Annotated in this window: 106 protein-coding genes and 1 tRNA gene (2 of these 107 only partly in view); 48 read left to right on the forward strand and 59 right to left on the reverse strand. The window is 60.2% G+C overall.

The annotated features are described in order from the left end of the window. The 5 genes in view from VWY60_RS19150 to VWY60_RS19170 are tightly spaced (at most 42 nt apart) and all read right to left on the reverse strand, a layout consistent with a single transcriptional unit that may run on beyond the window. On the reverse strand, positions 1–587 hold the 5' portion of the coding sequence (locus VWY60_RS19150; protein WP_416541462.1) for an alanine racemase. The gene continues 631 nt to the left of window position 1, outside the view; the window shows 587 of its 1218 coding nt (coding positions 1–587); the start codon lies at positions 585–587; its stop codon lies off the left edge, out of view. Positions 588–600: 13 nt separating this feature from the next. Further along, positions 601–1575: an ABC transporter permease gene (locus VWY60_RS19155; protein WP_416541463.1), complete on the reverse strand. Its 975-nt coding sequence runs from the start codon at positions 1573–1575 to the stop codon at positions 601–603. Between the two features lie 42 nt (positions 1576–1617). After that, positions 1618–2679 (reverse strand): substrate-binding domain-containing protein, encoded by a 1062-nt coding sequence (locus tag VWY60_RS19160; RefSeq protein WP_416541464.1) that lies wholly within the window; start codon positions 2677–2679, stop codon positions 1618–1620. 29 nt (positions 2680–2708) lie between these two features. Beyond that, a complete protein-coding gene (locus VWY60_RS19165) occupies positions 2709–3962 on the reverse strand; it encodes a M20 family metallopeptidase (protein ID WP_416541465.1) in 1254 nt (417 codons plus the stop codon). Further along, positions 3959–5179 (reverse strand): ROK family transcriptional regulator, encoded by a 1221-nt coding sequence (locus VWY60_RS19170; protein WP_416541466.1) that lies wholly within the window; start codon positions 5177–5179, stop codon positions 3959–3961. Before VWY60_RS19170 ends, VWY60_RS19165 begins: the two co-directional genes overlap by 4 nt. A 278-nt stretch (positions 5180–5457) precedes the next feature. Between VWY60_RS19170 and VWY60_RS19175 the strand changes: the two genes are divergently transcribed. From VWY60_RS19175 to VWY60_RS19195, 5 genes are all read left to right on the forward strand, one after another. Next, complete coding sequence (locus VWY60_RS19175) at positions 5458–6147, forward strand: fumarylacetoacetate hydrolase family protein (protein ID WP_416541467.1); 690 nt, start codon at positions 5458–5460, stop codon at positions 6145–6147. 327 nt (positions 6148–6474) lie between these two features. After that, positions 6475–7518 carry a TRAP transporter substrate-binding protein gene (locus VWY60_RS19180; protein ID WP_340546985.1) on the forward strand — a complete coding sequence of 348 codons (1044 nt, stop codon included), beginning with the start codon at positions 6475–6477 and terminating at the stop codon, positions 7516–7518. 72 nt (positions 7519–7590) lie between these two features. Next, positions 7591–8175: a TRAP transporter small permease gene (locus VWY60_RS19185; protein ID WP_340546984.1), complete on the forward strand. Its 585-nt coding sequence runs from the start codon at positions 7591–7593 to the stop codon at positions 8173–8175. Then, positions 8172–9677 carry a TRAP transporter large permease gene (locus VWY60_RS19190; protein ID WP_416541468.1) on the forward strand — a complete coding sequence of 502 codons (1506 nt, stop codon included), beginning with the start codon at positions 8172–8174 and terminating at the stop codon, positions 9675–9677. Before VWY60_RS19185 ends, VWY60_RS19190 begins: the two co-directional genes overlap by 4 nt. A gap of 89 nt (positions 9678–9766) precedes the next feature. Then, entirely contained in the window at positions 9767–10207 is a 441-nt protein-coding gene (locus tag VWY60_RS19195) for an acyl-CoA thioesterase (protein ID WP_340546982.1), read from the forward strand. Positions 10208–10237: 30 nt separating this feature from the next. On the opposite strand, the gene VWY60_RS19200 is transcribed toward VWY60_RS19195, so the two are convergent. Both VWY60_RS19200 and VWY60_RS19205 read right to left on the reverse strand, forming a co-directional pair. Beyond that, the gene (locus tag VWY60_RS19200; protein WP_416541469.1) at positions 10238–11464 is read right to left on the reverse strand and encodes a winged helix-turn-helix domain-containing protein; all 1227 of its coding nucleotides are present in this window, start codon (positions 11462–11464) and stop codon (positions 10238–10240) included. Beyond that, on the reverse strand, positions 11464–12489 hold the full coding sequence (locus VWY60_RS19205) for a LacI family DNA-binding transcriptional regulator (RefSeq protein WP_416541470.1): 1026 nt from the start codon (positions 12487–12489) through the stop codon (positions 11464–11466). The genes VWY60_RS19200 and VWY60_RS19205 overlap by 1 nt, the downstream gene beginning before the upstream one ends. A gap of 146 nt (positions 12490–12635) precedes the next feature. On the opposite strand from VWY60_RS19205, the gene VWY60_RS19210 reads away from it, so the two are divergent. After that, positions 12636–12712: transfer RNA gene (locus tag VWY60_RS19210), tRNA-Arg, on the forward strand. Positions 12713–12943: 231 nt separating this feature from the next. Then, on the forward strand, positions 12944–13495 hold the full coding sequence (locus tag VWY60_RS19215) for an SGNH/GDSL hydrolase family protein (protein WP_340546979.1): 552 nt from the start codon (positions 12944–12946) through the stop codon (positions 13493–13495). Positions 13496–13599: 104 nt separating this feature from the next. On the opposite strand, the gene VWY60_RS19220 is transcribed toward VWY60_RS19215, so the two are convergent. The 10 genes from VWY60_RS19220 to VWY60_RS19265 all read right to left on the reverse strand — a co-directional run bounded on the left by VWY60_RS19220 (position 13600) and on the right by VWY60_RS19265 (position 24935). After that, positions 13600–14139 carry a toxin-activating lysine-acyltransferase gene (locus tag VWY60_RS19220; RefSeq protein WP_416541471.1) on the reverse strand — a complete coding sequence of 180 codons (540 nt, stop codon included), beginning with the start codon at positions 14137–14139 and terminating at the stop codon, positions 13600–13602. Positions 14140–14179: 40 nt separating this feature from the next. After that, positions 14180–19264 (reverse strand): hypothetical protein, encoded by a 5085-nt coding sequence (locus VWY60_RS19225; protein WP_416541472.1) that lies wholly within the window; start codon positions 19262–19264, stop codon positions 14180–14182. Between the two features lie 509 nt (positions 19265–19773). Then, complete coding sequence (ureG, locus tag VWY60_RS19230) at positions 19774–20388, reverse strand: urease accessory protein UreG (RefSeq protein WP_416534437.1); 615 nt, start codon at positions 20386–20388, stop codon at positions 19774–19776. Beyond that, positions 20385–21044 carry an urease accessory protein UreF gene (locus tag VWY60_RS19235; protein ID WP_416534438.1) on the reverse strand — a complete coding sequence of 220 codons (660 nt, stop codon included), beginning with the start codon at positions 21042–21044 and terminating at the stop codon, positions 20385–20387. Before VWY60_RS19235 ends, ureG begins: the two co-directional genes overlap by 4 nt. Continuing rightward, the gene (locus VWY60_RS19240; RefSeq protein WP_416541473.1) at positions 21034–21504 is read right to left on the reverse strand and encodes an urease accessory protein UreE; all 471 of its coding nucleotides are present in this window, start codon (positions 21502–21504) and stop codon (positions 21034–21036) included. Before VWY60_RS19240 ends, VWY60_RS19235 begins: the two co-directional genes overlap by 11 nt. Positions 21505–21516: 12 nt before the next feature. Further along, complete coding sequence (gene ureC / locus VWY60_RS19245; protein ID WP_340546973.1) at positions 21517–23256, reverse strand: urease subunit alpha; 1740 nt, start codon at positions 23254–23256, stop codon at positions 21517–21519. Next, positions 23256–23561, reverse strand: a complete 306-nt coding sequence (locus VWY60_RS19250) for an urease subunit beta (RefSeq protein ID WP_260089776.1) — start codon at positions 23559–23561, stop codon at positions 23256–23258. Before VWY60_RS19250 ends, ureC begins: the two co-directional genes overlap by 1 nt. Then, entirely contained in the window at positions 23558–23725 is a 168-nt protein-coding gene (locus VWY60_RS19255; protein WP_260089775.1) for a peptidase M23, read from the reverse strand. The genes VWY60_RS19250 and VWY60_RS19255 overlap by 4 nt, the downstream gene beginning before the upstream one ends. Positions 23726–23749: 24 nt before the next feature. After that, the gene (locus tag VWY60_RS19260; protein ID WP_260089774.1) at positions 23750–24052 is read right to left on the reverse strand and encodes an urease subunit gamma; all 303 of its coding nucleotides are present in this window, start codon (positions 24050–24052) and stop codon (positions 23750–23752) included. Between the two features lies 1 nt (position 24053). After that, on the reverse strand, positions 24054–24935 hold the full coding sequence (locus tag VWY60_RS19265; RefSeq protein ID WP_416541474.1) for an urease accessory protein UreD: 882 nt from the start codon (positions 24933–24935) through the stop codon (positions 24054–24056). Positions 24936–25323: 388 nt separating this feature from the next. On the opposite strand from VWY60_RS19265, the gene urtA reads away from it, so the two are divergent. The 8 genes from urtA (at position 25324) to VWY60_RS19305 (ending at position 37119) form a co-directional block, all read left to right on the forward strand. Continuing rightward, a complete protein-coding gene (gene urtA / locus VWY60_RS19270) occupies positions 25324–26619 on the forward strand; it encodes an urea ABC transporter substrate-binding protein (RefSeq protein ID WP_416541475.1) in 1296 nt (431 codons plus the stop codon). Positions 26620–26699: 80 nt separating this feature from the next. Continuing rightward, positions 26700–28700, forward strand: coding sequence for an urea ABC transporter permease subunit UrtB (gene urtB, locus VWY60_RS19275; protein WP_416541476.1), 2001 nt, complete (start codon positions 26700–26702; stop codon positions 28698–28700). Positions 28701–28703: 3 nt separating this feature from the next. Beyond that, a complete protein-coding gene (gene urtC / locus VWY60_RS19280; RefSeq protein WP_340546968.1) occupies positions 28704–29906 on the forward strand; it encodes an urea ABC transporter permease subunit UrtC in 1203 nt (400 codons plus the stop codon). Next, positions 29903–30643 (forward strand): urea ABC transporter ATP-binding protein UrtD, encoded by a 741-nt coding sequence (gene urtD, locus VWY60_RS19285; RefSeq protein ID WP_416541477.1) that lies wholly within the window; start codon positions 29903–29905, stop codon positions 30641–30643. The genes urtC and urtD overlap by 4 nt, the downstream gene beginning before the upstream one ends. 3 nt (positions 30644–30646) lie before the next feature. Then, positions 30647–31342, forward strand: a complete 696-nt coding sequence (gene urtE / locus VWY60_RS19290) for an urea ABC transporter ATP-binding subunit UrtE (RefSeq protein ID WP_416541478.1) — start codon at positions 30647–30649, stop codon at positions 31340–31342. A 563-nt stretch (positions 31343–31905) separates the two neighbouring features. Continuing rightward, on the forward strand, positions 31906–33720 hold the full coding sequence (locus VWY60_RS19295; RefSeq protein WP_340546965.1) for a BCCT family transporter: 1815 nt from the start codon (positions 31906–31908) through the stop codon (positions 33718–33720). Between the two features lie 178 nt (positions 33721–33898). Beyond that, a complete protein-coding gene (locus tag VWY60_RS19300; protein ID WP_416541479.1) occupies positions 33899–36088 on the forward strand; it encodes a dehydrogenase E1 component subunit alpha/beta in 2190 nt (729 codons plus the stop codon). After that, positions 36085–37119: an ACP S-malonyltransferase gene (locus VWY60_RS19305; protein ID WP_416541480.1), complete on the forward strand. Its 1035-nt coding sequence runs from the start codon at positions 36085–36087 to the stop codon at positions 37117–37119. Before VWY60_RS19300 ends, VWY60_RS19305 begins: the two co-directional genes overlap by 4 nt. On the opposite strand, the gene VWY60_RS19310 is transcribed toward VWY60_RS19305, so the two are convergent. The 3 genes from VWY60_RS19310 to VWY60_RS19320 form a co-directional block, all read right to left on the reverse strand. Next, complete coding sequence (locus tag VWY60_RS19310; protein WP_416541481.1) at positions 37116–38693, reverse strand: DUF427 domain-containing protein; 1578 nt, start codon at positions 38691–38693, stop codon at positions 37116–37118. The genes VWY60_RS19305 and VWY60_RS19310 overlap by 4 nt on opposite strands. A gap of 175 nt (positions 38694–38868) precedes the next feature. Further along, entirely contained in the window at positions 38869–39570 is a 702-nt protein-coding gene (locus VWY60_RS19315; protein ID WP_340546961.1) for a winged helix-turn-helix domain-containing protein, read from the reverse strand. Beyond that, positions 39542–39847, reverse strand: coding sequence for a hypothetical protein (locus VWY60_RS19320; protein WP_416541482.1), 306 nt, complete (start codon positions 39845–39847; stop codon positions 39542–39544). The genes VWY60_RS19315 and VWY60_RS19320 overlap by 29 nt, the downstream gene beginning before the upstream one ends. 167 nt (positions 39848–40014) lie before the next feature. Here VWY60_RS19320 and VWY60_RS19325 point away from each other — a divergent pair, with 167 nt between their 5' ends. The 4 genes from VWY60_RS19325 to VWY60_RS19340 all read left to right on the forward strand — a co-directional run bounded on the left by VWY60_RS19325 (position 40015) and on the right by VWY60_RS19340 (position 44011). Next, a complete protein-coding gene (locus VWY60_RS19325; protein WP_340546959.1) occupies positions 40015–40512 on the forward strand; it encodes a hypothetical protein in 498 nt (165 codons plus the stop codon). Between the two features lie 111 nt (positions 40513–40623). Next, entirely contained in the window at positions 40624–41241 is a 618-nt protein-coding gene (locus tag VWY60_RS19330) for a ribonuclease HII (protein WP_416541483.1), read from the forward strand. A 110-nt stretch (positions 41242–41351) separates the two neighbouring features. After that, entirely contained in the window at positions 41352–42455 is a 1104-nt protein-coding gene (locus tag VWY60_RS19335) for a site-specific DNA-methyltransferase (protein ID WP_340546957.1), read from the forward strand. Positions 42456–42634: 179 nt separating this feature from the next. Next, entirely contained in the window at positions 42635–44011 is a 1377-nt protein-coding gene (locus VWY60_RS19340) for an adenylate/guanylate cyclase domain-containing protein (RefSeq protein WP_416534451.1), read from the forward strand. A gap of 7 nt (positions 44012–44018) precedes the next feature. On the opposite strand, the gene VWY60_RS19345 is transcribed toward VWY60_RS19340, so the two are convergent. Together VWY60_RS19345 and mutY are read right to left on the reverse strand one after the other, a co-directional pair. Beyond that, complete coding sequence (locus VWY60_RS19345) at positions 44019–45182, reverse strand: alkane 1-monooxygenase (protein WP_416534452.1); 1164 nt, start codon at positions 45180–45182, stop codon at positions 44019–44021. Between the two features lie 73 nt (positions 45183–45255). After that, positions 45256–46320, reverse strand: a complete 1065-nt coding sequence (gene mutY, locus VWY60_RS19350; protein ID WP_416537677.1) for an A/G-specific adenine glycosylase — start codon at positions 46318–46320, stop codon at positions 45256–45258. 84 nt (positions 46321–46404) lie between these two features. Between mutY and VWY60_RS19355 the strand changes: the two genes are divergently transcribed. Continuing rightward, a complete protein-coding gene (locus VWY60_RS19355; protein ID WP_340546953.1) occupies positions 46405–46932 on the forward strand; it encodes a DUF721 domain-containing protein in 528 nt (175 codons plus the stop codon). Beyond that, on the forward strand, positions 46929–47600 hold the full coding sequence (locus VWY60_RS19360) for a DsbA family protein (protein ID WP_340546952.1): 672 nt from the start codon (positions 46929–46931) through the stop codon (positions 47598–47600). Before VWY60_RS19355 ends, VWY60_RS19360 begins: the two co-directional genes overlap by 4 nt. A 114-nt stretch (positions 47601–47714) precedes the next feature. Here the strand turns inward: VWY60_RS19360 and lpxK are convergent, their stop codons facing one another. The 5 genes from lpxK to VWY60_RS19385 form a co-directional block, all read right to left on the reverse strand. Next, positions 47715–48719 (reverse strand): tetraacyldisaccharide 4'-kinase, encoded by a 1005-nt coding sequence (lpxK, locus tag VWY60_RS19365; RefSeq protein WP_416541484.1) that lies wholly within the window; start codon positions 48717–48719, stop codon positions 47715–47717. Continuing rightward, the gene (locus VWY60_RS19370; protein WP_416541485.1) at positions 48706–49902 is read right to left on the reverse strand and encodes a 3-deoxy-D-manno-octulosonic acid transferase; all 1197 of its coding nucleotides are present in this window, start codon (positions 49900–49902) and stop codon (positions 48706–48708) included. The genes lpxK and VWY60_RS19370 overlap by 14 nt, the downstream gene beginning before the upstream one ends. Positions 49903–49931: 29 nt before the next feature. Continuing rightward, entirely contained in the window at positions 49932–50735 is an 804-nt protein-coding gene (locus tag VWY60_RS19375; protein ID WP_340546949.1) for an inositol monophosphatase family protein, read from the reverse strand. Next, on the reverse strand, positions 50722–52068 hold the full coding sequence (locus tag VWY60_RS19380; RefSeq protein WP_416541486.1) for a TldD/PmbA family protein: 1347 nt from the start codon (positions 52066–52068) through the stop codon (positions 50722–50724). The genes VWY60_RS19375 and VWY60_RS19380 overlap by 14 nt, the downstream gene beginning before the upstream one ends. Positions 52069–52191: 123 nt before the next feature. After that, complete coding sequence (locus tag VWY60_RS19385) at positions 52192–53715, reverse strand: DUF2125 domain-containing protein (protein ID WP_416541487.1); 1524 nt, start codon at positions 53713–53715, stop codon at positions 52192–52194. Between the two features lie 132 nt (positions 53716–53847). On the opposite strand from VWY60_RS19385, the gene VWY60_RS19390 reads away from it, so the two are divergent. Together VWY60_RS19390 and VWY60_RS19395 are read left to right on the forward strand one after the other, a co-directional pair. After that, positions 53848–54597, forward strand: coding sequence for an SDR family oxidoreductase (locus VWY60_RS19390; protein WP_416541488.1), 750 nt, complete (start codon positions 53848–53850; stop codon positions 54595–54597). Continuing rightward, the gene (locus tag VWY60_RS19395; RefSeq protein ID WP_416541489.1) at positions 54594–55211 is read left to right on the forward strand and encodes an enoyl-CoA hydratase/isomerase family protein; all 618 of its coding nucleotides are present in this window, start codon (positions 54594–54596) and stop codon (positions 55209–55211) included. The genes VWY60_RS19390 and VWY60_RS19395 overlap by 4 nt, the downstream gene beginning before the upstream one ends. 11 nt (positions 55212–55222) lie before the next feature. On the opposite strand, the gene VWY60_RS19400 is transcribed toward VWY60_RS19395, so the two are convergent. Next, positions 55223–55531, reverse strand: coding sequence for an HNH endonuclease (locus VWY60_RS19400; protein ID WP_340546944.1), 309 nt, complete (start codon positions 55529–55531; stop codon positions 55223–55225). A 90-nt stretch (positions 55532–55621) separates the two neighbouring features. On the opposite strand from VWY60_RS19400, the gene VWY60_RS19405 reads away from it, so the two are divergent. Further along, on the forward strand, positions 55622–56845 hold the full coding sequence (locus VWY60_RS19405) for a TIGR03862 family flavoprotein (RefSeq protein WP_416541490.1): 1224 nt from the start codon (positions 55622–55624) through the stop codon (positions 56843–56845). Here the strand turns inward: VWY60_RS19405 and VWY60_RS19410 are convergent. The 5 genes from VWY60_RS19410 to VWY60_RS19430 form a co-directional block, all read right to left on the reverse strand. Then, complete coding sequence (locus VWY60_RS19410; RefSeq protein ID WP_416537670.1) at positions 56818–57408, reverse strand: glutathione S-transferase family protein; 591 nt, start codon at positions 57406–57408, stop codon at positions 56818–56820. The genes VWY60_RS19405 and VWY60_RS19410 overlap by 28 nt on opposite strands. Positions 57409–57527: 119 nt before the next feature. Next, entirely contained in the window at positions 57528–58556 is a 1029-nt protein-coding gene (gene holA, locus VWY60_RS19415; protein ID WP_416541491.1) for a DNA polymerase III subunit delta, read from the reverse strand. Then, complete coding sequence (lptE, locus tag VWY60_RS19420; protein ID WP_340546940.1) at positions 58553–59095, reverse strand: LPS assembly lipoprotein LptE; 543 nt, start codon at positions 59093–59095, stop codon at positions 58553–58555. Before lptE ends, holA begins: the two co-directional genes overlap by 4 nt. Next, positions 59082–61655: a leucine--tRNA ligase gene (gene leuS / locus VWY60_RS19425; RefSeq protein WP_416541492.1), complete on the reverse strand. Its 2574-nt coding sequence runs from the start codon at positions 61653–61655 to the stop codon at positions 59082–59084. The genes lptE and leuS overlap by 14 nt, the downstream gene beginning before the upstream one ends. Positions 61656–61760: 105 nt before the next feature. Further along, positions 61761–62249: a DUF3576 domain-containing protein gene (locus VWY60_RS19430; protein ID WP_340546938.1), complete on the reverse strand. Its 489-nt coding sequence runs from the start codon at positions 62247–62249 to the stop codon at positions 61761–61763. 280 nt (positions 62250–62529) lie between these two features. On the opposite strand from VWY60_RS19430, the gene VWY60_RS19435 reads away from it, so the two are divergent. Next, on the forward strand, positions 62530–63474 hold the full coding sequence (locus tag VWY60_RS19435) for a porin (RefSeq protein WP_340546937.1): 945 nt from the start codon (positions 62530–62532) through the stop codon (positions 63472–63474). A 112-nt stretch (positions 63475–63586) separates the two neighbouring features. Next, positions 63587–64243, forward strand: coding sequence for a YggS family pyridoxal phosphate-dependent enzyme (locus VWY60_RS19440; protein ID WP_416537667.1), 657 nt, complete (start codon positions 63587–63589; stop codon positions 64241–64243). A gap of 19 nt (positions 64244–64262) precedes the next feature. Here VWY60_RS19440 and VWY60_RS19445 read toward each other — a convergent pair whose 3' ends face one another. Then, positions 64263–64754, reverse strand: a complete 492-nt coding sequence (locus VWY60_RS19445) for a L,D-transpeptidase family protein (RefSeq protein ID WP_416541533.1) — start codon at positions 64752–64754, stop codon at positions 64263–64265. Positions 64755–64789: 35 nt separating this feature from the next. Next, on the reverse strand, positions 64790–65878 hold the full coding sequence (gene ribA, locus VWY60_RS19450; protein ID WP_416541493.1) for a GTP cyclohydrolase II: 1089 nt from the start codon (positions 65876–65878) through the stop codon (positions 64790–64792). A 194-nt stretch (positions 65879–66072) separates the two neighbouring features. On the opposite strand from ribA, the gene VWY60_RS19455 reads away from it, so the two are divergent. The 3 genes from VWY60_RS19455 to VWY60_RS19465 all read left to right on the forward strand — a co-directional run bounded on the left by VWY60_RS19455 (position 66073) and on the right by VWY60_RS19465 (position 68546). Then, complete coding sequence (locus VWY60_RS19455) at positions 66073–66759, forward strand: response regulator transcription factor (protein ID WP_340546934.1); 687 nt, start codon at positions 66073–66075, stop codon at positions 66757–66759. A 283-nt stretch (positions 66760–67042) separates the two neighbouring features. After that, positions 67043–67831: an exodeoxyribonuclease III gene (locus VWY60_RS19460; protein WP_416541494.1), complete on the forward strand. Its 789-nt coding sequence runs from the start codon at positions 67043–67045 to the stop codon at positions 67829–67831. A gap of 127 nt (positions 67832–67958) precedes the next feature. Then, a complete protein-coding gene (locus VWY60_RS19465) occupies positions 67959–68546 on the forward strand; it encodes a transglycosylase SLT domain-containing protein (protein ID WP_340546932.1) in 588 nt (195 codons plus the stop codon). Between the two features lie 77 nt (positions 68547–68623). Here the strand turns inward: VWY60_RS19465 and VWY60_RS19470 are convergent, their stop codons facing one another. The 4 genes from VWY60_RS19470 to VWY60_RS19485 all read right to left on the reverse strand — a co-directional run bounded on the left by VWY60_RS19470 (position 68624) and on the right by VWY60_RS19485 (position 75144). Next, positions 68624–69211 carry a LolA family protein gene (locus VWY60_RS19470; RefSeq protein WP_340546931.1) on the reverse strand — a complete coding sequence of 196 codons (588 nt, stop codon included), beginning with the start codon at positions 69209–69211 and terminating at the stop codon, positions 68624–68626. Between the two features lie 67 nt (positions 69212–69278). Beyond that, on the reverse strand, positions 69279–72413 hold the full coding sequence (locus VWY60_RS19475) for a DNA translocase FtsK (protein ID WP_416541495.1): 3135 nt from the start codon (positions 72411–72413) through the stop codon (positions 69279–69281). A 115-nt stretch (positions 72414–72528) separates the two neighbouring features. Next, a complete protein-coding gene (locus VWY60_RS19480) occupies positions 72529–73707 on the reverse strand; it encodes an aminotransferase class I/II-fold pyridoxal phosphate-dependent enzyme (protein WP_416541496.1) in 1179 nt (392 codons plus the stop codon). 108 nt (positions 73708–73815) lie between these two features. Next, the gene (locus VWY60_RS19485) at positions 73816–75144 is read right to left on the reverse strand and encodes an amidase (protein ID WP_416541497.1); all 1329 of its coding nucleotides are present in this window, start codon (positions 75142–75144) and stop codon (positions 73816–73818) included. Between the two features lie 89 nt (positions 75145–75233). On the opposite strand from VWY60_RS19485, the gene VWY60_RS19490 reads away from it, so the two are divergent. Beyond that, positions 75234–76460, forward strand: coding sequence for an FAD-dependent monooxygenase (locus VWY60_RS19490; protein WP_416541498.1), 1227 nt, complete (start codon positions 75234–75236; stop codon positions 76458–76460). A gap of 97 nt (positions 76461–76557) precedes the next feature. Here the strand turns inward: VWY60_RS19490 and VWY60_RS19495 are convergent, their stop codons facing one another. From VWY60_RS19495 to VWY60_RS19505, 3 genes are read right to left on the reverse strand one after another with little or no spacing between them, the layout of a single operon-like run. After that, positions 76558–76764 carry a Trm112 family protein gene (locus VWY60_RS19495; RefSeq protein ID WP_340546926.1) on the reverse strand — a complete coding sequence of 69 codons (207 nt, stop codon included), beginning with the start codon at positions 76762–76764 and terminating at the stop codon, positions 76558–76560. Beyond that, complete coding sequence (locus tag VWY60_RS19500) at positions 76761–77402, reverse strand: LON peptidase substrate-binding domain-containing protein (protein ID WP_340546925.1); 642 nt, start codon at positions 77400–77402, stop codon at positions 76761–76763. Before VWY60_RS19500 ends, VWY60_RS19495 begins: the two co-directional genes overlap by 4 nt. A gap of 27 nt (positions 77403–77429) precedes the next feature. Next, positions 77430–78365 carry a tetratricopeptide repeat protein gene (locus VWY60_RS19505; RefSeq protein WP_340546924.1) on the reverse strand — a complete coding sequence of 312 codons (936 nt, stop codon included), beginning with the start codon at positions 78363–78365 and terminating at the stop codon, positions 77430–77432. Between the two features lie 246 nt (positions 78366–78611). Here VWY60_RS19505 and hspQ point away from each other — a divergent pair, with 246 nt between their 5' ends. Continuing rightward, positions 78612–78938, forward strand: a complete 327-nt coding sequence (hspQ, locus tag VWY60_RS19510; protein WP_340546923.1) for a heat shock protein HspQ — start codon at positions 78612–78614, stop codon at positions 78936–78938. Between the two features lie 100 nt (positions 78939–79038). On the opposite strand, the gene VWY60_RS19515 is transcribed toward hspQ, so the two are convergent. The 3 genes from VWY60_RS19515 to VWY60_RS19525 form a co-directional block, all read right to left on the reverse strand. Then, positions 79039–80613, reverse strand: coding sequence for a gamma-glutamyltransferase family protein (locus tag VWY60_RS19515; RefSeq protein ID WP_416541499.1), 1575 nt, complete (start codon positions 80611–80613; stop codon positions 79039–79041). A 257-nt stretch (positions 80614–80870) separates the two neighbouring features. Further along, a complete protein-coding gene (locus VWY60_RS19520; protein ID WP_340546921.1) occupies positions 80871–81317 on the reverse strand; it encodes an ATP-binding protein in 447 nt (148 codons plus the stop codon). A gap of 35 nt (positions 81318–81352) precedes the next feature. Then, complete coding sequence (locus VWY60_RS19525) at positions 81353–81697, reverse strand: STAS domain-containing protein (RefSeq protein WP_340546920.1); 345 nt, start codon at positions 81695–81697, stop codon at positions 81353–81355. Between the two features lie 93 nt (positions 81698–81790). Between VWY60_RS19525 and VWY60_RS19530 the strand changes: the two genes are divergently transcribed. From VWY60_RS19530 to rarD, 9 genes are all read left to right on the forward strand, one after another. Further along, positions 81791–82963, forward strand: coding sequence for a thiolase family protein (locus VWY60_RS19530; protein WP_416534473.1), 1173 nt, complete (start codon positions 81791–81793; stop codon positions 82961–82963). A gap of 95 nt (positions 82964–83058) precedes the next feature. After that, positions 83059–83517: a GAF domain-containing protein gene (locus VWY60_RS19535; RefSeq protein WP_416541500.1), complete on the forward strand. Its 459-nt coding sequence runs from the start codon at positions 83059–83061 to the stop codon at positions 83515–83517. Positions 83518–83706: 189 nt separating this feature from the next. Then, the gene (locus tag VWY60_RS19540) at positions 83707–84276 is read left to right on the forward strand and encodes a helix-turn-helix domain-containing protein (RefSeq protein ID WP_340546917.1); all 570 of its coding nucleotides are present in this window, start codon (positions 83707–83709) and stop codon (positions 84274–84276) included. Continuing rightward, on the forward strand, positions 84276–84905 hold the full coding sequence (locus tag VWY60_RS19545) for a LysE family translocator (RefSeq protein WP_416541501.1): 630 nt from the start codon (positions 84276–84278) through the stop codon (positions 84903–84905). The genes VWY60_RS19540 and VWY60_RS19545 overlap by 1 nt, the downstream gene beginning before the upstream one ends. Continuing rightward, positions 84902–85273: a GFA family protein gene (locus tag VWY60_RS19550; RefSeq protein ID WP_416541502.1), complete on the forward strand. Its 372-nt coding sequence runs from the start codon at positions 84902–84904 to the stop codon at positions 85271–85273. The genes VWY60_RS19545 and VWY60_RS19550 overlap by 4 nt, the downstream gene beginning before the upstream one ends. A 15-nt stretch (positions 85274–85288) precedes the next feature. Beyond that, the gene (locus VWY60_RS19555; protein WP_416541503.1) at positions 85289–87736 is read left to right on the forward strand and encodes a GcvT family protein; all 2448 of its coding nucleotides are present in this window, start codon (positions 85289–85291) and stop codon (positions 87734–87736) included. Next, positions 87717–88745 (forward strand): GlxA family transcriptional regulator, encoded by a 1029-nt coding sequence (locus VWY60_RS19560; RefSeq protein ID WP_416541504.1) that lies wholly within the window; start codon positions 87717–87719, stop codon positions 88743–88745. Before VWY60_RS19555 ends, VWY60_RS19560 begins: the two co-directional genes overlap by 20 nt. 95 nt (positions 88746–88840) lie before the next feature. Further along, complete coding sequence (locus VWY60_RS19565) at positions 88841–91291, forward strand: GcvT family protein (protein WP_416541505.1); 2451 nt, start codon at positions 88841–88843, stop codon at positions 91289–91291. A gap of 179 nt (positions 91292–91470) precedes the next feature. Further along, positions 91471–92364 carry an EamA family transporter RarD gene (rarD, locus tag VWY60_RS19570; protein WP_340546911.1) on the forward strand — a complete coding sequence of 298 codons (894 nt, stop codon included), beginning with the start codon at positions 91471–91473 and terminating at the stop codon, positions 92362–92364. Here rarD and VWY60_RS19575 read toward each other — a convergent pair. Together VWY60_RS19575 and VWY60_RS19580 are read right to left on the reverse strand one after the other, a co-directional pair. After that, entirely contained in the window at positions 92325–93044 is a 720-nt protein-coding gene (locus VWY60_RS19575; RefSeq protein WP_416537655.1) for an SGNH/GDSL hydrolase family protein, read from the reverse strand. The two genes, rarD and VWY60_RS19575, sit on opposite strands and share 40 nt — an antisense overlap. Positions 93045–93088: 44 nt before the next feature. After that, positions 93089–93502: a nuclear transport factor 2 family protein gene (locus VWY60_RS19580; protein WP_416541506.1), complete on the reverse strand. Its 414-nt coding sequence runs from the start codon at positions 93500–93502 to the stop codon at positions 93089–93091. 132 nt (positions 93503–93634) lie between these two features. Between VWY60_RS19580 and VWY60_RS19585 the strand changes: the two genes are divergently transcribed. Further along, complete coding sequence (locus tag VWY60_RS19585; RefSeq protein ID WP_416541507.1) at positions 93635–94288, forward strand: RluA family pseudouridine synthase; 654 nt, start codon at positions 93635–93637, stop codon at positions 94286–94288. A 12-nt stretch (positions 94289–94300) separates the two neighbouring features. On the opposite strand, the gene VWY60_RS19590 is transcribed toward VWY60_RS19585, so the two are convergent. Together VWY60_RS19590 and VWY60_RS19595 are read right to left on the reverse strand one after the other, a co-directional pair. Continuing rightward, the gene (locus tag VWY60_RS19590) at positions 94301–95158 is read right to left on the reverse strand and encodes an alpha-1,2-fucosyltransferase (RefSeq protein WP_416541508.1); all 858 of its coding nucleotides are present in this window, start codon (positions 95156–95158) and stop codon (positions 94301–94303) included. Between the two features lie 71 nt (positions 95159–95229). Further along, on the reverse strand, positions 95230–95733 hold the full coding sequence (locus VWY60_RS19595; protein ID WP_416541509.1) for a VOC family protein: 504 nt from the start codon (positions 95731–95733) through the stop codon (positions 95230–95232). Positions 95734–96092: 359 nt separating this feature from the next. Between VWY60_RS19595 and VWY60_RS19600 the strand changes: the two genes are divergently transcribed. Further along, positions 96093–96551, forward strand: coding sequence for a glyoxalase superfamily protein (locus VWY60_RS19600; RefSeq protein WP_416534485.1), 459 nt, complete (start codon positions 96093–96095; stop codon positions 96549–96551). Positions 96552–96674: 123 nt separating this feature from the next. Here the strand turns inward: VWY60_RS19600 and VWY60_RS19605 are convergent, their stop codons facing one another. Further along, positions 96675–98114, reverse strand: a complete 1440-nt coding sequence (locus VWY60_RS19605; protein WP_416541510.1) for an aldehyde dehydrogenase family protein — start codon at positions 98112–98114, stop codon at positions 96675–96677. Between the two features lie 320 nt (positions 98115–98434). On the opposite strand from VWY60_RS19605, the gene VWY60_RS19610 reads away from it, so the two are divergent. Further along, entirely contained in the window at positions 98435–99085 is a 651-nt protein-coding gene (locus VWY60_RS19610; protein WP_340546903.1) for a peroxiredoxin, read from the forward strand. Between the two features lie 89 nt (positions 99086–99174). Here VWY60_RS19610 and VWY60_RS19615 read toward each other — a convergent pair whose 3' ends face one another. Together VWY60_RS19615 and pnp are read right to left on the reverse strand one after the other, a co-directional pair. Then, positions 99175–99891, reverse strand: coding sequence for a glycosyltransferase family 25 protein (locus VWY60_RS19615; RefSeq protein ID WP_416541511.1), 717 nt, complete (start codon positions 99889–99891; stop codon positions 99175–99177). Positions 99892–100013: 122 nt separating this feature from the next. Next, positions 100014–102152: a polyribonucleotide nucleotidyltransferase gene (gene pnp, locus VWY60_RS19620; RefSeq protein WP_340546901.1), complete on the reverse strand. Its 2139-nt coding sequence runs from the start codon at positions 102150–102152 to the stop codon at positions 100014–100016. A gap of 353 nt (positions 102153–102505) precedes the next feature. On the opposite strand from pnp, the gene VWY60_RS19625 reads away from it, so the two are divergent. Beyond that, entirely contained in the window at positions 102506–104122 is a 1617-nt protein-coding gene (locus VWY60_RS19625) for a class I SAM-dependent methyltransferase (protein WP_416541512.1), read from the forward strand. Positions 104123–104220: 98 nt separating this feature from the next. Here VWY60_RS19625 and rpsO read toward each other — a convergent pair whose 3' ends face one another. The 6 genes from rpsO to rbfA form a co-directional block, all read right to left on the reverse strand. Further along, positions 104221–104490 carry a 30S ribosomal protein S15 gene (rpsO, locus tag VWY60_RS19630; protein ID WP_340546899.1) on the reverse strand — a complete coding sequence of 90 codons (270 nt, stop codon included), beginning with the start codon at positions 104488–104490 and terminating at the stop codon, positions 104221–104223. Positions 104491–104703: 213 nt separating this feature from the next. Then, positions 104704–105744: a calcium-binding protein gene (locus tag VWY60_RS19635; protein WP_340546898.1), complete on the reverse strand. Its 1041-nt coding sequence runs from the start codon at positions 105742–105744 to the stop codon at positions 104704–104706. Between the two features lie 109 nt (positions 105745–105853). Beyond that, complete coding sequence (locus VWY60_RS19640; RefSeq protein ID WP_416541534.1) at positions 105854–106372, reverse strand: DUF1643 domain-containing protein; 519 nt, start codon at positions 106370–106372, stop codon at positions 105854–105856. Positions 106373–106415: 43 nt separating this feature from the next. After that, positions 106416–107321: a tRNA pseudouridine(55) synthase TruB gene (gene truB / locus VWY60_RS19645; RefSeq protein WP_416537645.1), complete on the reverse strand. Its 906-nt coding sequence runs from the start codon at positions 107319–107321 to the stop codon at positions 106416–106418. A 129-nt stretch (positions 107322–107450) separates the two neighbouring features. Further along, complete coding sequence (locus VWY60_RS19650; protein WP_416534507.1) at positions 107451–108194, reverse strand: phosphodiester glycosidase family protein; 744 nt, start codon at positions 108192–108194, stop codon at positions 107451–107453. A gap of 11 nt (positions 108195–108205) precedes the next feature. Further along, positions 108206–108601 (reverse strand): 30S ribosome-binding factor RbfA, encoded by a 396-nt coding sequence (gene rbfA, locus VWY60_RS19655; RefSeq protein WP_340546895.1) that lies wholly within the window; start codon positions 108599–108601, stop codon positions 108206–108208. A 113-nt stretch (positions 108602–108714) separates the two neighbouring features. On the opposite strand from rbfA, the gene dapB reads away from it, so the two are divergent. Further along, positions 108715–109536 carry a 4-hydroxy-tetrahydrodipicolinate reductase gene (gene dapB, locus VWY60_RS19660; protein WP_340546894.1) on the forward strand — a complete coding sequence of 274 codons (822 nt, stop codon included), beginning with the start codon at positions 108715–108717 and terminating at the stop codon, positions 109534–109536. 60 nt (positions 109537–109596) lie between these two features. Here the strand turns inward: dapB and VWY60_RS19665 are convergent, their stop codons facing one another. Further along, positions 109597–109803 (reverse strand): DUF1674 domain-containing protein, encoded by a 207-nt coding sequence (locus VWY60_RS19665; RefSeq protein WP_340546893.1) that lies wholly within the window; start codon positions 109801–109803, stop codon positions 109597–109599. Positions 109804–109894: 91 nt separating this feature from the next. On the opposite strand from VWY60_RS19665, the gene VWY60_RS19670 reads away from it, so the two are divergent. The 3 genes from VWY60_RS19670 to purH form a co-directional block, all read left to right on the forward strand. Beyond that, the gene (locus VWY60_RS19670) at positions 109895–111157 is read left to right on the forward strand and encodes an RsmB/NOP family class I SAM-dependent RNA methyltransferase (RefSeq protein WP_416541513.1); all 1263 of its coding nucleotides are present in this window, start codon (positions 109895–109897) and stop codon (positions 111155–111157) included. A 126-nt stretch (positions 111158–111283) separates the two neighbouring features. Beyond that, a complete protein-coding gene (locus tag VWY60_RS19675; protein ID WP_416541514.1) occupies positions 111284–113026 on the forward strand; it encodes a heparinase II/III family protein in 1743 nt (580 codons plus the stop codon). Between the two features lie 22 nt (positions 113027–113048). Next, on the forward strand, positions 113049–113827 hold the start of the coding sequence (purH, locus tag VWY60_RS19680) for a bifunctional phosphoribosylaminoimidazolecarboxamide formyltransferase/IMP cyclohydrolase (protein ID WP_416537640.1). Its footprint extends 811 nt past the window's final position; 779 of the gene's 1590 nt are visible here — the first part of the coding sequence; the start codon lies at positions 113049–113051; the stop codon falls past the right edge of the window.

Here is a 113827-nt window from a genome sequence, read left to right on the forward strand (position 1 = left end):
GCAGGAAACGTGGTGATGCCAGCGAAACGCGCGCCGCTCAGCTGGGACATCCAGCCTGCGGCTGCGACCGCATCCTCCGCGGGAAACCCACCTTCATGACCGCGATAGAATGTATCTCCGGCGGTCTGCACACGGGCAAGCAGTGGTTGTTCGCGTCCGGCTGCCAGTGCGGCCTCTGCCGCCTCTGCCGCCTTGGCCTGCGAAAACACGGTCCAGTAATCGGGCGTAAGTTGTCGCGCTGCCATCGCGGCTTCTGCGCGCGGTACCTGCACGAGATGGCCGAGGTGCCCGATTTTCAACCCGGCGTTATGGCAAGCGATGGCGCAAGCCATATCGACAGCAACCGCGCGATCAATGCCGCCAGCCATCACGGCGCGGCAAAACCCCGAGTTGCGGCTCACCTGCTTGGTCATCGCGAAGACCTTGAGGTCAAACTTATCGGCTTCCGCACGGATCAGGCGTGCGTTTTCTGCAACCGCGTCCAGATCAAGAACGTAAGAGTTCGCGGGGATTTCGCCCGTCCTGTGCAGCATCTGCGCGGCGAGGACGAAATCGGGATTTCGACGGCGAAGGACATCGAGGAACATGTCTGTTTTCCTTTCAGCGGTTCGGTTCGCGTAGTGAAACGGCGACGGCGGCCAGAACGATCAGGCCCTTGATGATCATCTGCCAAGAAACAGATAGCCCCATCAGGATCAGCCCGTTGGACAGCATACCCATCATTAGGCTTCCAACGAGCGCGCCAGGAACGCTGCCTCGTCCGCCGTTCAGAGCGGTGCCGCCCACGATGACGGCGGCGATGACAGTCATCAGATCGCTTTCGCCCAAGGTGTAGCGGGCTGACTGGAGGCGTCCGGCATAAAGCAGACCAGCCAAGCCGGCGCAGGCCCCGGATACCATAAGCACCGACAACCGCAGGCGAGCGACGCGGATGCCCGAGACCAGGGCCGCGCGTGGATTGTCGCCGGTTGCCAAGACATGGGCCCCATAGCGCGTTTCACGAAAAACTAGATGTCCGATCAACAGCGCTAGAAAGGTCCAGATCACAAGCGAGGGGATGCCGAACAGTTTTCCGCCGCCAAAAATGCCGATGAAAGCATCGGCGGTGACCGGGATGGATTGCAAATTGGACAATTCACGCGCGATGCCAGCTACGACACCCATCGTGGCCAATGTAACAAGGAAGGAGGGAAGCCGGGCATAGGCGACGATGGCCCCGTTGACAAAGCCCACCGCCATGCCTGTTGCCAGCCCTGCGGCGACGCCAATAGGCCAGGGCGCGACCCGCATGACCATCGCGGCGACGATCGCCGAAAGTGCGACCGCGGCACCGAACGAAAGGTCGATCTCGCCCGCTGCCAAGACAAAGACCAGTCCAATCGCGAGCACCGTTGCCGGAGCTGTCTGTAAGACGATGTTCGTCAGGTTCTGGGGGGAAAGGAAGCCACGGTCCCAAAGCATCGCGGCAAAGAAGAGGAAAATGAGCACGAAACCCGCATAGACGATCAGCCCTTGCAGAACGGCCCGGTTAGGAAATTTTGGCGACATGGTCTCCGTCCAATTGCGGGAATTCATCTGGGCCTGCGCCCGGATCGCTCCGGGCGCACCGGGGGTAGATTATTGCTGCGCGTCGAGAACCGATTGCGGCGCATCCAGATTCAGCGATTGGTTCCAACCTTCGTTGACATTTTTGGCGGTAACCGAGACGGCCGGTGCAACGACAAAGGGCGGGTTGTCGAGGTCGAGAACCCCGCGCGCCCCGGCAGCGGCCATGGCGCGCCCGAGCTCATAGGCCTCATCGGCAACGATGCCGACGACATTGCCGCCCTTGACCATATCGAGAGCAATCGGCTCAGACAGGTCGAGCGTCACGATACGGGTTGAGCTGTTGCCGTTTGCGCGCAGCGCGGCGAGCACACCTTCGGCCGGACCTGCCCATGTCACGTAGATCCCACCGATGTTGGGGTTCTGCAACAGCATGGCATTCGCGATTTCCTCTGCCCTTGCGGGATCGCTGATACCGGCCTCGGCGACAATCTCCATCCCGGGATAGTGGGTTTCGATCGTCGTCTTGAAGGCATTGTCGCGCTGGTTCGTCACGTAGTAAGCGGCGTCGTGAAAGATCCAGCCCACGTCGCCTGTGCCGCCCATCGCGCCCGCCAGAATGTCGGCTGCCTGCTTGCCCATCTGGAACAGATCGTCGGTCACGATGGCGGCATAGTCGGCAGGATGCTCGTAGCCGGACGGGAGGTTGGAAAGGAAAACCAACTCGACACCGGCGTCGCGTGCTTTCTTGAAGGCCGACGCAGATGCAACGGGGTCGAGCGGCAGGGACAAGATGATATCGGGGTTGAGCGCGAGCGCGGTTTCGATGTCCGCAAGTTGACGCGCACTGTCAAAGCCGGCTGATGTCGTGGCAACCACCTCGATACCAAGCCGGGTGAATTCATTGGTTGCGCCTGCGGTAACCGCGTTCACAAAGTCGGATTGATCGTGCCAGAGCAGCGCCGCCCTAAGGCCCCGGGATTGCAGCTGGCTCGCCTGCGCATCATCAACGATCACAGCCGAGGAGGGGGTTGCCGCCTCGCCCGAGGGTCCGACGGTCTGGGCCGATGCAGGCATTGCCATGAAGGCAAGTATCGACAACGATGCAAGAAGATTTCTGGAAGTGCAATTCATGGTCTCTCTCCCTGTTGTGGCCCCTGTGTTCAGTCGGACCGAATTCCACATGTGAGTGCGATGAAGGCTGCGAAGGCGACAATCCCGTCGTGGTAATCCTGCAGGGGAACGCGTTCGTGGTTCGTATGGCAGATGCTGATATCGCCAGGTGCGCAATAGACAGTCGGCACGCCGAGCATTGCTGTCAGAAAGGGCATTTCCGACCAGAAGGGCGCACCTTCAACTGCACCGCGATCGGGCCGTACGGCCGCGATGGAAGCAGAGAGCTGCCGGACCATCTCATGATCGGCTTCGATCCCGGCCGGGGAGCCGCCTAGCGGATGGTCGCGACCGGCGGTGAAATCTATTTTGACGCGGATGTCCTCAGCAATTGCGGCGCGGATCACGGCTTCCAGTTCCGAGGTGGCGGCATCAAGGTCGTCACCCGGCAGAAGCTTGCCAATCAGCGAAAAGCGGCATTCTCCGGGAACAGCAATCAGCCCCCCGGCTTCAAGCCCCGTTACAAGGATGTTGCTGCGCCCCAGAAGCGGATGGCTGCCAGCGGCCGAAATTCGATCCGAGTGATCCCAAATCGCCTGAAGGACCTTGTGCGCGGCCTTCAGGGCGTCGCGGCCGAGCTCCGGTCGGCCAAAATAGGCGGATTGGCCCGTCAGCACGATCTCCGCGATATAAAATCCGATCTGCACCGGCAGGATCTGCAGGCGGGTAGGTTCGACATAGACCGCCAGATCCGGACGCGGCAGTCCGCCCGCCAGCACGCTTTCTGTCCAATGGCGAACGCCTGCGCTTTTTCCGCTGCCGGGTTCGCCGCTTTCCTCATCTCCGACAAATGCGAAAGACACCGTTCCCAGAAGGCGGATACCCGCCCGGTCCAGAAGATCGAGAGCGGCGAGCGATGTGCAAATGCCAGCCTTGAGATCGGCAGCGCCGCGCCCCCACAGTTCGCCGTCGATGATTGTCGCGCCAAAGGGGTCCTGTTGTGGTTTGCCAGCCCAATGATCGCTCCAGTTGCCCGGATGAACAACGTCCGTATGTCCGATGAAAAGAAGGTCAGGACCATCGCCACCCTCGCGCCGTCCTGTGATGTTCGGCCTCCCTGGACTGAAGTCTTCGACCGAGGGCGACAGCGATAGACGCTCCATTTCGGGACGCAGCATGTCAACCATCGCAACCTCGTCCCCAGTCACGGAAGCGGCGCGAACAGCCCGGGCCAGCAGATCGTTGACCACCGCCCGGTCAAGATGTTGGCTCAGGAGCGTGATCAGGGGGCCATGCGCCGTCATTCTGCGGAACCCGCAAGTTTGCCCTGTTTCGGGGTCGGCAGGGTAATGACCGCGCCGGGCGCAGATTTGGCGAACAACTCGGTATGCAATTCGGTCAGTCCAACAGCGACGGCTCCGCTCAGTGCGGCGTGATGGCCGAGTTGGGCAGGTTCGATCCTGATCGGGAAGGGAAAGCAGCGCTTCAGCTCATCGCGGGTCGCGGTCAGGATTTCGGGACGGGACCCAATTGCTCCGCCGAGGATGACCACCTCGGGCGCCACCACGGCGCCAATTGCCGCAACTGCCCGCGCCATTTGAGTTGCGACTTTATCGAGGACTTCCCGAGCCGCGATCTCACCAGACGCGGCGGCATCAAATATCGCCGGTACGTCGACATCTTTACCAGTCGTGGCGAGATATGCCGCGCGAATGCCATGCGTGGCCGACACTCGTTCGAACGCCCCGACCCGCAGGGATTCTTCCTCGAAAGGATCAGCGCCGAACGGTAGATAGCCAAGTTCCCCGGCGGCTCCCGATGCGCCTCTTACAAGCGCTCCGTTTACGATCAGCCCTGCGCCAACCCCGGTCCCGAACGCGATCAGGCCAACGTTGTCGATGCCATGGCCTGCGCCAAGCCAGTGTTCGCCGAGTACTGCGAGGTTAACGTCGTTCTCAAGCAGCGTCTTTGTGCCCGTTGCCTCTGAAACCGCGGCCCGAAAATCGATCTGATCGATTCCGGCAATATTGGGGGCGAAGTTCACCTTTCCGGATAGGACGTCCGGCACACCGGGGCAGCCGACCACTGTCTGTCTGACAGTGTTGGCGGCCACATTTCCCTCGCCGATGGCGCGGCTGACCAGGTCTCCTATTTGATCGGCCACATGACGCCCGCCATCTGGATGAGTGGGGGCTACGACCTCGGCGACAATAGTACCAGCGAGATCGACGATCGCGACGCGCACCTTGGTGCCGCCAAGATCGACCGCCGCCATAAAGGCGCTTTCCGGTATCAGTTCATAGGTGGTCGCCGTGCGGCCGACATGACCAGAGGTCCGGCCCGTCTCGCGAATCCAGCCTTCGCTTTCAAGGATACGAACCAACTCGGAAACTGTCTGCTTCGATAATCCTGTCTGCTTGGAGATTGAGGCGCGAGAGATCGGACCGCAATGGATGATGTCCTGCATGACCGAGTACAGCGCCACCTGCCTGGAAAATGAGGTTTGCTGGGTCGATTCCATACATCACCTATTAGTTCGTTCTGCATATGAACTAATAGATGGCTGGTTTGAGTGTCAAGCGACAATTGCCGTTGTGCTGGTGCTCACGAGGTGGTCCGGGCGATGAAGCGATCGCCGGTAAGCTGCGTCCCGCGATCGGGGGGGGCATCCGGTTGGGGGTCGCGCTGTTATGGTGAGGTTGCTAGGGTGCGGCATCTGAGTTTGGTGGCCGGTGGTGACCTGCGGGAATCGCGAGGGTCTGGCCGGTTCGATTTCCCCCAATCCGAAGGGTCTCTACCATGTCTAAGCCGTTGTTCGATCTGCCGCCGGTGCCTGCCATTCCGCTGGAGGGGCGCGAGGAGGTCTGGCCGGTTGGCCGCATTTTCTGTGTCGGGCGAAATTACGCGGCCCATGCTGCGGAGATGGGGGTGGAGGTCGACCGGGAGCAGCCGTTCTATTTCACCAAGTCGGCCTGCCACGCGGTATTGAGTGGCGCGGAGCTGCCCTATCCGCAGGGGACGGAGAATTTTCACCACGAAATGGAACTGGTCGTCGCGATTGCAGCGCCGCTCACGGATGCGACGGCCGCAGCGGCGCGGGCGGCGATCTGGGGATATGGCTGCGCGCTGGACATGACGCGCCGGGATCTGCAATTGCGCGAACGCCAGAAGCAGCGCCCCTGGAGCCTGGGCAAGGATCTGGAGGGCGGCAGTGTCTTTGCGCCGCTGCGTGCGGCATCGGAATGGGGGGAGCCTCAGACGCAGCGAATCTGGTTGCGGGTGAACGGAGAGATCCGTCAGGACGCCTCTCTCGCGGAGCTGATCTGGTCGGTCGAGGAGATTCTATGCCATCTTTCTGGGTATTATCATCTGCGGCCGGGGGATCTGGTGATGACGGGCACGCCGGCGGGGGTTGGTCCTGTTGTCGCAGGGGATCATATCGAAGGCGGTATTGATGGGCTGACATCTGTGCGGTTGTCGCTGCGATAGGCGAAAATAGCGCGTCATGTGATCAGCGCGGCGAATTTAGCGATCAGATGCAACCATGCCGTGATTTATGTAACTTGAATACTTCTTGTTTGAAGGTTTCTGTAACGTATTTTGTTTCATCGACCCAGCAGGCTGAAGCATTTTCGCGAAATCATGCAGTGCAGATACATAATCATCTGTTGATGGTTACAAATGCACCTAATAGCTGAGGGTGTCAGGGGACGTTTACGGCCGGATGGCTGGATAGGCTGTGCGTTGGGTTTGTTGCATCAGGGGCATCTGATCGCGATAGTTACGAAAAGACATAAGGTCAGAGGGAGGAAACATATGACCACTCGGAGACAACTACTTGGCGCGGCAGGGGCCGTTGCACTCATGGTGATGGGCGCGACCTCGGCGATGGCGCAGGAGGTGACGCTGAAGCTGCACCAGTTCCTGCCGGCGCAGGCAAATGTGCCCAAGCTGATTCTGGATGTCTGGGCCGACAAGGTCGAGGCGTCTTCGCAGGGGCGTATCAAGATCGACCGCTATCCGTCCATGCAGCTGGGTGGCAAGCCACCAGAACTGATGGATCAGGCCATTGATGGCGTGGCAGATATCGTCTGGACCGTTGTGGGCTATACCCCCGGCCGCTACCCTTCGACCGAAGTGTTCGAACTGCCGTTCATGATGACCAATGCGCGTGCGGCATCGCACGCCTATTGGGAAATGTTCGAGGAGCATATGAAGGATGGTGAATTCAAGGACGTGAAGATCCTTGGCACCTGGGTTCACGGCCCCGGCATCATCCATACCACGGATCCGGTGGAACAACCGGATGATCTGCGTGGGATGAAGATCCGCGGCGGTGGCCGTTCGGTGAACGCGCTGCTGACGGAACTGGGCGCAACCCCGGTGGGTATGCCGGTTCCGGCTATCCCGGAAGCCCTGTCCAAGGGCGTGATCGACGGCACCACCATTCCGTGGGAAGTCACCACCGCTCTGAAGGTGCCGGAGCTGGTCGAGAACCACACGGAATTCACCGGCCGCGCGCTCTATACGCTGACCTTTGTTTTGGCGATGAACAAAGAGAAATATGAGAGCCTGCCCGATGATCTGAAAAAGGCCGTGGATGAGAACTCCGGTCTGGAGTTCTCGGTCTTTGCCGGTGGCACCATGGCTGATGCCGATGATCCGGCGCGGGAGTTCGCACTGGATGAGGGCAACAATGTCATCACACTGGATGAAGAGCAGACCGCGATCTGGCGCGAAGCCGCGAAGCCGATCTACCAGCAGTGGCTCGACGACATGAAGGCAAAAGGCATTGATGGCGACGCGCTGCTGGAGCAGGCGACCTATCTGATCGACAAATACACCGCTCAGCATAACTAACTGAGCGCAAGACTGGTGGACCTGCGCCTGCATCTGTCGCAGGTCCACCCCACCTGAAAGGGTAGGCTTTCCATGCACAAGCTGATGATGGGACTGGCCAGAACAATGGCCATGGCGGGCGGTATTGTCTTATCGCTTCTGATCCTGCTGACCTGTCTGTCGATTGCCGGGCGGTTGCTGAACGGGGGGCTGCATGGCGCCCTGATGCAGAGCATCGCGCCGGATCTGGCCGAGTGGCTGATCGCCATCGGTGTCGGGCCGATCAATGGTGATTTCGAAATTGTCGAGGCAGGCGTCGCCTTTGCGATCTTTGCCTTTTTGCCACTGTGCCAGATCACGGCGGGCCATGCGTCGGTGGATATTGTCACCAACAGTTTCCCGCGGGGGGCCAAACGGTTCCTGAGGATGGCGACTGAGATCGTCTTTGCGGCTGTGCTGGTGCTGATTGCGGTGCGGCTTGGCGCGGGGATGCTGAGCAAGTTCGAGAACGGCGAGACCTCCTTTCTGCTCGAGTTTCCGGTCTGGTGGGCCTATGCCGCCAGTCTGGTCGCGGCCAGCGTGGCCGCCTTGGTGGGCCTCTATATGGCCGCCGTCCGTACGATTGAATTCATGACTGGCCGCATCCTTGTCTGGGACGGCGTGGAGGGCGAACAGTGACTGCGCTTGAAATCGGGATTGCCTCATTTCCCGTCCTGATGATGCTGATTTTCCTGCGGGTTCCGATTGGCCTTTCGATGTTTCTGGTTGGGCTGGTCGGGCTGATCATCGTGACAGATGGCACTCAGGTGGCCTTTGGCCGGATGAAGAGCGAGACCTATTCCACCTTCTCCTCATATTCGCTGACCATCGTGCCGATGTTCCTCTTGATGGGCCATTTTGCGACGCTGGGTGGCATGTCCACGGCTTTGTTCAAGGCGGCTGAAGGCTTCCTGGGGCATAGGAAGGGCGGTGTTGCCATGGCAGCGATCGGGGCCTGTGCGGGCTTTGGCGCGATCTGTGGCTCCTCGCTGGCCACGGCGGCAACCATGGGACGTGTCGCGCTGCCTGAGCTGCGCAACTATGGCTATGCTGGGGGCTTCTCCACGGCGACGCTGGCGGCAGGCGGTACGCTTGGCATTCTGATCCCGCCCTCTGTGGTGCTGGTGATCTATGCCATCCTGACAGAGCAGAACATCGCAAAGCTGTTTCTTGCCGCCTTTATCCCCGGTATTCTGGCCGCCATTGGTTATGTGATTGCGATTTCTGTCTATGTCCGGGTTTTCCCCGGCAGCGCGGGGACGCGCCCCCCGGTTCCCTGGGGCGAGCGGTTTGCGGCGCTGTTCCACGTCTGGCCGGTTCTTCTGGTTTTTGGACTGGTCGTGGGCGGGATCTATCTGGGCTGGTTCACCCCGACCGAAGGCGCTGCGGTTGGTGCCTTGGGGACCGGGCTGATTGCCTGGCTGAACGGTGGGCTCAACCGTGAGACCCTGACCGATAGTTTCATGGTGACGGCGCGCTCGACCGCGATGATCTTTTTCATCGTGCTGGGTGCGGGGTTCTACAACGGGTTTCTCGCCCTGACCAAAGTCCCACAGGAGCTGGCTGATTTCGTGGTCTCCCAGGGTCTCAGCCCCTGGGTGGTGCTGATGCTGATCCTCGCCTTCTATCTGGTCTTTGGTTGCCTGATGGACAGCCTGTCGATGATCCTTCTGACTATCCCGATCTTTTACCCGGTTATTTCCGCGATGGATTTTGGTCTGGTGAATCTGCCCGTGATGCAGGCCGATGCGGCGATGGAGGTGCTCAAGGCTGGCGTGCCACAGGGGATGGGGGCTGAAATGCTCGCCTCGATCCAGGAGGCGATTGCCACTGGCACCGAACTGACCCGCGACCAGATGAAGGAGCTGGGCATTCGTGTGACCAAGGGCATGGCGAACCGGCTGGAGACAGAATATGTCGCCATCTGGTTTGGCATTCTGGTTCTGATCGTGGTCGAGGTTGGCCTGATCACCCCGCCGGTGGGCATGAACCTGTTCGTCATCAACGCGATGGATCGCACCACCCGGATGGTCGACACCTATAAGGCGGTGATGTTCTTTGTCGCCTCTGACCTGATCCGGGTTGTGATATTGGTGGCCTTTCCAATCATCACGCTGTTGCCGTTGATGTTGATGCGCTGAAAGTTGATGATCCTGCAAGGTGGCCATCCGTCCCGGCGGGTGGCCGTTCCCATTGTGAACACCGTGACACCCAAGAGCCGAGGCCCAGAATGACGGACAGCCAGACCCCTGACTTTGTGCATGAAATCCGCGTCGGCTGGGGTGATTGTGACCCGGCGCGTATCGCCTATACCGGTCATCTGCCGGGGTTTGCGTTGCAGGCGATTGATGCCTGGTGGGAGCAGCAGCTGGATGGTGACGGCTGGTATCAGATGGAACTGGATCGCGGTACTGGCACGCCCTTTGTGCATATGAGCATTGATTTCCGCTCTCCCGTCACGCCGCGCCACAGGTTGGCCTGTGCTGTCTGGCCCGTCGCGCTGGGGCAGAAATCCGTGACCTTCCGGGTGGAAGCGCGGCAGGACGGTGTTTTGTGTTTTGAGGGCAAATTCGTCTGCGTCTTTATCGAGCCGAGCGATTTCAGCGCCAGGCCTGCGCCCGCAGATTACCGTGCGGTGATTGAGCCGTTGCTGCGCCCCGACCTCGCCTAGAACGCGTTTTGCCCCGTGTTAGAGTCGAACTCATAGGGGATCGCGTTGCCAGCCATCTGCAAATGTCACCCGCTCCATCTCTGTGAACCGGCGAATTCGTTCCAGTTCGGCCTCCAACCGGTTCTGCCGTGCCGGAGACCATTTGATGCCCAGTTCGGGCCAGAGCGCGGTGATATGTAGACAGCCCGCCAGATCACCCGCCTGCCGGTGTGCCTTCATGTCGATGCGGCCGACCAGACGGTCCCCCTCCATCAGCGGAAAGACGTAGTAGCCGTAGCGTCGTTTCTCGGCGGGGGTGAACACCTCGATCCGGTAGTGAAACCCAAATAGGCCCTCCGCGCGTTTGCGGTCGCGCAGAGCAGGATCAAACGGGCTGAGGAGGCGCATTCGGCCCGGTGGTGGCGGCAGGGCGGGGGCCTGCCCGACGGCGCCGGGGCGGGCAAAGACACGGCGGCTGCGCCCGTCCGAAAGCGTGATATCCAGAGGTTCGATCTGCCCGTCCGCCAGCGCCTGTTTGCACCATGCGGCGCATTCCGCCGGTGAGGCCGTCGCCCAGAAGGCAGCCAGTTCACCCGAGGTGGCAAAGCCGAGCCGGTCCAGCGCCGCATTGCACAGCCAGTCCAGCGTTTTCTCCGGGTCGGGCGACCCTTGGGCGGGGAGGTGACGGGTGTCGATAACCCGTTCGCTCAGGTCGTAGCGTTTCTGAAAGCCACTGCGTCCGACCACGGCCAGCGCGCCGGAGCGCCAGAGGTATTCCAGCGCGGTTTTTGATGGATGCCAGTCCCACCAGCCGCCGGATCCCTTGGCTTCATCCTTGCCCACGTCGGAGGAACTGACCGCGCCGTGGTCGCGAATGTGGTCCAGAACATGCTGGAACTTCGCCTCATAGCCGTCACGGCGCCAGTTGCGGTATCTCTTGCGCAGAACCTCTGCGTCGCGCCGAAACCGCAAGTGCCAATGCGGGTAGAACTCCATAGGCAGAACGGCAGCGTCATGGGTCCAATGCTCGAACAGGCGTCGTTCCTGTTCATAGAGCCGTTTCAGCGCCGAAGGGCGATAGCTGGGCCTGCGGGAGAACAGGATCATGTCATGGGCGCGGGCCACCGTGTTGATGCTGTCCAGCTGAACAAAGCCAAGCCGGGTGATCAGTTCCAGCAGCGCATCACCCTTGGCAGGCCCGCTGGGTTGCTCCAGCAGGGCGTGCCGATCCATGAACAGGCGCCGCGCGGCCCGATTGTCCAGCCGCGCAACCGCCATCAGCGCCGCTTGAGCGTATCGCCGAAGGTGATGGTAGGGGTCAGGGTCACGTGTTTTTCGATCTCCTGATCCAGGTTATCCAGCTGCGCGGCGATGATCTCTGCCGCCTTGCGTCCGATTTCCAGACGGCAGGCGTCCATCGTGGCCAGCTGCCGTGGCAGCCCCTGCAACAGCTCTACTCCGTTGAACCCGGCAAGACCGATCTGACCGGGTATGTCGATCTTCTGATCCATCAGGTAGAGCATGCCACCCGCGCCAATCATGTCGTTGGAATAATAAAGGAAATCCAACTCAGGCGAGCGTTCCAGCATCTCCTGCGTCATCTCGCGGCCCTTTGCGAGGGCGGAACCGCCGGAGTAGAAGGCGCGGTCTTCGATCTCGACCCCTTCTTTTGCAAGCGCCTCGGTGAAGCCTTCAAACCGTTTGCGGGCGCGATGGTCCAGCGGCATCTTGGTGCCCATGAAACCGATGTGGCGATAGCCGGCTTTCAGTATGGCCTTGGCCATCTCACGTCCAGCGCGGCGATGGGAAATCCCCACCATCGCATCCACCGGCTTGCCATCGGTATCCATGATTTCCACCACCGGAATACCAGAGGCATTGAGCATGGCGCGCGCCGCCTCCGTGTGCTCCAACCCGGCAATGATGACGCCAGAAGGCCGCCAGGACAGCATCTCATAGAGGACTTTCTCCTCTTTCTCCGGCTGGTAATCGGTCACGCCGACCACAGGCTGTAGATCCGTGTTTTCCAGCACTGAGTTGATGCCGGTCAGCACCTCCGGGAAGACCATATTGGACAGCGACGGGATGATCACGGCCACCAGGTTGACCCGGTTCGAGGCAAGCGCACCGGCGATCTTGTTCGGGACGTAGCCAAGTTCCTTTGCGGCGCTCAGAACTTTTTGTCGGGTTTTTTCCGACACATCGCCCCGGTTTCGCAACACGCGACTGACGGTCATTTCTGAAACCCCGGTGGCTTCGGATACGTCACGAAGGGTGAGCGGGCGCTTGTTGTCCGTTGTCACGTCGATGGCCTCACATTGTTGTTGTTGTTACGTTAGCGCAGACAGAGCGCGCTGCACAATGGGGCGCAGCCGTTGCAAAATCCAATTCCACAGGATTGTCTTGCCATGGTGGGTTTGCTATCGCGTAAACAGGCTGGCCCTGATTAGGCCCCGTGGCTCAACTGGATAGAGCAGCCCCCTCCTAAGGGGCAGGTTGCAGGTTCGAATCCTGCCGGGGTCACCAAATAGCACGGCTGCCTGTCTCAATCATGACATTCGGTACGTGCGGGGGCGCCGTGCCTTGTTCTGACGCGATGTCGATCCCGTTGACAGGGCGCTGTCGGATTGACCTCTGCGCGATGCGAGTTAGCTCAGGCAGATGAAGTACTGGTTGATAATCGGCCTGGTTTTTCTGGGGGCCTGCGGGCGCGGGGTTCCTGAGAATGCGCGCATTGTTGTGGCGGGCGACTCCGTCATGGCCTGGAACCGAAATGACAGTGGATCCGTTGCGGATCGGCTGGAAAGTCGGCTTGGCGAACCGGTTGGCGATGTCTCGCTGTCGCTTGCGCGGGTGACCGGCGGGCGCGGGGCGTTGAACATACCCACGCAGCTGAAACCAGTGTCAGCGGAGTGGGTCGTGCTGAATGGCGGTGCCAATGACCTTCGCAGCCGCGATTGTGGCTGCAAGGTTTGCGATGTCGAACTTGACCGGCTGATTTCCGCGAGCGGAACGCAGGGTGCCATCCCGGAACTGGTCTCGGATCTGCGCCGTCGCGGATCGCGGATCATCTGGCTCGATTATTACACCTCTCCGCGATACGCGGGTACGGTCTGTGTTGCGCCCTACCAAATTCTGGAGGAACGGCTGGCGCGTATGGCGGCAGCGGATGCGGGCGTGACGCTCCTCGATATGGATGCGGTGTTTCGCCCCGACGACCTGTCGCTTTTTGCGCCTGACCGGATTCACCCGTCGCTGCGGGGGTCGGATCTGATCGCAGGACAGGTTGCGCCGCTGCTGAGGCGGTGACAGGCGAAGATCCTGTGGACCCCAGGTGTTGCCACCCCGACGCCCCGGCCGGGAGCGGCCGGGATTTGATATCGGGGCGGCGGGGGACAGCTATCGACGGGTGATCAATCCTCGGTGCTGAGACCGGAGAGGAAGAAGTCCTGACCGAGCTTGGGATTGCTGGCCAGACCTTCGACCATGTCTTCGTAGTATTTTCGTTTGATGGCGCGGCTTTCCTGCTTTTCCAGGCCATGACCTGTGAAGGAGGCGATGCGTGCGGTTTGATTGTCTTTCTTGACCCGCAGCGCCCGTGCCACTTTGTCCGGGTAGCGCTTCACCAGGGCGCTGCGCAGCGCCCAGGAGTATTTCGGCGAGAACGGAGAAATCCAGTCGATGAACCAGAGCCGGTCACCGCTGTTCCAGCGATCCGGGTCGAGGTGGTTTGGATCGAGGATATACGCCGCCTCCGTCTCTTCGTCGAGCAGCGCCCAGCTGCAATACGCAACCGGGAAACCGTCTCTTTCGACTATGTAATACTGCTGGCTGGCGATCGCAGGCAGGATAAACCCTGCCTGCTGGCTGACCCTCCAGTCCCGGTGCAGGACGGAATTGGACCACAGCCAGGCGATCTTGCCATAAGTCTGGAAGTTCTGTTGAGAATCCATGGTCGTTCTTTCCTGCTTCCGGTCAGCTGTGGTCACGGCGTTAGACAAAGACAAAGGAGTTTGCCCCCAGCTCGTCGATTTCCACGCCATGAAGGTCGATCAGGTCGCCATCCGAGGTCTGGATACGGGTGTGGGTCTCCTGACCATTTGCACTTGCGACGACCGAGATGTCAAAATCAGCCACGGAGCCGCCAAAGTCAAACATCAGCTTGTCCTCACCAACGGTGAAATCGGTGATCCGGTCCGTGCCGTGACCTGCGCGGAACACAAAGGTATCGAAGCCTTCGCCCCCAGCAAGCCGATCATTGCCAGCACCCCCCTCCAGCAGGTTTCGCCCTGCGGTGCCGATCAGATCATCATCGAAGTCGGAACCGATGACGCCTTCGAACCCGGAAATCTGATCGCCGACGATATAGTTGGTTGGCGACGGGATCAGCTCGGAGGTTTGTTGGGCCAGGTTGATACGAACGGCAGTCGAATGGCCCTCATAGCTCAGAACATCGAAGCCTTCGCCACCATTCATTGTATCGGTGCCTTCGCCGCCGATAATGGTGTCGTCGCCTTCCCTGCCGTCGATCAGGTCGGCCCCGGCGCCGCCATCAAAATAGTTGCCGCCGGCATTGCCTCTCAGAATATCCGACTGGCTGGTTCCGACAACACCTTCAAAATTGCTGACCGTGTCGCCTGCAAGCCATTGGCTGCCATTCCAGTATTGCGCAAACTGTTGATGCCCAGGTTGGGTCGAGTCGAGGTCGAACTGGATAGCAGATGCTTCCCCTTTGTAGCTCGCAACATCAAAGCCGGCGCCGCCGTCCAATACATCCAATCCGGCGCCGCCTACGATGACGTCATTGCCCGCCTTGCCGGAAATCGTGTCCGCCCCGGCGCCGCCTTCCAGGTAATTGGCATCGTTGTTGCCGATTAGCTTGTCATCCAGAGAGGTTGCAATCACACCTTCGAAATTGCTGTAGACGCCGGCAGTCGTCAGAAGCACCTCTTCTCCGGTGTGGGCGTCATTGTAACGTACGTGCTCTGAGTGCTGGCCGATACCCAGCTCAAATTTGATACCGATTCCATAGCCTTCGCGGCTGTAGAGATCAAAGCCGGCGCCGCCGTCGATTGTGTCATCCGACAAGCCGCCATCAATGATGTCATCGCCGCCCTTGCCGTCGATATTGTCCTTACCTGACGAGCCAATGATGATATCATCGCCCTCAGTCCCGTTGATGCCGGTCAGAGAGTTTCGATCGACATCGCGAATATTCAGGAGTTTGTTCAGGTCGAACAGGCCGTCGTAGCTGAGCAGTGCACCGCCGCTCTCTGCGTCCGTTAGTTTACCCAGCTCATCGCCGAAACTGCTGGTTTCATCTCCGTTTTGAGGCGTCTTCCAGACGTCGTCCGAGTTGCGGAAGGCGTGGTAATTGGCCCGCAGCGTGGTGAAATAGCTGCTCGGTGACGCAGCTGACGTGCTGTCAAAGCTCCCCAGCGCACCATGGCGGAAGTCGACGTTTGCGCCGTTCGAGTAGACGACGTTGACCCCGAACGAGTCTGCACTGCCCGCTTGTTGAAGGATTGCGTTCAGATCAGCTTTTGCCAATCCATCCAGAGTGGTCCAGCTATCTGTGTTGGTGCTCAATGCCTGGCTGCTGGTCCTCAATCCCTGCGGTGCGAGGAAGTAGTCCTCGACCGTAAAGGAGAAGTCTTCACTAAGCGAGATGACCAAATCGTCGCCATAGGAATTGAACCAGATCTCACGGTCGTCGCGAACGTGGATGTTGAGGAGGTCGCCGGCGATATCTTCGGCCTCTGGCCCGGTGATCAGATGATGGCCCCGGCTGCCGCCCCCGAAGTTGGCCGGGAAATAATTGACGTTGTAGATGTCCCGCCCTTCTCCGCCGACGATAATATCGTTGCCGGTAATGAAGTCGTCATAGGTGAAGTGATCATCGCCCGCGTCACCATACAGGTAGTCGTCCTTCGATGATCCCTCAATCGTATCGTTGTGTTCCGTCCCGAGGAGCGCAACCGACCCGGAATCCCAGGCGACATCGACGCTGATATCCAGCTCGGATGTGGTGCCATCTGCGTTGACATTGGTGATGCCGTTATTGATCGCAGCCCGGTATTCGGACAGGGAATGGACGATGGTATCGCCCTCAGCGCCCTCGGTGTCCAAAACGATATGCGCGGCTTCTGTATTCCAGACATTGAGCCTTTTCAGTGCAGTGTCATCCGTGCTTCTCAGGATATTCGTGAGCGACGCCGCCGTTTTTGTAACCTCCTCATCCCGGTTTTCGGTCACCAGAGGAATCAGGGCTTCTGCCATTTCGGTCGCGGTCTGTTCGCGGATCTGGTCGACCTCAAGCTCATCGACAAAGCGCTGCAATGTCTGGCTGCTAAGCCCGATGGTATCTCCATCGTCTTCGCCGCCATCAATATAGAGCTCGTCTTTCTGGCCGTTCCAGTAGCTTTCCAGAAGTGCGTGTTTGAGGTTGATCAGATCGTCGCCCTCGCCGCCACCAACAACCTGAATTGAGGCGCCGACATCAATGCGGTCATCGCCGCCGAAGCCAAAGACCTGTTCAAGCTGTGTGGAGGTGTCGAGATACATGAAGTCGCCCAGCGAGGAGCCATGCAGGATTTCGATATTGCTGAGGGTGTCGGAGACTGAGTGGATGCCACTGCGCTCGGCAAGCTCAACTTTGCGGAATTGTACAACCTCGGTGCGTTTGCCGTGGTTGGCAGTCTGCGAGTCGATGGATTCCTGATAGTATTTCGAACCTGCCGTGAGGTTCTTCGAGACATAGGTGCTGTCGCCGGATGCGCCAATGGAAAGCCCTCTCGAAAGCTCGCCACCTGACAGCCGCGCGTAGGAGGCGGTATCCTGCCCGGTGCCACCGTCGAAGGTGACCTGGCTTTCATAGGCGAACAGCGTGTCATCACCACCACCCGCGTTGATTTCGATCCCGACCTCCATCTTGTTGCCCATACGGTCTTCGGCGCTCGACACCACCTTCGACATGTTGAAGGTGGTCTGATTGTCGCCGTAGTCGCGGATATCCCAGCCGGACAGGTCGGTAATCTTGAGCGTTGTCTGATACTCGTTCTTGCCGGTCTCTTCGCGGCTGGTTTCCTCGGTGCCGGCGGAGAACAGCGGTGTTGTGAAGGTCAGGTAGGATTTGGCGCCATTGGCATTCGGCAGGTTGATAACATTGATATCGCTGCCCTCGGTCGGGGTGAGGCTGCGGTTGCCGGTCTGCCAGCCATTGGTCGTGAAGGTTTCGACGTAGTTCTTGGCGGTCTTGTTCAGCTCGCCACTGGTTTTGCTGATGGCCGACAATTCGATATCGGTTACATCCAGACCCTGGCCGCCAAGCGCAATCACCTGGTCGACATCGTCGTCCGCGATCAACTCGCCGAAGAACTCGGTGTAGTGGGCCTTGGTCTTTTCCTGTTTCTGATCAAAGCTGCCGTCGAAGAACTCTTCGACAGTCTGCGGATTGCCGTTCTCGTCAGTTCGGATCTTGGCGGCATATTTGTCGGCAATTCCTTCAAGCGCAACCTGTTCAAAGGCACCAACAATTGCCGAAATCGCACCACCAATCAGACCCACCGCAGCGGCGATCGGGGCGCCCACGCCGGTTGCCGCAAGTACGCCCGATGTGACGCCGGTGATGACGTCGAGCCCGGTGGTCACGCCATAGAATGCGGCTTCTGCGTCTTTGGATTCCTGGAGAAGGTCGCTCAGCAGGCCGGAGCTGTAGGTGTCGGCCTTCTGAATCGCGTCGATCCGATCCTGTTTCTGGTCAAATTCCGCCCATTTTGCCGGGTTGATCGCACCTACTACAGACCCGATGGCGCCGATAACCGGTACCGCCTTGCCAAGCACGTTAGCAGCCTTGCTGCCTGCCTTGACCGCAAGCTCTGCGATGCCGAGCACGTTCTCGACGGCCGCAAAGGCGAGCGCGGTTCCCTGCAGGCCGACCTCTGCCTGTACGACTTTGCGGGTTTCATCCGGCAGGTTCGGGTCGGCAAGAAGCTTAGCTGTGGGCACAAAGCTGGCTGCTGCGCCGCCAACCAGTGACAGTGCCGCAAAGCCCTTTGCGCCCTTAGCAAATTTCAGATGGCCGGCAGCGTCCAGGATGTCGCCGCCAGCGCTGAACACGGCTTCACCCAGGAAGCCTGCGTTAGCAGCATGGCCTTCGGGCGTGTTGTCGGGTTTGACGGCGAAAGCGGAGATCGCCTGACTGCTGCTCAGTAGATTGACTCCGGCCTTCAGCGAGGCGGTGCGGACGGTGCTGCTGTATTCCTGGAAGCCTTCTGTCTTCTCTCGGAGGCTGATCAGCTCAAGGGATTCACTGGAAATGGCTTCCAGCTCGGCCTTTGCATCTGCGGCAAGCACATCGCTGCCGGTGTAGGTCTCCGCCGCGTATTTCTTGTATTCTTCCAGCTTATCTTGCCGGGCGATTTCGAGGGCATCAATGCGCGCTTGCAGATAGTTCGCGTGGCTTTCGCTGTGGTCGGCGATATCGCCACCCCTTTCAAATGCAGCAAGGTCGGTTTGCAGTTTTTCGGCTGCATCAAGAACGGTGCTGGTCCGGTAGATCTCTTTGCTGACCTTGTCGGCCGCTTCGGCGTCGAAATCCGCATGGTTCGGATCACTTAGGCGGTCGTGCTGCGCCCGGAGCACGTCCAGGTCGACCTGAAGCTTTGATATGTCGTCGGTGACATTACCCTTGATCGAATTGATGAACTGTTCGTTGGTATTCGCCAGTTCGCCAGCAGCATATTGTTGTTCGATGGCGGCGACGATCTTGCCGACGATTTTCAGATCTTTTGCGATGAACTCAGCCCATTGGGCTTCAAGATTGTTGTCCTCATCGTCGTTCACCAAATCCTTACCGGCGATCTTCCCTTTCAGGCTTTTGACCAGATTGTAGTTCCAGTTCGAGTAGTTGGTCGCCTTGCTGATGGCTTTGACTTCGGGAATGCCCAGCCCGGTTTCCAAGAAGGTCTGAACGGTGTCGCGGAACGACTCCCGTGCCTCCGGTCCCAGGTCCGAAAAGATCGCATCATAGGCGATGACAGAGGTTTCCAGAATTGCGGTTTGTTCTTCGTTCAGCATGTATCGCGACCTTTCTGACGGAAGCAGCCTGTAATCCAGTTTCGCTACGGTTGTGCCGTGCTTGGACACGCATAGGGATATTCACGCGCGCGGCTATATGGCCAAATCCTTGGACTGGATAAGGCCAGTTTGCGCTTGGTTCGAATAACGCGCTTATGTTCAGGGGGTTACCGGCATCTATTCGATCAGAATTATCTACAGCGTGGAGAGGGAAAAACGCGGAGGACCTATTCGTCGCTACAGGCCTCTGTCGCAGTTCTCAACTGAAGTGACGCATTTTGGTTTTCTGTAACATGTTCAGTGATTTGGCGAATCAAATTCGCCCATGACGGGAAACATCTGCGCGTTGTTGTCACCATCACACCGGCAGAGTTTGCTGCCGCTCTCCGTCTCTGATCAGCCTGCTGGGGCCGCCCAAAGACCGGCCGCCCACCAGGTGCCCAGCCCATGGCTTCAATATAGTTTGACACCCTAATAAGGTGAGTTGAGATTTGTAAATCGCGAGACGGCTAGCCGAGTCCGCCAAGGGTTTGGATCATCTCGCGGATCACTCCGACACCGTCGCGGGCCTTCAGATTGGCAAACAAAAATGGGCGATCCCGGCGCATTCGTTTTGCATCGCGCTCCATCACCGATAGATCCGCACCGACATGCGGGGCAAGGTCGGTCTTGTTGATGATCAACAGATCCGAGCGGGTGATCGCCGGCCCGCCTTTGCGGGGGATTTCCTCGCCTGCGGCGACGTCGATCACATAGATGGTCAGATCTGCGAGCTCGGGGCTGAAGGTGGCAGAGAGGTTGTCTCCGCCGCTCTCGATCAGGACAATCTCGAGATCCGGGTGGCGCTCCCGCATCTCCGCGACCGCGCCGAGGTTGATCGACGCATCCTCGCGGATGGCTGTATGAGGGCAGCCGCCGGTTTCAACACCCAGGATCCGGTCCTGCGGCAGGATCTGCAACCGCATCAGGGCCTCGGCGTCCTCCTGCGTGTAGATGTCATTGGTTATCACCGCGATTGAGTGGCTGTCGCGAAACACCTCGCTCAGGGCTGCGGTCAGGGTGGTTTTGCCCGCGCCAACCGGGCCGCCAATTCCAATGCGCAGGGGGCCGTTCAATGTGCTCATGTGCGAAAGATCCTTGAATGCTGTGTTTCGTGTTTCATCGCGGCAATGTCCGCAAGAAAGCAGGTGGAGGACAGGCGCTGGAGGTCACCATCCCCGGTTTGCTCTGCGATCTGCTGGCAGAGCGGCGCAAGGGCGTGGAGGATTGCCTGTGCGTCGCTTTGCCCGATGGGGGCAAGGCGCTGAGCCGCCGCGACCAGGTTTGCGGTGAATGCGTGCAGGTAAAGCGCCGTTGTGGCCTGCAAGGGCATCGAACAGCAATTTGCCGCAAAGCCGACAGCTACGGGATAGGTGAGCCTCGCGGCAACGTCTCGGTCGGTTCCGGGCCAGATGCTGCGGGTGATCTGGCAAAAGGCTGCGCCCTGAAGATCGGTTTCGCGGAGGCGTTCCAGGGATGGTGCATAGGCGCGGCATTGGGTGTCGATCCGCTGCACGGTATCGGCGTCCGGGGCGTGATAGGCCGCAGCGAGGAACAGCGCATCCGACCAGCCGCCGCCGTCGCGCAGAACCGTTGCGATCCAGTCCTGCACGTCGGCAGCCGAGCTGACCGCGGCGGAGGTCATCGCCCATTCCAATCCGTGGGAATAGCTGAACGCCCCCACCGGGTAGCCGGGCGAAAACCACTGCATCAGGGTCAGCAACTGTGCCTCAGTGGGCATGGGGCTGCCCCTGAGCGTCGCCATGGGAATGGCTGTGGGTGCGGCCATGACCATAGGCGCCGCCCTCGGGGGTGAAGGGTTCGACCACATCGCGCAATGTCGCGCCGAGTTTTTGCAGCATGTCGCGGATCACATGGTCGCGCTGGATCAGCAGACGATCCGCGTCGATCTGGCAGGGCATATGGCGGTTGCCGATATGCCAGGCTAGGCGCAGCAGGTGATCGCCGGTTACCTCCAGCAGCGGTTCGTTTGCTGGGTGCACGCCGATTTTGCGGCCATCGTCCAAGACAAAAGCATCGCCCATGTCGAGCGACAGCGTGGAGGGGAAATCGACCAGAAACCGCAGGCCACTATCAGAGGTCAGCACCCTGCGTCGCAGGAAACGATCCTCGTAGCTGAGGGTGATCTGGTCATCTGCATCATGCGCGTGGATCTTGTGTTGGCTGAGGGGGAATGACATGGGAAGGCTCCGTCAGAAAAGAAAATAGCGCTGGGCCATGGGCAGATCATCGGCCGGGGCGCAGGTCAGAAGCTCGCCATCTGCACGGACCTCATAGGTTTCGGGATGGACCTCGATCTTGGGCAGGGCGGTGTTGAGTTTCAGGTCCGATTTGCCAATGTCGCGGGTGTTTCTGACCGCGCAGGTCTGTTTGGCGAGACCAAGGTGCTGGGCAATCCCGCCTGCCTGTGCCGCTTCGGAGACAAAGGTGACGGAGGAGTTTTCCACCGATCGGCCAAAGGCTGCGAACATCTGCCGGGAATAGACCGGCTGTGGTGTGGGGATAGACGCATTGGGGTCGCCCATCTGCGCCATTGCAATGGACCCGCCGAGCAGAACCATTTCAGGCTTTACCCCAAAGAAGGCAGGATTCCACAACACCAGATCGGCGCGTTTGCCGACCTCGATACTGCCGATTTCATGGGCGATACCATGGGCGATGGCCGGGTTGATCGTGTATTTGGAAATATAGCGGCGGACGCGGAAATTATCGTTTTCTCCTGTCTCCTCGGGCAGGCGTCCGCGTTGCTTTTTCATCTTGTCGGCAGTCTGCCAGGTGCGGATCAGAACCTCGCCCACCCGACCCATCGCCTGACTGTCCGAAGCGATGATCGAGAAGGCGCCCATGTCATGGAGGATATCCTCTGCCGCAATGGTTTCGCGACGGATGCGGCTTTCGGCAAAGGCGACGTCTTCGGGGATGGACTTGTCGAGGTGATGACAGACCATCAGCATATCGAGATGCTCTTCGATGGTGTTGACGGTAAAGGGGCGGGTCGGATTGGTAGAGGAGGGCAGGACATGCGCTTCGCCGCAGATCTTGATGATGTCCGGGGCATGGCCGCCACCCGCGCCTTCGGTGTGGAAGGCATGGATGGTGCGCCCCTTCAGCGCTGCGACCGTGTGTTCAACAAAGCCTGATTCATTCAGTGTGTCGGTGTGGATCATCACCTGCACGTCCATCGCGTCCGCTACTGACAGGCAGCAGTCAATGGCGGCGGGGGTGGTGCCCCAGTCCTCGTGCAGCTTCATCGCGCAGGCACCGGCGATGATCTGTTCCTCAAGCGCGCGGGGCTGTGAGGCGTTGCCTTTGCCCGCAAAGGCCATGTTCATCGGAAAGGCGTCGGCGGCCTGCAACATGCGCCCGATGTGCCATGGCCCCGGCGTACAGGTGGTGGCGAGGGTTCCATGTGCGGGGCCGGTGCCGCCGCCGAGCATGGTCGTCAGCCCGGAGTGCAGCGCCTCCTCGATCTGCTGCGGGCAGATGAAATGGATGTGGCTGTCAAAACCGCCAGCGGTCAGGATGCGCCCCTCGCCCGCGATGATCTCGGTTCCCGGCCCGATGACAATCGTGACACCGGGTTGAGTGTCCGGGTTGCCTGCCTTGCCGATGGCGGCGATGCGCCCGTCTTTCAGACCCACATCCGCCTTGTAGATGCCGCTATGGTCCACGATCAGCGCATTGGTGATGACCGTGTCAACGGCCCCCTCGGCGCGGCTCGCCTGAGACTGGCCCATGCCGTCGCGGATGACCTTGCCCCCGCCGAATTTCACCTCTTCGCCGTAGCTGAGCACGTTGCCGACACCGCTGGCTTCGGCGATCAAATCGCGCTCCACCTCGATAGTCAGATCGGTGTCCGCCAGACGCAGACGGTCTCCCACCGTGGGGCCGAACATGGCCGCGTAATCGGCGCGTGAAATCTGGGATGGCATCAGAGATCCCCCATGATGGCGGCGTTGAAGCCGAAGATCCGTCGCGCGCCGGATATCGGGATCAGCTGTACCTCGCGGCGCTGGCCCGGTTCAAAGCGCACGGCTGTGCCGGCAGCGATATCAAGACGCAGGCCCCGAGCGGCCTCCCGGTCAAAGTCGAGAGCTGGGTTCGCCTCGGCAAAATGGTAGTGCGAGCCGATCTGTACCGGGCGGTCACCGGTGTTAGAGACCATCAGGACGGTGACCGGACGATCCGGGTTGAGGTCCAGACTGCCCGCGGCGGGGATCAGTTCTCCCGGGATCATTTGCGCCGCCACAGAAGACTGGCGCAGCCGATAACGACAGTCGCGACCAGAGCCGCGAGAAGCCAGGTGTCCGCACCGTGCGGGTGAACATGCGCGCCGCCATGGGCGAGCGCGGGGCCGCCAGCCAGCAGCAACAATGAGAGGAGCGTGGGTCGCAATGTCATGGGTCTGGGTCTCCTGAATGTGAATCAGCGAATGGGGTTGTGAACGGTGACGAGCTTTGTGCCATCGCGGAATGTTGCCTCGACCTGAATGTCGTGGATCATCTCGGGCACGCCTTCCATGCAGTCGTCGCGGGTGATGACCTGCGCGCCGGCTTCCATCATGTCGGCGACTGATCGGCCGTCTCGTGCACCTTCGACAACGGCGTCGGTGATCAGGGCAATTGCTTCGGGATGGTTCAGCTTGACGCCGCGAGAGAGGCGTCGTCGGGCAACCTCTGCGGCCATGGAAATCAGCAGTTTGTCTTTTTCACGCGGGGTCAGGTTCATGTCAGATCATCCAAGGTCGGGGAAGAGGGGCGCCGCGCAGATCACGGAGGATCGGCAGCAGGAGATGGCGCAGGACATAGCTGTCCGCTGCGAGGGCACGCATGACCAGCAGGTCTGAGCCGATCAGGCTGGCCCCGGCGGTCGGGCCAAGCTGCGCGCGCAACGGGCCAAGCCGCCCGGCAGCGTCCGGTGCAACATAAATGAGCGTTGCGATGGCTCCGGCGCCGTTTGCGGTTGCGGGCCTCGCTAGATGGGCCGCGATGTCACCATCGAGGCTTACGTTATCCAGAAACAGCGGTGCGCCTGCGCGGCGGATGTCGATGCAATCACGCAGGCTCGCCTTGGTAAGGGTCTCGCCCATTGCCGCCCGCCCGAAGATCAGCGTCTCGCATAGCAGCAGCCGGGCGTCTTCGTGCAGATCGACCGTCAGCGTCCGGTCCAGGTTGCATCCTTGAAACAGGATGGTTTCCTGGGGCAGCCAGGCAAGGCTGGCGCGAGGCTCGACACTGAGCGAGTTGCGAATTGTGCCCGTCTCTCCGGGTTGCGCCCGATAGGCCCGCTCCGCCGCCTGGGTGGTGAGCGTAAGAGAGGTTCCGACGCGCGCGGTGGCGCTGAGTTCAAATTGATCTCCGCCAGTCACACCGCCCGCTGTATTGACCAGAACCCCCTGAAGATCCGCGTCATGGGTGCGCGGGAACAGCAGCTTCAGAGAGCCCGCCTGACGGAGTCCGGCGAGGACCGATGTGTTGCCGCGCCGCTTGGAGGATACCGAGACCGTGCCGATGGCGCGCGGCGGGATCGGCTGGCTCGGCCATGGTTGCGTCTCGGCCGTAGGAAGGCGCGACGCCCTGGAATCACCGGAACAGGCGGTTTGCCAAGGCATCAATTGGCGCTGGGATGAAGGTCTAGGCGTCATGCTGTCGATTTCATCACAGTGCGGATCTGCCGCCAGTTCAAAGCGAACAGTTGGCTGTTCCGCGGCAAGCCCTGCGCAAAATAGAGGCCAATTGTGGGTTTGGTGATCAAAAAACAGGCTGTTGCGCGGTTGGCGGCGGGCGTTTTTCGCGCGTCGTTTGCGAAACTTGCTGCGATGCAGAATGCTCAGCCTATCCACGAGAGCGAGGCTCAAACATCGTGGATGTGTGACGACCGGAGGAATTTGCGATCTCGCCAGCCGCCACACGGATGCAACACGAAGCTGCCCGCCACAGGTAGGAAATCCGGCGCCCCGGCGCAAGGGATACACCTCTGTCCGGGCGAGGAGAGACTGAATGATCACCTATAAATCTGTTCTGGCGACGACAGCCACCTGCACTGCGCTGGGTTTGGCGACCATGGGAACTGCGGTTGCGGCGGCTGATTGCCCAATAAAGGTGGGTGTCCTGCATTCGCTGTCTGGGACGATGGCGATTTCCGAAACAACGCTCAAAGATACCATGCTCATGCTCCTTGAGGATCAGAACGCCAAAGGCGGCGTCCTCGGTTGTGAACTGGAACCGGTTGTGGTGGATCCTGCGTCCAACTGGCCCCTGTTCGCCGAGAAAGCCCGCGAATTGCTGAGTGTGCATGAGGTCGATGTGATCTTTGGCAATTGGACCTCGGTGAGCCGCAAATCGGTGCTGCCGGTGATCGAAGAGCTGAACGGCCTGTTGTTCTATCCGGTGCAATATGAGGGCGAAGAAAGCTCGCGCAACGTGTTCTACACCGGTGCTGCGCCGAACCAGCAGGCAATTCCGGCAACGGATTACTTTCTGGACGAGCTGGGTGTGGAGAAATTCGCGCTGCTGGGCACCGATTATGTATATCCGCGCACCACGAACAATATCCTCGCCAGCTATCTGAAGCAGAAGGGAATCGCCGAGAGTGATATCTTTGTGAACTACACTCCGTTTGGTCATTCGGACTGGTCCAAGATCGTTGCCGATGTCGTGGCGCTGGGCGCAGATGGCAAGAAGGTGGGGGTGATCTCCACCATCAACGGCGATGCGAATATCGGGTTTTACAAAGAGTTGGCGGCAGCCGGTATCAGCGCTGACGATATCCCGGTTGTGGCGTTTTCTGTCGGGGAGGAGGAACTCTCGGGTCTGGATACTTCCAATCTGGTCGGGCATCTGGCGGCCTGGAACTACTTTCAATCCGCCGAGGATGAGGCCAACAGCGCCTTTGTCGCGAAGTGGAAGGAGCGGATGGGCGAGGACCGGGTAACCAACGATCCGATGGAAGCCCATTACATCGGTTTCAACATGTGGGTGAATGCGGTGACAGAGGCCGGCACCACAGATGTCGATGCTGTCCGCGCGGCGATGTACGGGCAGGAGTTTCCGAACTTAACCGGTGGCACGGCGGTCATGCTGCCTAACCACCATCTGGCCAAACCGGTACTGATCGGTGAGATTCTGGACAACGGGCAGTTTGATATCATCAGCCAGACTGAGGAAGTGCCCGGCGATGCCTGGACAGATTTCCTTCCCGAGTCGGCTGTTCTGACTTCGGATTGGAAAGACCTCGGCTGCGGTATGTACAACACCGAGACCAAGAGCTGCGTGCAGACCCTGTCCAACTACTGACCTGGCAGGATCGTAACGGAAGGGGGGATTTCCTCCCTTCCAACCCTCTCTTCCCTCCTCGAACGGAAATGACGCCTATCATGACACGGTTTTTTGCCGCTGGTCTGTTTGTGCTTTGGGGCTGCTTGGCTGCCACGGCGCAGACAGCGCCTCAACTGGCCTTGCCTTCGCCTGTTGCATCTGCACCATCGAATACAGGGGTTCAGGACCTCCTTCAGTCGCAGTCCGCCTTGATTGTCGCCAGTTCGCGGCAGACGATCGAACCCGCGATTGATGCCATCGCCGAAAGTGGCCTCGCGCAGGTTCAGGCTGTCTTGCAGCTCTGGCAGGACAAGAAACTGGTCCTGCGGACATCCGACCACGTGTTCTTCAGGGCCGAGAAAAACGCTGATGGGCGTTATGATCTGATTGACCTCGACAGTGGCGCAATGGTCGGGGTGGCGGATAAGGGCGATCTCAAGCTGATCAAGCCCAACTCCGGCGTGCGGGCGATGATCGGAACGGCGCTGGTTCGGTTCCAACTGGAAGACCCGGATCTGTCGATACGACAGGCGGCAGTTACCTCCATCGGGCGGGACCCGTCAGCCGCGGCGCTCATGCCGTTGCGGGCCTCAATTGCCAGTGAGACCGATGAGGATCTGCTGGCCTTGAAGCGGCGTGCGGAGCGCCTGTTGACCATTCGCTTTGATACCGATCCAAAGGCACGTGTTGGCGCAATTGAGGAGATGTCCGCCGATCTGGGGGTTGATGTCCGCGCGACATTGAACCCGCTGTTGCAGACGGAGTTGCAAATCCATTCCTCGGGTGCGCCGACGGGTGCAAATGTCGCGGCCGAGCGGCGTATCGGGCGCGGGATCGGCGCGGAGGATGCCTATGCCGCACTGGTTGCCCGCGATCTGGCACCTGCGACGCTGGGGGCCGACGAGATCAGGTCAGCGTTGGAGGCCAATATCGCCGATGGTCGTGTGGCCGGTATTCCATTGGCGCAATTGTCTGACCCTGCAATGCGGCAACAGGCCTATGACGGTCTGGTGGCTGCCGGTCTGGCCCGCCCGGCCCCAACCCGGGAAGAGATGGCTGATGCAGTCGCAGGCTACCGGTACTTTGACATCTATGAGGAGTCCTCCTTGGCGGTGACGGATGCCGCAGAGACGGCACTGGCGCGCATCAACAGGCAGGTCGGTTTCAATCAGGCGGCGGATCTCACTCTGGATGCCATGTCTCTGGCGTCGATCTATTTTCTGGCGGCCATCGGTCTTGCGATCACCTTTGGCGTTATGGGGGTCATCAACATGGCCCACGGCGAATTCATCATGATGGGGGCTTATACCGGCTATGTGGTGCAGCTGTTCATCTCCGACCATACGCTGTCCATTCTGGTGGCGTTTCCAGCGGCCTTTGCGGTGACCTTCGGAGCGGGGATTGCGATGGAGCGTCTGGTGATCCGCTGGCTCTACAATCGGCCGTTAGAGACGCTTCTTGCGACATTTGGTATTTCCATCGCATTGCAGCAGCTGGCCAAGAACATATTCGGGACGCAGGCGCGCCCGCTGACCGCACCGGGATGGCTGGACGGCGCGTGGATCATCAACGACGTCGTGTCCATCAGCTATATCCGTATCGCGATCTTCGTGCTGGCGTTGGGTTTTCTTGGGCTGTTGCTGTTCATTATCCGGCGCACACGCCTGGGGCTGGAAACCCGTGCCGTCACCCAAAACCGAGGCATGGCGGCATCCATGGGGATCAATCCGGACCGGGTGAATATGCTGACCTTTGGCCTGGGGTCCGGCATCGCGGGCATCGCGGGCGTTGCAATCGGGCTCTTTGCCAAGGTGACCTCCGAGCTGGGCAACGACTACATCGTCCAGAGCTTCATGACCGTTGTGGTCGGCGGCGTCGGCAGTATCTGGGGCACCCTGGCCGGGGCGGTGATGATCGGTTTCTCCCAGAAGGGCATCGAATGGCTGAACCCGTCCAACACGCTGGCGGCACAGACCTATATGATTGTGCTGATCATCATCTTCATCCAATTCAGACCGCGCGGAATTGTTGCCCTGCGTGGCCGCGCGGCGGGGGACTGATCCATGCAGCGTTCGTTTATTGCCCGCAATCCATCGGTGTTGGTTTTCATTGCCGTTCTGGCGCTGTTCACGCTGGGAATTACCCTGCTGTCCGAAGGGTTGGGGGCCGGGTTTGTTTCCACCTCCATGATCAAGACACTGGGCAAGACTCTCTGCCTATGTCTGGTAGCGATCGCGATGGATCTGATCTGGGGCTATGTCGGGATCCTCAGCCTGGGGCATTTCGCGTTTTTCGGGCTGGGCGGCTACATGATCGGCATGTGGCTGATGTATGAGCGTACGCGGGATGCGGTGCTCGGCTCCCTGTCGGATGCGGTGCTACCGCCAACCCAAGGCGAGATACATGATGCGATCGCACATCAGATCTTTGGTGTCGTCGGGGGGGACAGCTTTCCGCTGGTCTGGGCCTTTGCCGACAGTCTGGCAGTGCAGCTCTTACTTGTCGTGGCGGTTCCCGGGCTGCTGGCGCTGGTCTTTGGCTGGCTGGCCTTTCGCAGCCGGGTCACGGGTGTCTACCTGTCGATCCTGACGCAGGCGATGACATTGGCGCTGGCGCTATATCTGTTCCAGAACGACAGCGGATTGCGTGGCAACAACGGGCTGAGCGGGCTGCAAAACCTGCCCGGTCTGACTGATGTGCCGCAGTCGCTGGTTTCGATCTGGTTTTTCTGGGGCTCGGCCCTTGCATTAGGGCTGGGCTATGTGACGGCTGCCTGGGTGGTTGGCGGAAAGTTTGGATCCGTGCTGCGGGCGATCCGCGACAATGAGACCCGGGTCCGGTTTCTGGGCTATTCCGTTGAGGGCTACAAGCTGGTGGTGTTCACCGGAACCGCCTGTGTCGCGGGCATTGCAGGTGCGCTTTATTACCCGCAGGCCGGCATCATCAACCCTGCTGAGATGGCGCCAATCGCGTCTATCTACCTCGCGGTTTGGGTCGCCATCGGTGGACGTGGCCGACTTTACGGCGCGGTGATTGGTGCCGCACTCGTCTCGCTGCTGTCCAGCTGGTTTACTGGCGGTCAGGCACCGGATGTTGACCTCGGGATTTTCACTATTCGCTGGGTTGACTGGTGGCAGGTTGTCCTGGGGCTCGGGTTCGTTCTGGTGACGCTGTTTGCGCCCAAGGGGATCGGTGGATTGCTTGACCTGATCCAGCAACGCAGAACGATTGCAACTGAACCCGGTGAGCAGGAGGTCCAGCGATGAATCCGCTTCTGGAAGTCTCAGGTATTTCGGTCAGCTTTGACGGGTTTCGCGCGATCAACAACCTGTCGTTCAGGATTGGTCCGGCGGAGCTGCGCGCGATTATCGGACCAAACGGTGCGGGCAAGACCACCTTCATGGATATTGTCACCGGGAAAACTGCGCCCGATAGCGGCAGCATCATCTGGGATGGTCGTCGAAGATCGGTGTTTGCCGGTTCCGAAGCGCGCATTGCGCGGGACGGCATTGGCCGCAAGTTCCAGAAACCGACGGTCTTCGAGGAACAGACAGTGCAGGAAAACCTGCTGCTGGCATTGAAGGCGGACCGCGGCCCGTTTGCCGTGTTACGTTATCGTCCCAGCTCGCCGCATCTTGGCCGCGTTCAGGAACTGGCTGCGGAGGTTGGTCTGGTCGATGCCTTGCACCGTTCCGCCGGGGAGCTGAGCCATGGGCAGAAACAGTGGTTGGAGATCGGCATGTTGCTGGCGCAGGAACCACGGTTGCTGCTGGTGGATGAACCGGCGGCAGGTATGAGCCCGGAAGAACGTGAACAGACCACGGCTATCCTGGTCGCAGCGGCCAAGACGCGTGCGGTTGTCGTCGTGGAGCACGATATGGACTTTGTGCGGCGCCTCAACTGCAAGGTGACGGTTCTGCACGAAGGCGCGGTCCTCGCCGAAGGATCGCTGGATCATGTGACCGCCGATCAAGCTGTCATTGATGTTTATCTGGGGCGCTAAAATATGCTGAAGCTGGAAAATATATCGCTGCACTATGGGCATTCGCAGATCCTGCATGGGATTTCGATGGAGGTGAAACGTGGCGAGGTGGCCTGCGTGATGGGGACGAATGGCGTGGGAAAGACCAGCCTGATGAAGGCGATTTCCGGTCGCCATCCTCGATCCGGTGGAGAAATTCTGCTGGACGGCGACCCATTGCGGGCTGCCTCATCCTATCAACTGGCGCAAAAAGGCATCGCTTATGTGCCGCAGGGGCGGGAGATCTTTCCGTTGCTGACGGTGCTTGAGAATCTCGAAACCGGGTTTGGCTGCCTGCCGCGAAGCGATCATCAGGTGCCGGATCGGATCTACCAGCTGTTCCCCGTTCTACACGATATGCGTCATCGCCGTGGAGGCGATCTCTCAGGAGGGCAACAACAACAGCTTGCCATTGCACGCGCATTGATCACGCGTCCGAAGCTGCTGCTGCTTGATGAACCGACCGAGGGGATCCAGCCGAATATCATTCAGCAGATCGGAGATGTAATCCGGCATCTGCGCGACGAGCGCGAGATGGCGATTGTTCTGGTCGAGCAATATTTCGATTTTGCCTATGAGCTTGCAGATAGATTTGTCGTTCTGCGACGGGGGCGCATCACACTGGCCGGGGAACGTGCCGACATCAGCCGGTCCGACCTGCTGGCAGGTGTTTCCGTCTAAACCTTACCGGTTCTCGGCTGTCGCGGATTGGTCCGAGGCCGACCTGTCTGGTTAACTTGCGCAAAATTTTGGCACGGTCATCAGGGATTTTGAGCGTGTTGATCTCTGTATCCGAGATGTTTTTCCGGTCGATATAAGCCGTTGGAACAGGCGTTGACAGGCTGCAAGCATTTGAAATGTTTGAACCCTAATTCGTCTTTGCGATGGATTTAGATTTTCTGAAATTCGCTACATTTTATTCGAAGTGCCTGAAGCACTGTAATTGAGTAGTCTTGACCAAATGCGCGACGCCGACATGGGGACGAGGGGGCTTGGATGCACCTTCGAGACGGCGTCGGCGTGGGACAGGAGATAGGGGAGCAGAACTGAAACCGAACGGCTGCGCGTGCAGCAGAGCCTAGGTTGCGCCGAAGGGCCAGCATGGGATCTGCCGATCTGCCCGCGTGACCGCATATCGAGCCTTGCGCAGCACCTTTGCGTGCGCTGCGCACAACCCGCCACCCGAGCGCCAGGTGATACGGGGAACGACAACAACGGCGCGCGACACGGAACAGGGAACGATTATGTCAATCAAGCCACCATTTACCGAGTTGGAGATCGAAACAGCTCCATCCGGCTTCTACGAGGGCCACAGCCTTCCTATCGCGTTGATCAGTAAGATCATCATGACGACGCTGGTCCTCTGGGCCTTGGTCTGGCCAAGCAAAGCCAGCGGAACCCTGTCCTGGGTGAACAGCGAGTTGCTGAACGGATTCAACGCCTTCTACATCATCTCCGTGGGACTGTTTGCCTTCTTCCTGTTTGTTTTGGCCATTCTGCCTGCAACCGGCAACAAGAAGCTGGGGGCGGCTGATGCGACGCCGGAATTCTCCAATTTCTCGTGGTTCTCGATGATGTTTGGTGCCGGGCTGGGCGTCGGGCTAATGGTCTTTGCAACGGCGGAGCCGCTGGGCCTCTGGGGCTCCAACCCATTGGTTCTGTCCGGCGAGGTCGCAGCAAATACCGAGGAGGCGGTCCAGTCCGCCTATCGCTACACCTTCCTGCACTATGGGTTTCACGCCTGGGCGATCTACGTTCTGACTGGCCTGTCGCTGGCCTATTATGCCTATACGCGCGATATGCCGCTGACGATCCGGTCGGCCCTGACGCCGTTGCTTGGCAAGGCTGCAAATGGCTTTATCGGCCATCTGGTTGATGTTCTGGGTGTTGTGGCCACCATTCTTGGCGTGTCCGTCACCATCGGTTTTGGTGTCAGCCAGTTCGTTGATGGCGTCTATGCGGTTTCAGGGATGGAATGGCTGATGAACGGGGATGCCGAAGCGCCGAAACCGAGCACCGTAGGCCTGCTGTCGGCGCTTTTCGTGATCATGGGGTTGTCGATTCTTTCTGCAGTTTCCGGGGTTGGTCGCGGCATCAAATATCTCTCCAATCTCAATCTCGTACTGTCGGTTATCCTGCTTCTGACCTTTGTGTTTTTTGGGTCGTTCTTCTTTGCGATGACTAAATTCGGCAGCGGTCTGGTCGATTACATCCTGCATTTCACTCAGATGTCCTTTGGTGCCTATGGGCCGCAATCGGCGGATGCCTTTGCGACGGCTCTGCCGGAGGCCGCACAGGCGCTTCCTGCGGAAGATATGAGCTCGGTCTACGGTTCGGCAACATCCCCCTGGGGCTCGCTGGGCGGCTTCACCGAAGGGCTGCCTGCGTCGGCGGCAGCGCTGGATGCCGATGCGATCTATGCAGCCGGGGAACCCGGTCGCCAGTTCGGCTGGCAGGCAGGCTGGACCACATTCTACTGGGCCTGGTGGATTGCCTTCTCGCCCTTCGTCGGTTTGTTCCTGGCACGTATTTCCAAAGGGCGCACCGTGCGTGAGTTCATTCTGGGCTGCGTAATCGCACCTGCCATCGTCTGCTTCCTGTGGATGACCATTCTGGGCGGCACCGCGATTGATCTGGAACTGAACGGTACCGCCGCAGGGTCGATCATCGGGGCGACCAATACAGCCAAGCTGTTTGTGACGCTGGAGCAGATGATTTCGGGCGGCTTCCTGTCTGCCATCACCGTGATGTGTGTTGTGCTGATCATGACCTTCCTCGTGACCTCAGCGGATTCGGGTATTCTGGTGATGAACACCATCATGTCCGGTGGCGAAGAGGAAACCGGGATCAAGCACCGTATCATCTGGGGCTTGATTCTGACCTCGGTCATCGGGGCGCTGATCATCGCTGGCAACAGTGGCGCGGCTTCCAATCCATTCGGAGCCTTGCAAAACGCTATGATCATTGGCGCACTGCCCTTCACGATTGTCATGGTTTTCATGATGATTTCACTGGCCAAGGCGCTGTATCGCGACAGTTTGCGGGCAAAGGCAGACTGATCCCGACCCTCATTGATTGCTTGTTAGAAAAGGTCGCGCCTCGGCGCGGCCTTTGTCATTCCGCGGTTCGGTCTTTAACCTGAGCAGTATGAGTTTTGCTCATGGGTGCCCGCTGTAATCTCATTGGTAAGACTGGCGCAGATCGGCGATAAAGCCCCTGAGCAATAAGGGGTAGGCCATGGATCGCGCCGAGATCGTACATCAAAATTTCCTTGATCGAGTGGTCGCAGGTCGCCTGCCCCCGGGGCCGTCGCCTGTGGGGGACCTTTGCAGCAGTGATGCGGTCGCGATCTTTCGCGCGCAGGTCCTGAGCCGTGCCCTGGACCGCACCAGCCGGGCTATGCAAAAGGCTGGGCAGGGTTTCTACACGATCGGCTCGTCCGGTCATGAAGGAATGGCGGCGGTTGCGCGGGCCTTGCGCGCTGATGACATGGCCTTCCTGCACTACCGCGACGCCGCATTTCAGATCGCCCGGGCAGATCAGGTGCCGGGTCAGAGCATTGCCTGGGATATGCTGCTGTCCTTTGCCTGTTCTGCCGAGGATCCGACATCGGGCGGGCGGCACAAAGTGCTGGGATCCAAGGCGCTGATGATCCCGCCACAGACCTCGACCATTGCCAGCCATCTGCCCAAGGCGGTCGGCGCGGCCTATTCTATCGGTGCCGCGCGACGGCATGATCCAGAGCACCGGGTTCTGCCTGACGATGGGCTTGTGATGTGTTCCTTCGGCGATGCCTCGGCCAATCATTCGACGGCACAAGGAGCGATCAATACCGCCTGTTGGGCGTCTGTGCAGTCGACGCCTTTGCCGCTGCTGTTTGTCTGTGAGGACAACGGGATTGGCATTTCGGTCAAGACTCCGAAGGGGTGGATCGAAGCGTCGATGTCGCATCGGCCGGGGATGCGCTATTTTCAGGCCGACGGGCTGAATATCCACGACACCTATGCGGTGGCCGGGGCAGCTGCCGACTACGTTCGTCGCTGCCGCAAGCCTGCTTTCCTGCATCTGCGCACGGTGCGGCTCTACGGTCATGCAGGTGCAGACGTGCCGACCACTTACCTCAGCAAGGCAGAGGTTGAGGCGGATGAGGCCAATGATCCGCTGCTGCACTCCGTGCGGTTGCTGTCGCAATCCGGAGCTTTGTCACGGGAAGCGGCACTGGAGATTTACACTGAGACCTGCGCGCGGGTTGAACGGATCCGCACAGAGGTCGTCACCCGTCCGCATCTGAGAACGGCAGGGGATGTCAGTGCCAGCCTGATCCCACCAAAGCGGGTCTGTCGCAAGACGAACGGGCCAAGCGGTGAGGTGCGGGCAGAAATTCTGGGCAGCGATCTGCGTGCTCAGACAGACCCCCAGCCGATGAGCCGGTTGATCAACTGGGCTTTGACCGACCTGATGCTGGAGCATCCTGAGCTGGTCACTATGGGTGAAGATGTCGGCCGGAAGGGGGGCGTCTATGGCGTCACCCAGAAGCTGCAACAGCGGTTTGGCCCGGACCGGGTGATTGATACCTTGCTGGACGAGCAGTCGATCCTTGGGCTGGCCATCGGCATGGGACACAACGGATTTGTCCCGATCCCGGAGATCCAGTTCCTGGCCTATCTACACAACGCCGAGGATCAGATCCGTGGCGAGGCCGCGACCCTGCCGTTTTTCTCTAACGGCCAGTTCAGCAATCCGATGGTGCTGCGGATTGCCGGTCTGGGCTATCAGAAAGGCTTCGGTGGCCATTTCCACAATGACAATTCGCTGGCGGTCCTGCGCGACATTCCGGGCATCGTGATTGCCTGTCCCTCGGACGGGGCCGAGGCCGCGATGATGCTGCGCGAGGCCGTGCGTCTGGCGCGAGAGGAGCAGCGCGTCGTGGTCTTTGTCGAGCCGATCGCGCTTTATCCGATGCGTGATTTGCATGAGCCGAAGGACGGCGGCTGGATGCGTCTCTATCCCGCACCTGACCAGCGGATTGCGTTGGGAGAGGTCGGGGTGCATGGCGATGGCCAAGACCTTGCCATCGTGACCTATGGAAATGGCCGTTACTTGGCGACACAGGCCCAGACCGAGCTGAAGGCCAAGGGCGTTTCCACCCGGGTCGTCGATCTGCGCTGGCTCGCGCCGTTGCCAAAGGAAGCGCTGCTTGCGGCCACGGCAGGATGCGACAACATCCTGATCGTCGACGAATGCCGCAGTACAGGAAGTCAGTCGGAGGCGCTGATGGCGCTGTTCTATGAGACGGATGGCGCGCCGATGGCACGTGTCGTGGCGGAGGATTGCTTTATCCCGACCGGTCCCGCCTATGCTGCAACATTGCCGTCAAAGGATAGTATCGTCGCAGCGGCGCTGCGGCTGACAGGAGCTGACACATGACCCGCACCGCTGTTCTGATCTGTCCCGGACGTGGCACATACAACAAAACGGAACTTGGGTATCTGGCGCGTCACCACGCCGACAAGCAGGCTCTAATTGAATCATTTGACGCAATGCGCGAGGCCGCGGGCCAAGAGAGTGTCACTGCGCTGGATGGTGCTGAGAGATACGCGATGTCCAAATACACGCGCGGCGATGTGGCCTCTCCGCTGATCTATGCCAGCGCGATTGCGGATGCGCAGTCACTCGCCGAAGACATTGATGTCGTGGCGGTCACGGGCAATTCGATGGGCTGGTACATCGCGCTGGCCGCCGCCGGTGCGCTCAGCCCTCAAACAGGGTTTGAGGTGGTCAACACCATGGGTCAGCTGATGCAGCAGCATCTCATTGGCGGGCAGCTGGTTTACCCCTGTCAGAGCGACGACTGGCAGTTGGATCGGCAGCGCAAGACAGAGCTGCTTCAGCTGGTGCGTGACATAGACAGCAGGCCTGATCATCACCTGTCGCTGTCAATCAATCTGGGCGGCATGCTGGTGCTGGCGGGCAATGCCGACGGTCTGGATGCGTTTGAACAGGCTGTGCCGCAGGTGCAGGATCGCTTCCCCATGCGATTGCCCAACCATGCCGCGTTCCATACCGACCTACAGGCCCCGGTCGCTGCTGAAGGCCGGTCGCGACTGCCGGTGGACCTGTTCTCTGCGGCAAAGAAGCCATTGGTCGACGGGCGAGGGCAGGTTTGGTGGCCTGGCGGATATTCACTGACGAGCCTCAGGGACTACACGCTGAATGCGCAGGTCGTTGAGCCTTATGATTTCACTCGCGCGGTGCAGGTCGCGGCGCAGGAGTTCGCGCCGGATCTGTTTATCATCACCGGACCGGGGGCAACGCTGGGCGGCGCTGTTGCGCAGTCGCTGGTGCAGATCAACTGGCAGGGGCTCGGTGGCAAGGCTGCGTTCAAGGCGCGGCAGGCGCAGGAGCCGCTGGTTGTAACAATGGGGGACGAGGCGCAGCGCCTGCTGGTCAGCCGTTAGGACGCGGCGAGCTGGTCGGCATCCATCGCCACGGAAACGGCGAAGGCCTCAACCGGGCGGGAGACATTGTGCAGCGATACTGAGCCAAGCGGCGTCGCCTGTTCCGGGGTTTCCAACAGGTCGCGGCTGACCACGATCGTATGGCCGCAGGATTTGCCATAGTCGCCAAGCCGTGCGGCGATATTGGCGGCCTGACCGATGACGGTGAAATCCAACCGCTCACGGGATCCGACGTTGCCGTAGGTGACACGACCGTAGGCGAGACCGATGGCCGATTCACAGCGCCGCTTGCCCTCTTCGTCGCCCATTGCGTCCAGTCCGGCAACAATTGCCCGCGCCGATTGCAGGGCCTGCGCGCGTGCCTCATCGGGCGCGTCGCCGGCGGGGAACACCGCAAGGACCGCATCGCCGATGAATTTCAGCACCTCGCCGCCGTGTTCATGCACGATCGTCGATACCGTTTCAAAGAAGCTGTTGAGTAGCTCGATATAGGCGCTGCGGCCCAGGTCCTCCTCAAGCCGAGTGGATCCACGCAGGTCGCAGAACATAATGGCGGCATCAATGTCATCGCCATCACCACGCCGGATTTCCCCACCCAGAACCCGCGCGCCGGTTCGCTTGCCTACATAGGTTTCCAGCAGGGACTGTGCGTTCTCCCGCTGCATGAACACTTCATAGTACCGGGCAATAACCGCAGAACATTCGAATATCAGCCCCAGGTTTTCGGTCGAGAACCCTTTCGGATGATGGCTGGCAACCGTCAGCACGTTTATCCTCCCATCGGAGAAGGGCAGCGGCATCGCCACGTAATCGGTTGCGCCCTCTTCCCTCAGATCGCTGAGGATCGGAAAGGCATCGCTGGGCTGATCCAGATCCAACCGCTGCCGGATGCCGCCAAGCCCGTTGGAAACATGGCGCAGGGGACTGTTCTGAAATGCCGGGTGATCGTGGATCTCATAGCTCGGGGCGTAGGTCGTGACCTTGCCGGTGGCGCGGCTCCAGATGAAGTTCTTGCCCGCGATCATCGGGTGCAGGGACCAGGCCATCACCGAGAGGCGCGACAGGTGAACGCCATGTTCGACCAGTTTCTCCGACAGGCTTTGGGTGAATTCCTCAGGTGTCGGCAGATATGCAGCTTCGCGCAGCAGCCAATCGATCAGCGGTCCTGAAATATTACCATATTCCGGGACCTCAAGCTGATTGCTGCCAAGGTCGATCTCAACGCGCGCTTCCGGCATAAAACTGACATGGCCTGCGATGCCGGAAGCCTCAGGCAGAGCATCGTCATAGGACCAGGCGGCATTGCAGATGCTCTGTTCGCCAAGTTCCAGATCCTGATAGCCTGCAGTTCCCTTAAACGGGCAGAAGGTCTGGTGCCCGTTTGCAGGCGTCAGGCAGGTGTGGATATCGTCACGGGGAAAATAGATGGCAGCAGGTCGGCGGGTCTCATACATCACCTTGGCACGGGTGCTCTGGGCGATGATCCTGCCACCGAGCCGCGCCGTAACCGGGCCGCGCAGCTCCTCTACCATAATTCCATATGCAGGTCTTGCGGTGCTGGCGCGCATGTTCATGAGGGCTGTTCCCGGGTGGACTGACAACATGGGATCCATGTTGCCTGGTTTTCTACTATGTGGTGGTTTCCCGGCAAAATGCCAGAGCTGCACAGGGAAATGATCCATTGGATAAGGGCTGAAGGCCCTGTCAGTATGCGGTGGCGGGATCGGTGACCTCCCTGCGCACGGGGGGTCACACCATGCGGATCACATCCTTGCTGATCGACAGGACATAGCCGCGCTTGGCGATATTCTTGACCAGAAGCTCGCTGACCATCTGATTGCCCAATGTATCGCGCAGCCGCTTGATCCGGGTCGCTCCTGCGGCCTCTTCGCAGTCAACTGAGGGGCGGCCAGATATCATCGCCTCGATCTCCGCACCGGAGAGGACATCGTCATCAAGCCGGGCCTCGGCCAGAACTGCGAGCGTTTCCATCGCTGCGGCGGTCAGTTTGAAGCCCATGGTATTGAGGTAGACGGTGTTTTCTTCGCGGCTGATCAGCAGTTCAGTCACTTGGATGCCTGCGCGTTCGATCTGGACCATGCGCCGGTTCAGCATGACCAGCATGGCCAGAACCACCAGCGCAGCCACCATCATCATGGTGGCAAAGACCATCAGCACAAAAATTACCATCCGATAGCTGGTCAGCGTATCGGCAAAGGCCGTGCCGGACTGGGCGAGGATCTCAAGCAGCTTGATCTCGGCCTGCGTGGTAAGGTCGTTTTCCACAAAGACCCGCTCGACCCTTGCGTTGAAAGCGTTGGCATCGGGAAGCGTCAGCAGCAGCACGGTACCGGCAATCGCCAGCAAGGCAACGATGGCAGTGATCCCCAATGCGATGACGCGGCTTCCCGCCGCGCGCACCTCAGAAACGGAGAAAATAGGGTCCGGCATCTGTTTTCCTTTGTTCCAGCCCGTCGGGACCAAAAATGGACAGAACATTGAGCAAGGTCCAGCCCGCTGCCAACAACCGGTCGGAGATTTCGGCCTTGGCGGCCGACTTGCTGCAGCCGCCGCCAAGCTGGATCACGCCGTAATGAAGCCGCAGCGGGGCATCCTGTTTCGCCTTGTAATCGGCGTAACACTCGGCCGCTGCGGCCGGGCCCGTATCGCTGAGCATACCAATGGCAAGACCGGCAATCAGAGCCGTGGAGATAAGGAGGTTTTTCATACCCTCACACTGCGCATTTGTCGCGGGATATTCAATAACAACAGGCGATTGCGGGTGGTGATATTCGATAACAAGGCGCCGTTATTGCCTGTCCGCACGGTTCCGAACCAGGCTGATTGCATCGGTCATTTGGCCTCATGTTTTCAGAACTTCAGGAAGGACATCCCATGTTTCGCAGCAGTCGCATTGATGTAAATGCCAAACCGCATCGCAAATTCATCACGCTGATCGTTGCCGCAGCGGTCGCGGTGACCGGGTTTTCCGCAGCGCCTGCACGGGCGGACGAGGATGTTGCCAAGGTGCTGGCGGGTCTCGCCGTGCTTGGCATCATCGGTGCAATCGTGAAGAACAATCGCGATGATGATCAGCCACAGGTCACCCGTCCGCATCGTCCGTCACATGGCAAGCCGTATCGGCCTCATCATCCCAGACCGCTTCCGCCGCATGTTGCGCGCTATGATCTGCCGGCACAATGCGTGCGCTATTTCCCGCGCTACAGCCAAAGCCGGACTTTGATGGGGCAGGGCTGTCTGCGCAAACAGTACGGATTTGAGCACACCCTGCCGCGCGCCTGCCAGGTGACCTTCTGGAATGGCAAACGCAATCGTGTCGGCTATCGCCCGGATTGCCTCAAGGACCGCGGCTATCGCATTACCCGTCGCTGAGGTCGGCGGGACCTGGGTTCGAGCAGACTTAGGGGGCTTCGGCCCCCTCTTTTTTGCGCGGTATCTGCGGTCGGGCTTGAAACCCGGCTTAAAACCCGGTCAGACCAAGGGATGGATTATCCCGATTACACATTGGAAGCGGCCGCCCGTGCGCGTGGCCATATACGTATTGCAGGCGTGGATGAGGTTGGGCGTGGCCCGCTCGCCGGACCGGTGACCGCCGCTGCGGTCATCCTGGACGCCGACAATATTCCCGAGGGGCTGAACGATTCAAAGAAGCTAAGCGCCAAGCGGCGCGAGGCGGTCGAAGCGTCGATCTTTGGGCAGGCCGAGGTTGCGATTGCTCATGCCAGCGTCGAAGAGATTGATTCCCTGAACATTCTGCGCGCCTCGCATCTGGCAATGGAGCGGGCCGTTGCAGCCCTGGATCCGGCGCCGGATTATTTGCTGATCGATGGCAATCTGATCCCCAAGGGTCTGCTCCAGACGTCGGAGTTCGTGATCAAGGGAGACAGCAAATCAGTCTCCATCGCGGCGGCATCCATCGTGGCAAAACTGGCCCGTGACCGGATCATGGTGGATTTGGCGCAACAGTTTCCCGGCTATGGCTGGGAGAAAAACGCAGGCTACCCGTCCAAACAGCACCGCGACGCCCTGGTGAACCTGGGCGTGACCCCACATCATCGGCGTTCCTTCAAGCCTGTCCACAACATATTGTATCAAGAGTGAACCTCATCACCTTGTTCTAAAAAACAAATTGACCTCGAATCCACGATGACTCATCCTGTGGACAACCAAAATGAGCGCAAAAATGCGCCGTGGTTATCGAGGCAGAGCAAATGAACAAAACACTTACACGGGGCGCCGCGGCGCTCCCGCTAAACGCGATCCTTGACGGTGACTGTATCGACGTGATGTCCGGTCTGCCGTCAAATTCGATTGATCTGATTTTTGCGGATCCCCCCTACAACCTTCAGCTGAAGGGGCAATTGCATCGTCCTGACAACAGCAAGGTCGATGCGGTCGATGACCACTGGGATCAGTTTTCCAGCTTTGGCGTCTATGACGAGTTTACCCGTGCCTGGCTTAAACAGGCGCGCCGTATCCTGAAGCCAAACGGCTCCATCTGGGTGATCGGATCGTACCACAACATCTTCCGAGTCGGCACAGCGGTGCAGGACGAAGGCTTCTGGATCCTCAACGATGTGATCTGGCGCAAGTCGAACCCAATGCCGAATTTCCGGGGCAAGCGTTACACCAACGCGCATGAGACGATGATCTGGGCCTCAAAATCCGAAGGCGCGAAATATACCTTCAACTATGAGGCGCTGAAAGCGCTGAACGAAGGTTTGCAGATGCGTTCGGACTGGGTCATGCCGATCTGTACCGGCCATGAGCGGCTGAAGGATGAGGCCGGCAATAAGGCGCATCCGACGCAGAAACCCGAGGCGCTGCTGCACCGCATTCTCGTTGGCTCGACGAATCCGGGCGATGTGGTGTTGGACCCGTTCTTTGGCACCGGAACCACGGGCGCCGTGGCAAAGATGCTGGGCCGTGAATTTATCGGAATCGAGCGCGAAGCCGCCTACCGTGAAGTTGCCGAAAAGCGCATCAAATCCGTACGCAAGTTCGACCGCGAAGCGCTGCAGGTCTCTGCCAGCAAACGTGCCGAACCGCGCGTCCCCTTTGGTCAGCTGGTCGAGCGCGGCATGTTGCGCCCGGGCGACGAGCTTTATTCGATGAACCGTCGGCACAAGGCAAAAGTGCGCGCAGACGGCACGCTGATCGGCGACAATATCAAGGGATCAATCCATCAGGTCGGAGCGCATCTGGAAAACGCGCCCTCCTGCAATGGCTGGACCTACTGGTGTTTCAAGCGGGACGGAAAGACCGTGCCCATCGACGTGCTGCGCCAGCAGATTCGGGCAGAATTGCAAAACTGACCCCACCCTTTCACAACCTGTGTGAAACCGCAGGCGCTGTCGCATTGTCGACGGCGCCAACCTTGCCCCGCCGTCATGGCGGGGTCTTTTCGTTTCAGCGCTGTCGGTTCAAGGGGTGCATCCGTTGGCAGCTGCCGTTAGTTTGACGCAAGACCGGCGCCAATGGATGGATACATATCATGGCAGTAACCGCCTCCGCCCCCGCTCCTGCCTTGGATAGCGACGAAGCCATTTTCAGACAGGAGAGCCCCTATGCGCTGGATGCGCTAACAGAGCACAAACGCAATGGGCTGGAGCTTGCGGTGCGGGCGCGCTGGATCGCCATGGCCGTAACGGCGGTTTTTCTGATCTATGTGAACCCCAAATGGGATGTGCTGTATTATCACTTTATCCTTGCGTTGCTGTGTCTGAACGGCTGGCTGATCCGCCGGGTTGGACGGGTTGGGCAATCACGGCTTGAGATGCTGCTGATTTTTGCCGATCTGTCGATCATGACCATCGGAATGGTTCTGCCAAATCCGCTGAGTGTCGACGATACGCCGCTGCCTATTCAGTATCGGTTTGGAAATTTCATCTATTTTTTCATCATACTTGCCGCGGGGACTCTGGCCTATTCCTGGCGCACGGTGGTAGCCATCGGCATCTGGACCGCAGTCATCTGGCTATTTGCGGCGGTCATGGTCTGGTGGCTGACGGATCCGGTGCCCGGCCTGACCGAACGGGTGCTTGAGGTTGTGGGCTATGATCCGACCATGGCTGAATTTCTCGATCCGAACAGCTTTCTCCTGCATCAGCGCCTGCAGGAGGTTATCGTGTTCTTTCTGGTGGCAGTGACGCTGGGTATATCCTCAAAACGGCTCTACGCGCTTATCCAGAATAATGCTGGTCTTGAGCGTGAACGGGCCAATCTGTCACGGTATTTCTCGCCCAATGTGGTGCAACAGCTGTCGCAAAATGATGAACCGCTGAAGCAGACCCGCCGTCAGGACGTGGCCATTCTGTTCATTGACATTGTCGGGTTCACCCGCCTGGCGGCCGAGCGTGACGCCTATCAGGTGATTGACCTCTTGCGCGATTTTCATGGCCGCATGGAAAAGGAGGTGTTCCGTCATCACGGCACGCTGGACAAGTATCTGGGCGATGGTTTGATGGCGACCTTTGGTACACCGCTGGCTGGTCCGAGGGACGCAAGTAACGCCCTGGCTTGCGGGCGGGCCATGCTGGCGTCGGTAGCGGAATGGAATGCCGAGCGACGCCGCTACGGCGAGGCAGAAATCCGCGTTGGCATCGGTGTTCACTATGGTGAGACGGTGATTGGCAATATCGGCGCAAACCGGTTGGAATATGCGGTGATCGGTAACGCGGTGAATATTGCAGCCCGACTGGAGGAGCGCACCCGCGAGATGAACGCTCAGATGGTGATCAGCGAGACCCTGCGGCAGCGTGTGCAGGACGAAGGCGGCGCCAGAGATCTGCAAGCAGGTTTCGTGCAGCACGGCGCATCTGAACTGCGTGGGCTGACCCGACCGATGACACTATGGGCGCTGCCCCGCTAGGTGTCCGCTAGGCGCGCGGGCCTGCCGGTGTCGGGTCGGGGCGGTCTTCGGGGCAACGGGCCGCATTGTAGGCGCTCCAATCGGTGATGTCAGGATAATACATCTGCCGCCAGCGCCGCACTCGCGGGTTCATGATCCGCCGCCACAGCGGTGGTATCATCGCCGCAACTGTCATGACCGGATAGCCGTAGGGTAGCTGGGGAGCATCGGTTGATGTGTGGTTCTGAAGCAGGGGAAAGCGACGATCGGGTTTGTAGTGGTGGTCGGAATGGCGTTGCAGGTTGATCAACAGCCAGTTTGACGCCTTATGGGCTGCATTCCACGAATGGCGCGGCATCACAGGCTCAAATTTGCCCCCGCCCAGATATTTGCGCGTAAGACCGTAGTGTTCAACGTAGTTCACCAGTTCCAGCTGCCAGATCGCGACACCCGCCTGGACCAGGAACAACCCAACGCCGAGCATCCCGCCCAGCACAAGGGCCATCAGCAGAAACGCGGCTTGCAGCGCCCAATAGCGAAAGAACGGGTTGCGCCGGTCAGTCCAAGGTAGGTTGCGGCGCGCCAGTTGTGCTCTCTCAGCCCGAAACGCAGACCGCCAGCATTGCCACAGAACACGCGGATAGAAACGATGGAAGCCCTCGTTGTAGCGCGCTGTGACCGGATCGCGGGGTGTGCCGACATGGCGATGATGCACGAGCAGATGCTCGGATCTGAAGTGAGAATAGAGCACCATTGCCAGCAGGATATCCGCCAGCCAACGCTCCAGTCTGCTCTTCTGGTGCATCAATTCGTGGCTGTAGTTGATCCCTATTGTGCCGCTGAGGACGCCAACACCGAAGAATACCCCGAATTTCTCCGCACCCGAGAGATGATCGGCGCCAGGCACGTAGATTAGCATGGCAATCAGGAGCAGGACCTGCACCGGAACCCAGGCAATGGTCAGTGAGGAATACCAATGAAGATCTTCTTCGGGTGTGAGCGGATCCGCGTTTTCAAGATTAAGCCCGAAGACCCCGTCCAATGCCGCAAAGAGATACCAGGTGACGAAGGGCGGCAGCAGGATGAGCCAGCCACCATAAAGAGCGGCGAGCCCCACCAGCGGCACCAGCAGAAAGGACAACCAAAAGGGCAGGGCGGCCTGCCAGCTGCGCAGAGTCTCGGCGGATATCATTCCAGTACAGCCTCATTCAGGTCGGGCGCGTTCGTGGTCGACTATGCGCCCTGCCCGAATAAAAGAGAAGGCATCAGCGCCCCTTCCAGAGATCGAAGGCCTTGCGCATCACCGTCGGCAGGTCGGTGGGTTTGAAGTCATGTCGTTTTATCACGCGCTGACTGTCCTGGGGTGTGAAACCGGGTGGCAGCTCCGCCAGCATGACCTGCAGGACCAGGTGAAAATGGGTGAAGGTGTGACGCACCTCCGCCCCCAGATCCTGCCAATCGGCCTCAAACGGTGGGGCTGGGGCCGGATCGTCGTTCCAATCGCTGCCCGGCCAGCCCAGCATACCGCCCAGCAACCCCTTGTCCGGGCGCTGCTCCAGCAACCAGTCGCCATCGCAGCTGCGTGCCAGATAGACGATGCCAAGGCGGGTTGGCTTGGGTTTCTTAGGGGTTTTCTTTGGCAGTTCCAGAGCTGTGCCAGCCGCACGGGCAGCGCAGGGGCTGCGCCATGGGCAGATGCCACAGGCCGGATTGCGCGGTGTGCAGATCGTCGCGCCGAGATCCATCACCGCCTGTGCGTGGTCGCCCGGGCGCATCGCTGGGGTCAAGGCTGCAGCTTTCTCTTTCAGCTGGGGTTTGGCCGCTGGCAGGGGGGTATGGATATCGTAAAGCCGCGCCATCACCCGCTCGACATTGCCGTCCAGCACGGTTTCCGGGCGGTCAAATGCGATCGCCGAAATGGCGGCGGCGGTATAGGGGCCGATGCCGGGTAGGGCGATCAGCCCGTCATAGGTATTCGGAAAGGTGCCACCGTGTTCCTCGGCCACCACGCGCGCGCATTTCAGCAGATTGCGTGCCCGTGCGTAATACCCAAGACCTGCCCATTCCCCCATGACATCTGCATCCGCCGCCGCCGCGAGATCCGCCACCGTCGGCCAGCGGCTGGTGAACCGGTGGAAGTAGTCCTTGACGGCAGCCACAGTGGTTTGTTGCAACATGACCTCGCTCAGCCAGATGCGGTAGGGATCGGGCCAGATACCGGCGGCGCGATCCGACGGGCTGACACGCCAGGGCAGGCTGCGCGCGTGCTGGTCGTACCAGTCCAGCAAATCACGGCTCTGCGGGTGGCTCTCGCTGTTGAGGTCACGCATTCTTTATCCTTTATGGCCCGGTTTCGCTGGTTCTCGCATGGCAGCCCTTTACAATAGGGCGAGCAGTCTAGCAAAACCACGGTCATGGCAGTGCAACGGACAAAATCTCGCGGGTTCAAGCGAACATCGCAGCTTCTGAACGATCAGATTCGCAAAGCCGGCGAAAGCCGGGGCTTTGCGGTGTCGCGCCTGCTGACCCATTGGGAAGAAATTGCCGGTCCCGACATCTCCTCTATCGCGCGCCCGGTCAATGTGCACTACGGGCGCGGTGGATTTGGAGCGACGTTGACGTTGTTGACCACCGGTGCCCATGCGCCGATGCTGGAAATGCAGAAAGAGCCTTTGCGCTGCAAGGTGAACGCGGTTTACGGCTATAACGCCATTTCCAAGGTCCGGATTACCCAGACCGCGCCCACTGGCTTTGCCGAGGGGCAGGTTTCCTTTAAATACGCTCCGAAGGTCCGCAAACCCCGGGCGCCTGATCCGCAGGACGTGGCGGCGGCAGCCGAGGCTGCGACCGGGGTCGAAAGTGATGAATTGCGCGCAGCGCTTGAACGGCTTGGGCGCAACGTGCTGACGAAACAGAAAACTCTTAGAAAGGGGTATGAATGACCCGTTTGATGTCCGGCATCTTTGCCTCCGCTGTCGTCGCGGCGGGTGTCTATGGTTATGCCGCATTGCAAGGCGGCACCTCTCTGCCCGGCAACCCGCTGGTTGGGGCGGCCTACGCGCAAGATGCAGAGGTTGATACCTCCACCATCGTCGAGATGGTGCAAGGTGCCGAAGATGCTCCGGTAACGCTGATTGAATATGCGTCCTATACCTGTCCGCATTGCGCGAATTTCCACCAGGGTGCGTACAAGCAGCTGAAGCAGGATTACATCGACACCGGAAAGGTGAAGTTCATCTACCGCGAGGTCTATTTCGATCGCTATGGCCTTTGGGCGTCGATGATTGCGCGCTGTGGAGGACCTGAGAAGTTCTTCGGGATCAGCGACCTGATCTACAAGGGGCAATCTGATTGGGCCCGAGCGGGTGGCGCGACCGAAATCGTTGATGCGCTGCGCAAGATCGGGCGGCTCGCAGGTCTGGAAGAGGAACAGCTGGAGGCCTGTCTTCAGGATGGGACCAAGGCCCAGACCCTCGTCAACTGGTATCAGGAAAATGCGACAGAGCATGGCATCGAGTCCACGCCGTCGTTCATCCTGAACGGCAAGAAAGTGGAAAATCAGTCTTATGAGGCGTTCAAAGCGCTGATCGACGCCGAACTCGACGGCTGATACCCCTTCCTTTGGGAAAATGTAGATAGGAAAACCCGCCCGGTGACCGTGGCGGGTTTTTTGCAATCTGCTGCCAGACTGGATGAGAGTGCACCGCGTCTTCTTGCCCGAGTGTTATGGAGGCGGTGGAGCGACCTTGCGGATTTGGGCCAGAAGCGCGTCATCGTTGTCGATCTGCAGGCGCACCGGTAGCGTGATCACCTTGTTGCGAAAACTCTCCGGCAGCCGGACCGCGTCTTTTTCGGTGGTGACCATCTGGGCACCGATCAGCTTGGCTTCGGTTTCCAGCCGGGACATCAGGGCAGTGGACAGGGGTTGATGATCGTCCAACGCTTCACTACGGCGCAGATCCGCGCCAAGGTCACGCAGCGTCTCGAAGAATTTCCGTGGATGGCCAATTCCTGCGAATGCCAGCACCGGCGTCCCCTGCCAGGGCATTCCGGTTTTCAAAGGCTCCAGTGCGCCGGAGTAATGTGGGCATGTCGTCAGGGCATCGCTCCAGGCTGACTGGAACCGTGCCTGCGCCTCGGTTCGGCCCAGCGACAATACCAGATCGGCGCGCGCAAGGCCCGTAGCCACCGGCTCACGCAGTGGACCGGCGGGCAGGCAATGGCCATTGCCAAACCCACGCTCCGCGTCGACGACGACCACGGAAAGATCCTTGTGAACACTCGGGTTCTGAAAGCCGTCATCGAGCAGTATGACAGTCGCACCCGCCGCGGCAGCCGCCTGCGCACCAGCGGCGCGATCCTCAGCTTTCCAGACCTCTCCAAAGGCCGCCAGGAGCAGGGGTTCGTCGCCAACCTGACTGGCGCGATGACGGCCCGGATCGACCTGCACAGGACCGGACAGAGAGCCGCCATAGCCACGGGTCACCACATGTGGCTCATGCCCCATATCCCTGAGCCGTTCGAGAAACCAAATGACCGTTGGCGTCTTGCCGGTGCCACCGGCGTTGATGTTGCCGACACAGATCACCGGAACAGCCACCCGTAGCGCGGCGCCCTGCGCCAGGCGTCTGGCGGTGGCATATGCGTAGATCCGGCCAAGCGGCGCCAGCAAGGTCTTGCGAATATCGAAGTCTCCGGCGGGCTTGTGCCAGAAGTCAGGAGCTTTCATATCGGTCCTCTCGCTTGTCCAGCAACTCCTGGACGCGATCCATAAGGTGGTCGGTCATATCGGCGCCTTCTGTGACGATCTGCCAGCCGGCAAGCGCCATCTCCGCCGCCCGATCAGGGGCCGACAGGCTGAGCACGCCCTGCGCAAGATCTTCGGCATCGTTGATTTTCAGCGCGGCGCCAACCTCTGTCAGCCGCTCATATAAGGCGGCATATGTGCCAAGACCCGGCCCATGCAGGATCGCCGACCCGAGTGCTGCGGCATCCAGCGGGTTCTGTCCGCTTGCGTGGCGGGGCAGACTGCCGGCCAGCAGACACAGCGGCGAAAGCCGGTACCAGAGACCGGTGTCTTCGGAAGAGCTGAGCAGGACTTGGGTGTATTCATCAGGCTCTTCGCCGCTGTCCCAATCGGCCAGCTGTAGGCCGCTGGCGATGATCGCATCGCGGGCCTCTGCGAGGTCCTGTTCATCGCGGATCGCGATTACCAGGAGCAACCGATGCAAAAGCCGCAGTACGCTGCGATGTGCCGTCAGGATGGTTGGCAGATCACCCAGCTCGGTCTGCGCGGAGAACCAGACCGGACGGCTCCCCAGCTGGGCCTGCATATGGGTAAGCTCATCGCTGTTGCAGCCAGGGGGCGTGGCCGACAACCGCAGGGGATTGGTCTGTTGGATCCGATCTGCAGCGACACCGAGCCGGAGCATCTGCGCTCGGGCCTCATCTGACGGGGTCATGATTTCGCTGAAGCGGTCGAAAAGCCGACGGCGCTGGTCCGGCAACCAACGACTGGTGCGATCGGGCAATTCTCTCGCTTCGATATCAACCAGTAGGCTGTCGATCTGACGTTCGCTCATCTGGCGCATCAGTCCACGACGGAGGTCTCCCCCCGACCAGATAAGCAGATCGGGGCGCCAGTGATCGAGAAATATCCGCACGTCGGCCGGGGTGTCATCTGGCGGTGGTCCCGCAGCGAGGTCGCAGCCCTCGACCAGTGGCCTGTTCGTGATGTCGCGGCTCCACGTCACCAAAACAGACAGATCGGGTCGAAGCGATTTCATACGGTTCCCGACATCGCCGAGAGCCATGTAGCGCTCTGTCGTGGAGGCGTGGATCCACAGCACTTCGCCTGCGGGACGGGCAGGCCAGCGGAGGCTGCGGTCGGATGCGGCGGAAGGTCTCGACATGGCTACGGTTTTCCTGCTGCGCGCGGCTGTCAGAGCGGGCGAAGGCCGGGACCCTTCGGATCGAGCGCGGCAATCAGTTGTTCGTGCAGTCGCGGCGGCGCAGCGACAACGCCGTTGAGCGTAGGGTGAGGGTTGTTGAACCGCAAGCCGACGCCGAACCTGTCGCTGCACAGCCCTCCGGCCTCGCGCAGGATCAGGTCACCCGCTGCGATGTCCCATTCCCAACTGGGGCGGAGGGTCAGCATGGCATCAAAGCCCGCATCCGCGACCCGCGCCATTCGGTAGGCAAGCGAAGGGCGATGACTGCGATTGAACGCGGGTACAATGCCATTGTGCCAGTGTTCGGGGTCCTGCAGCGGTCTTGCCGCCAGAACATTTGCGGCGTTGAGGTCATCCTGTCGGGAAACCTCGACTGCTGTGCCATTGCAGGTCGCGCCTTGTCCAAGTGCTGCGCAATACATCAGCTCGCGCTGGGGCAGGTAGATGACTGCCGCCGTGATCGTCCTGTTATGCGCAACCGCCAGCGAATGGGCCCAGGTCCGAGATCCTTCGGCGAAACTGCGGGTGCCGTCGATAGGATCGACGATAAAGATCTTTTCACGGTTCAGACGTGTGCTGGTGTCTTCGCTTTCTTCAGACAGCCAGCCATAATCCGGGCGGGCGCCGGGCAGCACGTCGGCAAGCAGCTCGTTGACGGCGATATCAGCTTCCGTCACTGGCCCGCCACCGTCTGGTTTCTCCCATTTCTGCGCTTCGGGCCCAGAGTAGCGACAGGCGATATCGCCTGCCTGCTCTGCTGCGCGGATCAGCAGGGAAAGATCAGTTTCCGGCAAGGGTCATCCCCTCGACCAGCAACGAGGGCACAATGCGGGACAGATGGGTTCGCGCGTCATTGGCTGGAACAATACCGCGCAGCATGTCGCGCAGATTGCCTGCAATCGTGCATTCATTGACGGGATAGGCAATCTCACCGTTTTCCACCCAGAAACCGGCGGCCCCGCGAGAATAATCGCCGGTATTCGGGTTGATGGTGGATCCAATCATCGACGTGACCAGAAGGCCGGTGCCCATATTGGCAATCAGATCGGCGCGGCTATCGGGACCTTGGGTCAGCGCGATATTCCACTGCGATGGGGATGGCACCGAGCCGACACCGCGTGCAGCGTTGCCAGTGCTTTGCATTTCCAGCTTGCGGGCCGATGCGAGATCGAGCGTCCAGCCGGTCAGCATCCCGTTGTCGATAATGGCGCGGCGCTGCGTCGGCAGGCCTTCGCCATCGAAAGGGCGCGATCCGGCAATCCGGGGGCGAAAGGGGTCTTCCGTGACGCTCAGATGCGTCGGCAGAATCTGATCTCCCAGAGCGTCCTTCAGCCAGGAGGACCCGCGGGCGATGCTCGCACCGTTCACCGCAGCCAAAAGATGGCCGATCAGAGAGGACGAGACGCGTTCGTCGAACAAAACCGGGTAGCTGCCGGTTTCCGGTTTGCGAGCGCCCAGCCGTTCGACTGCGCGCTCACCAGCCTGTCGTCCGATGTCGTCAGCCGGCCGCAGATCTGCCTGGAAGGTTCGGGAGTCGCCGTCATAGTCACGTTCCATGCAGGTTCCGCTTCCTGCGATGGCGGTGCAGGAGATCGAGCGGCTGCTGCGTTGGTAGCCACCGGAAAACCCGTTGGTCGCGGCCATATGGACCTTATGGCTGCCGTATCCGGCCGCCGCAGATTGTACCTGGGTTACCCCCGAAACGCCGAGGCCGGTCGCCTCAGCCGCCAGTGCATCCTCTTGCAAGGTGGCAGGGGCCGGTTCGTCGCTGGGATCAAAGAGCTCCAGCGCGGCGAGATCCCAATTCTGCGCAAGCTGGTGCGGTTCGGCCAGACCGGCATAGGGGTCCTCGGGGGCCTCGCGTGCCATGGCGACAGCGCGTTCCGCCATGGCCGTCAGGGTTTCGTCCCGCATGTCCGAGGCCGAAACGCAGGCCTGACGTTGCCCGACAAAGACCCGCAGGCCCAGATCCACCCCTTCGGACCGCTCGGCATGTTCCAGCGTGCCCCGACGCACTTCGATGGAGAGAGAGCTGCCTTCTGCCACCATCGCGTCGGCGGCATCGGCCCCCGCCTTGCGGGCGGCATCAAGAAGAGCGTGGCTTAGGCTTTCGGGGGTCTGGGTCATGGGCACCTACATGGGTTGAACATCACCTAGAGCTAGCCAGCGCAGCGAGAGGCTGCAAGGGCGCAGACAAAAAAAGGGGCCGCAATTTGCGGCCCCGATCATCCAGTCAGTCAGGTGCCGTGGTTACTTGATGCGCTGGCCGTTCGCCTTGATCTGACCATCCTCTGACACTTCGATCTTGGAGGTCAGCGTGTCCTCGCCATCGCCGGGAACCGCCAGCATGCCCATCATCATGCGCGCGCCCATGGCGTCGCTGTCCGAAACCAGACCCATTCCGATCAGCTTGTCCAGCAGCGTGTTGGCGCCCGTCAGCGTCAGGTTTGCCTCACCAGAAGGTGCCGGCATGCCGTCGAAGCTTTCCAGATCGTCATTGTTGAAGGCAAAATCCCCGGTGCCGGTCAGTTTTGCGCCTGCTACGGAGACTTCGAGCGCATTGACGGTCAGCGCGTGCAGCTCACCCGGCGCCTGTTCGCCGTTTTCCACCTCAGCCATGGCTTTCGGGTCAAAGAAATCGAAGGCCAGTTTTGCCTTGCCTGCCAGATCCAGTGCAACGGTTGCGGGATCGTGAGGCAGGGCACCGGTGGGATCCACCATACCCCAGAGCATTTCCGGCACGTCAAAGTCGCGCAGCAACACACCGAGGGCGAAATCCTGCTCTTCGTCGGATTGAGCAATCGGCATGGTCAGTTTGAAGGCGGCTTCGGCCATGGACAGCGCCAGCGGGAACGGCAGGTCCGAGCTGGTGATATTGGTTTCGGTCCGGTTCTGTTTGACGTCATAGGTCAATCCGTCGAGACCCATGCTGAAGCCAATTGCTCCGCCTTCGGAGTTGCTATCCAGCGCAAAGGTATCGGTACCATCCTGGCCGCTGATTGCGCTGTTGCCACTTACAAAGTCAAATCTACCTTCAGCGTTGAAGCCACCGCGCAGCAGTGCCGCCATATCGTTGGTTTCCAGCCCTTCGGGAACAATTGTCGTGCCCGCGAAGCGCACACCCTGCATCGTCCCTTTGAAAGAGCCGCCATCGTTGGTTTCAGGCACCGTGATCGTCGCGTCAAAGTTCAGCGATTCACTGGTCATTGTCTGGTTGTAGGCGCGGACGTCAGAGTTGGTCATGACCGTTTTTGTCACAACATCCGCCAGCGTCATGGTCAGCTGTACGGTTTCGGCAGCGATGTCTTCGTCCGGGATCTTCAGATCCGTCAGCGAGATTTTCATCAAGCTGCTGGCATAATCATAGGTCATCTCATCCGTGTCGCCGGAAACTAGCATCGGGCTGCCGTCGTGGGTGTAAACAATGGTCCCGCTGGCGACACCCTCTGGGCCGTCCATTTTGAACATCATCGGCATGTCTGCGGGCAGCATGATATTGACTGTGCCATCACCGTTTTCGACGAACTTGATGTCGGGGAGGGTCAGCGTGCCGCTGGTGTTTTCCTCCATGATTGGCATGGCCATAGAGATGTCAGAGACGGTCAGCGTATCGCCGGACATAGTCTCGGTGCCATTCACCGTATAACCGGTGGCCGTCATGTAGGACTTCCAGTCCGACCAGACATCTTTTGCCGTTACATCTGCCAGGGCCGCCTGCGCAGAAAACGCCATAACAATCGCAACACCGCTGCTGCGGGCGAGGAAAACGGACATAAGTATACCTTTCGTGGTCTATTTTGCGCCATGGTTGGCCGGAGGAGGTGCCGGGTCAAGGGGGCATCCCACTGGACCGTTCCCCCTAACCAGTCTACCACATTTCAAAACAGGGATTTGGAGATTAATAGTATGGAGATCAAGGGCAAGACAGTTGTGATAACCGGCGCGAGCCGGGGTATCGGTGCCGATACGGCCCGTGTGTTTGCCGCTGCCGGGGCCAATGTGGCCTTGCTGGCAAGGAGTGAAGACAGCCTCGCCGAGCTGGCAAAAGAGATCGGCGGAAAGGTGCTGACCTTCGCCTGTGACGTGGCCGACTACCAGGCTGTAGCGGCCGCTGTCGCGCAAACCGAGGCGCAGTTTGGGCGGATTGATATACTGATCAACAATGCCGGTGTGGTCGATCCGATTGCCCGTCTTGAAGCGGCCGATCCTGACGACTGGGCCCGGCTGATCGACATCAATGTGAATGGTGTATTCAACGGAATGCGTGCGGTCCTGCCGGGGATGAAAGCAGCGGGTGGTGGAACAGTCCTGACCGTCAGCTCGGGTGCTGCGCATAACCCGGTGGAAGGCTGGAGTGCCTATTGCGCCTCCAAGGCGGCTGCCGCGATGCTGACCCGGTCCCTGCATCATGAAGAAGCGGCAAATGGGATTCGCGCCATGGGGCTGTCTCCGGGCACCGTAGCAACGGAAATGCAGCGGGTGATCAAGGCCAGCGGCGTCAATCCGGTCAGCCGGTTGGATTGGTCAGATCATATTCCGGCCGAGTGGCCGGCACGGGCTCTGCTGTGGATGTGCAGCGCGGCGGCGGACGACCTGGTCGGAACCGAAATCTCGTTGCGTGATGACGGCATCCGCAAGCAGGTCGGCCTGATATGATCGACCTCGACATCGGAGAGGACGGTCTTTGGACGGTCACCTTGAACCGGCCGGACAAGGCCAACGCATTGACCGTTCAAATGCTGGAGCAGCTCTGCGATATCGCGGCCCGCGCGCAGGGCGCGCGTGGGCTGATCATCACGGGGGCTGGCCGTGTTTTCAGCGCCGGTGCGGATCTGGATGCGGCGCGGGCCGGTCTCGCCACATCGCCATTGTGGGAGCAGCTGTCGGGAGCCATTGCCGACCTTCCCTGTCTTACCATTGCGGCGTTGAACGGCACTTTGGCGGGCGGGGCAAATGGGATGGCACTGGCCTGCGATCTGCGAATCGCCGTGCCAACTGCGAAGGTGTTTTACCCAGTCATGAAGCTTGGCTACCGCCCGCAACCCTCTGACGCGCGGCGCATGTCGGCGTTGATCGGTCCGGCTCGCACGAAGCTGATCCTGGCCGCTGGACAGAAGATCTCCGCCGAGGAGGCGCAGCAGTTTGGGTTGATAGACCGGATCGTGCAGCCTGAGGACTTGATGGAGACAGCCCGTGACCTGATGGCGGATAGCCTCGCCGCCGAGATGGATATGGCGCAGGCGATCCTGTCCGATTGCACACGGGTCTAAACGCCGCCTTGTCAGCGTTTCCGCCGTCCTCCCGGTACCCGCGACTGGAAGGACGGCGGGCGCTTTTGCACCCAGGCGATGAATTTTGCCAGCCGGGGATGTTGGCGCAGGGCTTCGACCGTATGGAAGGACCGCGCCAGTTCCGCTTCGCTGAGCGCCGAATGGATTTCCTTGTGGCAGATGTGATGCAGCAAAACCGTTGGTCCGCCCTTACCGCCCTTCAGCTTTGGGATCAGGTGATGCAGGCTTTGTGCGACCTCTCTTGGGATCGGACGGTGGCACAGCGGGCATATGGGATCGGCGTCGGCAGACGGTGACATTGGCGCAGTCTCTGAGTATGGCTGGTTCAACCGTAGGACATGCGCCTGTGTCGGTCATCGGCAAGGGCAAGCGCGCAAGGAACCGTCTATTTGGGACAGGAACTGGAAAACTGGGACGCCGTGATCATCGGTGCTGGACCTGCGGGTTTGCGGGCTGCCGAAGAGCTCGGGGCAGCTGGTCACCGGACGCTTATAGTCGATGCCAAACCCTCGGTTGCCCGAAAATTCCTGATGGCCGGAAAATCGGGCCTCAACCTGACGAAAGACGAACCACGTTCGATGCTGCTCAGCCACTATGGCGCGGGGGCGGACTGGCTGGCGCCGATGATCGCGGAATGTGATGCGGCAGAGGTGATGGATTGGGCGACAGCGTTGGGCAGCACCTTGTTCACGGGCACCACAGGACGGGTTTTCCCCAGCGAAATGAAAGCCTCTCCGCTGCTGCGGGCGTGGCTGGCCCGGTTGGACGGATACGGGGTGGAGCGCCGCACCCGCTGGCGCTGGCTGGGGTGGCAAGGTGACGCTCTGCAGTTCGACACACCGGACGGCCTGCGGCAGGTCACGGCCGGGGCGACAGTTCTGGCCATGGGGGGCGCCAGCTGGGCGCGACTGGGATCCGACGGCCGCTGGGCGGAGACACTGGCCGCCGACGCTGTGGCGCTTGCACCCTTCCAGCCCGCCAATGCCGGGCTCTTGATCCCTTGGTCAGATCACATGGCCCAGCATTTTGGCGCACCACTAAAGGGTATCGCATTATGCGCCGGTGCGGTTCGCACCCGTGGTGAGGCGGTTATCTCCCGGCAAGGGCTCGAAGGGGGAGGGGTCTATACGGTCTGCGCCGCTGTGCGCGAGGGCGCAGCGCTGCATATGGATCTGCTGCCCGATCTGTCGCTGGATCAGGTCATCGGACGTCTGACCCGCCCACGCGGCAAATCCAGCCTGTCGACCCATCTGCGCAAGGTACTGAAACTGACACCGCCGCGTCTGGCGGTGATGCAGGAATTCGCGCGGCCATTACCAGCGGAGCCCGAGACGCTGGCCCGGCTGGTGAAGGCTGTGCCGATCCGCCATGCCGGGCTGAGGCCGATGGATGAGGCGATTTCCACCGCTGGCGGTGTTCAGGCCCGGGCTGTTGATTCAGGATTGATGTTGCATGCGCGTTCCGGCGTGTTCTGCGCCGGGGAAATGCTCGACTGGGAAGCCCCAACGGGAGGGTATCTGCTGACCGCCTGCCTGGCGACAGGGCGTTGGGCGGGGCGGTCAGCCGTTGACTATCTGGCCGGTAGTTACGCTACCGATGCTGCTACCGCCTGAAAGGCGGGACGTGCGCGCATGCGCTTGCTATAGGCCAGAAGGAGTTCGCTCTCGATTGGGAACTTGGCGCTATAGGCCCAGTTCAGGCAATGGGTGCAGATGATGTCAGGTATGGTGAACTCCTCGCCCATCAGAAATGGACCAGCCATCATGTTTTCAAGCCGCGCGAGATTGCGGGAAAATTCCCACTTCAGACTGTCTTTGACCTCGGGCACTCGTTTGTCTTCGGGCAGAATGAAACTGTGGCGCGCCCCGGTCCACAGCAAAGCGTCCAGCTCGTCCAGAAGAAGATGTGTCATTGCATCCTGCTTTGCTCGCGCAATCGTGCCGGCAGGGGCGGTCAATTGCCCGTGCTTGTCCGCCAGATAGGTAATGATCGCTGTCGAATCGGTGATCACATCGTCCCCGTCCTTGAACACAGGGACCTTGCCGGAGGCGTTGAGGGCCAGAACCTCCTCGCTTTGCGGAGAGGCCGGGTTCAGCTCATAGGGCTGGCCCATTTCCTCAAGCGCCCAAAGCACGCGGTAACTGCGGGTCAGCTGTTTGCCGATAACGGTGTACATTTCGAGATCTCCCTGCGGTTTCTGTCCGAAACGGAACCGGGTTCCGGCTGTGGGGTCAAGCCATTCTCAAGCAGCCGTGATCTGGACGCAGCGTCTGGACCCGCCCGACAGCCAAGGGCTCACCCGACGCGGCTGAGACGCGCCAGTTGGATCAAGGCACGTTCCATCAACGCAAGAGCCGGTGCGGTCTGTCCGGCTGAGCGCAGCTGTAGATCGGTATCGGTCAGCAGGGTCAGCGCAGTTTCAAGTTTGAAAGCGCCCCAGCTCTGGGCCTGTCGCAGAAGCCGGTCGCGACGTTTTCCGTAGGCCGGCGGCCGCAAGCGCCCGATGCCCTGTGCTGGACCTCCGGGATCGGAGGCAATTGTGTAGAGGGTCCGAAAATGCCGGGTCGCGCCGATGCAAAGCGTTACGGCGTTGGTGCCCTGTGCCTGCAGACGACCCATGAGTGGGCCAATTTCGGCACCGCGCCCCTCTGCCACGATATTGAGCATATCATCGACTGCAGCTTCGGTGGATTGCGGCGCGATCGCCTGAATGTCTTCGAGCGTCAGCTGCGTGCTGTCCTCGTATTTGTAGAGTGCAAGTTTCTCAACCATGCGGGAGAAATCACCGGGTCCAATATCATTCGCGATATCGACCAGCGCAGACATACTGTCCACAGGGACGTCACGGATCCGGGCTTCGATCAGGATACGTTCGATTTCGCTGCGTGATGGCGGATCATCATAGATCCCCGTGGCATAGGCGTTCCGGTGATTTTCAAAAGCCTTGCGCAGCTTGGACGTTGCCTTCAATTGTCCGGCCGTCACCACAATCTGCGCGTCGCCCGGCTGCCAGGCCTCAAGCGCTGCGATAATAGCTGGTGCTGCGGTGTCATTGGCTTCTTCGACAAATACCGCGCGGATGCCGGGAAAGAACCCTACGGCCTTGACCGCATCCATCAACAGGGCTGCGTCCTTGCGCAGATCCGCAGCCGACATCCGCGTCAGACGCATCTCTTCTTCTGCGGTTGGTCCCAGGAGCGCCGCCAGCATCTGCTGTCGCTTCAACGACACCCGCATGGCGTCGGGGCCGTAGATCAACAGGCCTGTCTTCGCCTGATCCGGTTTGGCGAAATATCTGTCCGCCTCGCGCGGGCTCAGTTTCATTTGGAAGCAGCCGGGGTCTGGCTCCCGCCGGTCTGGCCGAGATCAGCCGTGCTCAGCAGATCAGTCGTGATCTGATCCGCGAGGATCATCATGAGCCGCCGGTGGGCATCACGTTCACCGGCAAGAGTTTCAACAGTGGTTCCGGTTGCGGAATAGCCGGTGAAATTCTCCACGTCACCACTGGCGACGATGGTGCCATCGGACTGCCGGGTCAGCACATAGGCTGCCTGCCCGACGATGGAATAGCGGGTGATTTCATTGTCGGCGGTGATCGCCTGACCTTCGCTTCGGGTGCGCAGTTTCAGGTCCAGCGCATAATCTGCACCAGACCCGCGTCCCAACCGGCTTTCGAGATTCTGGACCAGGAAATAGGCGTCGGTATCATCCGTAGCGCCCAGCGTTTCCGGGGCTTGCACCCTTACCGCGCCATAAAGCACGGATCCGCTGCCACCGGGCGCGTAAACCGGAGTGAAACCGCAGGCCGCCACCAACAAAGAAGCGGCCAATGCGATGAGGTATTTTGGCCTACGCCACGACATTCACAATCCGACCCGGCACGACAATCACCTTCTTTGGAGCGGCGCCATTCAGCGCCTTTTGCACAGCTTCATGCGCGAGGGCGATTTTTTCAACCTCATCCTTGCTGAGGTCCTTGGCAACGGTGATCTCACCGCGGCGTTTGCCGTTGACCTGAATCGGCAGGGTGACGCTGTCTTCCACAAGCATCGATTCATCCGCAACCGGCCAAGGGGCCGTTGCGCACAGGCCTTCGCCCCCCTGATGGTTCCAGATGTCCTCAGCCAGATGCGGCGTCATCGGAGACATCAGCTGGGCCAGTGTCATGATCGCCTGTTTCTGCGCGGCAGCCCCGGCCTTGGATTTGGCAAGGGTGTTGGTGAAGCTATAGAGCTTCGCAATCGCCGCATTGAAACCAAAGGTTTCAATGCTGAGGGTAACGTCGCGGATTGCCTTATGCATATCGCGCAGCAGCTCATCGTCGCCCTCACCGCCAGAGCTCGGGTCCATCTCGCCGATGCGATCGCAGAGATTCCAGACGCGGTTCAGGTGCTTATGCGCGGCTTCTGCACCAGACGCCGTCCATTCCACATCTCGTTCAGGCGGTGAGTCGGAGAGTACAAACCAGCGTGCGGTATCCGCCCCATAAGACGAGATGATGTGCAGCGGATCGACGACGTTGTTTTTGGATTTCGACATCTTGGCCGAGGGGATGACCTTGACCGTTTCGCCGGTTTCCTTGACCACAACCGCACCGTCGCGCTCCTCGACCTCTTCCGGGTAGTGGTAGATCGGGCGGTCATTCTCAGTGCGGCGTTCCGCGTTTTCATAGATTGCATGTGTCACCATGCCTTGAGTGAACAGCGCGTCAAAGGGTTCCTTGGCCTTCTCGGGCAGGTGACCGCAGATCTGCATGGCACGGGCAAAGAAGCGCGAATAAAGCAGATGCAGAATCGCGTGCTCGACGCCGCCGATATACTGATCGACGTTCATCCAGTAGTTGGCATCCTCCATCCGAGTCGGTGTTTCGGTGTCGGGCGCGGTGAAACGGGCGAAATACCACGACGAATCAACGAAGGTATCCATTGTGTCGGTTTCGCGCTGCGCAGGCTTGCCACAGGCAGGGCAGGCACAGTTGCGCCAGCTGGGATGACGATCCAGCGGGTTGCCGGGGATCGAGAAGTCAATCGCCTTGCCGTCTTCGTCATAGGGCAGCGCGATGGGCAGGTTTTCCTTCTTCTCCGGTACCACGCCGCAGTCCGGGCAATGCACCACGGGAATCGGGCAACCCCAGTAGCGCTGGCGCGACAGACCCCAGTCGCGCAGGCGGAATTTGGTGACACCTGCACCCCAGCCTTCGCGTTCGGCCTTGTCGACGGCGGCATTTACGGCCTCTTCACCAGTTTGCTCATCCGCACCGGCGAAGCCTTTGACATAGCGAACCTTCTCGGTCTTGGTCGGGACATAGGCCTCGGTCAAGGGGCTGTCATCTTCAGGGTTCTGGAACACCGGAATGATGGGCAGGCTGTATTTGGTCGCGAATTCGAAGTCGCGCTGGTCATGTGCAGGGCAGGCAAAGATCGCGCCGGTGCCGTAGTCCATCAGAATGAAGTTCGCGATCCAGACCGGCAGCTCCCAGTTCGGATCCAGCGGATGCTTCACGCGGATACCGGTGTCATAGCCCAGCTTCTCGGCGGTCTCGATGGCCTCTTCGGTCGTGCCCCCCTTGCGGCATTCGGCGACAAAGGCGGCGACTTCTTCCGAGTCGGCTTCCAGCGCCTTGGCAATCGGGTGATCGGGAGAGATGCCCACGAAAGATGCGCCGTTCAGCGTATCGGGGCGGGTTGTGTAAACCTCGATCGGATCGCCGCCATCGCTGCGGGTAAAGCTGAACTGAAGGCCGCGTGATTTTCCGATCCAGTTCTCCTGCATCAGACGCACCTTGGCGGGCCAGTTTTCCAAAGTGTCCAGCGCGGTCAGCAGCTCATCCGAATAATCGGAGATCTTGAAGAACCACTGCGTCAGCTCGCGGCGCTCGACCAAGGCGCCGGAGCGCCAGCCTCGGCCGCCTTCGACCTGCTCGTTCGCCAATACGGTCATGTCGACCGGATCCCAGTTCACCACGGCATTTTTGCGGTAGACCAAACCTTTTTCGAGGAAATCGAGGAACAGAGCCTGCTGCTGGCCATAGTAGGATTCGTCGCAAGTTGCGAACATCCGCGACCAATCCAGCGACAGGCCCAGCGGTTTCATCTGTTCGACCATCGTGTCGATATTCGCGTAGGTCCAGTCCTTGGGGTGACCGCCGCTGGCCATCGCGGCGTTTTCAGCGGGCATACCAAAGGCATCAAACCCCATCGGGTGCAGTACGTTATGGCCGGTCGACAGTTTGTAGCGCGCGATCACATCGCCCATGGTGTAATTGCGCACGTGCCCCATGTGCAGTTTGCCCGATGGATAGGGGAACATCTCCAAGACGTAATACTTCGGTTTGTCAGCGGAGCGTTTCGCCTGAAAGATCCCGGCTTTTTCCCATGCGTCCTGCCAACGCGCTTCGATTTCCGGGGCAACATAACGGGGCATCAGAGCTGTCCTTCGTAGATAAAAACGCCAGGTTTGGGGCCTGGCGCTTGTGATAGTGATGTTTGCCCGCCTGTTCCAGAGGGCTGAAGAGGGGGATGCGCCGGGTTAAAGCTTGCGGTCGGCGATGCGCAGCTGGCGGGCCCGAGAGAGAATCGCATCCTCGATCGCGCGTGCTGTACTGGCGCTGACCGGGCCGTTGCGGGTCTGAAGCGACACGTTCAGCGAGCGGGCATCCAGTGCGGGATCCTTGATATGAACCGTTGCGCGATAGGCGCGCCCGCCACCCGGGGGAGTACCGTAACCTGTGACGATCACACCGGTGTAGGGTTCGACGGTTTGCAGCGGCAGGAAGTCCAGCACATCCAGCGTTGCGGTCCAGAGGTAACGGTTTACCTGAACAATCTGTTCGGCCTTCGTGGGTTTGAAGGCATCCCAGATTGTCGTGCCTTCAATGTTCTCCGGGTTCCGCGGGTTGCCGCCAATGACGTTTTCATTATAGGCCGACGGGCCGCCGCGGTTCTTGCCGCCGAATGCGCCACAGCTGGCGGTGACAGCCAGAAGCGAGATGAGTCCAAGTTTCGTGAGCCAGCGCATGATGGGCAAGATCCGTTGCTATTCCGGTTGCGGACTAGTCCTAGCCAAGCGATAGGGCGGCAACAAGCCTATTCTTTAATAGACTCTCTCTGTGCGAAGCCGTTGATGCCGCTCGGGTTAAGATACTGTGACATGGTTGCATCAACTTCGGGCCGAAAGGATTTGCCGCCTGCGCCCAAGCTTGCGTAACGACCCCAAAAAGAGCGAAACGGAGGGCGTACTCAGACTTGTGCCACTCAGCGCCTGTTTGAGCTTGGACATTTAAACCCGAGGGAAAAACATGAAAAAGATTCTCTTCGCTTCGACTGCGCTGGTCGCCACCGCTGGTGTTGCAGCAGCAGACGTTTCGTTCGGTGGCTACGGCCGCTTTGGTATCGGCTACGTTGAAGATCGTACCGTTGGTGGCACTTCCGACACCGTGATCGTCAGCCGTTTCCGCATGAACATCGATGGCTCCGCTGAAACCGACGCAGGCGTGAAGTTCTCCGCTCGCGTTCGTATGCAGGCTGACGAAGATGCAGCTTCCGGCGAAGCAAACGCAGCTGGCCTGAACGGCGCGCGTTTCTCGGTTGAGTACGGCGGTCTGCGTGTTGACGTAGGTAACGTTGCTGGCGCAATCGACAACCTGCCCAACTACTACGGCAACGAGCCGGGCCTGGAAAACTTCGTTGGTCAGTACTCCGGCGTTAACTACGACTTCGTTGGTTACTCCTCCGGTGGCGCAGGCGTGAACGGCGTTTACGCTCGTTACGCAGTTGGTGACTTCGCTGTTGCTGCGTCCTACGACCAGGCGGCAAACGGTGGCGACGGCGACCGTTTCGACATCCACGCTGCTTACACCTTCGGCAACATCACTGCCGCTCTGGCATACGGTGAAACCGACAACGGCGCAGCAGACGACGACGACATCGTTGTTCTGTCGCTGGGCGGCACCTGGGGCGCATTCTCCGGCACCCTGCTGGTTGGTGATGAATCCATCGCGGGCAACGTTGCTCAGTCCGACACCTTCTACGGTATCTCTGCTGCTTACGACGTAAGCTCCGCAACCACCCTGACCTTCGCTTACGGCGACGGTTCCGGCGACGGCGACACCCGCAACGTTGGTCTGGGCGTGATCCACGACCTGGGCGGCGGTGTCTCCCTGCGCGGTGGTATCGGCGAGAGCAAAGTGGGCAGCGCCGACGGCCAGATGCGTGCCGACTTCGGTGCTCAGTTCAGCTTCTAAGCTGACCTGAACCACTACGGTTCTTGGGGCGGGCTCTTACGAGCTCGCCCTTTTCTTTTGTGCAGAAACTGTGTTTTTCTGCGGCAACATCTGACCATAGTGAGACTGCCCCATGTCGCTTCAGGAGATCCAATCCCGCATTCATACCGCCGAAGAAAAAGCTGGCCGCCCTCGAGGGTCGGTGCAGCTGATCGCGGTATCCAAGGTTCAACCCAACGACAGGGTCGCGGCGGTTCTGGAAGAGGGGCATCGCTGTTTTGGCGAGAATCGTGTGCAGGAAGCCGCCGGAAAATGGCCGGACTTCGCGACGCGCTACTCGGAACTGGATCTGCACCTGATTGGCCCGCTGCAAACCAACAAGGCGCGGCAGGCGATGGATCTGTTTCAGAACATTCATACTGTTGACCGCGCGAAACTGGCCAAGACCATCGCGCGGCTGGCGCAGGAACTGGGCCATTGTCCAAAGCTGTTCGTACAGGTCAACACCGGCGAGGAGCCGCAGAAAGCCGGGATCCCTCCGGGTGAGGCAGATGCCTTCATCCGCGAATGTCAGGATATGGATCTGACCGTCGAAGGTCTGATGTGTATTCCGCCCGCAGCTGAGGAACCGAGCCTGCATTTTGCTCTTCTCCGCAAGATCGCAGAGAGAAATGGCCTAACGGGCCTGTCGATGGGCATGAGTGGTGATTTTGAAACTGCTGTTGCGTTAGGCGCGACCCATGTGCGTGTTGGATCGGCCATCTTCGGTGCGCGCGCTTACGAGCTCTGATAGCCTGCGCGGCAACGTCTCAGCGCGCCAGCGGTGGCACCACAAGGCGTGTACCGGGCAGAACCAGTTTGGCCAGCCAGTGTAAATCCTGACGCGAAAAAGCGATGCAGCCCTCGGTCGGGTAGCCGGGGCGCCGCCACTGATGCAGGAAGATTGCCGATCCACGACCGGGCTCGGCAACCGGCCAGTTCCAATCCGTGACCAGGACCAGATCATACAACGGGTCAGCACGTCTGAGGGCTTCATGGCTGTCGGAGTATGGCGCGCGGACGTGCTGGTTGTAATCCTCGGTGTCGGAAGCGTCGGACCACAGGTCGCCGGGCCCGATCGGCTCAGCCCAATCGGTTGGTGGTGCCATTCGATCCGGTCGATAGAGCATACCGACGACAAGATGGCAGCCGATTGGCGTTGCACCATCGCCCTCGACCTTGTTCGGACTCAGCCCACCGCGCCCGATTGAACAGGGCAGGGTGCGTCCAGCAAAGCGCAGGCCCCTTGGGGTGAGCAGCATATCGGTTGACCGCAGGTCGCGCGGGATGGCTGATCTCATAGCATGTGGCCGGATTTGGCGGCTTTTGTTGCGAGATATTCGCGGTTGAACGCGGTCTCCCCGACCTTCAGCGGTACCCGTTCGGTGACTGTGATACCGGTTTTTTCCATCATGGAAATCTTGTTGGGGTTGTTGGTCAGCAGTCTCACCGAAGAAAAGCCCAGCTCCTTCAGGATTGCGGAGCCTAGGCGGAAATCTCTCTCATCATCTTCGAACCCAAGGCGATGATTGGCCTCAACCGTGTCAAACCCCTGATCTTGCAGGGAATATGCGCGCATTTTATTTGCAAGGCCAATGCCGCGCCCCTCTTGGTTGAGGTAGAGCAGTACGCCCTGTCCTTCGGCGCCCATCTGGTTCAGCGCTCCATGCAGCTGGGGGCCGCAATCGCATTTGAGCGAGCCAAGAACATCGCCTGTGAAACACGCGGAATGCAGTCGGGCAAGGACTGGAAGGCTACGGTCAGGTTTGCCGATTTCGATGGCATAATGTTCTTCCGCGCCATCTTCCGGGCGAAAGATGTGCAGCCGCCCGGCTTCGGCTGCAGCGATTGGAAGACGAGCTGCGGCGACGGGATGAAGCGGCGAACTTTCGACCATCAGCGGTGCAACTGCGGCGAGCGGCAGGGTTGTCAGCCCATGGCTCTGGGCGAATTGTGCGGGATGTTGCAGGGGGCAAACCACCGCGGCAGGCAACAGGCGGGCCGATTTGGCCAAGGCAATGGCCAACCGGTGCAGCTCTGCATTGCCTTCGCGACCGCTTTGCAGCGGGCCCTTCATCGGTGTGCTCAGGTCGTCAGCGGGGTCGGCAACGGCCTGAAGCCAAGACAGATCCGCTGAATTTGGAACGCTGATGCGGGCAACATCGCCATCATAGGCACGGGCCTTCAGAGTACTCGCCCGCCGGGCTGTCACGGCCAATGTCAGCGGGCCAAGCGTGCGCAGGCTCGCCAGTCGGGTGCTGTCCAATGGTTCAACCGCGACGGCCAATACCGCCTGATCGGGCGTGGTCAGGATGACCGGCAAGCCCATACGCAGGTCCACCCGCGCGCGGGCCAGTAGGTCGATCATCGTGGGCATCAGACTCATGCGGAAATCCTGTGGGTCGTTGACGTCTTGGGGCGCGGCACCGCTGCGGTGAACAGTATTTAAGTAGTCATAAACGGTGGGAAAGTGAAACAATTCCCGCCCCATGGACACGTCGGCGTGAAACTCTTGCAGCATAACTTGTGATCGGGCGGCGGACTGCGCATCTGTTGTGCACGGCACAGGAGGACAAGGTTATGGCCCAACTGAAGAAAATTCTGCTTGTAGACGATGATGAAGATCTGCGCGAAGCCCTGAGCGAGCAGCTGGTTATGACCGAAGACTTCGACGTGTTCGAAGCCGAGAACGGTCAGACAGCTATGGAGCGCGCAAAAGAGGCGCTTTATGACCTGATCATCCTGGATGTTGGCCTCCCCGATACCGATGGCCGCGAACTCTGCCGCCTGATGCGCAAACAAGGTGTGAAAGCACCGATTCTGATGCTGACCGGGCATGACAGCGATGCGGATACGATCCTCGGTCTGGATGCCGGGGCGAATGACTATGTTACCAAACCGTTCAAGTTCCCGGTCCTGCTGGCCCGGATCCGCGCGCAGCTGCGCCAGCATGAACAATCCGAAGATGCCGTATTTGCACTTGGTCCTTATACGTTCAAACCGGCGATGAAACTGCTTCTGACCGAGGACGATCGCAAGATCCGCCTTACCGAGAAGGAAACCAACATCCTGAAATTCCTGTACCGCTCTAACGAGGGGGTTGTGCAACGCGATGTGCTGCTGCACGAGGTCTGGGGCTACAATGCCGGGGTTACAACCCATACGCTGGAAACCCATATCTACCGACTTCGCCAAAAAATTGAACCAGATCCGTCAAATGCACGTATACTAGTCACAGAGTCAGGTGGCTACAAACTGGCCATCTGACACCTCAGCGCCACAGAATCGCCCGGACTGGGAGGGATGGTGGTCATTGAGACAAGTGCGACGGCACTGACGAGAGATCCCGTGCATGTCCGGGTTATGACATGTTCCTCCCTGTTGGACTGCCGGGCCTAGTGCCCGGCTTTTTTTCGTTCATAGCAGCGCGAATGATGAAGACACGGCGATGATTTCGCCGTTCTCTCGATGCCATTTGTGCTCTGGTATCACCGCGCCAGAGCGGGCAGTATCCGGCCAACAGCACAGACATTTGAGAAAGAGGCGCGCGATGTCGTTTACCCTAGCCACCTGGAATATCAACTCGGTTCGCCTGCGGGAGCCGATTGTCTGCAGGCTGTTGGCAGAGGAGGGGCCGGATGTACTCTGCCTGCAGGAGTGTAAGAGCCCGGTCGACAAGATTCCCTTGGAGCAATTTGCCGAGCTGGGCTACGGCCATATGATCGCTCGCGGCCAGAAGGGTTACAACGGTGTCGCAATTCTCTCCCGGCTGCCGATCGAGGATGTCGGTGACAAGGATTTTGCCGGTCTTGGCCATGCCCGCCACATCGCGGGCCGTCTCGAAAATGGCGTTACCATCCATAACTTTTATGTCCCCGCTGGCGGCGATGTGCCTGACCGCGAGGTCAATGAGAAATTCGGCCAGAAGCTCGACTATCTTACTGATATGCGGGATTGGTTTCACTCTGAGCGGCCGGAGAAATCCATCCTTGTCGGAGACCTCAATATCGCGCCGCGCGAAGATGACGTCTGGGATCACAAGAAGCTGCTGAAAGTGGTGAGCCACACTCCGATTGAGGTCGAACATTTCGCCGATGTCATGGAGGCGGGTGGCTGGTCGGATGTCACCCGCAATGATATCCCGGATGGGCGGCTCTACAGCTGGTGGAGCTACCGTGCCAAGGATTGGGATGCGGCGGACAAGGGGCGCCGACTGGACCATGTCTGGGCCAGCTCCGACATCAAAAACTCCTCCCATTCCAGTCGGGTAATGCGGGATGCGCGTGGATGGGAGAAACCAAGTGACCATGCGCCTGTCTTCGCGACATTTGACTTCTGACCGCCGATGATCGGTGGCGCTGGTCCGGGACAGGTTGCCGGCGCCACGGAATAGTGATTTTCACGCCGCCCCTGATTGGCTACACTGCCGCCAAAATACGCCCAGTGATTTACAAGAGGCAGAGGCAATGAGCAGAATCATAGGCGCCATGATCCTATTGCTGATCGTGGCATCCTGCGGAGGTGGCGGTGGCTCACCGCCGCGCAATCTCGACAATGCGTGCAGCATCATCAAGCAACGGCCCGAGTATCTGAAGGCGTTCCGCGCCACAGAGAAGCGCTGGGGTGTTCCCATGCATGTGCAGATGGCCATCATCCATCAGGAAAGCCGTTTCCGGTCCGACGCGCGCACACCGCACCGCTTTGCGCTAGGGGTGATCCCGATGGGGCGGCAGTCCAGCGCTTATGGCTACAGTCAGGCGCTCGATGGCACCTGGGACGATTATCGCAAATCTGCCGGCCGCCGCGGCGCCAAGCGCAACCGGATCAAGGACGCCACCGATTTCATGGGCTGGTATATGAACCAGACGCGGGACCGCAACGGTGTGTCGCTCTATGATGCGCGCAACCAGTACCTAGCCTACCATGATGGACATACCGGTTTCGCCCGCGGAACCTACCGATCCAAACCATGGCTGCTGCGGGTTGCTGCCAAGGTGCAGGCGCGGGCTGAGATGTATCAGACACAGCTTGCCACCTGTCGCCGCGCACGCTGACCGTTGCGATCATTACGACAAGAGACCCCCCGTCCGATTGTTCGGGCGGGGGGTCTCATGTCTGACGTCGCCGCTCTTTAGCGCGACGGGGCTGAACTGGTGTTGAATAGTTTGGAGGACAGCTTGACCCCGGTTTGCAGCCCGCCAAGGATCACCGTGGTCTTGCCGCCGGAACCATCGTGGATCACCCATTTCCGCAGCTCAACCGGGTTGTCGGTGAACATCATTTCGATACTGCCATATTCCGGGTTTTTAGGATCCTGCGCGCGGATAATCGTGGAGGTGCCATCGAAGCCGTGACCCACCACCATATTGGCACGGCCCAGGTTCACGTTGCGGGCCAGGATCAGCGAAAGTGGCGTCCGGTTGAGTGGATAGGTCTCCGGCGGCTGGTTTGACTTCGGATCCTGAATCAGAACAGCGCCCGCGCCTGCAACCACAACCCCCTTGTTGGGCGGATCATATTCGAACCGCATCCGTCCGGGCCGGTGCATATACAGCTTGCCGGTAGAGAGGCTACCATCGTCATTAATCTGGCTGAACGGGGCTGTCGCAGTAGAGATCCCGTTCAGATATTGCGAAACGTCGTTCAGGCTCAGTTTCTCGGCTGCCCATGCAGCCGGGGCACAGAGCGTCAGCGCTAGGGCGTAGGCAAGTTGTTTCATGGTTTCTAAATAGGGAGACATTGGCAAATGTGAAGAGGCGGGACCAATTGGCCCCGCCGTGAAACGACTATTGCTCGGGAACCAGAATTTCCCTTTTTCCGACGTGGTTTGCAGGAGAGACGAGCCCTTCTTCCTCCATCTGCTCAACAAGACGTGCTGCCTTGTTGTATCCGATGGCCAGTTTTCGCTGGATATAGGAGGTCGAGCATTTGCGATCCTTGATGACGATCTGTACCGCCGTATCGTATAGCGCGTCCTCGGTATCGGTATTGCCACCGGTAGAGAGACCCAGCACCGCATCAATATTGTCGGCCTTATCGTCATCCGGGCCGTCAAGCACATTGCCGATATATTCGGGCGGTCCGAATTGCTTGAGGTGGTTGACCACCTCTTCGACTTCTTCATCTGACACAAACGGGCCGTGGCAGCGGGTTATCTTCGCGCCGCCCGCCATATAGAGCATGTCGCCCATACCCAGCAGCTGCTCGGCGCCCATTTCGCCGAGAATGGTCCGACTGTCGACCTTGGAGGTCACCTGGAACGAAATCCGCGTCGGGAAATTCGCCTTGATCGTACCGGTGATCACGTCAACCGAGGGCCGTTGCGTGGCCATGATCAGGTGAATGCCCGATGCCCGGGCCATCTGCGCCAGACGCTGGATGCAGGCCTCGATCTCCTTGCCCGCAACCATCATCAGGTCGGCCATCTCATCGACGATGACCACAATATAGGGCAACGCCTCGGGCGCGAATTCTTCGGTTTCAAAGACCGGTTCGCCCGTGTCGTCGTCAAATCCGGTTTGCACGGTGCGGCTGAACATCTCGCCTTTGTTAAGCGCTTCTTTCACCCGGCCATTGTAGCCCGCAATATTCCGCACGCCCATTTTCGACATCTTGCGATAGCGATCTTCCATTTCGCCGACGACCCATTTCAGGGCGACGACGGCCTTTTTCGGATCTGTCACCACAGGCGAGAGAAGATGCGGAATGCCATCATATACGGAGAGTTCCAGCATCTTAGGGTCGATCATGATCAGACGGCATTCTTCGGGCGTCAGCTTGTACAGCAGCGACAGGATCATGGTGTTGATCGCCACCGATTTACCCGAGCCGGTGGTCCCTGCGATCAGTAGGTGAGGCATTTTCGCAAGATTGGCGACCATGCTGTCACCGCCAATATCCTTGCCAAGCGCCAGTGGCAGCGCATGGGTGCCATCGCCAAAATCGCGTGACGCAAGAATTTCGCGAAGGACAACTTTTTCACGCTTATCGTTGGGCAGTTCGATACCGATCACGGTGCGACCCGGCACGGTAGAGACCCGCGCGGATAGTGCGGACATGGAGCGTGCGATATCATCGGCCAGACCGATCACGCGGCTGGCCTTGAGACCCGGTGCCGGCTCCAGTTCATACATGGTGACAACGGGACCGGGGCGCACCGAGACGATGTCACCCTTGACGCCATAGTCATCCAATACCGATTCCAGCATTCGCGCGTTTTCTTCCAGCGCCTCGTCACTCAGGTGGTGGCGTTCGATCTGTGCCGGGCTGGTCAGCAGCGAGAGCGGCGGCAATTCGAAATCACTGCTGGCATCTTCAAAGGCCAAGGGGGGCTGTGCTTCGGCCTTTGCGCGGGCCGATGGCTGCGGCGGCTTGCGGACTGGCTGTTCCACAACAGCCCGACGTGGCTCTGCCACCGGAAGTGTCACAGGGGGCGTTACGGGCGGGGCGACCGTCGCCGCTGCCGCATTAGATGCGGCGGCGCTTTCTGCGGTACGGCGCAGAACCTGCGCACCGCTGGCGTCTGGAATCGGAGCGCTTGGCAGCCCTTCGGAGGCGACATGGTCGACGAACCCAGCGGACGCCGGATGCTCATATGCGGCACTATCGTACCCCTGGTGCGGCTCAGCATCGGGGGAATATCCGGCCTCTGGTGCGGGTGGAACAGGCGGGACCGTTCCCATCGCCGCCTCAATAGCGTCCATCGCCGCACCGGTCAGCGGTGGTTCGGGCGGCAGGCCTTCGACGTTGTGATTAGGGTTAAAAACCAGGGGTTCCGGTCGACGTCCACGGCCCTTGGTCAGCGGGAAATCCACTTCGGGTGCCACATCAGCAGCGCGGCGCACGCGTACGGCACTGGCAATTTTTTCGGCGATCCGCTCATCGCCGGGAAGGGTGTCCAGATCCGCTGCCCTGCTCGCCTCACTCAGGACGGGTTCAACAAGTTCCGGTTCGGGCATCACTGGTTCGGCCCGGCGGATGAGGTTCGGCACACGGGCAAACAGGCCAGTCTTTTCCTTGACCGGTTCGGGCTCATCTTCGTGGCGCATGTCAAATGCCGGTTCTACCCGGCCATAAGGGGCGGCTGCCGGCCCAAGCACCGGAGCACCAAGCGGCGGCGCTGCTGTGGGTCCGTCGTCGAACTCCAACGGCTCGAACATCTGCGGGTCGGTTTCGGTGCTGTCGACGACATCTGCCATCGCAACCGCTGCTGCTGTACGTTCGGCGCGGCGGCTTCGATAGTTGAGCGCTGCCTGCATGCCGCTTGCGGCGCCCCGGCCAAGGACACCGGCGATCGCACCGTAGATCAGAATGAGACCGACCAATACGAACCGCAGACCACGGGTGACTTCAGCGCGGGTAAAGCCGAGGACGGTGGCGCCCAGGCCCAACATTCCAAGCGCGGTGAGGAGTGAGAGGAATTTGACCAGAAAGATCAGCCCAACTGGCAGCAGGGCCAACAGCATCCCCAGAAAGGTATATCCGATCATACCGCCGAGACCGAAGGTATGCGCCGATTTCCAGGCGTCGGATGGGACCAGCGTTTCCAGATGCAAGGAGACCAGCAGCAGCCAGGGCAGCGATAGTAGCAGCGGCCACAGGAACCGGTCTTCGCCGCGATGCAAGATGCAGCGTCCACCCCAGACGGTCAGGAAGAGCGCGATCGCCCAGCTGGCCTTGCCAAAGAGCGTGATCAGAATGAAGGCCAGCGATGCACCGGTGCGACCCAGCATATTCTGGACCGGGGCGTCAGTCGACACCATCCAGTTCGGATCATCCGCCGAATAGCTGCCGATCATCAGGGCAACCATCAGGCCGAGGCCAATCAGCAGTGCGCCAATCAGTTCCTTGCCACGCTTCTCGATGGCCGCCTGCATGTTGCTGTCCAGCAATGGATCGCGGCTGCGCGTCTGAAATGCCATGCCTACCTCGTTTCATCTTGTCCGTCGGGGCGTCCCGCTTCTTATGCGCGGGTTTGGGCCCCATGACTTTTTTATTTTGGCGCCGCTCGTTGAAAGGGGCGCATCGAATGGGTCATCAGTAGAGGCAGTTGCGCAATTTGCGCAGGGCTACCTCGGTCTGATCTGCGGGGGCGACCAGTGCCACCCGAATATAACCGGCGCCCGGGTTCTTGGTGCCGTTGCCCTGGGCCAGATAAGATCCGGGCAGCACCCGTACGCCGGTGTCCAGCCACAGTTTCAGTGCTGCCGCCTCTCCGTCCTCGACCGGTAGCCAGAGGAAAAAACCTGCCTCAGGTGCCATGTAACCGTCCAGCCCGTCAAAAACCTGATCCGCAATCCGGTATTTTGCCTGATAAAGCGCGCGGTTCTCCACGACATGCGCTTCATCCGCCCAAACTCGGGCTGCAGCGGCCTGTAGCGGTGCGGGCAGCGGGGCGCCGGAATAGGCGCGCAGCTGATGCACCCGCTTCAGCGTTTCCGGTCCGCCGGCGATGAGGCCCGAGCGGAGACCAGCAAGATTAGAGCGCTTCGAGAGCGAATTGAACAGCACCACCCGTTCCGGGTCCGCACCCATTTCTTGTGCGACGCTCAGGGCACCGACCGGTGCGCTGTCCCGGTAGATTTCAGAATAGCATTCATCGGCAAAGATGCGGAAATCATACTGCTCGGCCAGTTGGATAAGCTGGGTCCAGTAGTCCCGGCTGGCTACGGCACCCTGCGGGTTGGCGGGCGAACAGATATAGGCGACAGCAGTGCGGTTCAGCACCTCGGGCAGCAGGCTGCTATAATCGGGCAGATGACCCGTCGCAGCCGTCGCGGGTACAAAAACCGGCTCTGCTGCAACCGAGATCGAGGCAACCATGTAGACCTGATAGAAGGGGTTCGGGATCAGCACGACTGGTTTCTGGCCGTTTTTCTGTTCCGGGCAGAGCGCCATCGCTGCATTGTAGAGCCCTTCTCGGGTGCCGTTCAGCGCCATGACCTGTGTCATTGGGTCGACGCTGACATCATAGCGGCGCTTGATCCAGTCGCTGATGGCGCCGCGCAGCTCGGTGCTACCCTCGTTGGGAGGGTAGCTCTGAAAGCCGGCGGCGTTTTCGACGATCACATCCGTCACCCAGGCCGGGAAATCATGTTTGGGTTCGCCAATGGTCATATGCACCACATCGCCGCCCGGCGTGTGATGGTCCAACAGGGCCCGCAGTCGCGGGAACGCGTATGGCGGCAGGTTTGAAAACCGCTCCGGAAAATTCATGTGTTTGGCCTCAGGTCCGGGATCGTTAATGCCCCGTTCACAAACAAACTACAGAGCGGATCCCCCTGCGTCCAGCCGCGCAAAGGTGGGCTTGGCAAAATGTGGCTTTCACGCCAATGCCCGCTCCACAGCTGCGCCGACGCGCAAGAGGGCCTCTTCGCAGTCAGGTTGCCCCAGGATCTGCAAGCCACATGAGGGGACGCCAGTGGGCAGTGACAGGCCACACAGTCCCATCAGATTGCCAATCCGGGTGTTGCGCAAGGCCATCAGATTTGAATGGATGTAGTAGTCGTGATCGTTCTGAAGCCGTTCGACATCAGGTGGCCGGATCGGAGAGGTCGGGCAGAGCACGCCGTCAAACCCTGCGGTGGCCAGATCCCAGTCCATTCGATACTGCTCCAGCTTGGCCCAGGCGGCGACATAGTCCGGACCGCTGAAACCGGCCCCGGAGCGGAACCGCTCCAGAATCTCGGGAAACATCAGATGTGGTGCTGCCTCGATCACATCTTTCCACAGGCCGTAGGCCTCCGCTGTAAAGAGGATCGCACTGAGCGACATGGCCTGCTTCAGCACAGGAACCTCCAGCGGGACAATATCTGCTCCGGCTGCGCGTAGTTTATCCAGGGCGTCGCTGTGGGCCTCGGCAATCTCAGGGGCCAGATCCTCCTGCGCCACGGTCCGCAGGTCGGCAAAGCGACGTCCCTCCAAGGTGGTTCCGCGCAGATCGGGGCCATGGGTGCCCTCCAGCATACCCAGATAAAGCGCGGCGTCCTCGACCGATCGTGCCAGAGGGCCGACGGTATCAAACCTGAGGCAAAGCGGGACAACCCCTTCCAGGCTGATCCGGCCGGAAGTCGTCTTTAGTCCGACAAGATCATTCCAGGCCGAGGGAATTCGTACAGATCCCCCTGTATCAGAGCCTATTCCACAGGCCGCCAGACCAAAGGCGACGGAAGCTGCCGCACCGGAGGACGATCCGCCAGGGGCTGCCTGATCGTCATGGATGCAAGGCGGTGTTGCCTTCACCGGATTGAGACCGAGCCCGGAGAAGGCCAGCTCGCTCATATGTGTTTTGCCGAGGCAGACAGCGCCCATTGATGTTGCCGTCTGCAGAACCAGCGCATCGCGTTCGGGGACCCGCTCGGCCAGCAGATTGGACCCGGCTTCGGTTGTGATATCAGCGCTGTCAAAAAGATCCTTCCAGCTGATCGGAACGCCGTCTAGCAGCGACAACCGCTGTCCCTGCGCCGCGCGCAGCTTTGCCGCCTCGGCCTCGGCAAGGGCGCGGTCATGGGTGACGATGGTGTAGATCCTGTCGCGCTTGGGATGGGCGTCAATGGCCTCCAGATAGGTTCTGGTCAAGGCAACCGGGCAGATTTCACCTGCCTCAATGCCACGGCCCAGATCCGCTGCGGTCTGCGTCAGCCATTCTTGCATGTGCGCCTCTCCAAATTGCTCGGGATGAGGCGACGGTAGCGGCACCGCGCCCCATGGACAATCCCAATCGCAGGCGCATATTGCGGGGCATGAAAAACACAACCGACATCCTGATTGTGGGCGGTGGCCTGAATGGTCCGGCCCTGGCATTGGCGCTGGCCCAGACAGGCCACACAGTGACGCTGATCGACGCGCTGCCGCGGGATCTGCGCGACGATGACGGCTTTGATGGGCGCAGCTATGCGCTGGCGCTCGCATCACAGCGGTTGCTGGAGCAGATTGGCGTCTGGTCGCAGGTCGCGGACAAGGTTCAGCCGATGCTGGACATCAAGGTCACCGATGGTCGCGCGGGTCAGGGACCATCGCCGTTCTTCATGCATTTCGATCATGCCGAGATCGAAGATGGTCCTATGGGATACATGATTGAGGATCGCTATCTGCGTCGTGCCCTGCGCCGCGCGATGGAGGCGGATTCCGCAATCACGCTGGTGGATGAGCAGACAGTCGTCGCGCAGCATGTCGACGCCACTGGTGTGACCCTTACGCTGGCCTCTGGTGACGCGCTGCGTGGGGGAATGATCGTCGGGGCGGATGGTCGGCGCAGTGGCACCGCAGCACGCGCAGGTATCAAACGGACCGGCTGGGATTATGGTCAGACGGCGCTGGTTTGCGCCATTCAACACGAGGCGCCACACAACGGCGTCGCCCATCAATTTTTCATGCCCGCTGGCCCATTGGCGATTCTGCCGTTGCCGGGCAATCGGTCTTCCATCGTCTGGAGTGAACGGAGCCGGGTTGCTGAAGCGATCCAGGCCCTGGACGAGGCGGACTACCTTGCGGCGCTGCGCCCCCGATTTGGCGATTTTCTGGGCGAGATCAGCTTGGCCGGTGACCGTTTCACCTACCCTTTGAACCTGACCCTCGCCAATGCGTTTGTGGCTGACCGGCTGGCGCTGGTTGGCGATGCCGCCCATGGGGTCCACCCGATTGCAGGGCAGGGGCTGAATGCAGGGCTTCGCGATGTCGGCGCATTGGCGGAGGTGCTGACGGAGGCAAAGCGCCGGGGCGAAGATATTGCCTCTCCGCTTGTGCTTGCGCGTTATCAACAGTGGCGTCGCTTCGATACCGCCAGTCTGGCGGCAGCTACCGATGCGTTCAACCGGCTGTTTTCCAACGATAACCCGCTATTGCGCTTGGGGCGCGACGTTGGGATGGCCGTGGTTGGCGCCTTTCCGGGGCTGCGCCGCACCTTTATTCGTGAGGCAGCCGGACTGACCGGGGATCTGCCGAGATTGCTTCAAGGGCTGCCGATCTGAAGCTGGCCATGGTGCGGGTGCAAATCAAATTGGCCGGACAAAACTTGCCCGGCCACATCAAGATTTCAGCTTCAATCGCATTGCGGCAGGTATCGGCCTAGTCCAGAACGCGCGCCTCGCCCTCAAGCATGACAGGAATGCCATTGCGGATCGGAAAGGCCAGATTGGCCGCGCGCGATATCAGCTCCTGCGCTGAGGCATCGTATTCAAGGACCGTCTGCGTGCGCGGGCAGACCAGTGCCTCAAGCATCCGGCGGTCAAAGGGCGCCTCACTGGCTCCGGTGGAAGACGGTTCAATGCTCATTGCAGAATTTCCTCATGCGAGCCGCCGCGAAGGGCGAATTCGATCAATGTGATTAGGGTCTCGCGCCTTGTGGCAAGGCAGGGCGCTTCGAGCAAGGCCTGTTTGTCTTCGGGGTCGAAATCGAGCATCATCGACAAGGAGTTGATCAGTAGCTCGTCCTCTGCGTCCTTCAGGGCATCCCAATCTGTCGAAAGGTTGCGCGATTCAAAGAAACGTTCGAGCAGCTCTAGAAAGCGGGCGCGGTTGAAATCGTCGTCCGCCTCAACCCGGCCCAGATCGCGATGAAACCCGTCCCAGTCGACATCGCACCGCCGATATGGCGTGAACCCATTGATCTCGGTCTTGATCCGAAACCGTGAGACGCCGGACAAGGTAATCAGATAGCGGCCATCTTCGGTTTCCGAAAACTGCGTCACCCGTCCGGCGCAGCCGATGCTGTGCAGGCTATTGTCGCCGGTTTTCGACGGGAACGGCTGTATCATGCCGATCATCCGGTGTGGCGTCTTGAGCGCATCCTCCAGCATTTGCAGGTAGCGCGGTTCGAATATGTGCAACGGCAATCGCGCCCGGGGCAAGAGCAACGCCCCGGGCAGCGGAAACACCGGCAGAGTGTCGGGCAGATCAGCAACCTGTATCATGCTAGGGACTGTAGCGCTGGCGCCGCCCTAGGCAAATATGATGGAGCTGAGTTTGCGCCGACCATTGAGGACAATCGGATCGTTTGGCTTCAGAGCGTCGAAAATTGTGAACAACTGTGCTTTGGCCGCTCCGTCGTTCCACTCTTGGTCTTTGCGGAACAATGTCAGGAGTTCATCCACTGCGGCTTGGGTGTCGCCAGCTGCGTGCAGGGCCTGTGCCAGATCAAACCGGGCCTGATGGTCCTCGGGGTAGGCGTCCACGGTTGCGCGCAATTCCGTCACGGGACCTGCATTCTCGGCCTGACGAGCCAGGGCGATCTGGGCATGAGCGGCCTCGATTTCTGCGGCATCGGAGATATCGGCAGGTGCGCCATTGAGCACCGCCTCCGCCTGGTCGAGATCTCCCATGGCGACGTGGGCGCGTGCCAGCCCCCCGTAGGCGGCGGCGCTGTGATCATCTTCGCCAAGTACGGCGGCGAAGGTCTGCGCCGCATCCGCGAAATCACCATCGGCCAGCATCTGCTCGGCCGCTTCGACAGCTTCGCCCAGCCCGCCGTCCGCGCTGCCACCGGCTGCTTCGATTGCACGTTTGATGAATGCGTCGATTTCAGACGGCGCTACCGCGCCCTGAAACATGTCAATGGGCCGCCCCTGAACAAAGGCGACAACCGTCGGGATTGACTGCAAAGGAAGTCCTTGCTGCGAGAGGGCCTGAACCAGACGTTGGTTCTGATCCACGTCGATCTTCGCCATGGTGACGGCGCCTTTTGCCTTGGCCACGGCAGCTTCCAGCGCGGGTCCAAGTGTTTTGCAGGGGCCACACCAAGGAGCCCAGAAATCGACGATCACCGGCGCGTGCATCGACGCATCGACAATGTCCTGCATGAATGTTGCCTCGGTCACGTCTTTGACCAGATCACCTGCGGGGGCCATATCTCCCGCGCCGCCAAGAATATCGATCATGCGCTTGCTCTCCATTTCCAACTTGCCCCCTATATGAAAGCTGGCTGCCCAGAAACCAAGGGTTCATCTGCGCAAAGCCCTGCACCCGAGCGCTATCGCGGCTGTTTGCCGAGGGCTCAGAAGGCGCAGGTATATGGCGACAGCATTGTTCTATCGTGAATGACACAGTGTTTCCGGCGAAACCGGGCCGTGGATTCGACATTTTCCCTTGTCGCAGAGTATCATGAGGCGATAGGAACAGCATTCATGCTTAGAACGCGCGCAAAATATAATCTGGGACAGGTTGTCCGTCACCGCAAACATCCCTTTCGCGGAGTTGTGTTCGACGTCGATCCAGAGTTTGCCAATACCGAGGAATGGTACGAGGCCATTCCCGAAGACAGCCGCCCGGTGAAGGACCAGCCGTATTACCATCTGCTGGCGGAAAACGATCAGACCTACTACGTGGCCTATGTGTCGGAACAGAACCTGATCGCCGACTATTCCGGCGAACCCGTGGGGCACCCCGATATTCCAGAGATGTTCGGCAGTTTTGACGAAGGCAGCTATGAGCTGCATTATCAACTGAACTGATATAAGCGGCAGGCCTCTGGACCTCAGCCTTATGAACTCCGCACTGGCGCGGCCAAAGTGCGAAGATCCATTTCTCTCAATTGCGGTCTTGTCGTGCGGTTTAATACCCCAGAGCGCAGCCATCTTTCCGAGGGTCGCTGGCACCTTCCAGCACACCTGAGCGATGAATCTGGATCGCTTGTGCTCCGCCAATTGCGGTCTCCGGTATCGCGATGTTGTGTCCCATATCCGCGAGCTCTTGTCTCACCGCATCGCTGTAGCCGCGTTCGACCTTCAGGGTGGCGCCATCGGCAAAGGCGCGGGGCAAATCGATCGCCGCCTGGGGATCCATGCGAAAATCCGTCATGTTAGAGACGAATCGCGCGTGACCATTGGGCTGATAGGCACCACCCATCACGCCAAAGGGCATGGAGACCGCGCCTTCCTTGCACAGCATTCCCGGAATGATGGTGTGCATTGGCCGCTTGCCGCCTGCCAGCATGTTGGGGTGGCCCTCTTCCAAGGTGAAACCTGCGCCGCGGTTTTGCAACAGAATGCCAAACTTGTCGGAGGCGATCCCCGATCCGAAACCGTGGAAGATCGAATAGATCAGCGAAACGGCCATGCGGTCCTTGTCGACGACAGTGATATAGATCGTGTCTTTATGCACTGCCTCACTGATCGGAGCAGGTGCAGCCATCGCGCGCTTCGGATTGATCAGCTCGGCCAGGCGCACCGCCGTTTCCGGCGCCAGCATATGGTCCAAACGGGCCGTGTGATCTGGATCCGCAATGAACCGGTTGCGCGCATCATAGGCGAGCTTTGCGGCTTCGGCTTCGATGTGAATACGTTCTGCGCCAACTGGGTTCATGCCTGCCATATCGAAATGCTTCAGGATATTCAGCATCAGAATAGCGGTGGCCCCCTGACCATTTGGCGGGTGTTCGACCAGCTCGATATCCTTGTAGCTGCCGACAACCGGTATGGTGACGTCAGCCTGCGTAGCGGCAAAATCCTCGCTGCGTTGCAACCCGCCGCGGGCTTGCAACGCAGCAATCATATCTTCGGCGACCTCGCCCGTATAAAACGCATCACGCCCGTCTTTGGCGACGCGCCGCAATACCTCGGCCTGACCTGGAGCGCGAAATATCTGCCCGATCCGCGGTGGCTCACCATCAATAAGATACTGGTCGCGGGCGCTGCCCTGAAGCGTGTCGGCATCGTTCTGCCAGTCAAAGGCCACTCGCGGAGCCACCGGAACCCCAACTTCCGCATAGTGGATAGCAGGGGCAAGGATGGCATCCAGCCCCAACCGCCCTTCGGTATCGGAGAGTTTGCAGAAGGCATCGATTGCACCGGGTATGGTCACTGCATGGGCGCTGGTCAGGGGAACCGCGCTCAACCCATTCGCCCGCAGCCCGGCCGCGTTGGCGGCCGCGGCGGCACGCCCCGATCCGTTCAGGGCCATAACCGGCGAGCCGGGGCGGGAGTAAAGAACAAAACAATCGCCACCAATCCCGGTCATTTGCGGTTCACAGATGCCAAGCAGCACCGCGCCAGCGATTGCGGCATCCATCGCGTTGCCGCCGCGTTTCAGAATGTCTATGGCCGCGCCCGCCGCCAGCGGATGAGATGTGGCGCAAAGACCATTTTCGGCAAAGACCGCCGACCGTCCGGGGAAGTGAAAATCGCGCATGGTGCCTCCTGTAACTGGAAGGCAGCTTAGGTCGCACGGACGCAAAGGCAACGATAAAGGAGGATGAATGAGTCGCCGCTGTCGCTACGGCGCAATGCGGAATGGCGCCGTTCCGGCGCAGATCATCTGCACTGGCGCCGCCTGTAGCCCGATGAACCGAGCGATAAAGAGGAGAGAGGAGGTCTGGTGTTCGCCGCCGGGTGGCCAATGTGCCGTCCGCATGGTGGCGCTGGATGCCGGAACTCGGGCGCTAGACGTCACGCGCTATTGGCGTTGCGCATCTGAATTTCGAAACACAGGGAAAGGTTGTTGCCGCTGTCATCCCGCTTGTATTGCACATCTGAGGTGAGTTCGCGGATCAGCAGCCAGCCAAAGCCGCCTTCTGGCAGCTGGTCGGTCTCAACAGTCAAGTCATGCGCGGTCGCGATCGGCAATTCGCCATCCTTGAACGGAGCGCCGCCATCGCCAATCGAGATCCACAGCTGGTCAGGGTGCAGATTGCACCGTATGCGGACATCCCCGATGTCCATGCCGGCATAGGCATGTTCGACAACGTTGTTCACCGCCTCAGTCAAGGCGATCTGCACCTCATCCGCCCGGGCTTCCGGGATGCCCATTTTGCGCAGCCGCGCCACAACATCCTGTACACCGGATCTGGCATCCAGTTCCGTTGCCGTGAACGTGCAGGAAAAGGTTTCTACCATAGTCTTTTCGCTCCGCGTTACAAACACGCGTGGGGTCAAGAATCGATGCGGGTGGCAGTCGTTGCGTCGCTCAGTGACGCATACAAATCAAAAACAGTATCCATTCGCGTCAGTCGAAACACCTTGTCGACCATCGGCGTCAGCCCGGCGAGGTCCAGTTTTCGGCCCTGTCCGAGCTGCTTCATAGCAGCTACAATAGCACCAAGACCGCTGGAATCGATGAATTTTACTTCGGACAGATCAAGAATGACGCGATCAGGGCCATTTTCGGTGGTCGCGCGCATGTCTTCTTTGAATTGGATGGCCATCGCTGCATCAATGCGTTCGGCATTGACGGTCACGATCTGTGTACCATCTGCTGTTGTGCTCGTCAGGCTCATGAGTGTCCCCGCGTCAATATGTGTTGACGATCAAACTAGACGTCAATCCTTACGATTTTGTATGCACTATTTCGAGATTAGGAGGAATATTAGATGAAAAATGTAGTGATCGCAGGCGCGGCCCGAACCCCGATGGGAGGTTTTCAAGGCATGTACGACGGCGTCGCGGCCGCCGACCTCGGCGGCGCTGCAATCCGCGCAGCTCTTGAGGGGGCAGGCGCCAGCACTGTGGATGAGGTCCTGATGGGCTGCGTCCTTCCGGCGGGCCAGGGCCAGGCGCCCGCGCGACAGGCCGGGTTTGCGGCTGGCCTCGGAGAAGAGGTGCCTGCAACGACGCTGAACAAGATGTGTGGCTCCGGGATGAAGGCCGCGATGATTGCTTATGATCAGATCGCGCTTGGGCAGACCGATACCATGGTTGCGGGCGGTATGGAGAGCATGACCAATGCGCCTTATCTTCTGCCGAAGATGCGCAATGGCGCGCGGATCGGGCACGGGCAGGTGGTTGATCATATGTTTCTCGACGGCCTCGAGGACGCCTATGACAAGGGCCGCCTGATGGGGAGCTTTGCCGAGGATTGCGCTGAGACCTATCAATTCACCCGTGAAGCGCAGGACGAATACGCGCTGACATCGCTATCCAATGCGCTGGCCGCACAGGAAAGCGGTGCGTTTGACGGTGAAATCGCAGCTGTCACCGTAAAAACTCGAAAAGGCGAGGTCGTGACGGATGCCGATGAGCAGCCGAAATCGGCGCGCCCCGACAAGATCCCGACGCTCAAACCGGCCTTCCGCAAGGATGGCACCGTAACGGCAGCAAATGCCTCCTCGATCTCCGATGGCGCGGCGGCCTTGGTTCTGGCCTCGCAGGAGGCTGCCGAGGCGCAAGGCTTGACCATACGCGCCCGGATCATGGGGCATGCAAGCCACGCACAGGCGCCGGGTCTGTTCACAACTGCTCCAGTCCCAGCAGCGAAGAAGCTGATGGAGAAGATCGGCTGGACCACCGATGATGTCGACCTGTGGGAGGTGAATGAAGCCTTCGCAGTTGTACCCATGGCCTTCATGCGTGAAATGGGGCTGCCGCGCGACAAGGTAAACGTGAACGGCGGTGCCTGCGCGTTGGGGCATCCGATTGGGGCCTCCGGTGCGCGGATTATTGTGACCTTGCTCAACGCGCTGGAAAAACGCGGGCTCAAACGGGGGATCGCTGCCATCTGTATCGGCGGCGGCGAGGGAACGGCAATCGCGATCGAGCGGGTGTGAATGTCACCTTTACCAAAATACTCTCGGGGGTGAATTGACCTGAAGGTCAAGAGGGGGCAGACAGCCCCCTCTGCTACACTTGAGGAGGGCTGCTCTTGCAGGTCGAGTACGAAACACTTGCCAAGACTATCGCTGCACTGACTGAGGGCGAGACTGACGAAGTTGCGCTGATGGCAACCGTGACCTGTGAGGTCCACCACAGCGATGATCGGTTCAACTGGACTGGGTTTTATCGGGTAGTGGCGCCGCAATTGCTGAAGATTGGCCCCTATCAGGGTGGTCATGGATGTTTGCAGATCCCGTTTTCACGCGGCGTCTGCGGAGCAGCGGCGCGCAGCGGTGAGGTGCAGCTGGTCGCTGATGTTGACGCCTTTCCGGGCCATATCGCCTGTGCGTCATCGACACGGTCCGAGCTGGTGCTGCCGGTCTGGAACCACGACGGAGCGCTGATCGGCGTGTTTGATATCGACAGCGATCAGCCGGATGCCTTCACGCAAGAAGACGCAGAGCAGCTGACGCTCATATTGAAGCAGGTCTTCAGCCGCGCCGGTTGATTCGGTGATCAAGGGGCGTTGCCCCTCGGCCTGACGGCCTCACCCCAGAGTATTTATGGAAAGATGACGAAGCCGGGCGCCTTTATGGCCCCGGTTTTTGTTTGTCGGGGCCGTTCATGAAAAAAGGCTTTGAAATTTCACAAAGCCAGTGCATCGTGAAAAAATGACCCGCTTTTTCATGGAGCCCCTGTGACAGATCAATCACCATATCACGCAACACTCGGTGCGGATCTGCGCGCCTTGCGTAAGGCGCGTGGCGTGACGCTTGCCGATCTTGCGGGGCGTCTTGGTCGGTCTGTTGGCTGGTTGAGCCAGGTCGAGCGGGATATGTCGGAACCGTCGATTTCTGATCTTAGAGCGATTGCCAGCTCGTTGGATGTGCCGATGTCGATGTTGTTTGCCCATTCGGCGGCGCCGGTTTCAGAACAGGGGTACATTGTCCGCGCAGGCGCGCGCCGTCCGATGGGGTCGGGCGACGAAGGTCTGATCGAAGAACTGCTGTCGCCCGATCTGACCGATGACTTCGAGATGGTGCACTCCACCTTTCGTCCGCATTCGCGGATGCAGACCCCCGCCGACCGCCCGACGCAGGAGGTTGGCTACATGATTTCAGGCCGGTTGGACCTGCTGATCGGGGGGCGCAGTTTCACCGTGGGGCCCGGCGACAGTTTCCGGATCAAGGAAGAGCCGTACCAATGGGCCAACCCCTATGACACACCGGCCGTCGCGGTCTGGGTTATTGCTCCGCCGGTGTACTGATGAGTATTGATGCCTGGATCATATTTGCGTTGTTCTGGGCTGTCTTCGTGACCACACCCGGGCCGAATGCGGTGAATTGTATCTCCAACGGAATGGCCTTGGGGTTTGGGCGTGCAATGGTCGGTGTTCTGGCGATCCTGACGCAAGCGACGTTGTTCCTATTGCTGTCGGCCCTGGGGGTGACGACTCTGATCGCAGCCTCGCCCACCGGATTTCTGGTGGCCAAGCTGATTGGCGCCGGGTTTCTGATTTATCTGGGTTGGCGTGGTTGGCGCAACGCGACACGCCCGGTTCCGGCCACTGTCCGGCCCGCCCGTCACATCTACCTGCACGCCTTGGCGGTGGCCGTGATCAATCCGAAGAGCGTGGCGGGTTATCTCGCTGCGTTCTCGCAGTTCATCCAGCCGGACGTGCCGGTCTGGGACCAGATGCTGGTGATCGTGCCCACTGCCTTGGGCCTGACCACTCTGAGTTACACCGGTTTTACCCTGCTGGGTGCCGGCCTGGGAAAAGCTGCGATGAAAGCCGTCTTCAGCGTCTGGATCCGTCGCCTGCTGGCAATTTGTTTCATTGTTTACGGCGTTCTGCTCGGCGCGAGCAGCGCTCCCAACCTGGAGGTTGCAAGATGATCAAGGGGTCCTGTCTTTGCGGGGGTATTCATTATGAGACATTTGCCCAACCGCAGGGCGCCTCGATGTGTCACTGCGGCCAATGCCGTCGTCAATCCGGCGGTATATGGTCGTCGGCTCGCGTGCCGGAGGCAGAGCTGATGATCTCCGGCGAGGTGAGCTGGTACGCGGCCAGTCCGGTGGCGAAACGGGGGTTCTGCGCCCGTTGCGGCTCGTTTCTGTTCTGGAAAGCTGAAGATGGGGACGCGATCTGTTTTTCGCTTGGCTCGGTCGAGTCACCTACCGGTGTCTCCCTGGAGAAGCATATCTTTATTGCGGACAAGGGCGACTACTACGACATCGCGGACGGCGTGCCGCAAGAGGACTGACATCAGGGAGCAATCATGTCCGATTTTCCAAACAAGGCCCGTGTGGTCATCATCGGCGGTGGCGTCGTCGGCTGTTCGGCACTGTATCATCTTGGGAAGAAGGGATGGACGGATTGCGTCCTCCTGGAAAAGAACGAACTGACAGCCGGTTCGACATGGCATGCGGCGGGCAATGTTCCGACATTCTCGACCTCCTGGGCGATCATGAACATGCAGCGCTACTCGACCGAGCTGTATGCCCGCCTCGGTGAAGAGGTCGACTATCCGATGAACTATCACCAGACCGGCTCGATCCGTCTTGCCCATACCAAGGAGCGAATGCAGGAGTTTGAACGCGCCTGCTCCATGGGCCGCTATCAGGGCATCGGGATGGAGATATGGACGCCTGAGCAGGCCAAGGAGCGTTATCCGTTCCTGGAGACCCACGACCTGAAAGGTGTGCTGTGGGATCCGTCAGACGGCGACATCGACCCGGCGCAGGTGACGCAGGCGTTGGCCAAGGGCGCCCGTGACATGGGCGCGAGGATCATCCGTTTCTGCCCGGCAACCGGCGTCAGCCAGAAGGAAGACAAGACCTGGATCGTGCATACCGATAAGGGCGATATCGCCTGTGAATGTGTGGTGAACGCCGCCGGCTATTATGCCCAGCGTGTCGGAGAGTGGTTCAAGCCCTATGGCGGCCGCACCGTGCCGATGATGGTGATGAGCCACCAGTATCTGCTGACCGAGCAAATTCCTGAGATTGAAGAGCATACCAAGAAGACCGGCAAGAAGCTGCCACTGATCCGCGATGTGGATGTGTCCTACTACCTGCGTCAGGAGAAGAACGGTTACAACCTTGGCCCCTACGAGCCGAATTGCAAAGGCCATTGGATGTCTGAGGACGACCGGATGCCGGACGATTTTTCGTTCCAGCTGTGGTCGGACGATCTGGACCGGATCGAGGATATCGTGACCGACGCGATGGAGCGGGTGCCGCTGATGGCGTCCTCCGGTGTCTCCAGCGTGATCAACGGCCCGATCCCCTATGCCCCCGACGGTCTGCCGCTGCTCGGCCCGATGCCGGGCGTGGACAACGCGTTGGAGGCTTGCGTCTTTACCTTTGGCATCGCCCAGGGCGGCGGTGCCGGCAAGGTGCTGGCGGAGTGGATCGCCGACGGCCAGACCGAGTGGGACATGTGGTCCTGCGATCCGCGCCGTTACACCGACTACACCGACCAGGATTACTGCAACAAGAAAGGCATGGAAGTCTACGGCAACGAATACGCCATGCACTTTCCGCACCACGAATGGCCGGCAGCGCGCGACAAGAAAGTCAGCCAGGTGCATTGCCGCATCAAGGAGCTCGGTGGCCAGATGGGCGCCTACAACGGCTGGGAGCGCGCCAACTGGTTTGCAAAGGATGGTGACGACACCTCCGAGGAGGCCACCCATACCTGGGGCCGCTCCGGCCCGTGGCAGCAGCGGATCAAGGAAGAATGCGAAGCGGTCCGCGACGGTGTTGGCGTTCTGGACCTGCCGGGGTTCTCCCGTTTCAACCTGGACGGTGAGGGCGCAGCCGAGTTTCTGCGCGGGATGATCACCGGGGGTCTGCCCAAGGCGGGCCGGATGAACCTAGTCTACTTCGCAGATAACCGCGGCCGTATCCTGACCGAGATGTCCTGCATCCGTCACGGTGAAGACCATTTCACTATGATCACCGCAGGCTCGGCCCAGTGGCACGACTTCGAGATCCTGAAGAAGGCGCTGCCTGAGGGTCTGACCCTGACCGACCGCACCACCGAATTTGCGACCATGATCGTCACCGGACCGAAATCGCGGGAGCTGCTGGCGGGCATCTCGGATGCCGATCTGTCGCTGGGCTGGCTGACCCATCAGGAAGCCGCCGTCGCGGGCAAGCCCGCCTTTTTGGCGCGGGTGTCCTTTGCCGGCGAGCTGGGCTGGGAGGTGCACTGCGCCAACAGGCATCAGCCGGAGATTTACGAGGCCCTGCTGGCGGGCGGCGCCAAGCCGTTTGGCATGTACGCGCTGAACGCCCTGCGCATCGAAAAGGGCTACCGCACCTGGAAGGGTGACCTGTCCACCGACTATTCGCTGCTTGAAGGCGGGCTGGAGCGCTTCGTCAAGCTGGACAAACCGCAGGATTTCCCGGGTAAGGCCGCGATCCAGGCCGAAAAGCAGCGGGGGGTGAAGAAATCCTTTGTCACCCTGATTGTCGACGCCGGTGAGGCGGATGCGCCCTACATGTCCTGCATCTGGAAGGACGGGGAAATCGTGGGCGAAACCACTTCCGGCGACTGGGGCTACCGTGTGAATGCCTCTATCGCGCTGGGCATGGTGCGACCTGAGTTGGCGGTGCCCGGAACCGAACTGGAGATCGAAATCTACGGTGAGAAATACCGTGCGGTGGTTCAAAAAGACGAACCACTGTGGGATCCGGGCAATGACCGGCTCCGGGCCTGACCCTCGCGCGACCTCCGGGGGCCCCGCCCCTGGGGGACGTCGGTGGCAGGTTGATATCCTGCTGAGCGAAGGTTTCGTCCTGACGGAATTTTCCGCCGTGGTGGAGCCGTTGCGCCTGGCCAATCGGGTGTTGGCGCAGCCACCGTTCTCCTGGACCCTTCGCTCCGCAGCGGGTGGTCAGATCGGCTGCCGGGCGGGTGCCTTTGTCGAGACGGAGCCTTTTGCAAGCCGCGCCGAGGCGGATTGTGTTTTTGTTCTTGGCAACACGGATCCCGATTGCCCTGCGCTGTCGATGGGGCCGCTGATCAGCAAATATCGCGCGCGCGGAGCCAAAGTCTATCTGCTGGCTGAGGCGGCAAGCAGGTACATCCGCGACAGCGGAAAGCAGGGGGCGCTCCACACGACACATTGGGAAAACGCCACTTTGATGCGCGAACGTATTGGATTGTTTGACGCCAACTTCGCGCTTGCAAGCGAGGATGGTCAGGTTGTGACCTGTGCCGGAATGGGGTCGACGGTGGATATCGTTCTGGCCCTGATTGGACAGCTGACAACGGCCGCCGCCCAGGTGACGGTTGCCAATATCCTGCTGCATGACAAGATACGCGATTACGCATCGCTGCAACCCTTCTCAGGTGTGAAGCCAACGGTTACCGGTGATGCTGACCTCGATCAGGCCATTCGCGTGATGCAGGAGCACATCGAAGACCCGTTGCCGATCAACGAGATCGTGAATCAACTGGGGATTTCGACCCGATCGCTGGAGCGCAAGTTCAATACTTTTCTGGGCACCACTCCAAACGGGTTTTACCGCGAAATGCGGCTGAACAAGGCGAATAATCTGCTGCTCAACACCACTATGAGCGTGCGGGAAATCGGATTGGCCTGCGGATTCTCCAACGGGTTTTCGACCCTGTATAAGGCTTTTTTCGGCATTACCCCATTTGCCTTGCGAAAGTCACGACGCGCTTCCCAGTCCATGGAGCGACGTCGGAAACCCGCCCATTAGCGGCGGAGAATACAGCGGCAAGATTGGCGTTTTTCATACATTTCCTGTCGCCTGTCTGTGGCAGGGTCTGATCAAACGAGATCAGGAGACACAAGATGAGCGATCTTCCCAACAAGGCCCGTGTTGTCATTATCGGCGGCGGCGTGATCGGCTGCTCGGTAGCTTATCACCTGACCAAGCTCGGCTGGAAGGATGTGGTGCTGCTGGAGCGTAAGCAGCTGACCTCCGGCACCACATGGCATGCCGCGGGCCTGATCGGCCAGCTGCGCGCGTCCTCCAACATGACCAAGCTCGCCCGCTATTCGGCCGAGCTCTATTTGGGGCTTGAAGCAGAAACCGGAGTCGCGACGGGTATGCGTCAGGTGGGGTCGGTGTCCGCTGCCCTGACCAATGAGCGGCTTGAAGAGCTTTACCGCAACGCCGCCATGGCGCGCGCGTTTGGCGTGCCGGTGGAGGAGCTGTCGCCCAAGGAGGTGAAGGAGCGCTACGAGCACATCAATCTGGACGGCGTGACCGGCGGCGTCTGGCTGCCGACTGACGGGCAGGCGGATCCGGCCAACATTGCGCTGGCCCTGGCCAAGGGCGCCCGTCAGCGCGGCGCGCTGGTCAACGAGCGCATCAGGGTCACCGGCATCTCCAAACAGGGCCGCCGCGTTACTGGTGTGGACTGGGCCAGCGACGATGGCGGGGCGCAGGGCCATATCGAATGCGACATGGTGGTGAACTGCGCCGGCATGTGGGGCCATGAGGTCGGCCGCATGGCAGGCGTCAACGTTCCGCTGCATGCCTGCGAGCACTTCTACATTGTGACCGAGGGCATCGCCGACCTGACCCAGATGCCGGTGCTGCGGGTGCCAGATGAATGCGCCTACTACAAGGAGGACGCCGGCAAGATCCTCTTGGGCGCGTTTGAGCCGAACGCCAAGCCTTGGGCGATGAACGGCATTCCGGACAACTTCGAGTTCGACCAGCTGCCCGAGGATTTCGACCACTTCGAGCCGATCCTGGAGGCCGCCTGCAACCGGATGCCGCTGCTGGCGGAGGCCGGTATCCATACCTTCTTCAACGGCCCGGAATCCTTTACCCCGGACGACGCCTACCACCTCGGCCTGGCGCCGGAGATGGACAACTTCTGGGTCGCCGCAGGCTTCAACTCGATCGGCATCCAGTCCGCAGGCGGCGCAGGCATGGCGCTGGCGCAGTGGATGGAAGACGGCCAGAAGCCGTTTGACCTCGGCGATGTGGACATCTCCCGCATGCACCCGTTCCAGGGCAACAAGCATTACCTGTTCGAGCGTTCAAAAGAGACCCTCGGCCTGCTCTATGCGGACCATTTCCCCTACCGCCAGAAGGCCACGGCCCGCGGCGTGCGCCGCACCCCGTTCCATTATCATCTGAAAGAACAGGGCGCCGTTTTCGGCGAAATAGGCGGCTGGGAGCGCGCCAACTGGTTCGCAAACGCGGGCCAGGAGCGGGAATACCAGTACAGCTGGAAGCGTCAGAACTGGTTTGAAAACTCCGCTGCAGAACACCGCGCCGTGCGGGAAAATGTCGGCATGTACGACATGTCTTCCTTCGGCAAGATCCGCGTCGAAGGCCCGGATGCGGAGAAGTTCCTGAACTACATCTGCGGTGCCAATGTTTCGGTCCCTGCGGGCAAGATCGTCTACACCCAGTTCCTGAACCCGCGCGGCCGGATTGAGGCGGATGTGACCGTCACCCGCCTGAGCGAGACCGTCTATCTGGTGGTGACCCCGGCGGTGACCCGTCTAGCGGATCAGACCTGGATGATGCGCCACAAGGGCGGTTTCAACGTCGTGCTCACCGATGTCACCGCAGGCGAGGGTGTGTTGGCCGTGATGGGCCCGAACGCCCGCGAACTGCTGCAGAAAGTCTCGCCCAATGATTTCTCCAATGAGGTGAACCCCTTTGGCACCGCGCAAGAGATCGAACTTGGCCTGGGCCTCGCCCGTGTCCACCGGGTGACCTATGTGGGCGAACTGGGCTGGGAGATCTACATCCCGGCGGAAATGTCCGGCCACGCGTTCGAAACCCTCTGGGAGGCGGGCCACGACATGGGGCTTAAGCTTTGCGGCATGCACATGATGGACAGCTGCCGGATCGAGAAGGGCTTCCGCCACTTCGGCCACGACATCACTTGCGAGGACAATGTGATCGACGCAGGGCTCGGCTTTGCGGTTGCTACCGGCAAGGATGACTTCATCGGCAAGGCCGCGGTGCTGGAGCGCAAGGAGAGCGGCCCCAAGAACCGCATGGTTCAGTTCAAGCTGACCGACCCCGAGCCGCTCTTGTTCCACAATGAGCCGATCATCCGCGACGGCAAATACGTGGGCTATCTCAGCTCCGGTAACTACGGCCACACGCTGGGTGCCGCCATCGGCATGGGCTATGTGCCCTGCGAGGGGGAAAGCGCAGCGGATGTGCTGGGTTCGGTCTATGAGATCGACGTCTGCGGCGTGAAAGTGAAAGCCGAAGCTTCCCTGAAGCCGATGTATGATCCGAAATCGGAGCGGGTGAAGGCATAGGTCACCTCTAAGGAACCTATGGGGGCGAGATCAGCGGGAGAAAATGTGCGCAGTTCGCGCACTCTTTCTCCGCCGATCCGATAAGGCCGTCTACCATCGCCGACAGCAGTGTTTTTTGTGCTTCCGCTCTGTCAATTGCGCGCTGAGCTGTCATAAACGCGGCTCAGGGAGATTCCACGATGACCTCATCAGTTGAGAACAAAGACACGCCGCAGGGCCTTGCCTTTGCAGTTTCCGCCTATCTGATGTGGGGATTTCTGCCGATCTATATGAAAGCGCTGGCACATATGCCCGCCGCCGAAGTTGTCGCGCATCGGGTAATCTGGTCGGTGCCCGTGGCGGGTGTGCTACTCATTATCCTGCGTCGAACCCGTGATCTGCGCGCGGCGCTGACCTCGCCCAAGGTCTTGATGATGGGGGCGGTGACAGCGGCGCTGATCTCAGTGAATTGGGGCATCTATGTATGGTCGATTGCAACCGGGCATGCGCTTGATGCGGCGCTGGGATATTATATCAACCCGCTGTTCAGCGTCATGTTGGGTGCACTTTTGCTAGGAGAGAGATTGTTGCCGGCACAGCTGGTCGCAATCGGTCTGGCGGCACTGGCGGTGCTGGTGCTTGCCGTTGACGCCGGGCGCCTGCCGTGGGCTGCCATTGGTCTTACTCTCAGCTGGGGGTTCTATGCGTTCTTCAAGAAATCCCTGCCGGTCGGCCCCAATCAGGGTTTCATGCTGGAAGTGCTGATCCTGACCCCTCCGGCGCTGGGATATCTGCTCTATCTTACGGCCTCCGGTGACGCGCATTTCGCGGGAGCGTTCAGCGACACCGCGTTGCTGCTGGGCTGTGGTTTGGTCACAGCGGTGCCGCTGATCACCTACGCCAATGGCGCCAAACTGCTGCGGCTCTCCACCATCGGTATCCTGCAATATATTGCTCCGACGATGATATTTCTGGCAGCGGTGTTCATTTTTGGCGAAGATTTCGGTCGCGCGCGCATGATCGCCTTTCCGATGATCTGGCTCGCGCTGGTGATCTACTCGGTCTCATTGGTGCGGCAGATGCGCCGGGCCTGAGGGGCGGGCCGGGATGTGCAGGACAGTTCCGCGTTGATGGTCTCTGCCAAGGTTTCAGCCCAAAGAGAATAGGCGGCTGCCGACGGATGATAGCCGTCCTGCGCTGCCAGCGCTGGGTCGGGCGCCATCGTGAACGGCAGGTGGATGACATCGTGATTTCCTGCGGCCAAGTTGGATAGAACCCGGTCCAGCCGCGCCGCGTGGCGACCTAGGACCCAAGCCAGCGGTTGGGGAAGGGCTGGAAAATCTGCCATTGGTGGCACTCCTGACAAGACCACGAGCCTGACCCCAAACCGGCCCCGCAGGAGCTTGATCAGCGCGCACTGTTCCATGTGAAACCGTCGCCGCCGCGCAAGCCGGGTCACATCATTGACCCCCAATGCCAGAACCGCAACGTCAAAGGTCTGCGGCGGCAGCGCACGCACCCGCGCCAGAGCATCTGCGCTGCGATGCCCGGTTGTGGCCTCCAGCCGCCAGGTCAGATGCCGACCTTGCGTCAGGCGCGATGTCAGTTGACCGGAGAGCGCATCGTTCTGGCGACCGACACCGACACCAGCAGCTGAGCTGTCGCCGACAATCAACAGCCGTAGCGGCGTGCCCTGTCCCTGTTGGCCGAACCGAGGCCCCGAGGGTTCCGGCAGGTTCAGCGCCCTGCGCCGGACGTTAACTGCCTGCACCACCAGAAGCGGCAGCAGGACAATGCGGGCGATATGATCGATGCCGATCAGCTGAGCGCCTTTTGATATTGCAGAAATCGTGGGTCGGTGGTGACCCGTTCCATGATTGCGGCGCGCAGCACGCCGACGCTTTTATAGGGGCGCATGACCACCTCGAAATGGCTGATCAGGCCGTCCGATTTCAACGTGATCAGGTCAACGCCCACGGCATCGAACTCGCCGATCTTGCACTGGAACTCCAATGCCCAGTCGTTTCCGTTCCCCATGATCCGACGATAGCGAAAGTCACTGAATACCTGACCGACATGACCCAGAATCGCCGCCACTGGTGCGCGACCGGTCCAAATTTTCCAATAGGTCGGGGGTAGGAACTGCACATCCTCCGCCAGGAGATCTGCAATCTGGCGGTCGTCGCCTTTGGCAACAACCTCTTGCAGCCTGTTGATGGTCGGATGTGTCATGCTGCACCTCTCAGAACAGGGAGCCCGCGGTGAGGCAGGGGTTACCGCCACCCTGACGCTCCGCCAGATCCCGGGCAAGCACGACGTAGCGATACCTTGCCCTGCGGGCGCCGGATCGCTAGGGACGCGGGCATGACTGTTTCTAGCGATTATACCCCGCCGACGGATCCATTGGATATCCTGCATCATGACGCGCAGCTATTGGTGGTGAACAAGCCCCATGGTCTGCTGAGCGTACCGGGGCGCGGAGAACACCTTGCGGACTGTCTGCTCACTCGCTTGCAGGCAGTGTTTCCCGAGGCGTTGCTGGTCCATCGACTGGATCGCGATACCTCCGGCGTAATGGTGTTTGCGGTCACTCCGTACGCCCAACGCCATCTCTCGATGCAGTTTGAAAAACGTACCGCAAAGAAAGCCTATGTCGCGCGCATCGGTGGCAGGCTAGAGCCGCGCAGCGGGACCGTCGATTTGCCGCTGATCGTCGATTGGCCAAACCGCCCGCGCCAGATGGTCTGCCATGACAATGGCAAGGAGGCGGTGACCGATTGGCGGGTGATAAAATATGAAGAGGCCGCGACACGTGTGCGTCTGACGCCAAAGACAGGTCGCTCGCATCAGTTGCGTGTGCATATGCTCTCGCTCGGACACGCCATTCTGGGCGATCCGCTTTACGCTCAGGGGGCTGCACTGGATCATCCACGCATGATGCTGCACGCAGAAGAGCTGCGTATCAAACATCCCGACAGCGGCGAATCGATGAAGTTCCGCGTCAAGGCACCGTTCTGATCGCAGCAGTTGCTAGACGCTGATCCGCAGCCAGTCCGGTGGCAGGATATCGGGGTTGTTCAGCTTGGGGTCGCCGAACCATTTTGCCGGTCCCGCAACCCGGCGCTTCGCGTTCTGGTTCAACCAGGCGGCCCACCAGGAGAAGGAGCTGTTGCCGATGATGTTATGCCTGCACAGGCTCATCAGGCGCATGTCCTCGTAGTCGGTTTCCGCGCCATTGAAATCCACCACCACCTTGTCACAGGGGAGGGGGAGGTTGTCCTTGGCCCACTGCGGATCGTCCGAAAATACATAGACCGTTGGCTGTCCCTCCAGCCCGTCCAGCACCTGTTGCAGCGCGGCTTCGTAATAAGACTGATCGCAAAGCACATGCGCCGCGAGCGTCAGATAATCGCCCCGCCGAACATGCAGCGAGATCGCGTTGCTCTCACTGATCCTGGCCGCCATCTCGGCGTTCTGCTGATTTGAGAAGTCAGGGAAGGTGAAGTCCCGCCTGATCCGTTCGGCGCACCCATTGAAATAGCGTTCGCTCTGCCAATAGCCGTGCAGATAGCTGTCGTCGCCCCAGTGTTCGAAATCTGCATTGTAGCCAAGGCCAGCTTCTCGCCGGAGTTTCGGTCCTGCACCCAGCCCCTGCCCGAGGCTGCGCCATACCGCATAGCGCAGTGGTTCGGTCTGGCGCAGCGGAGGCAATTTGTCCGGCGCCGCCAAATCAAGGTCGAAGACACGTGTCAGGACACCTTCGCCGCGAAGCTCCGCGCCACGGCTGTCCAGCGCCAGCGAGACCCCAAGCCGATCCGCCAGCGCGCGCCCGGCGGCATATTGGAACATCTGGTTGCCCAGTCGGCCGTGCAGGCGGGTGATAATCATCGTCGGTCCCTCGAAGAGCTACAGGGGCGTTCATATGCGTGAAGCAGTGTCGTGACCAGTCCCGCCCTCGCTCATCCGTCGTATCGCGCCTGCCAGTCACCAAGGGCTGCGATGCCGAAATCGGGATCCGGCTGAACCGGCATTGGTGCGAGGATCTCGATTGAATGCCCGTCAGGATCCTTGAAGTAGATCGAGAGCGCCGGCATCCAGCCCAGCACCACCGGCTCATCGGTTGGGCTGCCGTTAAAATCGAGCGGTATGATTCCCGCATCCGTCAACCGGTCACAGATGCCATCCATCGCCGCTACGGTACTGCGAAACGCCATGTGCAGCCGCAGTCCCATCGGTGCGGATCCACCGGCCCAGAGCCCCAGCATTCCCTGAGACTGACCGCCCACCCAGTAGAATGCGACCTGTCGTTCCGGCAGATGGTGGGCCAGCTGCAAACCCATGGTCCCTCCGTAGAATGTCATCGCACGGTCTAGGTCTTTAACCGTCAGATGCGTCTCATAGATTCCGGTCAGTTCCGTTTCGATATGTGTTTTGCCGGTAGCGTTATCCTGTACATGGATCATCTTAAGGCTCCGCTGAATGGTCAGGTAGCGACAGCCTGCAATCTCAAGTCAGGTTTAGATCAAGCGAAAAATCACAGCCGCGTGGCTTCGCCAGACGGATATCTGATGTCATCTGCTGATGGGGCCGGGGCGTGACAATCAGGTCAGCACCTGTTGTGCAGGCTGGCTTGGGTCTTGACCTCGGCCGATTGAACGGCCTAAGGCTGACGTAAGGGTCGGGGCCCTGCCGCTCGCGGTTGAGAAGACCATGGTGAACCCCCGCGCTGAAACTCCTGTCTTTCGCCCATCCATGTGATGCGCCAATGGCAATGCGGGCCCCATTTATCCGGCGCATCTTGTTGATTGGACAAGAGGCAAGAATGACAAATAGCCAGACAGATCTCCCGCCCATTGGGAGCCTCAAGCAGCAGGCCCGCAATCTGCGCGCTCAGTTGCAGGCACGTAACCACACACTCTCGCATAGCGCCGCGCTTGAGATGGTGGCCCGGCAATATGGCTACAAGGATTGGAACACGATCAGCGCCAAGGCTGACAGGCCACGCCCGGATGTTGCGCAGCAGGCGTTGCAGATCGGGCAGATCCTGAGGGGCAGCTACCTTGGCCAGGCCTTCACAGCCGAGCTGCGGGGGTTGCAAGTGTTTGCTGGCGGCGCCCGACGACGCGTTACCCTGCATCTGGAACAACCGGTCGATGTTGTGAAATTCGACAGTTTCTCAGCGCTGCGCCAGCGGATCACCGGAACCATCGGCTGGGATGGCCGCTCAGCTGAGTGTACCTCCGACGGCCTGCCCCAACTGGTGCTTGAACTGCCCAATTAGAGCCTGTTTTGCACCAGCATGAGGCGCCAGCAAAGCCCTGGTCCCAGCAAAGCCCTGATGCAGGAAAGCAAGGAGCCGCCCTCTGGGGGCGGCTCCTGTTGTTCTGGACCCAGAAAAATAGGCCTATTCTGCAGCCCAGCCGCCGACGGCTTTGACTTCCAGGAAGTCCTCGATGCCCCAGCTGCCGCCTTCGCGGCCGTTGCCAGATTGCTTCATCCCGCCAAAGGGAGATCCGGCGGAGCGGGATTTGCCGTTCATCTCGATCATGCCGGCGCGCAGTTTGCGAGCCATGCGATTGGCACGGGCCGCATCCTGTGTCTGCACATAGTTGGTCAGCCCGTAGGGGGTATCGTTGGCGATTTCGATCGCTTCTTCTTCGGTCTCGAAGGGGATAATCGACAGCACCGGGCCAAAGATCTCTTCGCGGGCGATGGTCATCTGGTTGTTCACATCGGCAAAGACGGTGGGCTTGACATAAAAACCCTGGTTCAGCCCATCAGGACGGCCGGTTCCACCTGCGACAAGGCGGGCGCCTTCGTCGATGCCTTTCTGGATCAGATCCTGGATCTTAGTCCATTGCAGTTCGTTCACAACCGGCCCGATGTGGCGGCCTTCGCTGGAGGCGGGGCCAACCTCCACCTTGCTGGCAACAGCAGCAGCTTCTTCGACAGCTTTGTCATAGATGCTTTTCTGAACCAGCATCCGGCTTGGGGCGTTACAGCTCTGGCCGGTGTTGTTCATCATATGCAGGACACCGCGCTTGACGGCCTTGTCATCGGCATCTTCAAAGATGACGTTGGCGCCTTTGCCACCCAGCTCCAGATGAACTTTTTTCAGCGTGTCGGCTGCGGCCTTGGAAATCGCCGTGCCTGCGCGGGTCGACCCGGTAAAGGACACCATATCCACGTCCGGGTGGCTGGACAGCTGAGTGCCGACACCGGCGCCGTCGCCATTGACCAGATTGAATACGCCCGCAGGGAAACCGGCCGCATCCATCATTTCGGCAAAGATCATTGCATTGAGCGGGCTCTGCTCTGAGGGTTTCAGAACCATGGTGCACCCGGCAATGGCCGCCGCGCCAACTTTCAGCGTGACCTGATTCATCGGCCAGTTCCACGGCGTGATCAGCGCAGCGACACCAACCGCCTCGTGGATGATACGATCAGTCGGGGCATGGTCGCCCAGCGGCGCTTCGAAGGAGAACGCCTTGGCCGCCTTGATGAAATTGCGCAGATGCCAGCTGCCAGCGCCTGCCTGCTGGGTGCGGGCCATATCAATTGGCGCCCCCATTTCGATGCTCATTGCCTGCGCCAGATCTTCAGTGCGGCTCTCATAGATCTCGATCAGCTTTTCGACCAGCGCGATGCGCTCTTCTACCGGAGTGGCCATCCAGCCCGGCAGCGCCGCCTTTGCAGCCGCGACGGCAGCATCTGTATCCGCCGCACTGCCAAGCGAGATGACCGCGCAAGGCGCTTCGGTCGATGGGTCGATCACTTCGAAATCATTCGGGGCAGCCGGGGCGACCCATTGGCCGTTGATGTAAAAATCACGTTTCTCGATCATCTGTCGATCTCCCGATTGTCAGGGTGTGACGGGGCGGTGCCCGCGATTGGCGGACACTCTGTCACTGGCGTTTCGGATGAGCAAGGGGGGGAATTCATAATTTGATCAAATTTTGCAGCGGAATAATTTTCGCCACTTTGACCCTATATGGAACGGCGGTATGATGCCCGGCACCAATCCGTGCAGATGTTCCGATGGGGGCAGATTGACGCGTGGGGCGATCTTTTCGTCTGCCTGTCGCCCATCAAGGGTTTAACCTGCGCGCCGAGTGGTTAGGTTACTCACCAGATAGCATTCATTTGACAGCACAGGAGAGACCCATGGGTTTACGTATCAATGATGTGGTTCCGGATTTCACCGCAGAAACCGATCAGGGCACCGTCTCGTTTCATGACTGGATCGGCGACAGCTGGGCGATCCTGTTTTCCCACCCCAAGGATTTTACACCGGTTTGCACCACAGAGTTTTCTGCCGTGGCGCAGCTGGCTGATGAATGGGCTGCACGCAACACGAAGGTGATCGGTGTGTCCGTAGATGGTGTCGAAGACCACAAGAAATGGAAAGGCGACATCGAAAGCTACGGCAAAGCTGCGGCAGGCTTTCCGATCATCGCGGATGAAGGTCTGGCTGTCTCCAAGGCCTTCGATATGCTGCCGGCAGAGGCCTATCTGCCTGATGGCCGCACACCCGCAGATAGCGCCACGGTGCGATCGGTCTTCATCATCGGACCTGACAAGCAGCTGAAGCTGTCGATGACCTACCCGATGACCGTCGGGCGCAATTTTGCGGAGATTCTGCGCGCGCTGGATGGCCTTCAGATGTCCGGCAAAGGTGTAGCAACTCCGGCAAACTGGGTTCCGGGCGAAGATGTCATCATCCCCCCCAGCGTCTCGAACGAGGATGCGAAGGCTAAATTTGGCGAGTTCGAAACGATCTTCCCCTATCTGCGCAAGACCAAAGCGCCAGAGTGATCTGTAGGAAGGCGTAGCGGGGCACGTAAGCGGCCCTGCTGACATGTCGTCATGAACAGGGGCCGTCTGGCCCCTTTTCTATTGCGGGCCTAACCGGGCTTTTGCGATCGCAAGGCGACCTGTGTCCGGTAGAGCGCGCGTTTCAGCTCCCGCGCAAGCTTGCCACCTGCTGGACGGGATTGGATGGTTGATCCGCCCAGGGCCTCGGTCAGCTCAGATGCGCCGTTTGGCCATATGGTATGTACTGGCTGGCGGTGAACCCAGTGCATCTGAAGGAAGGTGTCAACCGGCCGGTCCAGCGTCTCGCTTGCTTCCAGCAATCGGGCGGCGGCGGTCTTGCCCACCACCTGTGCCACGGTTTGCAGTCCGATGCGCCTTGGCAGAAACATGCGCGCCGCGCCTGTTTGCGCAACGACCTGCCGCGCTGACTCGCGCTGTTTGGCAGGCAGGCGGATGAAGTGATCCTTGTCGGCATGGTTGCCGACAAGCGCCATCGCGTCGCGCCAGAGGTTGGGCTCAAACGCCAGATCGTCCTCAACGATCAGTCCGAAATCATCCATGCCTTCCGCGATTTTCTGCCAGCACTTGCGATGGGATAGAAAACATCCGACTTCGCCTGCCCGGAGCGCGAAGGGGTAATGTGGCCGGTGCAGATCCCCATCGCAGAGAGGCACAAGCCCCGCCTGAAGCGCCGCCCGGCCGTTGACCGCCTCAACCACTTCCGGCTGCGGCAGCTGCGCCATCAGACGCGCCACATTGGGCGCGCGTTTATGATCGTCGGCCATATGAATGATGTAGGATCTCATGCTCCCAGAGGTAGCGATCTTGACCGGTGGTGAAAAGAGGCGAGCAGGAACCAGCTGCCACTGAAACAAAGAAACCCCGCCATCTCTGGCAGGGTTCCGGGTGCTTGGAAAGGGAAGGCAGATTACTCTGCGTCTTCTTTCTTCTCGGCTTTGATTTCTTCGCCGGTTTCCTGATCCACGATTTTCATGGACAGGCGGACCTTGCCGCGATCGTCAAAGCCCAGCAGCTTTACTTTCACTTCCTGGCCTTCCTTCAGAACGTCCGAAGGGTGGTTCAGGCGGCGGTTTTCGATCTGGGACACATGCACCAGGCCGTCACGCTTGCCGAAGAAGTTCACGAAGGCGCCGAAGTCGACGATCTTCACAACCTTACCGGTGTAGATGGCGCCTTCTTCCGGCTCTGCCACGATCGAGTGGATCATGTCGTAGGCCTTCTGGATCGCGGTGCCGTCGGCCGATGCGATCTTGATCACGCCGTCGTCGTTGATGTCGACTTTCGCGCCGGAGGTTTCCACGATTTCGCGGATGACCTTACCGCCGGAGCCGATCACTTCACGGATCTTGTCGGTCGGGATCTGCATGGTCTCAATGCGGGGCGCATGGACGGAGAACGCGTTGGTTTCCGACAGTGCCTTGGCCATTTCGCCGAGGATGTGCAGACGGCCGTCTTTGGCCTGATCCAGCGCTTTTTCCATGATCTCAGGCGTGATGCCTGCAACCTTGATGTCCATCTGCAGCGAGGTGATACCGTTCGCAGTACCGGCCACCTTGAAATCCATGTCGCCCAGGTGGTCTTCGTCGCCCAGAATGTCCGACAGGATCGCGTAGGAGCCGTCGTCTTCCAGGATCAGACCCATCGCGACACCGGCAACCGGTGCCTTCAGCGGCACGCCGGCGTCCATCATGGACAGCGAACCACCACAGACCGACGCCATCGAGGAGGAGCCGTTCGATTCGGTGATCTCGGACACCACGCGGATGGTGTAGGGGAAATCGGTCGGAGCAGGCAGAACAGCCTGCAGCGCGCGCCATGCCAGTTTGCCGTGGCCGATTTCGCGGCGACCGGGCGAGCCGACACGACCAACTTCACCCACCGAATAGGGAGGGAAGTTATAGTGCAGCAGGAAGTTGGATTTGAAGTTGCCGTGCAGCGCGTCGATGAACTGCTCATCGTCGCCGGTGCCGAGGGTGGTCACGGCCAGGGCCTGGGTTTCACCACGGGTGAACAGGGCCGAACCATGGGTCCGCGGCAGCAGGCCGGTTTCCGATTCGATCGCGCGCACATCGGTGGTCGAGCGACCGTCGATCCGCTTGCCGGTTTTTACGACGTCGCCGCGCAGAATGGCTGCTTCCAGCTTCTTCATGGCGGAGCCGAGGTTGGCGTCTTCCAGCTGTTCTTCGGTCAGCGATGCCTTGATCGCCTCACGCGCGGCGGCAACAGCGGCGGTGCGCTCCTGCTTGTCGGTGATTGCAAATGCAGCGCGCATCTGCTCTTCGCCTGCAGCTTTCACTGCGGCGAACAGCTCCGAATAGTCAGCAGGCTGGAAATCGAACGGCTCTTTGGCCGCGTCTTCCGCCAAGGAGATGATCAGGTCGATCACCGGCTGGATCTGTTCGTGGGCGAATTTCACCGCACCCAGCATCTCTGCTTCGGTCAGTTCGTAGGCTTCGGATTCAACCATCATCACAGCGTCTTTGGTGCCGGCGACAACCAGGTCCAGACGCTGATCAGGGTTCAGGCGCAGATCCTGCATGTCGTCAACGGTCGGGTTCAGGACGTACTCGCCGCCCTCAAAGCCAACGCGCGCAGCCGCAATCGGACCCATGAAGGGTGCGCCGGACAGGGTCAGCGCTGCGGAGGCCGCGATCATCGCAACCATGTCGGGATCGTTGACCAGATCGTGGCTCAGCACGGTGCACATCACCAGGACTTCATTTTTGAAGCCGGGGACGAACAGCGGGCGGATCGGACGGTCGATCAGACGCGCGGTCAGGGTTTCTTTTTCGGTCGGGCGTGCTTCACGCTTGAAAAATCCGCCGGGGACCTTGCCCGCAGCGTAGTATTTTTCCTGATAGTGAACCGTCAGGGGGAAGAAGTCCTGACCCGGCTTCTGCTGGCGGGCAAAAGTGACGTTTGCCATGACCGAGGTTTCGCCCAGGGTGGCAATCACTGTGCCATCGGCCTGACGGGCAACCTTGCCGGTCTCCAGTGTGAGCGTCTCTTCGCCCCACTGCATTGATTTCTTTGTAACGTTAAACATTCAGCTTATCCTAGCTGGGAGCACTCCCGGGCGTATCCCGGGTCTCCCGTTTGATGTGGCGGCCCCATTGCCGCCGACCCCTCTCTATCTTTCTTTCGACTGCCGGGGTCTTGGCAGCACGTCTCAGATAGGCCGCCCTTACAGGATTTTTCCACAGATTGAAAGAGCAAGCGCCAGGAGTCGTCGCAGCCTGTGCCCCGTTTGTCGGCATCGTTCGTGTCGATCCTCCGCTATCTGGGCGTGGTTGGTGAATTGCGGCCTGCGTTAACCGGATCCTCAGCGTTTTTATGGAAAATTTGCGCAATCCAGAAGGGTAAGACGACGTCGACCCCAACACTTAGAACAGGTGCTGAATGAACGATTGGACTTCCGGCTATGTCGCCGAACTCGACTATACGCACGACTTTTTTCACGAGATGACGCCCTCCCGCCTTGCCTTCAGCGCCGTGTCTCGGGGACATCGGCATGGGCTGGACAGCGATGAACTGACCTATTGTGAGCTGGGCTGTGGTCAGGGCTTCACAGCCAATCTTCTGGCCGCAGCCAATCCGCATGTCGATGTCCACGCGATGGACTTCAACCCGGCCCATATCGCCGGTGCCAATCGCCTGGCCGCGGAAGCAGGACTGGCAAACGCCCACTTCTACGAAAGATCCTTTGAGGATTTTGAAGAAGAGGCGGAGCTGCCAAATACCTTTGACGTCATTGCGCTTCACGGTGTCTACAGCTGGATTTCGCGAGAGAACCAACAACGGATCACCGGATTCATCTCCCGTCGTCTGAAACCCGGTGGGTTGGTCTATATCAGTTACAACACGCAGCCGGGCTGGGCGCCATCTATGCCGCTGCGCAGGATTCTGACCGATCGCGCCGCGCAGGGCAGCGGTCCGTTGGAGCAACGTATAGAAGACGCATTGAATTTTGCCGAGCGGTTGAAACAGGTCGGAGCCGAATTTTTTGTCTCAAACCCCGGCCAGTTGAGACGGCTGAGTGAAATGAAAACCATGCCGCGAAACTATCTGGCGCATGAGTTTTTCAACAAGGACTGGACGCCATTCCACTTTGCCGATGTGGCGGAGGATATGGCGCAGGCCAAACTTGAGTTTCTCGGTGCTGCGAACCCGCTGGATCATGTCGATGACATCTGCTTGAGCAGTCCGCAACTTGCGCTGCTGGCGGAGGAAAGCAATGCAAACAGGCGCGAGGGGCTGCGTGATGTTCTGCTGAATGAACAGTTCCGGGCCGATATCTTTTCGCGTGGGCATGTGCCGCATACGGAACGCGGCAGCGTTGGCGCATGGTTTCAGACTGGCTTTGCCCTCGCACGTCACTATGGATCCGGCCCGTTGAAGATCAGCTGGCGCAATGGGGATGTTGCGCTTGAGGCCGGTCAGTATGAACCTGTCCTGAGAGCTTTGGCCGAGGGGCATAAAACAGTTCGGGCCCTGCTGGAGCAGGGCGTGTTTGCCGATATGACCTGGGGCGAGATCACGCGGCTGCTGACGATCCTGACGGGGGCGGGTCATATCGTTCCCTGTCTGCCTTCAGAAGGCTATGCGGATCGCGCGGCGCAGTGCCAAGCATTTAACCTTGCAGTGTGCAAAAATGCTGAAGACAGCGAAAGACTGGGCTTCCTGGCCTCTCCTGTCACCGGTGGGGGGGTCGCGGTGGATCGCATGGAACAGCTGTTCCTCCTGGCCCAAAGCGAAGGGCAAACGGCGCCCAATGACTGGGCCGAATTTGCGTGGCAGATCCTTGGGCCGCAGGGGCAGCGGTTGGAGCAGGACGGGCGCGTTCTGACCCAGCCTGAGGAAAACCTGGCGGTCTTGCGCGTCCGGGCTCATGCCTTTGCCGCGCGCCGACTGGGCATTCTTACCGGGCTTGGCGTGAGCTTGATTGCCGCCGATCCGTTACTGTCTGACGCCGTTGCGCCAAAGGCTGCGCTATCAGGACGCAGCACGGCGGCCTAGTGACCGGGCAATTGCATAATCGGCCTGCGTCTCAAACACGAAAAACGCCCGCTTCCGATAGGAGCGGGCGTTGAATTTCAACCGTCTGGTCGTCGCTATTAGCGACGGATGCCCAGGCGTTTGATGAGGTCCTGATAGCGGGCCACGTCTTTGCCTTTGGTGTAGTCCAGCAGCTTACGGCGCTGAGCAACCATCTTCAGAAGGCCACGACGACCGTGGTTGTCCTTCTTGTGGGTTTTGAAGTGCTCGGTCAGGGTGTTGATGCGCGAGGTCAGGATTGCAACCTGGACTTCCGGGGAACCGGTGTCGCCTTCTTTGGTTGCGAATTCTTTCATCAGGCGGGCTTTTTCTTCAGCAGTGATCGACATCGGGGTCTCCTTTGAAGGTTTGTGTGAATGGCGCAGGCCGGGATGTCGTCCAGCACAGGCCCATGGAGGCGTCTCAGGCTCGGCCGCCTTCCGCAGAAAGCGGCATAACCATTGAACAGGTCGCGCGTATACGCAGATTCTCGGGAAATAGCAAAAGGTTTCGGTCGGGTGTGGGCCGGGGATGGGCGTCGGGCCTAAATGAACTGGACCTGATCAGCCGAGTGTCAGCCCGCTGCTGGCGCTGTTGGTGGCCAATACGCCAAACCGGAGCGCGGCATCCTGATCGACGACCAGAATGTCCGATGCCGACAATTGTTCTGGCCCGGTGACGCGCAGCGCCTCGATCCCGTCGATGGTCACGATATGCTCACCCGGTGCATCCGGGTTGCTGGTGACTTCCACGGTGGGCGCCTCTGGGCCGAATTGATCCCAGATCACAACCAGTTGATCCTCATCGACGTTGAAATCCGACATGTCGATGGCGGCAGTGGGATCAGCCTCGTTACCGTCGCTGACTGCGCTCGCGTGGAACTCACCTGCTGCAAAAATGAGGTGGTCGGCCCCATCCCCCGTCGAAACGATATCACCGGCGCCCGCCAAAATCGTGTCATCCCCGTCGCCACCGTTGAGATAATCCGTGGTCATGCCATCGTCGCTGCCGATCAGGCGATCATTGCCGGTGCCACCAAACAGCGTATCCTTGCCCAGGCCACCAGTCAGGTGATCGTCGCCATCGTTGCCATGTAGCGCGTCTCGCCCGTCCGCCCCGGTCAGCGTGTCATTGCCCTGGCCGCCATGGGCCACGTCATCGCCATCACCACCATCGAGCTGGTCATGACCGAAATGGCCAAACAGCGTGTCGTTGCCGCTGTCTCCGCTCAGACTGTCGTCCCCGCCCTCTCCGTGCAACAGATCGTCACCGTGATGCGCCTCAAGCGTGTCGTCACCCTCACCACCGTAAAGGCTGTCGTCGCCCTCACCGCCCTGGACGGTGTCATCTCCATCGCGGCCGTTCAGCTGATCGTTGCCGCCCAGCCCCTGCAGGTCGTCATCCTGATCGCTGCCGCCGAGCTGGTCGCTGTCCTCTGTGCCGGCCTTCACGAAATCATCAAGTGAAACCATATCGGTTGCTGTGTCATCGGTCGCCCCGTCATTGTCTGCAGACCCTGTCTCAGAGGCGTCTGGATCATCGCCGCCCTCGTCAATCAACAAGATACCACCGACGGCGGCGACTCCCAAAATTGCAGCCAGCATCAACATTCCGGCGACCCCTCATGACAACACGCGGAACACCCGCATTATCAAAGTCGCACACGTATTGGTTGAACATCAAAGCAATTCAGAAGCGATGGTTAGCGAGGCCTTACCCGATCAAGGGCAGCCAGCGTTCCGGCTGCTGGGTATAGCGGATGTAAAGCGGGTGCTTTGGGTGGCCGGCCTTGCTCAATCCCAGGTGAAACAGCGGTTTACCGGTTTCGGCGAGAGCACCAGCAACCCTGACCCCTTGCTGGCGAAACGCGCCATGGGTGCCCCAGGCGCAGATAACCTGATCCGCCCAGCCTGCTCCGTCCAGGATCATCGCCAGATTGTCAGGACCGACCGGGTCCGCCGCCCGTTTCATGTCACGCGGATCGGTGGCCCGAATGGCAAAGATATTGGTTGCGCGGAACCCGCCATACCCAAGGGCGCGCGCCCGCCGCTCGCAGCGTTCGATAGTGGGGTCATTCTGCACTTCGGTCGCGGTTGACGGGTTGAGCATGACAAACATCACACGCGGTCCAGCCGGGTCCCAGACACGGCTGAGACTATAGCGGTATTGCTCACAGTCGGAATAGACCGCGCTGGAGGGGGCATCGCCCTTGGTGTGGCTACGGTGGATCATGCGGCTTGTGGTGGCGAGCGTCCGGGCCTGTGTCAACCGTGGTTCAGCGTACGAACACACGGCTGGGGTGCAGCTCGCCGGATTTGTAATGACCAACTGCGACCGCAAGCCCATCCAGCGAGGCCCAAGCCTCTTCCCCGTATTCCACGTCAGAGGCAAGCACCATTCCGGGATTGCCATTGCGCAGTTTCGCCGCGCCTTCGGGAGTACAGGTCAGCTGCGGCAGATCCGCGAGACCTTCCTCCAGCGGGCGCAGAAACCCATCCAGATCCGGGGATTTGGCCATTTCATCCAGAGTTTCTAGGCTGATGCCATCCTCGGCATCAAACGGCCCGGACCAGATACGGCGCAGACATTTCACATGGCCATGACATCCAAGTGCCGCGCCCAGATCCCGCGCGATCGACCGGACATAGCCGCCCTTGCCACAGGTCATCTCAAGCACGACATGGTCCGCATCCGGCCGGTCCACCAGGATCAGCTCCTCCACCCAGAGCGGGCGAGCTGCGAGCTCGATATCCTCGCCGTCGCGGGCGAGTTTGTAGGCGCGCTGGCCGTCCACCTTCACGGCTGAGAACTTCGGCGGCACCTGCATGATATCACCTAGGAATTGCGGCAGGGCCGCAATGATATCTTCGTCGCTCGGGCGGGTGTCGCTGCTGGCGATTACCTCGCCTTCGGCATCATCGGTATTGGTCGCCTGACCAAGCCGCACGGTAAAGGTATATGCCTTAAGTGCGTCGGTGATATAGGGCACGGTCTTGGTCGCTTCACCTAGGGCCACCGCCAGGACGCCGGTCGCCTCGGGATCGAGCGTGCCGGCATGGCCCGCCTTCTTGGCGTCAAAGGCCCAGCGGACCTTGTTCACAACCGCAGTGGACGTCAGCCCCGCAGGCTTGTCGACCACCAGCCAGCCGGAAATATCGCGCCCTTTGCGTTTGCGTCCCATGTCATACCCCAATGTCATCGTCGGTGAGAGAGGCGCGCGGGGTAGCCCAGCTGTCAGGGCCTGTCAATCGCGCGTAGCTCCGAAATCCACCCGCGTGGGGCCCGGTTTGCGTCGGCGCCCTGTACGGTCTCAGTTCGTGGTCGCGTCCGGCTGCGTCCTGTCGGCCACGACGCCAACCACCGGCCCCATCATGAAGCCGGCATCACTCCGGTTGATCTGGGGCGCGTGCAGCCGTGAAATATTGCCGTCGAAATACAGCGCGCTCGGCAGGCCCAGGTGGTCTCGGAACAGGCTGCCGAACTGGTGAAAGGTGACAGCGTTACGCGAAATCGCAAAAACCACCCGCTGCCCGTCGGCACTGGTCCCGACCCCATTGCGAATGAAATATGAGGTCGAGTCCGGTAGAAACCGCGGATGCAGCGCGCCTTCAATCACCAGCATCGGGCCCGATTGCGTGGCATAGCGGCATTGCGGGCCGGTTTTGGCAAAGGTCAGCGTTTCGATCACATCCGTGCGGGTTTCGCCGATGCACAGCACGCCATTTGGCAGCAGGCCAAAATTTCCGGGGCCGGGCGTGGTGACCAGCCGCATCTCTTCGGCATCGCCGTCCTGATACAATCCAACCGGCGAGCGATCGCGGTGGTACATGCCTGCATTGGTGGCAAAGGGCAGCGTCTGCCCCTTGGCCTCCAGCTCGCTTTCGATTGTTGAGAAATGCCCGTAGATCTCGCCTGCATCATTCTTCAGAAACAGGCGTAGTTCGTCTTTCGTCACATCGACGTCGCAGATCGTGTAGCGGTTGCCCTCATAGGCGATGTCGCGGCAGTCCACTGCCGCAGCAGGCGCTGCCAAAAAGGCCAGCGCCACACCCATCGCCCAGCGAATCACTCGCCCGTGTCGCGGCGCACCGCGTCCTGCGACAGCATCCTGCGGGTGTCATCCATCCGGTCAAAGGTGTCGTCCAGCTGAAACCGCAGTTCCGGCGTGAACTTCAGCGCCAGCTTCTTGCCGATGATCCGGCGCAGTTCACCCTTGTTGCGGGCCATTAGCTTGAGCGTTTCCTCCTGCCCCTTGCCGCCCAGTGGCAGCACATAGGCGGTCGCAATACGAAGATCGGGTGAGGTGCGGACCTCGCCGACGGTGATCGACAGCCGGTTCAGTTCGGGATCATGCAGGTCGCCGCGCGCAAAAATCTCGGACAGGGCGCGGCGAATCAATTCGCCGACGCGGAGCTGACGTTGTGAGGGCCCGGTGCCCTCGTGGAGTTTGTTCTTAGCCATATATCCGATTTATGCCGAAAGCAGGGCTTTGCCAAGCGCAGCACAAGCGGTTAGGACAAAACCTGCACGAAACAGATCATCCGCGATCCAGCGCACAGACGAGGACCCCTGACATGGCAGATAGCAGCACGGATACACCCGGCATCGTGATCACCGGTGCCTCTGGTCGGATGGGCCAGATGCTGATCCGCACCATCATGGAGCACCCTGGCGCGCGTCTCGTTGGCGCGGTTGAGCGTGAGGGGCATGACTGGATCGGCCAGGACGTGGGCCTTGCCATGGGCGGGGCCGAGATCGGCGTCACGGTGACGGATGATGCGCTCGCAGCTTTTGCCAGGGCGCAGGCGGTGATTGATTTCACCAGCCCCGAGGCGACGATTGCCTTTGCCGAACTGGCGGCGCAGGCCCGAGCGGTCCATGTCATTGGCACCACCGGGATGAGCGATGCGCAGATTGCGCAGTTGGAACCGGCCTCGCGTCACTCGGTGCAGATGCGCGCCGGCAATATGAGCCTCGGTGTAAACCTGCTGGTACAGCTCACCAAGAAAGTCGCAGCCGCGCTCGACGAGGATTTCGATATCGAAGTGATCGAAGCCCACCATCACCATAAGGTCGACGCGCCATCGGGTACGGCCCTTATGCTGGGGGAGGCCGCCGCCGAGGGGCGCGGTGTGACGCTGGCGGATGTGACCGACAGCGGGCGCGACGGCATCACCGGCGCGCGCAAGCGCGGCGACATCGGCTTCAGCGCCATTCGGGGCGGCGATATCGTTGGCGAACACGACGTGCTGTTTGCCGGTCAGGGAGAGCGCATTGTTCTGCGCCATCTGGCAACCGATCGCGCGATCTTTGCCCGCGGCGCCATCAAAGCTGCGCTTTGGGGGCAGGACAAGCAGCCGGGCCAATATGACATGCTCGACGTTCTGGGTCTCTGAGCTTCAGCGCCGTCAGGGCGGATAACCCTATAAACAGGCCTAGCCTCGGTCTGTCAGGCGTCAGAAATCGATGGCGATGCCCTTCTTTTCCCAGTCGCCGTAGCGCGCGGGATCGGGGCCGTCCCGACCGCCAAGTTCAACCGGGCGCTTGGCGGCTTCGGCCTCAGCAGCTTTGCGCCGCTCCGCAGCCTCTGCCAGCGCGCGCTGCGCGGCGGGGGGCAGCGGCTGGGCTGCTACTTGGGTCTTGGATTTATTAGCGTCACTCATGCCGGCTTCCCTTGTTGTCGTTCTATGATATACGCCCGCGTCCGGCGTCGACAACCCATCGCGCCGCTGCCCCTATTGTCAGGAGACCCGCATGTCCAATGCAAGCCAAGCCCGCCGCCGTGCCATTCACCTGCTGGATCAGGTGCTGGGAGAGGGCAGGCTGTTGTCGGAATGCTATGCAGCGGGTGCGCTGGATAAACTGCCGACAGAGGAACGCGCGCGCAGCCAGCGCCTGGCAACAGATACGTTGCGCAATCTCGAACGTGCCGACCGCATCCTGCAGAAACACTTGAAAAAATCGACACCGCTCACCGTGCATAACGCGCTGCGCATTGGCACGGTTGAATTATGTCAGGGCGGCGCGGCGCATGGGGTGGTGAATGATATGGTGGGGATCATTTCTGGCCATCGTCGCCACGGAAAACTGAAGGGGCTGGTCAACGCGGTCTTGCGCAAGGTGGCAGAGCAGGGGCCGGCCGAATGGGCCAAGCTGCGGGTGCCACGCCTGCCGAAATGGCTGCGCAGCCCGCTGTCGCAGGCCTGGGGTGCTCCCGCGATGCTTGCGATCGAGGCTGCGCATCTGGCGGGCGCGCCGCTGGATCTGACCGCTAAACCGGACGCCGACCTGTCTGCGCTGGACGCCACGAGGCTGCCGACAGGATCCTATCGCATCCACGGGTCCGTGCAGGTTTCTGGTCTGCCAGGGTTCGAGGGGGGCGACTGGTGGGTTCAGGATGCCGCCGCAGCGTTGCCGGCGCAGCTGCTGGCCGCCCAGCCCGGCGAATCGGTGCTTGATCTCTGCGCGGCGCCGGGTGGCAAGACCATGCAGATAGCCGCGGCTGGCGCCACGGTGACCGCCGTCGACCAATCCGCAGGCCGCATGGCACGGCTTTCGGAAAATCTCGCCCGGACCGGGCTGACCGCTACGGTGGTTGTCGGCGATGCCTTGGAGCAGACCGGTGCATATGATGCGGTATTGCTGGATGCACCTTGTTCGGCCACCGGTACGATCCGCCGCCATCCCGATCTGCCCCATGCCAAGGACGGCAGCGGCTTTGGCGCGCTGATTGAGTTGCAGGCACAGATGCTTGCCCATGCCTGGAGCCTCGTGAAACCCGGTGGACGGTTGATCTATTGCACCTGTTCGCTCCTGCCGGATGAGGGCGAATGCCAGGTAGAGGATGCCTTGGAAATGTTTCCCGACATGTCGGTTGGCACTCGACTGCAACAGCTGGACGGGATCGTCGCTGACTGGATCACCGAAGAAGGCGGCTTGCGCTTGCGCCCGGATTACTGGCCCGAGTTGGGCGGCATGGATGGGTTTTACATGGCGGAGCTGCGCAAGGCCGACTGAGACCGGCAACCCCTTGCCGATACTGCCCTGAGGCATCTGCCGCATTATCGGTGACTTGCCCGGTAACCGCCGCTATGCTCGGCGCAAAACGCCCCGGAAAATTTCTCTGGCGTGAGGCAAGAGAGCATGTCCCGATACGATAGAATGGCGCGGCGCGGCACCCGCCTTTTGAACCGCTATTACGCAAGGCGCGCCCGTCGGCAGCCCGGTGCCACGGCCTTTGTGTCGCAGCCTGAGCCGCGCACCATTGGCAGTTTTGCCCGTGGGCGTCAGCTGGTGGCGGGCAATCTTCTGTTTGCAGGCTATCTCGTCGAATCGCCCACGACCGGTCTTTGGGATGTTGTGGCACCTGACCTCGCCTTTGATGCGGAACGCCACGGGTTTGCCTGGCTGGATGATCTGGCCGCTGTCGGTGATTTTCGCGCCCGCGAAAAAGCGCAGCTCTGGGTCTGGGGCTGGATCGAGGCTCACGGCAATGGCACCGGACCGGGCTGGTCGCCGGATCTGACCGGCCGCCGCGTGATCCGCTGGATCAATCATGCACTGTTTCTGCTGGCTGCGCGTGATGCAAAGCAATCCGAGGCATTCTTTGGCGCCCTGTCCCGCCAGACGTGGTTCCTGTCGCGGCGCTGGCAGGGGGCCTCACCCGGATTGCCACGTTTTGAAGCGTTGACCGGGCTGATCTATGCCGGTCTGGCACTCAAGGGGCACGAAGATCAGGTCGATCCGGCCCTGAAAGCCCTCGCCGAGGAATGCGCCAGCCAGATCGACGATCAGGGCGGGCTGCCGACCCGTAACCCGGAGGAACTGCTGGAAGTCTTCACCCTGCTCACCTGGGCTGCCGCGGCGCTGCAGGATGTCGGACGCGGGGTTCCACCAGCACAGGTCGCAGCAATTGAACGGATTGCACCGACCCTGCGTACTTTGCGCCACGCCGATGGCGGACTGGCGCGCTTTCACGGCGGCGGGCGCGGGCTTGAGGGACGGCTCGATCATGCGCTGGCAGCGAGCCATGTCACCAAGCGCCATGCCGACGGGCTTGCAATGGGCTATGCCCGGCTCTCCGGGCGGCGCACCTCTGTCATCATTGACGCCTCTGTGCCGCCCAAGGGGCGCGCCTCATGGAACGGTCATGCCTCCACGCTGGCATTCGAACTGACCTCAGGCCGCCGCCCGCTGATCGTGAACTGCGGCTCTGGCGAAACCTTTGGCGTAGAATGGCGCCGTGCCGGGCGCGCCACGCCGTCGCATTCGACGCTGTGCATCGAGGGCCACTCAAGCGCCCGTCTCTCCACTCCGGAACGGGGGAGTGGACATGAGCTGATGACAGAAGCCCCGGATAACGTGCCGCTTGATGTATCGGATCTGGAAGATGGCTATCGGTTCCAGGGTGGGCACAACGGATATGAGCGTCATTTCGGCCTGACCCACGCGCGCACGTTGGAGCTCGCCATGGATGGCCGTGGCCTTGCGGGCGAGGACATGTTGCTGGCGCTGGACACGACGAACAAAAGACGCTTTGACAAGGCGATGGATGCCCATTCCCTGAGCGGCATCGGCTTTGAGATCCGCCTGCATCTGCACCCCGACGTGGACGCAGCCCTTGACTTGGGGGGCGCAGCAGTATCCATGGCGCTCAAGAGCGGGGAGATCTGGGTGTTCCGTCATGATGGGACCTGCGAATTGAAGCTGGAGCCCAGCGTGTACCTGGAAAAAACCCGCTTGAAGCCGCGTGCGGCAAAACAGATCGTTCTCTCCGGGCGGGCAATGAATTATGCCACGCGCATCCGGTGGACGCTCAGTAAGGCGCAGGAGACTGCCGTTGCCGTGCGAGACCTGAACCGGGACGACCCCGCGTTAACCGACTGAGCCTGAAAAGGACCGCCCTGCCATGACCGACCTTCACCCCGTACGCCGTGCGCTGCTTTCCGTATCCGACAAGACCGGGTTGATCGACCTGGGTAAGGCCCTGGCGGCACGCGGCGTTGAGCTGCTCTCAACCGGCGGGACGGCCAAGGCGCTGCGCGAGGCAGGCCTGACCGTGAAAGACGTGTCCGAGATCACCGGTTTTCCTGAGATGATGGATGGTCGGGTGAAGACGCTGCACCCGATGGTGCATGGCGGTCTGCTGGCGCTGCGGGACAACGACACGCATGTGGCTGCGATGGAGGAACATGGCATCGGTGCCATCGACCTTCTGGTGGTGAACCTCTATCCATTTGAGGAAACCGTGGCCAAGGGCGGCGACTACGACAGCTGCATCGAGAACATCGACATCGGCGGTCCGGCAATGATCCGCGCCGCCTCCAAGAACCACCTGTTCGTGAATGTTGTGGTGGATGTCGAGGACTACGAACCGCTGCTGGCAGAGCTGGACAAAAACGACGGCCAGACCTCCTATGGCTTCCGTCAGTGGTTGGCGCAGAACGCCTATGCTCGCACAGCCGCATATGATGCGGCGGTGTCGAACTGGATGGCCGGCGCGCTGAAGCTTGAGGCGCCGCGCCGCCGCGCCGTTGCAGGGCAACTGGCCCAGACCCTGCGCTATGGTGAGAACCCTCATCAGCAGGCGGCGTTTTACCTGGATGGCTCCGCCCGCGCAGGTGTCGCCACCGCACAGCAGGTGCAGGGCAAGGAACTGTCCTATAACAACATCAATGACACCGATGC

This window comes from Phaeobacter sp. JH20_26, assembly GCF_048056275.1.
In the GTDB taxonomy this organism is placed as follows: domain Bacteria; phylum Pseudomonadota; class Alphaproteobacteria; order Rhodobacterales; family Rhodobacteraceae; genus Phaeobacter; species Phaeobacter bryozoorum.

Bases quoted from the DNA above. Each gene is read 5' to 3' on its own strand.
- VWY60_RS19225 (WP_416541472.1), bottom strand. From the start codon at position 19,264: ATGCTGAACGAAGAACAAACCGCAATTCTGGAAACCTCTGTCATCGCC.
- VWY60_RS19385 (WP_416541487.1), bottom strand. From the start codon at position 53,715: ATGTCCGTTTTCCTCGCCCGCAGCAGCGGTGTTGCGATTGTTATGGCG.
- VWY60_RS19435 (WP_340546937.1), top strand. From the start codon at position 62,530: ATGAAAAAGATTCTCTTCGCTTCGACTGCGCTGGTCGCCACCGCTGGT.
- VWY60_RS19640 (WP_416541534.1), bottom strand. From the start codon at position 106,372: ATGATCCACCGTAGCCACACCAAGGGCGATGCCCCCTCCAGCGCGGTC.
- VWY60_RS19600 (WP_416534485.1), top strand. From the start codon at position 96,093: ATGACAAATAGCCAGACAGATCTCCCGCCCATTGGGAGCCTCAAGCAG.
- VWY60_RS19360 (WP_340546952.1), top strand. From the start codon at position 46,929: ATGACCCGTTTGATGTCCGGCATCTTTGCCTCCGCTGTCGTCGCGGCG.
- VWY60_RS19220 (WP_416541471.1), bottom strand. From the start codon at position 14,139: ATGGATTCTCAACAGAACTTCCAGACTTATGGCAAGATCGCCTGGCTG.
- urtB (WP_416541476.1), top strand. From the start codon at position 26,700: ATGACACGGTTTTTTGCCGCTGGTCTGTTTGTGCTTTGGGGCTGCTTG.
- VWY60_RS19480 (WP_416541496.1), bottom strand. From the start codon at position 73,707: ATGAATTTTCCGGAGCGGTTTTCAAACCTGCCGCCATACGCGTTCCCG.
- dapB (WP_340546894.1), top strand. From the start codon at position 108,715: ATGGCAGATAGCAGCACGGATACACCCGGCATCGTGATCACCGGTGCC.
- VWY60_RS19320 (WP_416541482.1), bottom strand. From the start codon at position 39,847: ATGAAAAACCTCCTTATCTCCACGGCTCTGATTGCCGGTCTTGCCATT.
- VWY60_RS19310 (WP_416541481.1), bottom strand. From the start codon at position 38,693: ATGAACATGCGCGCCAGCACCGCAAGACCTGCATATGGAATTATGGTA.
- VWY60_RS19400 (WP_340546944.1), bottom strand. From the start codon at position 55,531: ATGTCACCGTCTGCCGACGCCGATCCCATATGCCCGCTGTGCCACCGT.
- VWY60_RS19195 (WP_340546982.1), top strand. From the start codon at position 9,767: ATGACGGACAGCCAGACCCCTGACTTTGTGCATGAAATCCGCGTCGGC.
- VWY60_RS19255 (WP_260089775.1), bottom strand. From the start codon at position 23,725: ATGACATTGCGACCCACGCTCCTCTCATTGTTGCTGCTGGCTGGCGGC.
- VWY60_RS19250 (WP_260089776.1), bottom strand. From the start codon at position 23,561: ATGATCCCGGGAGAACTGATCCCCGCCGCGGGCAGTCTGGACCTCAAC.
- VWY60_RS19520 (WP_340546921.1), bottom strand. From the start codon at position 81,317: ATGGTAGAAACCTTTTCCTGCACGTTCACGGCAACGGAACTGGATGCC.
- VWY60_RS19560 (WP_416541504.1), top strand. From the start codon at position 87,717: ATGACCGGCTCCGGGCCTGACCCTCGCGCGACCTCCGGGGGCCCCGCC.
- VWY60_RS19185 (WP_340546984.1), top strand. From the start codon at position 7,591: ATGCACAAGCTGATGATGGGACTGGCCAGAACAATGGCCATGGCGGGC.
- VWY60_RS19445 (WP_416541533.1), bottom strand. From the start codon at position 64,754: ATGCTGCTCACCCCAAGGGGCCTGCGCTTTGCTGGACGCACCCTGCCC.
- VWY60_RS19235 (WP_416534438.1), bottom strand. From the start codon at position 21,044: ATGCCCACTGAGGCACAGTTGCTGACCCTGATGCAGTGGTTTTCGCCC.
- VWY60_RS19340 (WP_416534451.1), top strand. From the start codon at position 42,635: ATGGCAGTAACCGCCTCCGCCCCCGCTCCTGCCTTGGATAGCGACGAA.
- rarD (WP_340546911.1), top strand. From the start codon at position 91,471: ATGACCTCATCAGTTGAGAACAAAGACACGCCGCAGGGCCTTGCCTTT.
- VWY60_RS19390 (WP_416541488.1), top strand. From the start codon at position 53,848: ATGGAGATCAAGGGCAAGACAGTTGTGATAACCGGCGCGAGCCGGGGT.
- VWY60_RS19335 (WP_340546957.1), top strand. From the start codon at position 41,352: ATGAACAAAACACTTACACGGGGCGCCGCGGCGCTCCCGCTAAACGCG.
- ribA (WP_416541493.1), bottom strand. From the start codon at position 65,878: ATGAGTCTGATGCCCACGATGATCGACCTACTGGCCCGCGCGCGGGTG.
- VWY60_RS19395 (WP_416541489.1), top strand. From the start codon at position 54,594: ATGATCGACCTCGACATCGGAGAGGACGGTCTTTGGACGGTCACCTTG.
- VWY60_RS19635 (WP_340546898.1), bottom strand. From the start codon at position 105,744: ATGCTGGCTGCAATTTTGGGAGTCGCCGCCGTCGGTGGTATCTTGTTG.
- truB (WP_416537645.1), bottom strand. From the start codon at position 107,321: ATGGGACGCAAACGCAAAGGGCGCGATATTTCCGGCTGGCTGGTGGTC.
- urtC (WP_340546968.1), top strand. From the start codon at position 28,704: ATGCAGCGTTCGTTTATTGCCCGCAATCCATCGGTGTTGGTTTTCATT.
- VWY60_RS19675 (WP_416541514.1), top strand. From the start codon at position 111,284: ATGTCCCGATACGATAGAATGGCGCGGCGCGGCACCCGCCTTTTGAAC.
- VWY60_RS19500 (WP_340546925.1), bottom strand. From the start codon at position 77,402: ATGATACAGGTTGCTGATCTGCCCGACACTCTGCCGGTGTTTCCGCTG.
- lpxK (WP_416541484.1), bottom strand. From the start codon at position 48,719: ATGAAAGCTCCTGACTTCTGGCACAAGCCCGCCGGAGACTTCGATATT.
- VWY60_RS19595 (WP_416541509.1), bottom strand. From the start codon at position 95,733: ATGATCCATGTACAGGATAACGCTACCGGCAAAACACATATCGAAACG.
- VWY60_RS19440 (WP_416537667.1), top strand. From the start codon at position 63,587: ATGTCGCTTCAGGAGATCCAATCCCGCATTCATACCGCCGAAGAAAAA.
- VWY60_RS19470 (WP_340546931.1), bottom strand. From the start codon at position 69,211: ATGAAACAACTTGCCTACGCCCTAGCGCTGACGCTCTGTGCCCCGGCT.
- VWY60_RS19665 (WP_340546893.1), bottom strand. From the start codon at position 109,803: ATGAGTGACGCTAATAAATCCAAGACCCAAGTAGCAGCCCAGCCGCTG.
- VWY60_RS19410 (WP_416537670.1), bottom strand. From the start codon at position 57,408: ATGTACACCGTTATCGGCAAACAGCTGACCCGCAGTTACCGCGTGCTT.
- ureC (WP_340546973.1), bottom strand. From the start codon at position 23,256: ATGCCATCCCAGATTTCACGCGCCGATTACGCGGCCATGTTCGGCCCC.
- VWY60_RS19300 (WP_416541479.1), top strand. From the start codon at position 33,899: ATGGATCGCGCCGAGATCGTACATCAAAATTTCCTTGATCGAGTGGTC.
- VWY60_RS19355 (WP_340546953.1), top strand. From the start codon at position 46,405: ATGGCAGTGCAACGGACAAAATCTCGCGGGTTCAAGCGAACATCGCAG.
- VWY60_RS19610 (WP_340546903.1), top strand. From the start codon at position 98,435: ATGGGTTTACGTATCAATGATGTGGTTCCGGATTTCACCGCAGAAACC.
- VWY60_RS19485 (WP_416541497.1), bottom strand. From the start codon at position 75,144: ATGCAAGAATGGCTGACGCAGACCGCAGCGGATCTGGGCCGTGGCATT.
- hspQ (WP_340546923.1), top strand. From the start codon at position 78,612: ATGCTTAGAACGCGCGCAAAATATAATCTGGGACAGGTTGTCCGTCAC.
- leuS (WP_416541492.1), bottom strand. From the start codon at position 61,655: ATGCCCCGTTATGTTGCCCCGGAAATCGAAGCGCGTTGGCAGGACGCA.
- VWY60_RS19580 (WP_416541506.1), bottom strand. From the start codon at position 93,502: ATGACACATCCGACCATCAACAGGCTGCAAGAGGTTGTTGCCAAAGGC.
- VWY60_RS19490 (WP_416541498.1), top strand. From the start codon at position 75,234: ATGAAAAACACAACCGACATCCTGATTGTGGGCGGTGGCCTGAATGGT.
- VWY60_RS19305 (WP_416541480.1), top strand. From the start codon at position 36,085: ATGACCCGCACCGCTGTTCTGATCTGTCCCGGACGTGGCACATACAAC.
- VWY60_RS19465 (WP_340546932.1), top strand. From the start codon at position 67,959: ATGAGCAGAATCATAGGCGCCATGATCCTATTGCTGATCGTGGCATCC.
- VWY60_RS19160 (WP_416541464.1), bottom strand. From the start codon at position 2,679: ATGAATTGCACTTCCAGAAATCTTCTTGCATCGTTGTCGATACTTGCC.
- VWY60_RS19585 (WP_416541507.1), top strand. From the start codon at position 93,635: ATGACTGTTTCTAGCGATTATACCCCGCCGACGGATCCATTGGATATC.
- VWY60_RS19315 (WP_340546961.1), bottom strand. From the start codon at position 39,570: ATGCCGGACCCTATTTTCTCCGTTTCTGAGGTGCGCGCGGCGGGAAGC.
- VWY60_RS19475 (WP_416541495.1), bottom strand. From the start codon at position 72,413: ATGGCATTTCAGACGCGCAGCCGCGATCCATTGCTGGACAGCAACATG.
- VWY60_RS19265 (WP_416541474.1), bottom strand. From the start codon at position 24,935: ATGCCTTGGCAAACCGCCTGTTCCGGTGATTCCAGGGCGTCGCGCCTT.
- VWY60_RS19370 (WP_416541485.1), bottom strand. From the start codon at position 49,902: ATGTCGAGACCTTCCGCCGCATCCGACCGCAGCCTCCGCTGGCCTGCC.
- lptE (WP_340546940.1), bottom strand. From the start codon at position 59,095: ATGTCGTGGCGTAGGCCAAAATACCTCATCGCATTGGCCGCTTCTTTG.
- VWY60_RS19455 (WP_340546934.1), top strand. From the start codon at position 66,073: ATGGCCCAACTGAAGAAAATTCTGCTTGTAGACGATGATGAAGATCTG.
- VWY60_RS19590 (WP_416541508.1), bottom strand. From the start codon at position 95,158: ATGATTATCACCCGCCTGCACGGCCGACTGGGCAACCAGATGTTCCAA.
- VWY60_RS19545 (WP_416541501.1), top strand. From the start codon at position 84,276: ATGAGTATTGATGCCTGGATCATATTTGCGTTGTTCTGGGCTGTCTTC.
- VWY60_RS19550 (WP_416541502.1), top strand. From the start codon at position 84,902: ATGATCAAGGGGTCCTGTCTTTGCGGGGGTATTCATTATGAGACATTT.
- VWY60_RS19175 (WP_416541467.1), top strand. From the start codon at position 5,458: ATGTCTAAGCCGTTGTTCGATCTGCCGCCGGTGCCTGCCATTCCGCTG.
- VWY60_RS19460 (WP_416541494.1), top strand. From the start codon at position 67,043: ATGTCGTTTACCCTAGCCACCTGGAATATCAACTCGGTTCGCCTGCGG.
- mutY (WP_416537677.1), bottom strand. From the start codon at position 46,320: ATGCGTGACCTCAACAGCGAGAGCCACCCGCAGAGCCGTGATTTGCTG.
- VWY60_RS19200 (WP_416541469.1), bottom strand. From the start codon at position 11,464: ATGGCGGTTGCGCGGCTGGACAATCGGGCCGCGCGGCGCCTGTTCATG.
- VWY60_RS19525 (WP_340546920.1), bottom strand. From the start codon at position 81,697: ATGAGCCTGACGAGCACAACAGCAGATGGTACACAGATCGTGACCGTC.
- VWY60_RS19170 (WP_416541466.1), bottom strand. From the start codon at position 5,179: ATGGAATCGACCCAGCAAACCTCATTTTCCAGGCAGGTGGCGCTGTAC.
- ureG (WP_416534437.1), bottom strand. From the start codon at position 20,388: ATGAGCACATTGAACGGCCCCCTGCGCATTGGAATTGGCGGCCCGGTT.
- urtD (WP_416541477.1), top strand. From the start codon at position 29,903: ATGAATCCGCTTCTGGAAGTCTCAGGTATTTCGGTCAGCTTTGACGGG.
- VWY60_RS19555 (WP_416541503.1), top strand. From the start codon at position 85,289: ATGTCCGATTTTCCAAACAAGGCCCGTGTGGTCATCATCGGCGGTGGC.
- VWY60_RS19565 (WP_416541505.1), top strand. From the start codon at position 88,841: ATGAGCGATCTTCCCAACAAGGCCCGTGTTGTCATTATCGGCGGCGGC.
- VWY60_RS19330 (WP_416541483.1), top strand. From the start codon at position 40,624: ATGGATTATCCCGATTACACATTGGAAGCGGCCGCCCGTGCGCGTGGC.
- VWY60_RS19325 (WP_340546959.1), top strand. From the start codon at position 40,015: ATGTTTCGCAGCAGTCGCATTGATGTAAATGCCAAACCGCATCGCAAA.
- VWY60_RS19155 (WP_416541463.1), bottom strand. From the start codon at position 1,575: ATGAATTCCCGCAATTGGACGGAGACCATGTCGCCAAAATTTCCTAAC.
- VWY60_RS19615 (WP_416541511.1), bottom strand. From the start codon at position 99,891: ATGAGATCCTACATCATTCATATGGCCGACGATCATAAACGCGCGCCC.
- VWY60_RS19260 (WP_260089774.1), bottom strand. From the start codon at position 24,052: ATGAACCTGACCCCGCGTGAAAAAGACAAACTGCTGATTTCCATGGCC.
- VWY60_RS19295 (WP_340546965.1), top strand. From the start codon at position 31,906: ATGTCAATCAAGCCACCATTTACCGAGTTGGAGATCGAAACAGCTCCA.
- VWY60_RS19180 (WP_340546985.1), top strand. From the start codon at position 6,475: ATGACCACTCGGAGACAACTACTTGGCGCGGCAGGGGCCGTTGCACTC.
- VWY60_RS19625 (WP_416541512.1), top strand. From the start codon at position 102,506: ATGAACGATTGGACTTCCGGCTATGTCGCCGAACTCGACTATACGCAC.
- VWY60_RS19345 (WP_416534452.1), bottom strand. From the start codon at position 45,182: ATGATATCCGCCGAGACTCTGCGCAGCTGGCAGGCCGCCCTGCCCTTT.
- VWY60_RS19495 (WP_340546926.1), bottom strand. From the start codon at position 76,764: ATGAGCATTGAACCGTCTTCCACCGGAGCCAGTGAGGCGCCCTTTGAC.
- VWY60_RS19215 (WP_340546979.1), top strand. From the start codon at position 12,944: ATGGCCTGGAACCGAAATGACAGTGGATCCGTTGCGGATCGGCTGGAA.
- VWY60_RS19605 (WP_416541510.1), bottom strand. From the start codon at position 98,114: ATGATCGAGAAACGTGATTTTTACATCAACGGCCAATGGGTCGCCCCG.
- VWY60_RS19650 (WP_416534507.1), bottom strand. From the start codon at position 108,194: ATGGGTGTGGCGCTGGCCTTTTTGGCAGCGCCTGCTGCGGCAGTGGAC.
- rbfA (WP_340546895.1), bottom strand. From the start codon at position 108,601: ATGGCTAAGAACAAACTCCACGAGGGCACCGGGCCCTCACAACGTCAG.
- urtE (WP_416541478.1), top strand. From the start codon at position 30,647: ATGCTGAAGCTGGAAAATATATCGCTGCACTATGGGCATTCGCAGATC.
- VWY60_RS19515 (WP_416541499.1), bottom strand. From the start codon at position 80,613: ATGCGCGATTTTCACTTCCCCGGACGGTCGGCGGTCTTTGCCGAAAAT.
- VWY60_RS19380 (WP_416541486.1), bottom strand. From the start codon at position 52,068: ATGACCCAGACCCCCGAAAGCCTAAGCCACGCTCTTCTTGATGCCGCC.
- holA (WP_416541491.1), bottom strand. From the start codon at position 58,556: ATGAAACTGAGCCCGCGCGAGGCGGACAGATATTTCGCCAAACCGGAT.
- VWY60_RS19430 (WP_340546938.1), bottom strand. From the start codon at position 62,249: ATGCGCTGGCTCACGAAACTTGGACTCATCTCGCTTCTGGCTGTCACC.
- VWY60_RS19165 (WP_416541465.1), bottom strand. From the start codon at position 3,962: ATGACGGCGCATGGCCCCCTGATCACGCTCCTGAGCCAACATCTTGAC.
- rpsO (WP_340546899.1), bottom strand. From the start codon at position 104,490: ATGTCGATCACTGCTGAAGAAAAAGCCCGCCTGATGAAAGAATTCGCA.
- VWY60_RS19505 (WP_340546924.1), bottom strand. From the start codon at position 78,365: ATGATCGATATTCTTGGCGGCGCGGGAGATATGGCCCCCGCAGGTGAT.
- urtA (WP_416541475.1), top strand. From the start codon at position 25,324: ATGATCACCTATAAATCTGTTCTGGCGACGACAGCCACCTGCACTGCG.
- pnp (WP_340546901.1), bottom strand. From the start codon at position 102,152: ATGTTTAACGTTACAAAGAAATCAATGCAGTGGGGCGAAGAGACGCTC.
- VWY60_RS19240 (WP_416541473.1), bottom strand. From the start codon at position 21,504: ATGTCATTCCCCCTCAGCCAACACAAGATCCACGCGCATGATGCAGAT.
- VWY60_RS19670 (WP_416541513.1), top strand. From the start codon at position 109,895: ATGTCCAATGCAAGCCAAGCCCGCCGCCGTGCCATTCACCTGCTGGAT.
- VWY60_RS19530 (WP_416534473.1), top strand. From the start codon at position 81,791: ATGAAAAATGTAGTGATCGCAGGCGCGGCCCGAACCCCGATGGGAGGT.